Source organism: Agromyces mariniharenae, from assembly GCF_008122505.1.
GTDB classification, from domain to species: Bacteria; Actinomycetota; Actinomycetes; order Actinomycetales; family Microbacteriaceae; genus Agromyces; species Agromyces mariniharenae.
This window is the reverse complement of the sequence record NZ_VSSB01000001.1, coordinates 408,225-520,924: the sequence shown is the minus strand read 5'-3', so window position 1 is coordinate 520,924 and position 112,700 is coordinate 408,225. Positions and strand designations below refer to the sequence as shown.

At 72.1% G+C, this 112,700-nt stretch carries 110 protein-coding genes, 1 tRNA gene and 1 riboswitch (2 of these 112 cut by a window edge); of the genes, 56 read left to right on the top strand and 55 right to left on the bottom strand.

Annotated elements, in window-relative coordinates; genetic code table 11:
- Positions 1-1,204, bottom strand: the 5' portion of a protein-coding gene (locus FYC51_RS02430) for a transglycosylase domain-containing protein (protein WP_238476175.1). It extends 1,352 nt beyond the left edge of the window; 1,204 of the gene's 2,556 nt are visible here — the first part of the coding sequence; it begins with the start codon at positions 1,202-1,204; its stop codon lies beyond the left edge, outside the window.
- Positions 1,205-1,362: 158 nt separating this feature from the next.
- On the opposite strand from FYC51_RS02430, the gene FYC51_RS02425 reads away from it, so the two are divergent.
- Entirely contained in the window at positions 1,363-1,590 is a 228-nt protein-coding gene (locus FYC51_RS02425) for a Sp36 family protein (protein WP_092676002.1), read from the top strand.
- Positions 1,590-2,060 carry a RidA family protein gene (locus FYC51_RS02420; RefSeq protein WP_148732093.1) on the top strand — a complete coding sequence of 157 codons (471 nt, stop codon included), beginning with the start codon at positions 1,590-1,592 and terminating at the stop codon, positions 2,058-2,060. The genes FYC51_RS02425 and FYC51_RS02420 overlap by 1 nt, the downstream gene beginning before the upstream one ends.
- Before the next feature lie 82 nt (positions 2,061-2,142).
- Here the strand turns inward: FYC51_RS02420 and acs are convergent, their stop codons facing one another.
- Positions 2,143-4,098 (bottom strand): acetate--CoA ligase, encoded by a 1,956-nt coding sequence (acs, locus tag FYC51_RS02415; protein WP_148732092.1) that lies wholly within the window; start codon positions 4,096-4,098, stop codon positions 2,143-2,145.
- 470 nt (positions 4,099-4,568) lie between these two features.
- Between acs and FYC51_RS02410 the strand changes: the two genes are divergently transcribed.
- From FYC51_RS02410 to FYC51_RS02390, 5 genes are all read left to right on the top strand, one after another.
- On the top strand, positions 4,569-5,627 hold the full coding sequence (locus tag FYC51_RS02410; protein ID WP_148732091.1) for a TadA family conjugal transfer-associated ATPase: 1,059 nt from the start codon (positions 4,569-4,571) through the stop codon (positions 5,625-5,627).
- On the top strand, positions 5,624-6,628 hold the full coding sequence (locus tag FYC51_RS02405; RefSeq protein WP_148732090.1) for a type II secretion system F family protein: 1,005 nt from the start codon (positions 5,624-5,626) through the stop codon (positions 6,626-6,628). The genes FYC51_RS02410 and FYC51_RS02405 overlap by 4 nt, the downstream gene beginning before the upstream one ends.
- 61 nt (positions 6,629-6,689) lie before the next feature.
- Positions 6,690-6,965 (top strand): DUF4244 domain-containing protein, encoded by a 276-nt coding sequence (locus FYC51_RS02400; protein WP_148732089.1) that lies wholly within the window; start codon positions 6,690-6,692, stop codon positions 6,963-6,965.
- A gap of 16 nt (positions 6,966-6,981) precedes the next feature.
- Positions 6,982-7,290 carry a TadE family type IV pilus minor pilin gene (locus FYC51_RS02395; protein WP_238476174.1) on the top strand — a complete coding sequence of 103 codons (309 nt, stop codon included), beginning with the start codon at positions 6,982-6,984 and terminating at the stop codon, positions 7,288-7,290.
- Positions 7,182-7,661, top strand: coding sequence for an Rv3654c family TadE-like protein (locus FYC51_RS02390; protein ID WP_338014664.1), 480 nt, complete (start codon positions 7,182-7,184; stop codon positions 7,659-7,661). The genes FYC51_RS02395 and FYC51_RS02390 overlap by 109 nt, the downstream gene beginning before the upstream one ends.
- A 2-nt stretch (positions 7,662-7,663) precedes the next feature.
- On the opposite strand, the gene FYC51_RS02385 is transcribed toward FYC51_RS02390, so the two are convergent.
- Positions 7,664-7,900 (bottom strand): hypothetical protein, encoded by a 237-nt coding sequence (locus tag FYC51_RS02385; protein ID WP_148732086.1) that lies wholly within the window; start codon positions 7,898-7,900, stop codon positions 7,664-7,666.
- A gap of 205 nt (positions 7,901-8,105) precedes the next feature.
- Between FYC51_RS02385 and topA the strand changes: the two genes are divergently transcribed.
- The 5 genes from topA to FYC51_RS02360 all read left to right on the top strand — a co-directional run bounded on the left by topA (position 8,106) and on the right by FYC51_RS02360 (position 14,431).
- Entirely contained in the window at positions 8,106-10,892 is a 2,787-nt protein-coding gene (gene topA / locus FYC51_RS02380; protein ID WP_148732085.1) for a type I DNA topoisomerase, read from the top strand.
- Positions 10,889-11,509, top strand: a complete 621-nt coding sequence (gene tmk, locus FYC51_RS02375; protein WP_148732084.1) for a dTMP kinase — start codon at positions 10,889-10,891, stop codon at positions 11,507-11,509. Before topA ends, tmk begins: the two co-directional genes overlap by 4 nt.
- A gap of 44 nt (positions 11,510-11,553) precedes the next feature.
- Positions 11,554-12,723, top strand: coding sequence for a DNA polymerase III subunit delta' (locus FYC51_RS02370; protein ID WP_148732083.1), 1,170 nt, complete (start codon positions 11,554-11,556; stop codon positions 12,721-12,723).
- On the top strand, positions 12,720-14,279 hold the full coding sequence (locus FYC51_RS02365) for an alpha/beta hydrolase (RefSeq protein WP_148732082.1): 1,560 nt from the start codon (positions 12,720-12,722) through the stop codon (positions 14,277-14,279). The genes FYC51_RS02370 and FYC51_RS02365 overlap by 4 nt, the downstream gene beginning before the upstream one ends.
- 79 nt (positions 14,280-14,358) lie before the next feature.
- Positions 14,359-14,431, top strand: a tRNA-Thr gene (locus FYC51_RS02360).
- Positions 14,432-14,496: 65 nt separating this feature from the next.
- Here FYC51_RS02360 and FYC51_RS02355 read toward each other — a convergent pair.
- Together FYC51_RS02355 and FYC51_RS02350 are read right to left on the bottom strand one after the other, a co-directional pair.
- Complete coding sequence (locus FYC51_RS02355) at positions 14,497-15,390, bottom strand: SGNH/GDSL hydrolase family protein (protein ID WP_187432454.1); 894 nt, start codon at positions 15,388-15,390, stop codon at positions 14,497-14,499.
- Positions 15,387-16,184: an SGNH/GDSL hydrolase family protein gene (locus FYC51_RS02350; protein ID WP_148732080.1), complete on the bottom strand. Its 798-nt coding sequence runs from the start codon at positions 16,182-16,184 to the stop codon at positions 15,387-15,389. The genes FYC51_RS02355 and FYC51_RS02350 overlap by 4 nt, the downstream gene beginning before the upstream one ends.
- A gap of 240 nt (positions 16,185-16,424) precedes the next feature.
- Between FYC51_RS02350 and FYC51_RS02345 the strand changes: the two genes are divergently transcribed.
- Together FYC51_RS02345 and FYC51_RS02340 are read left to right on the top strand one after the other, a co-directional pair.
- Complete coding sequence (locus tag FYC51_RS02345) at positions 16,425-16,751, top strand: DUF7882 family protein (protein WP_148732079.1); 327 nt, start codon at positions 16,425-16,427, stop codon at positions 16,749-16,751.
- The gene (locus FYC51_RS02340) at positions 16,748-17,092 is read left to right on the top strand and encodes a hypothetical protein (protein ID WP_148732078.1); all 345 of its coding nucleotides are present in this window, start codon (positions 16,748-16,750) and stop codon (positions 17,090-17,092) included. Before FYC51_RS02345 ends, FYC51_RS02340 begins: the two co-directional genes overlap by 4 nt.
- 28 nt (positions 17,093-17,120) lie before the next feature.
- Here the strand turns inward: FYC51_RS02340 and FYC51_RS02335 are convergent, their stop codons facing one another.
- On the bottom strand, positions 17,121-17,471 hold the full coding sequence (locus FYC51_RS02335) for a hypothetical protein (protein WP_148732077.1): 351 nt from the start codon (positions 17,469-17,471) through the stop codon (positions 17,121-17,123).
- 132 nt (positions 17,472-17,603) lie between these two features.
- Between FYC51_RS02335 and FYC51_RS02330 the strand changes: the two genes are divergently transcribed.
- The 5 genes from FYC51_RS02330 (at position 17,604) to FYC51_RS02310 (ending at position 22,947) form a co-directional block, all read left to right on the top strand.
- Positions 17,604-18,587 (top strand): Gfo/Idh/MocA family protein, encoded by a 984-nt coding sequence (locus tag FYC51_RS02330; protein ID WP_148732076.1) that lies wholly within the window; start codon positions 17,604-17,606, stop codon positions 18,585-18,587.
- A gap of 63 nt (positions 18,588-18,650) precedes the next feature.
- A complete protein-coding gene (locus FYC51_RS02325; protein WP_222863191.1) occupies positions 18,651-20,258 on the top strand; it encodes a D-alanyl-D-alanine carboxypeptidase/D-alanyl-D-alanine-endopeptidase in 1,608 nt (535 codons plus the stop codon).
- Positions 20,255-21,535, top strand: coding sequence for a M20/M25/M40 family metallo-hydrolase (locus FYC51_RS02320; protein WP_148732075.1), 1,281 nt, complete (start codon positions 20,255-20,257; stop codon positions 21,533-21,535). The genes FYC51_RS02325 and FYC51_RS02320 overlap by 4 nt, the downstream gene beginning before the upstream one ends.
- Positions 21,536-21,565: 30 nt before the next feature.
- Positions 21,566-22,168 (top strand): isochorismatase family protein, encoded by a 603-nt coding sequence (locus tag FYC51_RS02315; RefSeq protein ID WP_148732074.1) that lies wholly within the window; start codon positions 21,566-21,568, stop codon positions 22,166-22,168.
- A complete protein-coding gene (locus FYC51_RS02310) occupies positions 22,165-22,947 on the top strand; it encodes an alpha/beta fold hydrolase (RefSeq protein ID WP_238476172.1) in 783 nt (260 codons plus the stop codon). The genes FYC51_RS02315 and FYC51_RS02310 overlap by 4 nt, the downstream gene beginning before the upstream one ends.
- A gap of 13 nt (positions 22,948-22,960) precedes the next feature.
- On the opposite strand, the gene FYC51_RS02305 is transcribed toward FYC51_RS02310, so the two are convergent.
- From FYC51_RS02305 to FYC51_RS19085, 11 genes are all read right to left on the bottom strand, one after another.
- Positions 22,961-23,833, bottom strand: a complete 873-nt coding sequence (locus FYC51_RS02305) for a glycosyltransferase (protein WP_148732073.1) — start codon at positions 23,831-23,833, stop codon at positions 22,961-22,963.
- Positions 23,833-25,035 carry an NAD(P)/FAD-dependent oxidoreductase gene (locus tag FYC51_RS02300; RefSeq protein ID WP_148732072.1) on the bottom strand — a complete coding sequence of 401 codons (1,203 nt, stop codon included), beginning with the start codon at positions 25,033-25,035 and terminating at the stop codon, positions 23,833-23,835. Before FYC51_RS02300 ends, FYC51_RS02305 begins: the two co-directional genes overlap by 1 nt.
- Positions 25,032-25,448: a sugar 3,4-ketoisomerase gene (locus FYC51_RS02295; protein WP_187432453.1), complete on the bottom strand. Its 417-nt coding sequence runs from the start codon at positions 25,446-25,448 to the stop codon at positions 25,032-25,034. Before FYC51_RS02295 ends, FYC51_RS02300 begins: the two co-directional genes overlap by 4 nt.
- Before the next feature lie 93 nt (positions 25,449-25,541).
- Entirely contained in the window at positions 25,542-26,684 is a 1,143-nt protein-coding gene (gene hpaD, locus FYC51_RS02290) for a 3,4-dihydroxyphenylacetate 2,3-dioxygenase (protein ID WP_148732070.1), read from the bottom strand.
- Positions 26,685-26,715: 31 nt separating this feature from the next.
- Positions 26,716-28,227, bottom strand: coding sequence for a 5-carboxymethyl-2-hydroxymuconate semialdehyde dehydrogenase (gene hpaE, locus FYC51_RS02285; protein WP_148732069.1), 1,512 nt, complete (start codon positions 28,225-28,227; stop codon positions 26,716-26,718).
- Positions 28,228-28,238: 11 nt separating this feature from the next.
- Positions 28,239-28,922, bottom strand: a complete 684-nt coding sequence (locus FYC51_RS02280) for a GntR family transcriptional regulator (protein ID WP_148732068.1) — start codon at positions 28,920-28,922, stop codon at positions 28,239-28,241.
- Positions 28,919-30,418, bottom strand: coding sequence for a fumarylacetoacetate hydrolase family protein (locus FYC51_RS02275; protein ID WP_148732067.1), 1,500 nt, complete (start codon positions 30,416-30,418; stop codon positions 28,919-28,921). The genes FYC51_RS02280 and FYC51_RS02275 overlap by 4 nt, the downstream gene beginning before the upstream one ends.
- Positions 30,419-30,493: 75 nt before the next feature.
- Positions 30,494-31,303 carry an HpcH/HpaI aldolase family protein gene (locus tag FYC51_RS02270; protein WP_148732066.1) on the bottom strand — a complete coding sequence of 270 codons (810 nt, stop codon included), beginning with the start codon at positions 31,301-31,303 and terminating at the stop codon, positions 30,494-30,496.
- Positions 31,288-32,073 carry a 2-oxo-hept-4-ene-1,7-dioate hydratase gene (gene hpaH / locus FYC51_RS02265; protein ID WP_148732065.1) on the bottom strand — a complete coding sequence of 262 codons (786 nt, stop codon included), beginning with the start codon at positions 32,071-32,073 and terminating at the stop codon, positions 31,288-31,290. Before hpaH ends, FYC51_RS02270 begins: the two co-directional genes overlap by 16 nt.
- Positions 32,074-32,231: 158 nt before the next feature.
- Entirely contained in the window at positions 32,232-33,887 is a 1,656-nt protein-coding gene (locus tag FYC51_RS02260) for a thiamine pyrophosphate-binding protein (protein WP_148732064.1), read from the bottom strand.
- Positions 33,888-34,040: 153 nt separating this feature from the next.
- Positions 34,041-34,202 carry a hypothetical protein gene (locus FYC51_RS19085; protein WP_187432452.1) on the bottom strand — a complete coding sequence of 54 codons (162 nt, stop codon included), beginning with the start codon at positions 34,200-34,202 and terminating at the stop codon, positions 34,041-34,043.
- Positions 34,203-34,368: 166 nt separating this feature from the next.
- Between FYC51_RS19085 and FYC51_RS19080 the strand changes: the two genes are divergently transcribed.
- The 4 genes from FYC51_RS19080 (at position 34,369) to FYC51_RS02240 (ending at position 38,447) form a co-directional block, all read left to right on the top strand.
- Positions 34,369-34,680 carry a hypothetical protein gene (locus FYC51_RS19080; RefSeq protein WP_187432451.1) on the top strand — a complete coding sequence of 104 codons (312 nt, stop codon included), beginning with the start codon at positions 34,369-34,371 and terminating at the stop codon, positions 34,678-34,680.
- Positions 34,681-34,876: 196 nt separating this feature from the next.
- A complete protein-coding gene (locus FYC51_RS02250) occupies positions 34,877-36,370 on the top strand; it encodes a glyceraldehyde-3-phosphate dehydrogenase (RefSeq protein WP_148732062.1) in 1,494 nt (497 codons plus the stop codon).
- A gap of 38 nt (positions 36,371-36,408) precedes the next feature.
- On the top strand, positions 36,409-37,584 hold the full coding sequence (locus FYC51_RS02245) for a thiolase family protein (protein WP_148732061.1): 1,176 nt from the start codon (positions 36,409-36,411) through the stop codon (positions 37,582-37,584).
- Positions 37,585-37,658: 74 nt separating this feature from the next.
- Positions 37,659-38,447: an SDR family NAD(P)-dependent oxidoreductase gene (locus FYC51_RS02240; protein WP_148732060.1), complete on the top strand. Its 789-nt coding sequence runs from the start codon at positions 37,659-37,661 to the stop codon at positions 38,445-38,447.
- A 33-nt stretch (positions 38,448-38,480) separates the two neighbouring features.
- On the opposite strand, the gene FYC51_RS02235 is transcribed toward FYC51_RS02240, so the two are convergent.
- From FYC51_RS02235 to FYC51_RS02225, 3 genes are all read right to left on the bottom strand, one after another.
- Entirely contained in the window at positions 38,481-39,452 is a 972-nt protein-coding gene (locus tag FYC51_RS02235; protein WP_148732059.1) for a permease prefix domain 1-containing protein, read from the bottom strand.
- Positions 39,449-39,790 carry a PadR family transcriptional regulator gene (locus tag FYC51_RS02230; protein ID WP_148732058.1) on the bottom strand — a complete coding sequence of 114 codons (342 nt, stop codon included), beginning with the start codon at positions 39,788-39,790 and terminating at the stop codon, positions 39,449-39,451. The genes FYC51_RS02235 and FYC51_RS02230 overlap by 4 nt, the downstream gene beginning before the upstream one ends.
- A gap of 84 nt (positions 39,791-39,874) precedes the next feature.
- On the bottom strand, positions 39,875-41,317 hold the full coding sequence (locus FYC51_RS02225) for a helix-turn-helix domain-containing protein (protein ID WP_148732057.1): 1,443 nt from the start codon (positions 41,315-41,317) through the stop codon (positions 39,875-39,877).
- A gap of 128 nt (positions 41,318-41,445) precedes the next feature.
- Here FYC51_RS02225 and FYC51_RS02220 point away from each other — a divergent pair, with 128 nt between their 5' ends.
- The 3 genes from FYC51_RS02220 (at position 41,446) to FYC51_RS02210 (ending at position 44,086) form a co-directional block, all read left to right on the top strand.
- Positions 41,446-43,311, top strand: a complete 1,866-nt coding sequence (locus tag FYC51_RS02220) for a phosphoenolpyruvate carboxykinase (GTP) (RefSeq protein WP_148732056.1) — start codon at positions 41,446-41,448, stop codon at positions 43,309-43,311.
- Between the two features lie 139 nt (positions 43,312-43,450).
- Entirely contained in the window at positions 43,451-43,831 is a 381-nt protein-coding gene (locus tag FYC51_RS02215; protein ID WP_148732055.1) for a DUF1622 domain-containing protein, read from the top strand.
- A gap of 57 nt (positions 43,832-43,888) precedes the next feature.
- Complete coding sequence (locus FYC51_RS02210; protein ID WP_148732054.1) at positions 43,889-44,086, top strand: hypothetical protein; 198 nt, start codon at positions 43,889-43,891, stop codon at positions 44,084-44,086.
- 27 nt (positions 44,087-44,113) lie between these two features.
- On the opposite strand, the gene FYC51_RS02205 is transcribed toward FYC51_RS02210, so the two are convergent.
- The 9 genes from FYC51_RS02205 to FYC51_RS02165 all read right to left on the bottom strand — a co-directional run bounded on the left by FYC51_RS02205 (position 44,114) and on the right by FYC51_RS02165 (position 55,043).
- The gene (locus tag FYC51_RS02205; protein WP_148732053.1) at positions 44,114-44,590 is read right to left on the bottom strand and encodes a 2'-5' RNA ligase family protein; all 477 of its coding nucleotides are present in this window, start codon (positions 44,588-44,590) and stop codon (positions 44,114-44,116) included.
- 44 nt (positions 44,591-44,634) lie between these two features.
- Positions 44,635-45,456 (bottom strand): hypothetical protein, encoded by an 822-nt coding sequence (locus FYC51_RS02200; RefSeq protein WP_148732052.1) that lies wholly within the window; start codon positions 45,454-45,456, stop codon positions 44,635-44,637.
- Positions 45,457-45,615: 159 nt separating this feature from the next.
- The gene (locus FYC51_RS02195) at positions 45,616-47,505 is read right to left on the bottom strand and encodes an ABC transporter ATP-binding protein (protein WP_148732051.1); all 1,890 of its coding nucleotides are present in this window, start codon (positions 47,503-47,505) and stop codon (positions 45,616-45,618) included.
- Positions 47,506-47,631: 126 nt separating this feature from the next.
- Complete coding sequence (locus tag FYC51_RS02190; protein ID WP_148732050.1) at positions 47,632-47,859, bottom strand: hypothetical protein; 228 nt, start codon at positions 47,857-47,859, stop codon at positions 47,632-47,634.
- 159 nt (positions 47,860-48,018) lie between these two features.
- A complete protein-coding gene (locus FYC51_RS02185) occupies positions 48,019-48,906 on the bottom strand; it encodes a carbohydrate kinase family protein (RefSeq protein ID WP_238476170.1) in 888 nt (295 codons plus the stop codon).
- Positions 48,890-49,807: a pseudouridine-5'-phosphate glycosidase gene (locus tag FYC51_RS02180; protein WP_148732049.1), complete on the bottom strand. Its 918-nt coding sequence runs from the start codon at positions 49,805-49,807 to the stop codon at positions 48,890-48,892. Before FYC51_RS02180 ends, FYC51_RS02185 begins: the two co-directional genes overlap by 17 nt.
- Positions 49,808-49,811: 4 nt before the next feature.
- Entirely contained in the window at positions 49,812-51,041 is a 1,230-nt protein-coding gene (gene opgC, locus FYC51_RS02175; RefSeq protein WP_274379489.1) for an OpgC domain-containing protein, read from the bottom strand.
- Between the two features lie 49 nt (positions 51,042-51,090).
- A complete protein-coding gene (locus tag FYC51_RS02170) occupies positions 51,091-53,040 on the bottom strand; it encodes an HAD-IA family hydrolase (protein ID WP_148732047.1) in 1,950 nt (649 codons plus the stop codon).
- The gene (locus FYC51_RS02165) at positions 53,037-55,043 is read right to left on the bottom strand and encodes a glycosyltransferase family protein (RefSeq protein ID WP_148732046.1); all 2,007 of its coding nucleotides are present in this window, start codon (positions 55,041-55,043) and stop codon (positions 53,037-53,039) included. The genes FYC51_RS02170 and FYC51_RS02165 overlap by 4 nt, the downstream gene beginning before the upstream one ends.
- A 270-nt stretch (positions 55,044-55,313) precedes the next feature.
- On the opposite strand from FYC51_RS02165, the gene FYC51_RS02160 reads away from it, so the two are divergent.
- Genes FYC51_RS02160 through FYC51_RS02150 form a run of 3 tightly spaced genes read left to right on the top strand, consistent with a single transcriptional unit; the run spans position 55,314 to position 57,903 of the window.
- On the top strand, positions 55,314-56,240 hold the full coding sequence (locus tag FYC51_RS02160; RefSeq protein ID WP_148732045.1) for an ABC transporter ATP-binding protein: 927 nt from the start codon (positions 55,314-55,316) through the stop codon (positions 56,238-56,240).
- A complete protein-coding gene (locus FYC51_RS02155; protein ID WP_148732044.1) occupies positions 56,237-57,073 on the top strand; it encodes an ABC transporter permease in 837 nt (278 codons plus the stop codon). Before FYC51_RS02160 ends, FYC51_RS02155 begins: the two co-directional genes overlap by 4 nt.
- Entirely contained in the window at positions 57,070-57,903 is an 834-nt protein-coding gene (locus FYC51_RS02150; protein WP_148732043.1) for an ABC transporter permease, read from the top strand. Before FYC51_RS02155 ends, FYC51_RS02150 begins: the two co-directional genes overlap by 4 nt.
- Positions 57,904-57,914: 11 nt before the next feature.
- Here the strand turns inward: FYC51_RS02150 and FYC51_RS02145 are convergent, their stop codons facing one another.
- Positions 57,915-58,229 carry an antibiotic biosynthesis monooxygenase gene (locus FYC51_RS02145; protein ID WP_148732042.1) on the bottom strand — a complete coding sequence of 105 codons (315 nt, stop codon included), beginning with the start codon at positions 58,227-58,229 and terminating at the stop codon, positions 57,915-57,917.
- Between the two features lie 118 nt (positions 58,230-58,347).
- Here FYC51_RS02145 and FYC51_RS02140 point away from each other — a divergent pair, with 118 nt between their 5' ends.
- Complete coding sequence (locus FYC51_RS02140) at positions 58,348-58,701, top strand: hypothetical protein (protein ID WP_148732041.1); 354 nt, start codon at positions 58,348-58,350, stop codon at positions 58,699-58,701.
- A gap of 84 nt (positions 58,702-58,785) precedes the next feature.
- Here the strand turns inward: FYC51_RS02140 and FYC51_RS02135 are convergent, their stop codons facing one another.
- The 9 genes from FYC51_RS02135 to FYC51_RS02095 form a co-directional block, all read right to left on the bottom strand.
- The gene (locus tag FYC51_RS02135) at positions 58,786-59,133 is read right to left on the bottom strand and encodes a four-helix bundle copper-binding protein (RefSeq protein WP_187432450.1); all 348 of its coding nucleotides are present in this window, start codon (positions 59,131-59,133) and stop codon (positions 58,786-58,788) included.
- Between the two features lie 272 nt (positions 59,134-59,405).
- A complete protein-coding gene (locus FYC51_RS02130) occupies positions 59,406-60,827 on the bottom strand; it encodes an MFS transporter (protein WP_148732040.1) in 1,422 nt (473 codons plus the stop codon).
- Positions 60,828-61,008: 181 nt separating this feature from the next.
- Positions 61,009-61,365 carry a hypothetical protein gene (locus FYC51_RS02125; RefSeq protein ID WP_148732039.1) on the bottom strand — a complete coding sequence of 119 codons (357 nt, stop codon included), beginning with the start codon at positions 61,363-61,365 and terminating at the stop codon, positions 61,009-61,011.
- A gap of 85 nt (positions 61,366-61,450) precedes the next feature.
- Complete coding sequence (gene ribH, locus FYC51_RS02120; RefSeq protein ID WP_148732038.1) at positions 61,451-61,921, bottom strand: 6,7-dimethyl-8-ribityllumazine synthase; 471 nt, start codon at positions 61,919-61,921, stop codon at positions 61,451-61,453.
- A complete protein-coding gene (gene ribA / locus FYC51_RS02115; RefSeq protein WP_148732037.1) occupies positions 61,918-63,216 on the bottom strand; it encodes a GTP cyclohydrolase II in 1,299 nt (432 codons plus the stop codon). Before ribA ends, ribH begins: the two co-directional genes overlap by 4 nt.
- Positions 63,213-63,878: a riboflavin synthase gene (locus FYC51_RS02110; protein WP_148732036.1), complete on the bottom strand. Its 666-nt coding sequence runs from the start codon at positions 63,876-63,878 to the stop codon at positions 63,213-63,215. Before FYC51_RS02110 ends, ribA begins: the two co-directional genes overlap by 4 nt.
- A 1-nt stretch (position 63,879) precedes the next feature.
- The gene (gene ribD, locus FYC51_RS02105) at positions 63,880-64,920 is read right to left on the bottom strand and encodes a bifunctional diaminohydroxyphosphoribosylaminopyrimidine deaminase/5-amino-6-(5-phosphoribosylamino)uracil reductase RibD (protein WP_238476168.1); all 1,041 of its coding nucleotides are present in this window, start codon (positions 64,918-64,920) and stop codon (positions 63,880-63,882) included.
- A gap of 73 nt (positions 64,921-64,993) precedes the next feature.
- Positions 64,994-65,139, bottom strand: a riboswitch (FMN riboswitch).
- Between the two features lie 79 nt (positions 65,140-65,218).
- Positions 65,219-66,463 (bottom strand): hypothetical protein, encoded by a 1,245-nt coding sequence (locus FYC51_RS02100; protein ID WP_148732035.1) that lies wholly within the window; start codon positions 66,461-66,463, stop codon positions 65,219-65,221.
- Between the two features lie 69 nt (positions 66,464-66,532).
- Positions 66,533-67,549: a sugar-binding transcriptional regulator gene (locus tag FYC51_RS02095; protein WP_148732034.1), complete on the bottom strand. Its 1,017-nt coding sequence runs from the start codon at positions 67,547-67,549 to the stop codon at positions 66,533-66,535.
- Between the two features lie 147 nt (positions 67,550-67,696).
- Here FYC51_RS02095 and FYC51_RS02090 point away from each other — a divergent pair, with 147 nt between their 5' ends.
- From FYC51_RS02090 to glpK, 3 genes are all read left to right on the top strand, one after another.
- Complete coding sequence (locus tag FYC51_RS02090; RefSeq protein ID WP_148732033.1) at positions 67,697-69,448, top strand: glycerol-3-phosphate dehydrogenase/oxidase; 1,752 nt, start codon at positions 67,697-67,699, stop codon at positions 69,446-69,448.
- Between the two features lie 192 nt (positions 69,449-69,640).
- A complete protein-coding gene (locus tag FYC51_RS02085; protein ID WP_148732032.1) occupies positions 69,641-70,414 on the top strand; it encodes an MIP/aquaporin family protein in 774 nt (257 codons plus the stop codon).
- A 66-nt stretch (positions 70,415-70,480) separates the two neighbouring features.
- Positions 70,481-71,995, top strand: a complete 1,515-nt coding sequence (glpK, locus tag FYC51_RS02080; protein WP_148732031.1) for a glycerol kinase GlpK — start codon at positions 70,481-70,483, stop codon at positions 71,993-71,995.
- Positions 71,996-72,076: 81 nt separating this feature from the next.
- On the opposite strand, the gene FYC51_RS02075 is transcribed toward glpK, so the two are convergent.
- The 9 genes from FYC51_RS02075 to sdhC form a co-directional block, all read right to left on the bottom strand.
- Entirely contained in the window at positions 72,077-72,823 is a 747-nt protein-coding gene (locus FYC51_RS02075) for an HAD family hydrolase (protein WP_238476167.1), read from the bottom strand.
- Positions 72,820-73,401 (bottom strand): GNAT family N-acetyltransferase, encoded by a 582-nt coding sequence (locus tag FYC51_RS02070; RefSeq protein ID WP_148732030.1) that lies wholly within the window; start codon positions 73,399-73,401, stop codon positions 72,820-72,822. The genes FYC51_RS02075 and FYC51_RS02070 overlap by 4 nt, the downstream gene beginning before the upstream one ends.
- A 1-nt stretch (position 73,402) precedes the next feature.
- The gene (gene trpS, locus FYC51_RS02065) at positions 73,403-74,413 is read right to left on the bottom strand and encodes a tryptophan--tRNA ligase (protein ID WP_148732029.1); all 1,011 of its coding nucleotides are present in this window, start codon (positions 74,411-74,413) and stop codon (positions 73,403-73,405) included.
- Between the two features lie 28 nt (positions 74,414-74,441).
- Complete coding sequence (locus tag FYC51_RS02060; RefSeq protein WP_148732028.1) at positions 74,442-75,281, bottom strand: exodeoxyribonuclease III; 840 nt, start codon at positions 75,279-75,281, stop codon at positions 74,442-74,444.
- Between the two features lie 10 nt (positions 75,282-75,291).
- Entirely contained in the window at positions 75,292-76,680 is a 1,389-nt protein-coding gene (locus FYC51_RS02055; protein ID WP_148732027.1) for a YihY/virulence factor BrkB family protein, read from the bottom strand.
- 99 nt (positions 76,681-76,779) lie between these two features.
- Complete coding sequence (locus FYC51_RS02050) at positions 76,780-77,541, bottom strand: succinate dehydrogenase iron-sulfur subunit (RefSeq protein WP_148732026.1); 762 nt, start codon at positions 77,539-77,541, stop codon at positions 76,780-76,782.
- 1 nt (position 77,542) lies between these two features.
- Complete coding sequence (gene sdhA / locus FYC51_RS02045; RefSeq protein ID WP_148732025.1) at positions 77,543-79,351, bottom strand: succinate dehydrogenase flavoprotein subunit; 1,809 nt, start codon at positions 79,349-79,351, stop codon at positions 77,543-77,545.
- 7 nt (positions 79,352-79,358) lie between these two features.
- Positions 79,359-79,805: a succinate dehydrogenase hydrophobic membrane anchor subunit gene (locus FYC51_RS02040; RefSeq protein ID WP_148732024.1), complete on the bottom strand. Its 447-nt coding sequence runs from the start codon at positions 79,803-79,805 to the stop codon at positions 79,359-79,361.
- Between the two features lie 11 nt (positions 79,806-79,816).
- Positions 79,817-80,239: a succinate dehydrogenase, cytochrome b556 subunit gene (gene sdhC, locus FYC51_RS02035; protein ID WP_148732023.1), complete on the bottom strand. Its 423-nt coding sequence runs from the start codon at positions 80,237-80,239 to the stop codon at positions 79,817-79,819.
- Between the two features lie 179 nt (positions 80,240-80,418).
- On the opposite strand from sdhC, the gene FYC51_RS02030 reads away from it, so the two are divergent.
- The 11 genes from FYC51_RS02030 (at position 80,419) to FYC51_RS01980 (ending at position 92,104) form a co-directional block, all read left to right on the top strand.
- Positions 80,419-81,543 (top strand): mannose-1-phosphate guanylyltransferase, encoded by a 1,125-nt coding sequence (locus FYC51_RS02030; protein ID WP_148732022.1) that lies wholly within the window; start codon positions 80,419-80,421, stop codon positions 81,541-81,543.
- A gap of 26 nt (positions 81,544-81,569) precedes the next feature.
- Entirely contained in the window at positions 81,570-82,631 is a 1,062-nt protein-coding gene (locus tag FYC51_RS02025) for a BMP family lipoprotein (protein WP_148732021.1), read from the top strand.
- Positions 82,632-82,805: 174 nt separating this feature from the next.
- Positions 82,806-83,915: a BMP family lipoprotein gene (locus tag FYC51_RS02020; protein WP_238476166.1), complete on the top strand. Its 1,110-nt coding sequence runs from the start codon at positions 82,806-82,808 to the stop codon at positions 83,913-83,915.
- Positions 83,916-84,080: 165 nt separating this feature from the next.
- Complete coding sequence (locus FYC51_RS02015; protein ID WP_148732020.1) at positions 84,081-85,595, top strand: ABC transporter ATP-binding protein; 1,515 nt, start codon at positions 84,081-84,083, stop codon at positions 85,593-85,595.
- Positions 85,592-86,968 (top strand): ABC transporter permease, encoded by a 1,377-nt coding sequence (locus FYC51_RS02010; protein ID WP_148732019.1) that lies wholly within the window; start codon positions 85,592-85,594, stop codon positions 86,966-86,968. The genes FYC51_RS02015 and FYC51_RS02010 overlap by 4 nt, the downstream gene beginning before the upstream one ends.
- Complete coding sequence (locus FYC51_RS02005) at positions 86,965-88,278, top strand: ABC transporter permease (protein ID WP_187432449.1); 1,314 nt, start codon at positions 86,965-86,967, stop codon at positions 88,276-88,278. Before FYC51_RS02010 ends, FYC51_RS02005 begins: the two co-directional genes overlap by 4 nt.
- A 66-nt stretch (positions 88,279-88,344) precedes the next feature.
- Positions 88,345-88,764: a cytidine deaminase gene (locus FYC51_RS02000; protein WP_148732018.1), complete on the top strand. Its 420-nt coding sequence runs from the start codon at positions 88,345-88,347 to the stop codon at positions 88,762-88,764.
- A complete protein-coding gene (locus FYC51_RS01995) occupies positions 88,761-90,062 on the top strand; it encodes a thymidine phosphorylase (RefSeq protein ID WP_148732017.1) in 1,302 nt (433 codons plus the stop codon). Before FYC51_RS02000 ends, FYC51_RS01995 begins: the two co-directional genes overlap by 4 nt.
- 111 nt (positions 90,063-90,173) lie before the next feature.
- Positions 90,174-91,295 carry an adenosine deaminase gene (locus tag FYC51_RS01990; protein ID WP_238476165.1) on the top strand — a complete coding sequence of 374 codons (1,122 nt, stop codon included), beginning with the start codon at positions 90,174-90,176 and terminating at the stop codon, positions 91,293-91,295.
- Between the two features lie 51 nt (positions 91,296-91,346).
- Positions 91,347-91,823, top strand: coding sequence for a PTS sugar transporter subunit IIA (locus tag FYC51_RS01985; protein WP_148732016.1), 477 nt, complete (start codon positions 91,347-91,349; stop codon positions 91,821-91,823).
- Entirely contained in the window at positions 91,820-92,104 is a 285-nt protein-coding gene (locus tag FYC51_RS01980; RefSeq protein ID WP_148732015.1) for a PTS sugar transporter subunit IIB, read from the top strand. The genes FYC51_RS01985 and FYC51_RS01980 overlap by 4 nt, the downstream gene beginning before the upstream one ends.
- 119 nt (positions 92,105-92,223) lie before the next feature.
- Here FYC51_RS01980 and FYC51_RS01975 read toward each other — a convergent pair whose 3' ends face one another.
- Positions 92,224-93,930, bottom strand: coding sequence for a phospho-sugar mutase (locus FYC51_RS01975; protein ID WP_148732014.1), 1,707 nt, complete (start codon positions 93,928-93,930; stop codon positions 92,224-92,226).
- Between the two features lie 10 nt (positions 93,931-93,940).
- Positions 93,941-94,768 carry a purine-nucleoside phosphorylase gene (locus FYC51_RS01970; protein WP_148732013.1) on the bottom strand — a complete coding sequence of 276 codons (828 nt, stop codon included), beginning with the start codon at positions 94,766-94,768 and terminating at the stop codon, positions 93,941-93,943.
- Between the two features lie 84 nt (positions 94,769-94,852).
- Between FYC51_RS01970 and FYC51_RS01965 the strand changes: the two genes are divergently transcribed.
- Positions 94,853-96,283 carry an NAD(P)H-quinone dehydrogenase gene (locus FYC51_RS01965; RefSeq protein ID WP_148732012.1) on the top strand — a complete coding sequence of 477 codons (1,431 nt, stop codon included), beginning with the start codon at positions 94,853-94,855 and terminating at the stop codon, positions 96,281-96,283.
- A 46-nt stretch (positions 96,284-96,329) separates the two neighbouring features.
- Positions 96,330-97,841, top strand: a complete 1,512-nt coding sequence (locus FYC51_RS01960) for an APC family permease (RefSeq protein ID WP_148732011.1) — start codon at positions 96,330-96,332, stop codon at positions 97,839-97,841.
- Between the two features lie 54 nt (positions 97,842-97,895).
- On the opposite strand, the gene FYC51_RS01955 is transcribed toward FYC51_RS01960, so the two are convergent.
- Together FYC51_RS01955 and FYC51_RS01950 are read right to left on the bottom strand one after the other, a co-directional pair.
- Positions 97,896-99,671 (bottom strand): acetyl/propionyl/methylcrotonyl-CoA carboxylase subunit alpha, encoded by a 1,776-nt coding sequence (locus FYC51_RS01955; RefSeq protein WP_148732010.1) that lies wholly within the window; start codon positions 99,669-99,671, stop codon positions 97,896-97,898.
- Between the two features lie 90 nt (positions 99,672-99,761).
- The gene (locus FYC51_RS01950; protein ID WP_148732009.1) at positions 99,762-100,400 is read right to left on the bottom strand and encodes a Maf family protein; all 639 of its coding nucleotides are present in this window, start codon (positions 100,398-100,400) and stop codon (positions 99,762-99,764) included.
- A gap of 46 nt (positions 100,401-100,446) precedes the next feature.
- Between FYC51_RS01950 and FYC51_RS01945 the strand changes: the two genes are divergently transcribed.
- Genes FYC51_RS01945 through FYC51_RS01930 form a run of 4 tightly spaced genes read left to right on the top strand, consistent with a single transcriptional unit; the run spans position 100,447 to position 104,745 of the window.
- The gene (locus FYC51_RS01945) at positions 100,447-101,808 is read left to right on the top strand and encodes a class I SAM-dependent RNA methyltransferase (RefSeq protein ID WP_148732008.1); all 1,362 of its coding nucleotides are present in this window, start codon (positions 100,447-100,449) and stop codon (positions 101,806-101,808) included.
- A 45-nt stretch (positions 101,809-101,853) separates the two neighbouring features.
- A complete protein-coding gene (locus FYC51_RS01940) occupies positions 101,854-102,516 on the top strand; it encodes a response regulator transcription factor (protein ID WP_148734068.1) in 663 nt (220 codons plus the stop codon).
- Entirely contained in the window at positions 102,503-103,741 is a 1,239-nt protein-coding gene (locus FYC51_RS01935) for a sensor histidine kinase (protein ID WP_148732007.1), read from the top strand. Before FYC51_RS01940 ends, FYC51_RS01935 begins: the two co-directional genes overlap by 14 nt.
- Entirely contained in the window at positions 103,738-104,745 is a 1,008-nt protein-coding gene (locus FYC51_RS01930; RefSeq protein WP_148732006.1) for a hypothetical protein, read from the top strand. Before FYC51_RS01935 ends, FYC51_RS01930 begins: the two co-directional genes overlap by 4 nt.
- Positions 104,746-105,099: 354 nt before the next feature.
- Here FYC51_RS01930 and FYC51_RS01925 read toward each other — a convergent pair whose 3' ends face one another.
- Together FYC51_RS01925 and FYC51_RS01920 are read right to left on the bottom strand one after the other, a co-directional pair.
- Complete coding sequence (locus tag FYC51_RS01925; protein WP_148732005.1) at positions 105,100-105,357, bottom strand: acyl-CoA carboxylase epsilon subunit; 258 nt, start codon at positions 105,355-105,357, stop codon at positions 105,100-105,102.
- A gap of 8 nt (positions 105,358-105,365) precedes the next feature.
- The gene (locus FYC51_RS01920; protein ID WP_148732004.1) at positions 105,366-106,964 is read right to left on the bottom strand and encodes an acyl-CoA carboxylase subunit beta; all 1,599 of its coding nucleotides are present in this window, start codon (positions 106,962-106,964) and stop codon (positions 105,366-105,368) included.
- A 112-nt stretch (positions 106,965-107,076) separates the two neighbouring features.
- Here FYC51_RS01920 and FYC51_RS01915 point away from each other — a divergent pair, with 112 nt between their 5' ends.
- From FYC51_RS01915 to FYC51_RS01905, 3 genes are all read left to right on the top strand, one after another.
- Positions 107,077-107,922: a biotin--[acetyl-CoA-carboxylase] ligase gene (locus FYC51_RS01915; protein ID WP_148732003.1), complete on the top strand. Its 846-nt coding sequence runs from the start codon at positions 107,077-107,079 to the stop codon at positions 107,920-107,922.
- A 7-nt stretch (positions 107,923-107,929) separates the two neighbouring features.
- Positions 107,930-108,493: a PH domain-containing protein gene (locus FYC51_RS01910; RefSeq protein ID WP_148732002.1), complete on the top strand. Its 564-nt coding sequence runs from the start codon at positions 107,930-107,932 to the stop codon at positions 108,491-108,493.
- A 147-nt stretch (positions 108,494-108,640) separates the two neighbouring features.
- Positions 108,641-109,480 (top strand): DarT ssDNA thymidine ADP-ribosyltransferase family protein, encoded by an 840-nt coding sequence (locus FYC51_RS01905; RefSeq protein WP_187432448.1) that lies wholly within the window; start codon positions 108,641-108,643, stop codon positions 109,478-109,480.
- Here FYC51_RS01905 and FYC51_RS01900 read toward each other — a convergent pair.
- On the bottom strand, positions 109,416-110,063 hold the full coding sequence (locus tag FYC51_RS01900; protein ID WP_238476164.1) for a GtrA family protein: 648 nt from the start codon (positions 110,061-110,063) through the stop codon (positions 109,416-109,418). The genes FYC51_RS01905 and FYC51_RS01900 overlap by 65 nt on opposite strands.
- A gap of 75 nt (positions 110,064-110,138) precedes the next feature.
- Here FYC51_RS01900 and FYC51_RS01895 point away from each other — a divergent pair, with 75 nt between their 5' ends.
- From FYC51_RS01895 to FYC51_RS01885, 3 genes are all read left to right on the top strand, one after another.
- A complete protein-coding gene (locus tag FYC51_RS01895; RefSeq protein WP_148732000.1) occupies positions 110,139-111,284 on the top strand; it encodes a 5-(carboxyamino)imidazole ribonucleotide synthase in 1,146 nt (381 codons plus the stop codon).
- Between the two features lie 124 nt (positions 111,285-111,408).
- Complete coding sequence (gene purE / locus FYC51_RS01890) at positions 111,409-111,876, top strand: 5-(carboxyamino)imidazole ribonucleotide mutase (protein WP_187432629.1); 468 nt, start codon at positions 111,409-111,411, stop codon at positions 111,874-111,876.
- Positions 111,873-112,700: the 5' portion of an LCP family protein gene (locus tag FYC51_RS01885; RefSeq protein ID WP_148731998.1), read on the top strand. The gene runs 537 nt beyond the window's last position; the window shows 828 of its 1,365 coding nt (coding positions 1-828); its start codon is at positions 111,873-111,875; its stop codon lies off the right edge, out of view. The genes purE and FYC51_RS01885 overlap by 4 nt, the downstream gene beginning before the upstream one ends.

The following is a 112,700-nucleotide window of genomic DNA, read 5'->3' as shown; positions in this document are numbered from 1 at the left end:
CCATGAAGAGCACGCGGCCGGTGCCCGGCTGCACGCCCACCGCGACGGAGCCCACGTCGAAGCGCGGATCGGCGTACGGCACGTTCTCGGCGACCGCGGTCTCGGCCTTGTTCTGCAGCTCGAGGTCGAGCGTCGTGTAGACCTGCAGGCCCTCGGTCTGCAGGAGCTGGCGACCCTCGTCGACCTCGGGGGTGTTCGGGTCGTCGTAGTTGTTCAGGATGATGTTCTTGACGTAGTCGCAGAAGTAGGCGCTGCCCTGTGCGGTGACGCAGCCCGTGCTGGGCTCGTGGATGGCGGGCGTGACCGGCTCGGCGATCGCGGCGTCGTGCTCCTCCTGCGTGATCTTCCCGCCCTTGAGCATCTCGTCGAGGATGTAGTCGCGGCGCTGCTTGTTCGCGGCGTACGGCACGGGCTCGCCCTTGTCGTTCACCGTGGCGGCGCCGTTCTCCTCGCTCTCGGGCTGGTCGAGGCGGAACTTCTCGGGGTGGTTGACGATCGCGATGAGGCTCGCCGCTTGGGCGAGCGTGACGTTCGCGGACGTGGTGCCGTAGTAGTACTGCGCCGCCGACTCGATGCCGTAGACCCGGCCGCCGAACGCGGCGATGTTCAGGTAGCCCTTGAGGATGTCGTCCTTCGAGAACTTCTTCTCGAGGGCGATCGCGTAGCGCATCTCCTTGAGCTTGCGCTCGGGAGAGGTCTCGGTGGCGGCGTCGTAGGCCGCCTGCTTGTCCTCCTCGGTCGTCGCCTCGCGCACGCCGTTGTTGATGAGCACGTTCTTCACGTACTGCTGCGTGATCGAGGAGCCGCCCTGCACGTCTTTGTTGAGGATGTAGGTGCTGACGGCACCGCGGATGGTGCCCTGGATGTCCACCCCGCCGTGCTCGTAGAACCGGGGGTCCTCGCCGGAGACGGCGGCGTCCTTCACGTACTGGCTGATCGCGTCCCAGGCGACCTCCTCGCGGTTCTCGTCGAAGAACGACGCGAGGAGGGCCGGCGAGCCGTCGGGCTGGGTGGCGTAGATGTCCGTCTTCTGCGAGAGCTCGTCGATCTCGAGGTACCCGGGGAGGTTCTCGAACATGGAGATGCCGTTGTTCGCGGCCATGCCGGTCACGGCGAGTGCCGGGGTCACCGCAGCGGTGACGAGAACGCCGGCGAGAGCGCTGAGGCCGACGAAGCCGAGGATCCCGGTGCCGACGTCGCTCATCGTACGTTTTTGGGCAGACATATAGTGGAGCTTAACAAAGAAGGCTGGCAAAACCCGCTATGCGGGCCGCTGGTCGCGTTCGCCTGCCGACACGCCCGTCCCCGCCCGATCCGATCGGCATCGAATCCATCCACCCCGTATCAGAGACGAGGAATCGCATGCCGGCCTGGGAGTACATCACCACCCCGCTGCTCATCCACAACACCGCGGCCATCCTGAACAACTGGGGATCCGAGGGCTGGGAGCTCGTGCAGGTCGTGCAGGGGCCCGAGGGCGGCCTCGTCGCCTACCTCAAGCGCCCGGTCGGCGGGGAGTCGTCGGCCGCGGCATCCGCCGGCGCCGCGGCTGCCGCGCAGGCCGCCAAGCAGTTCGAGGGAGAGGCCTGATGGCCGCCGTGGAGGCGCGGCTCGCCGAGCTCGGCATCGAGCTCCCCGAGGTCGCTCCGCCAGTGGCCGCCTACGTGCCCGCGGTCGTGAGCGGCTCCTACGTGTACACGTCGGGCCAGTTGCCGTTCACCGCCGGTGCGCTGCCCGCGACGGGCAAGGTCGGCGACGGGCACGGGCTCGTCCCCGCCGACGACGCCAAGGAGTACGCGCGCACGTGCGCGCTCAACGCGCTCGCGGCGATCCGCGCCGAGCTCGGCTCGCTCGACCGCATCACGCGCGTCGTGAAGCTCGTGGGCTTCGTGGCATCCGACGCGTCCTTCACCGGCCAGCCGGGCGTGGTCAACGGCGCGTCCGAGTTCCTCGGCGAGGTCTTCGGCGACGCCGGACGCCATGCGCGCTCCGCGGTCGGCGTCGCGGTCCTGCCGCTCGACGCGCCGGTCGAGGTCGAGCTCATCGTCGAGTTCGCGTAGTCGCGCGGGCGTACGCGCCCGAGACGACGGATGCCGCGGCGGGAATGCTCCCGGCCGCGGCATCCGCGACTTCAGGTTCTGGTCACTGCACCTGACGCGTGATGGCGGTCATGACCGACGTGTCGGCGAGCGTGGTCGTGTCGCCCACCTGCCGGCCCTCGGCGAGGTCGCGCAGCAGGCGCCGCATGATCTTGCCCGAGCGCGTCTTCGGCAGCTCGTTGACGATGAAGACCTGCCGGGGACGCGCGATCGCGCCGATCTGCATCGCGACGTGCTTGCGGAGCTCCTCGGACGCGATCGCCGGGTCGTCGATGTGCGAGACCTGGCTGGCCTTCAGGATGACGAACGCCACGACGGCCTGGCCCGTGGTCTCGTCGGACGCGCCGACCACAGCGGCCTCGGCCGTGTAGGGGTGCGCGACGAGCGACGACTCGATCTCGGCCGTCGACAGGCGGTGGCCCGAGACGTTCATGACGTCGTCGACGCGGCCGAGCAGCCAGATGTCGCCGTCCTCGTCTCGGCGTGCGCCGTCGCCGGCGAAGTACTTGTCGCCGAACTTCTCCCAGTAGGTCTCCTTGAACCGCTCGGGGTCGCCCCAGATGCCGCGCAGCATCGACGGCCACGGCTCGGTGATGACGAGCAGGCCGCCGCCCTCGCCGTCGACCCGCTCGCCGTCGTCGGAGAGGATGTCGACCGAGACGCCCGGGATCGCGACCTGCGCGCTGCCCGGCTTGAGGTCGGTGACGCCCGGCAGGGCCGAGATCATGATGGCGCCCGTCTCGGTCTGCCACCACGTGTCGACCACGGGGATGGAGCCGCCGCCGATGACGTGGCGGTACCAGATCCAGGCCTCGGGGTTGATCGGCTCGCCGACCGAGCCCAGCAGGCGCAGCGAGCGCAGGTTGAACTCGTGCGGGATCTGCCGGCCCAGCTTCATGAACGAGCGGATGGCGGTGGGCGCGGTGTAGAGGATCGTGACGCCGTACTTCTCGACGATCTCCCACCAGCGGCCGGGATGCGGCGTGTCGGGCGTGCCCTCGTAGAGCACCTGGGTCGCGCCGTTCGCGAGCGGACCGTAGACCACGTAGGAGTGGCCGGTGATCCAGCCGACGTCGGCGGTGCACCAGTACACGTCGCGCTCGGGGTGGAGGTCGAACACGTTCCGGTGCGTGAACGCCGCCTGCGTGAGGTAGCCGCCAGACGTGTGCAGGATGCCCTTCGGCTTGCCGGTGGTGCCCGACGTGTAGAGGATGAACAGCGGATGCTCGGCGCCGAACGCCTTCGGCTCGTGCTCGTTCGACGCCTGCCCCACGGTGTCGTGCCACCAGTGGTCGCGGCCGTCGACCAGTTCGACGTCGTTCTCGCCGCGGCGGACCACGAGGACGTTCCGCACGGTGTCGCCCTCGGACTTCTGGAGCGCCTCGTCGACGACGGGCTTCAGCGGGAACACCTTGCCCTTGCGGTAGCCGCCGTCTGCGGTGATGACGAGGGATGCCTCGGCGTCGTCGATGCGCGACGCGAGGCTGTCGGCGCTGAATCCGCCGAAGACCACCGAGTGCACCGCGCCGATGCGCGCGCACGCGAGCATCGCGACGACGGCCTCGGGGATCATCGGGAGGTAGATGGCGACGCGGTCGTGCTCGCCGATGCCGAGCTCGGTGAGCACGTTCGCGGCGCGCTTCACCTCGTCGGTGAGCTCGGCGTACGTGACGTCGCGGCTGTCGCCGGGCTCGCCCTCCCAGTGGAGCGCGACGCGGTCGCCGAGGCCGGCGGCCACGTGACGGTCGAGGCAGTTCACGGCGACGTTGAGCTCGCCGTCGTCGAACCACTTCGCGAACGGCGGGTTCGACCAGTCGAGCGTGCTGGTGAAGGGCTTCTCCCACTGGAGCAGCTCGCGGGCCTGATCGGCCCAGAAGCCGAGGCGGTCGGCCGCGGCTGCTTCGTAGAGGTGCTTGTCGGCGACGGCCTGGGCGGCGAACTCGGGGCTCGGGCGGAAGCGCCTGATCTCCTCGAGTGCGTGATCGATCTGAACGGTCATGGTTCTCCGGTCGCTCCTTCGCGAGTGGTGCATCGGTTGGGTCGCCTGCCCCACCTGCACATTACCTCCCGTCGCCGAACACCTCGTAACGGGTGGGTCACGCCGGGTCGCATGCTCTTCCGAGCGCCCGTGGGAGCGGTTACTGTGCCTTTGCGCAGAGAAATCTGTACGTCCGCACAAATGAGGACAAATAATGCTTGCGCATCCTTCCTGAAGCCATACACTGGGTACCGCCCGAACACTCGTTTCGAGGCCTGCAGCGCTCGCGATTCCCCCCAATCCTTGCGCTGCCGAGGCGGCACCTGTTCCCCCCAATGGGTGCCGCCCCCTTTCGTTTAAGGGCAGCGCATCCCCGTCGGGAGCGAAGCATCCGAGACGAGTCCTCCTCCACAACGACGTGGGGGAGGCTCCTCTCCCCAGCCGGTTCCGGCGCACGATCGCCGTCGCGCCACCGACCGTACGGTCGTCGCATGACCACCCCGTTCGTCGCGACGCCGTCCTGGCTCCGATCCGCGGCGCCCGATGCCCAGGCTGTCACCGGTACGGTCCCGGTCGATCAGCCTGAGGCTCCGGCGTCGCGCGACGCCCCGGCGACGGCGCGCACCCGACCCGACCTCTCGCTCCTCGGGCCGCTCGCGTCGTTCGCCGCCGCCGGCCCGGTGACCGACCTCTTCGTGAACGGCGATCGCGGGCTCTGGATCGACCGCGGCTCCGGTGCCGAGCGCGAGCCCGCGTGGTCGGCCGCCGAAGACGAGGTGCGCGCGCTCGCGATCCGGCTCATCGCCCGCGGCGGCCGCCACATCGACGAGGCGACCCCCGCCGTCGACGTCCGGCTGGGCGGTGGCGTCCGGGTGCACGCCGTGCTGCCGCCCGTCTCCACCCGTGGCACCGTCATCTCCATCCGGGTGCCGCGCGTCGCGGGCTTCCCGCTGCGCGCGCTCGCCGCGGCCGGCATGCTCGACCCCGGCCAGGAGACGATGCTGCGCGACGTGGTCGCGACGCGGCGCAACCTGCTCGTCACCGGCGCGGCCGGCGCGGGCAAGACCACCCTGCTCGCGGCCCTGCTGTCCGAGGCCGATCCGCGCGACCGCATCGTGCTCATCGAGGACGTCGCCGAGCTCGCGGTCGACCACCCGCACGTGGTGTCCCTCGAGGCACGGCAGGCGAACCTCGAGGGCGCCGGCCGGCTCGGACTCGACGCGCTGCTGCGAGAGGCCCTGCGCATGCGCCCCGACCGCCTCGTCGTGGGGGAGTGCCGCGGCGCCGAACTGCGCGAACTGCTCTCCGCGCTCAACACCGGCCACGACGGCGGCGCCGGCACGCTCCACGCGAACTCCCTCGACGACGTGCCCGCGCGACTCGAGGCCCTCGGATCGGCGGCCGGGCTCGACGCGCACGCGGTCGCGCGGCAGGCGGTCAGCGCCTTCGAGCTCGTGCTGCACGTCGAGCGGGTCGACGGGCGCCGGCGGCTCGCCGGCATCGGACGCTTCGCCATGCGCGACGGGCGACTCGCGGTGGTGCCGCAATGACCGCGGCCACGAGCCTGCGCAGCCGGGTCGCGACCCGGCTGCGACGCCGGAAGCCGGATCCGGCGGCCGAGCTCGACGCCGTCGCGGCCATCGCCGAGCGGCTCGCGGTGCTGCTGTCGGCGGGCGTGCCCGCCACGGTCGCGTGGTCGCACGTCGACGTCGGTCCCGCCGGCGAGGGCGGGGCCCGTGTCGACGACGGTGATGTCGCGGTGCTGCGGGCGGCCGCAGCGGCGGCCGCCGACGGCGAGTCCATTGCCGCCGCGATCGCGTCCGCCCGTGCCGCCGCGCCGCGCACGTCCGCGCGGTGGGCGATCCTCGGCGCTGCCTGGGAGGTCGCGGTCGAATCCGGGGCCCCGCTCGCGTCCGGCCTGCGCGAGCTCGCCGGCGCGCTCCGAGACGAGGCGCAGCTGCGTCGAGAGGTCGGCACCGCGCTGGCGGGCCCCGTCTCGAGCGCTCGGCTGGTGCTGGCGCTCCCGCTCATCGCGGTGGTGTTCGGGGCGGCCTTCGGGTTCGACACCGTCGCCGTGCTCTTCGGGAACCCGCTCGGCGTCGCCTGCGTCGTCGGCGGCGTCCTCCTCCTCTGGGCGGGGCGACGATGGAGCCGCGCACTCGTGGCCAGGGCGACCTCGCACGAGGCGGAGCGCGGGCTCGAGCTCGAACTCGTCGCCATGGCCATGTCGGGCGGCGCCGCCGTCGAGCGCGCCCGCGCCATCGTCCGGGGGGCACTCGCATCCCTCGGCGGCACCGCATCCGTGGCCGACGACGTCGACGTCGTGATCGCCGTCGCCGCGCGAGCGGGCGCTCCCGTGGCCGACCTCCTCCGCGCCGAGGCGGCGCGCCGGCGACGCGCGGCCCGGGCCGACGGTGCAGCCCGCGCCGCGGCGCTCGGCGTGCGTCTCATGCTGCCGCTCGGCGTCTGCGTGCTGCCGGCCTTCGTGCTGCTCGGCGTCGTGCCGCTCATCGTCTCGGTCGTGACGGGCACCCTCGGCGGTGCCGCATGACGATCCCGACTCGTGCCGCCCGCCCGCCGGTCACCCGGCGCAAGAAGGAAGGAACACCACCATGCACCATCACCCCGGCGACGCGCCGCCCACCGTCGCCCTCGTCGCCGGCCGCGCGCCGGCATCAGCCGCTGCCGCACCGAGCGCCCGTCCCTCCGGGCGCCTGCATCGGGTGCTGCGCCGCCTCTCGGGCGAGCGCGGTGCTGCGACCGCCGAGTACGCCGTCGCCACCATGGCGGCGGTCGGCTTCGCGGGCCTGCTCGTCGTCATCCTCCGCGGCGACGAGGTGCGCGGCATCCTCACCGACCTCGTGCGGAATGCGCTCACGGTCGGATGACGGGGATCGGGGCAGCGTGACGGCCGAGTTCGCCGTCGCGCTGCCCGCGATCGCCCTCGTGCTCGCGGCGTGCCTCGCGGCCGTGCTCCTCGTCGCGCAGCAGGTGCGGCTCGAGGACGCGGCGGCCGACGCCGCACGGGCGCTCGGCCGGGGCGAGTCGGAGGGCGTGGCCGGGTCGATCGCCGATCGGGTCTCGGGCGGTGCGCGGCTGTCCTCGTGGCACGAGGATCCGTTCGTGTGCGTCGCCCTCAGCGCCGACGGGTCGGGGTTGCTCGCGGCGATCGAGCTTCGCGCGGAGTCCTGCGCGGTGGCGGGTGGGCTGTGACGTCCGCGGCGTGGACGGCACCGCGCGCTCCGTCAGGCGAGCGCGGAGCGGCCTCCGTGCTCGCCGTCGGGATCGTCGGCGCGACGGTCGCGCTCGCCGCCATGGTCCTGCCCGTGACCGCGGCCTTCGCGGCGTCCCAGCGTGCCGCCGGCGCCGCCGACGCGGCCGCCCTCGCCGCGGCGGACGCGCTGTCGGGTGCCGTGCCCGGCCTGCCGTGCGACCTCGCCGGGCGCATCGCAGCGCGCAACGGCGCCGCGCTCGCGTCGTGCGAGACGGGTGGGCCCGTGGCATCCGTGACCGTCACCGTCCCGTCGTTCGCCGTCGAACTCCGAGCCGGCGCGAGGGCGGGCCCTCCTGGGTGGCACCCGTGAGCTCAGTCGAAGACGGTCTCGATGAAGCGGTACTCCACGGCGGTCGGACGATCGTCGTCCTCGGCGCCGAACTCGAGGCCCGCGGCCCGGGCGTAGATGTAGTGCTTGCCTTTGTCGGTGTTCAGCTCGAGGCGCGGGCGAGGATCGCCCGTCTCGAGGAAGGCGGTCGCGACCGTCTTCCCCTCGAGCGGACCGTCGATGAGTTTCGCCGTGTACGAGCTCGCGGAAGAGGTGTCCATGCCGCCATTCTCCTCCGCGCACCGCGAACTGCAAGGGGTCCGTCGGGGCGTCGCGACCCGCGTCGACGCGGCGCAGAATGGGTGCACTCACGGTCGATATGTGTATGGTGTGGCTGTCGGCGGACCGCTCCGCACGACGACGGCACACCGCTCGGGGGCGCGGCAACGATGTGCGTTCTCCCATCCACGGAACAAGAGGAGTCTGGTGTCAGGCGCGAAGAAACTGGTCATCGTCGAGTCGCCGACCAAGATGAAGTCGATCGCCCAGTACCTCGGCGACGGCTACGAGGTGCTGTCCTCGGTCGGCCACATCCGTGACCTCATCGAGCCGAAGAACCTCCCGGCCGAGCTCAAGAAGGGCTCGCTCGGCAAGTTCTCCGTCGACGTCGAGCACGACTTCGAGCCGTACTACGTCGTGTCCGACGCGAAGAAGAAGACGGTCGCCGAGCTCAAGCGCGCCCTGAAGAACGCCGACGAGCTCCTGCTCGCGACGGATGAGGACCGCGAGGGCGAGGCCATCGCGTGGCACCTCCTGCAGGAGCTGAAGCCCAAGGTGCCCGTGCGTCGCATGGTCTTCCACGAGATCACCCGCGACGCCATCCAGAAGGCGAAGGACAACACGCGCGAGCTCGACACCGCGCTCGTCGACGCCCAGGAGACCCGCCGCATCCTCGACCGCCTCTACGGATACGAGGTGTCGCCGGTGCTGTGGCGCAAGGTCGGCCCCGGGCTGTCGGCCGGACGCGTCCAGTCGGCCGCCACGCGCCTCGTCGTCGACCGGGAGCGCGAGCGCCTCGCGTTCGTCGCAGCCGGGTACTGGGACCTCATCGGCCGGTTCGCGTCGTCGGCCGGCGAGGGCCAGCCGTCGTTCGAGGCGCGGCTGGTGCGCCTCGGCGGAGAGCGCGTCGCGACGGGCCGCGACTTCGACGACTCCGGCCGGCTGAAGGGCAGGGCGGTCGTCCTCGACGAGCCCACCGCCCATGCCCTGGCCGCCGCCCTGCGCGACGACGCCGTCGCCCGCCGGGTGAGCAAGGTCGAGTCGAAGCCGTACTCGCGTCGCCCCGCCGCCCCGTTCACGACCTCGACGCTGCAGCAGGAGGCCGCACGCAAGCTCCGGCTCTCGGCCCGCGACACGATGCGCGTCGCGCAGTCGCTGTACGAGAACGGGTACATCACCTATATGCGCACCGACTCCACGTCGCTGTCGCAGCAGGCGATCACGGCCGCCCGGACGCAGGCCACGTCCCTCTACGGCGCCGACTCGATCCCCGACCAGCCCCGCACCTACGCGAGCCGGTCGAAGAACGCGCAGGAGGCGCACGAGGCCATCCGCCCCTCGGGCGACGTGTTCCGCACGCCCGCCGAGCTCGAGAAGGTGCTCCGCGGCAGCGAGTTCAAGCTCTACGACCTCATCTGGAAGCGCACCGTCGCCTCGCAGATGGCCGACGCCAAGGGGCAGACCGCGACCGTCACGATCGAGGTCGGTCCCACGTCGGCGGATGCCGCGACGCCCGCCGAGGCATCCGCCGCCGTGGCCGGCACCATCGCCGAGTTCACGGCCAGCGGCACGGTCATCACGTTCCGCGGCTTCCTCGCCGCCTACGAGGAGGGCCGCGACGAGGAGCGCAACGCCGACGAGGCCCCAGGCGACGCCAAGCTGCCGCCGCTGAAGGAGGGCCAGGCGCTCGACCTCGCCGAGCTCGAGGCCAAGGGCCACGAGACGAGCCCGCCGCCGCGCTACACCGAGGCGAGTCTCGTGAAGCGACTCGAGGAGCTCGGCATCGGCCGTCCGTCGACGTTCGCGTCCATCATCTCCACGATCCTCGATCGCGGCTACGTCACGCAGCGCGGGCAGGCCCTCGTGCCGAGCTGGGTCGCGTTCAGCGTCGTCCGCCTCCTCGAGGAGCACTTCGGCGACCTCGTCGAGTACGACTTCACCGCGGAGATGGAGGACGACCTCGACCGGATCGCCTCCGGCGAGGCCGACCGCGTCGACTGGCTCAACGGGTTCTACTTCGGCTCCGACACGCACCGGGGACTCCGCCAGGTCGTCGACAACCTCGGCGACATCGACGCCCGCGAGATCAACTCGGTGCGCATCGCGCCCGACGTGACGCTCCGGATCGGCAAGTACGGTCCGTACCTCGAGACCGTGGATCCCGATGCGGCGCCCGACGCCGCGCCGCGCCGGGTCAACCTCCCGCCCGACCTCGCGCCCGACGAGCTCACCGAGGCCAAGGCCCGCGAGCTCATCGAGGCGCCCGTGCAGGGCGACCGGGTGCTCGGCGAGAACCCGGCCAACGGCAAGCAGGTCGTCGTCAAGGACGGCCGCTTCGGACCGTACGTCACCGAGCTCGAGCCCGAGCCCGAGGAGGCCGCGCCCGCGGTCGATCCCGCGACCGGCGAGGTCGTCGAGGCCAAGCCCAAGCGCGGTGCCAAGAAGGCCGTCGCACCGAAGCCGCGCACGGCGTCGCTGTTCAAGAGCATGCAGGTCGAGGAGATCGACCTCGACACCGCGCTGAAGCTGCTCGACCTCCCGCGCGTGGTGGGCCTCGACCCCGAGTCGGGCGACGAGATCACCGCGCAGAACGGCCGGTACGGGCCCTACCTGAAGAAAGGCGCCGACACCCGCACCCTGCCGAGCGAGGACGCGATCTTCGAGATCGGCCTCGACGGCGCGGTCGAGCTGTTCGCCCAGCCGAAGTACGGCGCCCGCCGGGCGTCGAGCGCCCTCAAGGAGTTCGACAACGACCCGGTGAGCGGCAAGCCCATCAAGGTGAAGGACGGCCGGTTCGGGCCCTACGTGACCGACGGCACCACGAACGCCACCATCCCGCGTGCGGAGTCGGTCGAGGACATCACCTTCGAGCGCGCAGTGGAGCTGCTGCAGATCAAGCGCGACAAGGGGCCCGCGGCGCCGCGCGCGAAGCGCACCACGACGGCGAAGAAGGCGCCGGCGAAGAAGGCGCCCGCCAAGAAGAGCAACGCGTGAGCCGCGGCGTCTTCATCACCCTCGAAGGCGGCGACGGCTCCGGCAAGACCACGCAGGCCGAGCTCCTGCGCGAATGGCTCTCGGGCGAGGGGCGCACCGTGGTGCGCACCCGCGAGCCCGGCGGCACCGAGGTCGGCGTCGAGATCCGCGAGATCGTGCTGCACCACCGCGGCGACATCTCGCCACGGGCCGAGGCGCTGCTCTACGCGGCCGACCGGGCGCACCACGTCGCCACGGTCGTGCGCCCCGCCCTCGAGCGGGGCGAGATCGTGATCCAGGATCGCTACATCGACTCGTCCGTCGCCTACCAGGGGGTCGGCCGCGTGCTCGACCCCGAGGCCGTGCGCGGCCTGTCCGAGTGGGCGACCGAGGGGCTCGCGCCCGACCTCACGATCCTCCTCGACCTCGACGCGGATGCCGCGCGGGGACGCCTCGACGAGGCGCGCACCCGCTACGACCGGCTCGAGGCCGAGGCATCCGAGTTCCACGACCGCGTGCGTGCCGCGTACCTCGGGCTCGCCGAGGCGGAGCCCGGCAGGTTCCTCGTGGTCGACGCCTCGCGGCCGGTCGACGAGATCGCCGGCGACATCCGCGGGCGCGTCGCGTCCCTGCTCTGAGCGACGCACAGCCCACGGTCGGAAGCGGAAGGTAGCGTGGTCGCGTGAGCGTGTGGGACGAGCTGACCGGGCAGGAGCCCGCGATCGGCGTGTTCCGCGCCGCTGCGGCGGCTGCGGGCGACGGCGCCTCGCAGCAGATGACCCACTCGTGGCTCATCACCGGCCCGCCCGGCTCCGGTCGCTCGAACCTCGCCTATGCGTTCGCGACCGCGCTCATCGCCGGCGATCCCGACGGCGACGAGCCGACCCGGATCCAGGTCGAGGTGCGCAGCCATCCCGACCTGCATGTGCTCGCCACCGAGGGCGTCATCATCAAGCGCGACGACGTGCGCGAGATCGTGAAGCGCTCCCACTACGCGCCGTCGGTCGGGCGGCACCGCGTCATCATCGTCGAGGACGCCGACCGCATGACCGAGCAGACGTCGAACTTCCTCCTGAAGGAGCTCGAGGAGCCGCCCGAGCGCACCGTGTGGATCCTCTGCGCGCCGAGCGAGGCCGACCTCATCCCGACGATCCGTTCCCGGGTCCGCACCGTGCGCCTGCAGATGCCCACCGTCGCCGAGGTCGCCGCGCTCCTCGTGCGTCGCGACGGCGTCGACGAGGCGCTCGCCGAGCGATCGGCGCGCGAGGCCCAGTGCCACATCGGCATGGCCCACCGCCTCGCCACGAGCGAGGAGGCCCGTGACCGACGCGCCGAGACGCTCCGGCTCGCGCTCGGCGTGCGCTCGGCCGCCACGGCGGTCGCGACCGCTGCCCGCTTCCTCGAGATCGCGGGCGACGACGCCAAGGCCATCACCGAGCTCCGCGACGCCGAGGAACGGGCGCACGCGCTGCACTCGCTCGGGCTCGCGCCCGGGCAGGCCGTGCCGGCCGCGCTCCGACCGCAGCTGAAGGCGCTCGAGGACGACCAGAAGCGCCGCGCCACCCGGAGCCTGCGCGACGGCATCGATCGCATCCTGGTCGACCTCGCCTCGCTCTACCGCGACGTCCTGCTCATCCAGCTCGACGCCGAGGTCGACCTCGTCAATCGCGAGATCGCCGAGCCGATGCGCCGGGCTGCGGCATCCGCCACGCCGGCGCAGACGCTCGCGACGCTCGACGCCATCCAGGAGGCGCGCGAGCGCATCGAGGGGAACGTGCAGCCCGCACTCGCCCTCGAGGCGATGCTCGTCAGCGCCATCCGCCCGACCGTGAACGAACGGGGAGCCGCATGACCGACCGACGCCCGAGCACGAGCGGCCCGATGCCGCGTGCCCGCCGCCTGGGCATCGGCGCCGTCGCCCTCGCGGTGCTCGCCGCCCTCACGGGATGCATGCCGACCTTCCTCGACCAGTCGAAGCCGGTCTCGACGCCGACCGGGGAGGACGTCGCCGCCGACCTGCAGCCGTTCTACTCGCAGGTGCTGGAGTGGGAGCGCTGCGGCGACGGGCTGGGCTGCGCCACCGCCAAGGCCCCGCTCGACTGGGACGACCCGGGAAAGGGCGACGTCGAGCTGGCCCTGGTGCGGCACGTCGCGACGGGCGATCGCATCGGCTCCCTGCTCGTGAATCCCGGCGGTCCGGGCGGCTCGGGCTACGACTTCATCGCCGAGTCGCTCGAGTACGCCGTCGGACAGCCGCTGCAGGAGCGGTTCGACGTCGTCGGCTTCGACCCGCGGGGCGTCGGCCGTTCGACCGCGGTCGAGTGCTACGACGCGGCGCAGATGGACGACTACCTCTACGGCATCGTGCCGGCCGAGCGCGGCAGCGACGAGTGGATCGAGTTCGTGGGCGATGCCGCCGGCGACTTCGGCACGGCCTGCGCCGAGCAGACCGGCGACCTGCTCGGCGAGGTCGACACCGTGAGCGCGGCCCGCGACCTCGACCTGCTGCGCGCGATCCTCGGCGACGAGCAGCTCAACTACCTCGGGTACTCGTACGGCACGTTCCTCGGCGCCACCTACGCCGACCTCTACCCCGAGAAGGTCGGGCGGCTGGTGCTCGACGGCGCGATCGATCCGTCGGCGAGCGACACCGAGGTCACGCAGGCGCAGGCCGTGGGCTTCGAGCACGCCCTGCGCGCCTACCTCGAGGACTGCCTCACCGGCACCGACTGCCCGTTCACCGGCTCGGTCGACGCCTCGATGCAGGAGGTCGCCGAGCTCCTCGCCTCGGTCGACCGGAGCCCCCTGCGCGGCTCGGATGGCCGCATGGTCGGCGCCGACACGCTGCTGACGGCGATCATCTACCCGCTCTACAGCCCCGAGTCGTGGCCGTACCTCAGCCAGATGCTCGAGTCGGTCATGCTCGGCGATGCCGACCTCGCCCTCTCGTTCGCCGACGGGTACAACGGGCGCAACGAGGACGGCACGTATCGCGACAACTCGACCGAGGCGTTCCGCGCCGTGAACTGCCTCGACTACACCTACCAGGCCGACGTGGAGGTCATGCGCGAGAAGGCGGCCGCCATCGCACAGGCGGCCCCGACGATCGGTCCGTACTTCGGCTTCGGCGACCTGAGCTGCAACCAGTGGCCGTACCAGGGCGACCGGGAGCGCGGCGAGATCCACGCGACCGGCGCGGCACCCATCTTCGTGGTCGGCACCACGGGCGACCCCGCCACGCCCTACGACTGGGCGGTCTCGCTCGCCGACCAGCTCGACAGCGGCGTGCTCGTCACCTACCAGGGCGAGGGGCACACCGCCTACAACAAGTCCAACGCCTGCGTCAGCGACGCCGTCGAGTCCTACCTCATCGACGGAACCGTCCCGGCGAGCGACCCGCGCTGCTGACGTGGTCAACGACGCTCGCGAAACCCGCTAACATAGACTCTCGTGCCAGCCGGATCGCCTGAGGCGAGACGGATGCCACGCCGCCTTAGCTCAGTCGGCAGAGCGATTCACTCGTAATGAATAGGTCGAGGGTTCGATTCCCTCAGGCGGCTCGCGAGACACGAAGGGCCCGGAGTGATCCGGGCCCTTCGTCGTCGGTGCGGTGCAGGCTCGACGATCAGCCGATGACCTTCCGGATCTCCGTCGCGTATGCCGCGTAGCCGGTGGCGTTCGGATGGAAGCCGATCGTCGTGTCGAGCCACGACCAGTCGTTGATCCACGCGTTCCGGCTGCCGATCCCGTGCCCGGCGAACGCGGCCTCGACGTCGACGAACACCGCGCCGTTCGCCGCCGCGGCGGCCGCCACGGCGTCGTTCAGTGCGGCGGTGTCGACGTTCACACGCGCCGCCCAGGTGTAGCCGCTGGGCTCGTTGAAGAGGAGCGGATACCCCGCCACCACGACCTTCGCCTCGGGCGCCCGCGCGCGGATCGCCTGCACCACCGCGGCCACGTTCGCCGCCACCGTGCCGTTCGCGATGAGGGTCTCGGCGGTGGCGAGGCTCGACTGGCACGAGCTTGTGATGACGATCACGAAGCAGTTCTGCATGACCGTCGAGAACCCGACGTCGTTGCCGACCGCGGTGAGCGTCACGCGCTTCGCGGTCGTCGGGATCGCCGGAACCTGCGAGGAGATCACGGTCGTGGTGGAGGCACCGGTGCAGGCCGGGAACGCCGTGAGCCGGAGGTTCGCGTCGGCGTCGAGCAGCTTCGGGTAGCCGAGCGAGCTGCGGTTGCAGGCGGTGTCGAGGTACGGCCGTGCGCCGGTTCCGGCGGCGAACGAGTCGCCGACCGCGGCGTACTCGAGTTCCGTGGTCCCGCCGCCGCCCGAGCCGCCGCCTCCGCCGCCCGGGGGCTTGCCGGGCTTGTCGGGCTTGCCGGCCGAGACCGCTGCCGTCGCGGCATCCGCTGGACCTGCGACCGCTGCGCCGAGGGCGAGCGTCGCGGCGGCGAGGAGCGCGGCGCCGATCAGGGCGAGCCGACGGGTCGCCGGCTCGCGTTCCGCGCGGATCACAGTGCGGCCCGGATCGTGTTCGCGTATGCCAGGTACCCGGCCGGGGTCGGGTGGAACGCCTCGAGCGAGGGCGGCGGGATGATCCACGGATCGGCCGATCCGATGCCGTGGCCGGCGAAGGCGTCGACCACGTCGACGTACTGGAATCCCGGGCCCGAGGCCAGGGTCGCCGCCGCGATCACCCGGTTGAGGGCGATCACGCCGTTGTTCACGAACGCCGACTGCGGGATGGCGGGATCGAGCAGGAGCGGATAGCCCGTGACCACGACGGTCGCCTTCGGCGCGGACGCCCGGACGGTCGCGAAGGTCGTGACGAGGTCCTGCGCGAGCGGGGCGAGGTTCGCCAGGGCGGCCTGCACGGCGGCCTGGCACTGCTCCGGCGTTCCGGTCAGGCAGGCGATCGTGACCGCCTCGAGGCCGAGGTCGTTGGCGCCGGCCGTGAACGTGATGAGCCGGGTGCGCAGGTCGAGTCCGCCGAGCTGGTCCGCCGCGACGTCGTCGACGGAGGCACCGACGCAGCCGCGCAGCGACGAGTGCTGGGCCCGGCCGGGATCATCGGCGAGATCGGCCGCGTAGCCGTTCGGGCTCGTGAGGCACAGGTCGAGGTAGTCGCCGCCGCCGACGCCGGCGGCGTACGAGTCGCCGAGGGCGGCATAGGACGACTTGTCGGGGGAGGGGCCCGGGCCACCGGGTGCCGCGTGGGCGGGCAGAGCGCCGAAGACCGTCGCCGAGGCGACGAGGATCGAAGCGCTGGCGAGCGTCGCGACACGCCGGGAACTCGACAGCGTTGTCATGCACGGAGGGTAGTGCCTGAGCGCGTGATCCCGCGCGACCCAGTTCGGGGGCGGACGTACGTCGCCCGGGCTCGTCGACCCGACACCTGCGTGCGGACGCCCCCGTTGCGAGCGCGATGCGGACGCATGAACGCCGGGCCCCGTCAAGGGGGCGCGGCGCGGACGGAGGCTCGTTATCCTTGCGGCACGTCCGACGTGTCGATGACCCGATCGACCGCGAGTTCGAGCATCGGAGGCCCGATGGGCAAACTCACCTACGACTCCACCCTCACCGTCGACTTCGACGACCGCGTCCTCGCCCACCTGCAGCTGGTGATCGGGGCGAAGCTCCGTCGGGCCGAGTCGTTCTACTTCAGCTGGCGGGACGACCCCGCCATCGGCGACGGCCGCAGCACGCTGTGGCTGCATCCGACCATCCCGCTCCACTTCAAGTACGCCGGCGGGCGCCAGCCGTCGATCAACCGCGCGTGGATCGACCTGCTGATGAGCGCGGCGAACTCGCCGAGCGGGTTGCACCTGATGCCCGAGCCCGAGGACACGGGGGCCGGCGGAGAGCGGGAGTCATGAAGCGCATCGGCATCATCTACGCCGGACGGGACTTCTCGGTCGGCCAGGAGGACTTCGACCAGATGAAGGAGGAGATCGAGGCGGCGCATCGCACCGGAGTCGCCACCTGGATCTCGGTCAACCACGGCGAGGGCCGGCCCCAGCCGGCCGAGCTGCTCGTCGGCCCGGGCATCCCCATCGCCATCCTGCCGATCCCGCCCGACCCCGTCGAGCCGGCGCGGCCCGGGGAGGTGGACGCCGCTGCCGCGGCGGCGGAGGGCGACGCCCGGGGCGCGGGCACGGTGACGACGGCCACGCAGGGCGAGATCGGCCCCGACGGCGAGCCGGTCCCGGTCGAGTAGCGGCCCGGGCGCCGGCCGGCGGGGCGGCTCAGACCTCGTCGGTCCAGTCGTACCCCGACGTGCCCTCGGGCTCGACCGCCGAGGGCCGTGCCACCGGGTGCATCGGCGCGAGATCGGCGGTGAGCGCGCGCAGGCGGGCGACGAGCGGCTCGTCGACGATCTCCTCGCCCGCGTCGCCGTCGAGCGACTCCGTGACGAGCTGGCTCGCGGGTCCGACGAGGAAGTTGACCACGCCGAGCGTTCCGTCGGTGTGTCGCACGGGGATCTCGATCGCCGCAGCCGACCCCTGCCGCGCGAGCGCCGCGGCGTACTCGACGAGGGCTCGTGCCACCTCCGTGCCCGTCAGGAAGCGGTCGCCGGCGTAGTAGATCCGTTCCATGGGGTCCACGAAAACAGTCGCGCCGATCTCGGGCAATCCCTTGACTCTGGCGCAGCGACCCGGGAAGCGTCGTGACCGGCGGTGCCGCGTCGCAGCCTGATCGCGCTCTCGCGGCGGCACTAGGCTGGCGCCATGACCGATCGACTGCGCTGGGGCATCCTCGCGACGGGCGGCATCGCCCACGCCTTCACGAACGACCTGCGGCTCAACGGCTTCACCGTCCAGGCGGTGGGCTCCCGCACCCAGGCGTCCGCGGACGCGTTCGCCGCCGAGTTCGAGATCCCGAACGCGCACGGCAGCTACGAGTCACTCGCCGGCGACCCCGAGGTCGACGTGGTGTACGTATCGACGCCGCACCCGCTGCACGCGGGCGCCGCGCGCCTCCTGCTCGAGGCGGGCAAGCACGTGCTCGTCGAGAAGCCGTTCACGGTGAACGCCCGTGAGGCGCAGGAGATCGCCGACCTCGCCGCTTCGCGCGGGCTCCTCGCCCTCGAGGCGATGTGGACCCGCTACCTTCCGCACATGGCCCGCGTGCGCGAGATCATCGCCGAGGGCACGCTGGGCGAGGTGCGCACCCTCATCGTCGACCACACCCAGAAGCTCTCCGCCGACCCCGCGCACCGCATCAACGCGCTCGAGCTCGGCGGCGGCGCGCTGCTCGACCTCGGCGTCTACCCCGTCTCGTTCTCGTGGGACCTGTTCGGCGCGCCGCTCACGATCCAGTCGACCGCCACCTTCAAGGACACGGGTGCCGATGCGCAGATCGCGAACATCTTCGGCTACGACGGGGGTCGCGTCGCCTCGATGCTGTCGGCGACCGACACGCTCGGACCGAACACCGCCGTCGTGATCGGCACGGAGGCGCGCATCGAGATCGACCCCGTCTGGTACACCCCCACGAGCTTCCGCGTGATCGACGCCGACGGCGCCGTGCTCGAGGAGTTCCGCTCCGAGGTCACCGGCCGCGGCATGCACTTCCAGGCGGAGGCCGTCGAGCGGCTCGTCGCCGAGGGCGACCTGCGGGGCGACCTGCTCACGATCGACGAGTCGGTCGCGATCATGGGCACGCTCGACGCGATCCGCGAGCAGATCGGGCTGCGCTACCCGGGCGAGTGACGGTCAGCCGGCGTTCGGGCGACGGTCAGGTTCCGCTGCGGGCCGCCGCGTACAATTCCCCGAATGGTCGACGAAACGGATGCCGCGGGCGACGCCCGTCCGTCGGGCGACCCCGCGGGCGACGCCCGTCCGTCGGGTGACCCCGTCGGCCCGCTCGAGCCTGCTGGGCAGGTCGACCCCGCAGGACCGGCCGGACCCGTCGACGCCGCGGCCGGGCCCGTCGACGCCGCGGCCGGGCCCACGGCCCACCGGCAGGGGTTCGGGGCATCCGTCGCCGCGTTCGCACGCAGGCACCGCCTCGCGCTCTCGATCACCGCCGGCGCGGTCGCGCTCGCGCTGCTCGGAACGGGGGCCGTGTTCGCCGGCGCCGTCGTCGCGGGCGGCGACCGCGTCGAGGCCACCGCCGCCACGTCGACCCCCACGCCCACCGCCGACCCGGCCCGCCCGGCGCCCGCGTCCGCCGCGGCCGCGAGCCGGATCCGCACCTGCTCGGTCGGCGACCGCGCCGCCGACGGCCGCCTCGCGAACCTGCAGGCGCAGGTCGTGAACGCCACGACGGGCGAGGTGCTCTACGACCGAGGCGGCAGCACGGCGTCGCGCACCGCGAGCGTCATGAAGGTGCTCACGTCGGCCGCGGCCCTCTCGGTGCTCGGCCCCGACTACCGCGCCACGACGACCGTCGTGAAGGGCTCGGAGCCCGGCTCGGTCGTGCTCGTCGGCGGCGGCGACGTGACGCTCTCGCGCACCTCGAGCGGCGACGAGACCGTCTACCCGGGTGCTGCGCACCTCGACGACCTCGCCGCGCAGGTGCGCGCGGCATGGGACGCCGACCCGTCGAACCCGCCGCTCACCAAGCTGATCCTCGATGCGAGCTACTTCGGCGGCGACGAATGGGAGCCCAGTTGGGACCCGGCGGAGCGCGAGTACGGCTACATGTCGAACATCACGGCGCTGCAGGTCGACGGCGACCGCGACGACCCGAACGCCGAGACCTCCTGGCGCAGCGGCGACCCCATCGGTCGCGCCGGCGACGCGTTCGCCGGCGAGCTCGGCGGCATCTCGGTGATCGAGCGCGGCACCGCCCCCGCGGGTGCGGCACAGCTCGGAGCCGTCTCGTCGCCCACCGTGGCGCAGCTCATCGACAAGGCCCTCGTCGTCTCCGACAACTCCGTGGCCGAGATGCTCGGGCGCCTCGTCGCCATCAAGACGGGTGCGGGCAACACGTTCGGCGCGATCAACGCGGGCGTGCTGCAGGGTCTCGCCGCGTACGGCGTCGACACCACGGGCGTCACCGTGGTCGACGGCTCGGGTCTCAGCGACAACAATGCGGTCCCGCCGTCGTACCTCACCCGGCTGTTCGTGAAGATCAACGCCCGCGAGGCGAACCTCGGCGTCATCATGGACGGCCTGCCGGTCTCTGGTCAGCGCGGCTCCCTCTCGTACAGCGACCGGTTCGCGGGCGACAACGCCGTGGCCGACGGCGCCGTCTCGGCGAAGACCGGCTGGATCGAGACCGGCTATACGCTCACGGGCGTCATCCGCGCGCAGGACGGCGCGACGCTCACCTTCGCGATCTACGCGCTCGGCGACGTCTCCGACGACACCAAGCAGGCCATCGACACGCTCACGACCGGCTTCTTCCTCTGCGGCGACAACCTGTCGAACACATGACCGGCTCGGGCGCGACGGCGAGGGCGGGCGAGCAGCGGATGCCGCGAGCCGACGTCGCGGCGCTCACGCGCCGCCTCGTGGCGGTCGACGCGACCAACCCGTCGCTCGTGCCCGGCGGCGCCGGCGAGCGGGAGCTCGCGGAGCTCGTCGCCGCGTGGCTGGCCGAGCGCGGCTTCGACGTGCGGCTGGTCGGCGCGGATCCGTCGCGGCCGAGCGTGCTGGCGCGCCGTCGCGGCCTGGGCGGCGGCCGCACACTGCTGCTCGCCGGCCACCTGGACACCGTGGGCGGGACCGGCGCCGGCGCGGACGCCGGCACGGCCGGGTCGGATGCCCCGGGCGACGAGCCCGGCGCGCACGGACCCGATCCCGACCGCATCGCCGGCCGCGGCGCCTACGACATGGCGGGCGGGCTCGCCGCGGCGATGGTCGCGGCGGCGGCCGCTCCCGAGGACCTCCCCGGCGACGTCGTGCTCGCGTTCGCGTCCGACGAGGAGTTCGGCTCGGTCGGCATGGAGGAGCTGCTGGCGGCGCTCGACGCGGAGGATGCGGGGGACGGCGACGATGCGGGCGCGGCCGGCGGCGCGGCATCCGCTCGGCTCGCCCTGCCGCGCCCCGACGGGGCGATCGTGCTCGAGCCGACCGACCTCGAGGTGACCCTCGCGCACCGCGGCTTCGCGTGGTACCGCGTCGAGTACGAGGGCGTAGCCGCGCACGGGTCGCAACCCGAGCTCGGCATCGACGCGATCGACAACGCGATCGACGGACTCGTCGCCCTGCGCGCGCTCGCCGCCGACCTCGGCGCGCGGCCGCGGCATCCGCTGCTCGGGGCCGGCAGCGTGCGCGTGGCGACGATCGAGGGCGGCACGGATGCCGCGACCGTCGCCGCCCGCTGCGTGCTCGTCGTCGAACGGCGCACCCTGCCCGGCGAGCCCGATCCGGGCGCCGAGCTCGAGCGCGTGCTCGCGCCCTCGCGGCCGGCCCGCGTCGTGGAGCTCGTCGCGCGGCCGGGGATGGAGGCCGAGCCGGCGTCCCCGATCGCGCGGGCGGTGCTGGCATCGGTCGAGCGCGCGAGCGGTGCGCCCGCCGTGCGTCGCGGCGACCCGTGGTGGACGGATGCCGGCCTCATCGCGGCCGCGGGGATCCCCGCGGTGCTCGTGGGCCCCGTCGGCGGTGGCGCGCACGCCGACGAGGAGTGGGTGTCGGCGGACTCGCTGGAGCGGCTCGTCGACGTCGTCGCTGGCGCCATCGGCGCATTCTGTGGGGAGAATGGACCGTAGGGCGATGGCCGGAGAGCGGAAGGAGCACCCGTGACGAGGGCACTGTTCATCATCGACGTGCAGAACGACTTCACCGAGGGCGGCGCGCTGGGCGTGCAGGGAGGTGCGGCCGTCGCCGCAGGCGTGACCGAGCTGCTCGAGAAGCACCGCGACGTCTACAAGGTCGTCGTCGCGTCGCGCGACTGGCACGACGCCGACAACGACAACGGCGGGCACTTCGCCACCGACGACGAGCCCGACTTCGTCGACACGTGGCCCGAGCACTGCGTCGCCGGCAGCGACGGCGCCGAGTACCACCCGGCGTTCGACGCGTCGGTCGTCGACATCCACGTGCGCAAGGGGCAGGGCGTGCCGGCGTACTCGATCTTCGAGGGCATCGACGACGACGGCCGCCCGGTCGCGCACCACCTCGACGAGCTCGGCATCACCGATGTCGACCTCGTCGGCCTCGCGACCGACTACTGCGTGCGGGCGAGCGGCCTCGACGCCATCGAGCACGGCCGCCACGTGCGCGTGTTCACCGACCTCGTCGCGGGCGTCACCCCCGCGAGCTCGGACGCCGCGCTCGCCGAGCTCGGCCACGCGGGCGCCGAGATCACGGAGTCCTCGGTGCTCGACGAGGCGACGGCGTGAGGCAGGTGCGCGCCGCCGACGTCCCCACGCTGCACGCCGAGAGCCCCGACGGGGTGCTCATCGCGTATCGCGTGCACGGCGACCTTACGGCACCCGCGGATGCCCCGCGCCCGCCGGTGCTCCTGGTGCACGGCTTCGCCTCGAACGCCGCGGTCACGTGGGAGGGCACCGGCTGGGTGCGGTCGCTCCGCGACGCCGGACGCGCCGCGATCGACGTCGACCTCCGCGGCCACGGCGACAGCGACAAGCCGGTCGACGCCGACGACTACGCGCCCGAGCGCCTCGGCGGCGACCTCGTCGCGGTGCTCGATTCGGCGGGCGTCGACGTGGTCGACGTCGTCGGCTACTCGATGGGCAACCGCGTGGTGTCGGCGCTCACCGAGCTCGCGCCCGAGCGCGTCCGGCGCGTCGTGATCGGCGGCGCGGGCCCGAACGAGCTCTTCGCCAGCTGGGACCTCGACGACGCACGCGGCGTGCTCGAGCGCGACGAGCCCGCCCGCAACCCCGTCATCGAGCAGGTCCTGCGCCCGGCGATCGCGGCCGGCGCCGACCGCGAGTCGCTCCTCGCCTGCATCGAGGGCGTCTCGGGCGCGCCGCTCGTGATCCCGGGCGACATCCCGACGCTGTTCGTCGCCGGCGAGGACGACCCCGTGCCCCAGGGTGCACGCGAACTCGCGCTCGAGTGGGACGCCGACTACGTGTCGATCCCCGGCCGCGACCACGTCTCGACGCTCACCTCCCGCGCGTTCAAGGACGCGGCGCTGGCGTTCCTCGCCTGAGCGCGGCCCGCCCTCACCAGCCGAGGCCGCGGAACACGCCCTTGACCCCGTCGGGCAGGCGGCTGCCGTAGACGCGCCGCCAGAGGAACCCCGTGAGCGCCGCCTTGCGCGCCGGGCTCAAGCGGCTCCGGCGGATCTCGGCGATGCCCGACCGCCGCAGCGCCTGCGCCTGCGCGGCGTCGTGCGGCCAGCGCTTCGAGAGGCTCCCCGCCATGTAGTACTTCGTGCACAGCGCCTCGGGCACGCGGACGAACTCCCCGACGAGTGCGAGCCCGAGCAGCCAGGTCCAGTCGGCCGAGAACTCGCCCTGCTGGTTGGGATGGATCCCGCCCACCTCGACGAAACCCGACGTGCGGAAGAGGCCGCGGTTCGGCACCCACCAGTTCTCGGGACGGCGGACCATGACACGTCCGCGGTCGACGGCGCTCGAGAGCCCCTCGAGCTCGTCGAACGCGTGCAGGTGCTCGGTGCCGTCGAGCTCGTGCACGTGCATGTCGCTGAAGGCGAGCACGGCGCGGTCGTTCCCCCGGAGCGCCTCGACCAGGCGCTCCACGTAGGTCGGGGCCACGACGTCGTCGTGGAACGCGAAGAACATGAGCTCGCCGTCGGCCCGCGCCATGAGGTCGTTCGAGTTGCGCAGCCAGCCCAGGTTGCCGTCGCGCTCGACGATCCGCACGTTCGGACGGTCCGCGGCGAAGCGCCGCACGACCTCGAGCGTGTCGTCGGTCGAGCAGTCGTCGCCGATGAGGACCTCGAGGTGCGGCCACGTCTGCGCCGACAGGCTCTCGAGCGTGCGCAGGATGAACGCCGCTCCGTTGTAGGTCGGAACGAGCGCGGTGACGAGCGGCTGCCACGTCTCCCGGCCGTTCGGCGTCACGGTCGCCATCAGCCGGCGATCCCGGCGGCGAGCTCGCGTGCGAGCCACGGCGCGGTCGAGTACTTGCCGGTGTCCACCGAGAAGTACGTCCCGGTCCGCTCGACGCCGTAGCGGTCGCGACGATGAAGGCCCGAACGCGGGTCGTCGAGGGCGCCGGCGCCCCGCGCGTAGACGAAGCCGCCGTGCACGACGGTCGACTCCGCCTCGTCGAACACCCGGCCGATCCCGGGCATGAGCGGCTCGAGGGCGGCTCGGACACGACCGACGAACGCCTCGGCCTCGGGCCCCGACGGGAGTTCGGGGGCGGCCAGCTCGAGTTCGGAGGACTCGGCGACGAGGCCGGCCGGGTACCACGACAGGTAGAAGTCCCGGCCGTTGTAGTTCTTGACGTCGCCGAAGGGCCCGACGGCGACCAGCGCGCTCGGCGCGACGCACGCCGTGCGGGTCCGGATGAACACGCACTGGCGGAAGCGATGGGTCCACGGCGGCTGGGGGACGAGCCCGGCGCCGGCGTCGATCGCCAGCCGCCCGCCCCACAGTGCGTTCACCACCACGTTGACGCGCTCGTCGTCGCCGTCCGTGCGCACGCGCCAGGCGTCACGTTCCCCGTCCGCGGGCTCCACGCCGAGCACCGTCGTGTCGAGTCGGAGCGTCACGCCGGGCTCCGACGCGATGACGACGGCCAGGCGGTCCGCGACCCAGCGGGTCTCGACCGACCGCTCGGGGACGCGGAAGCCCGCGACGATGTCGTCTCCGGCGAGGGTGCCGAGCTCGTCGGGGTCGATCTCGGCGGTGCGGGCGTCGGAGACGTCGACGAGGTAGCGGTCGGCGTCGGGATGCTCCCGGACGAGATCGCTGACCGCCTCGAACTTCGCACGCAAGGTCTCGGGTCCGACCACGGATCGGCGGTGCACGAGGTAGATGTCGTCGTCGGCCGTGACGTGCCCGTCGAGGTCCTCGCCGAGGAGCTCTCGCAGGCGGTCCTCGAACTGCAGGCCGCCCGTGAGGAGATGCCGCGCGGTGGCCAGCGTGGGGTCGGCTCCGTAGATGTAGCCGAGGTGGATCTTGCCCTCGTTCCAGCGGCTCGCGGCCGCCATGGGGGCCGGCTCGCGGTCGTAGACCGTCACGTCGAACCCGCGGCGGGCGAGGTGGATGGCGACGGCGCAGCCCATGATCCCGGCGCCGAGCACCGCGACCCGTCGACGGCTCATGAGGCGTCCTCGGTCGTGGCGTCGTCATCGGTCGTGTACTCGGCGGGATCGAAGGGCCCGTCGGCGAACACGATGAGCGTCGAGCCGTCGTCGAGGTAGGTCTGCTGCGCCCACACGCCCGCCTCGATCAGCACAGCGGGCCGCTGCTCGTCGAGGACTACGCTGGCGTGCTCGCCGTGGCGGCTGAGATCGACCCGGATCGTGCCGCTCGCACGGAACAGCACCTGCCGCACGCGCCGATGCGCATGGCCGCCGCGCACAGCGCCCCGCGGCGCGCGGACGACGAACGATCGCGCCACGGTCAGGCCGACCTCGTCGAGGGTGATGTGCGTGAGCGTTCCGCGATCGTCGCGGAACGACTCGAGCTCCAGGATGCGCACCTGCCCGTCGAGCACGGTCGGGATCGTCGACACTCGCACCTCCACACGTGTCTCGGCCGTCATCGGTCGCGCGGATGCGGCGGTGAGCCGCACGGCCCGCAGGGAACGAGTCTGGCAGATGCGGGGTCAGAGCGTGTGCCCGAGCTTGAAGCCCTTCGCCTCGTCGCCCTTGCGCGTGTACGAGAAGCCGTCGGCGCCGATGGTCACCTCCATCTCGGAGTCGTCGGTGCGGCTGACCACGGGCTGCGGGTTCCCGTCGAGGTCGAGCACGAGCGAGGCCTCCGTGTACCACGACGGCACGACGGGGTTGCCCCACCAGTCGCGGCGCTGGTTGTCGTGCACGTCCCACGTGACGACGGGGTTGTCGGGGTCGCCCGTCCAGTAGTCCTGCGTGTAGATCTCGACGCGGTGCCCGTCGGGGTCCCGAAGGTAGAGGTAGAAGGCGTTCGAGACGCCGTGGCGGCCCGGGCCCCGCTCGATGACGTCCGACATCCGCAGCGCGCCGAGCTTGTCGCAGATCGCGATGATGTTGTGCTTCTCGTGGGTCGAGAACGCGATGTGGTGCAGGCGGGGTCCGTCGCCGCCGGTCATCGCGGTGTCGTGCACGGTGGGCTTGCGGCGCATCCAGGCCGCGTACGTCGTGCCGGCCTGGTCCTGGATGTCCTCCGTCACGCGGAAGCCGAGGTCCTCCATGTACTTCACTGCCCGCGGCACGTCGGGCGTGACCTGGTTGAAGTGGTCGAGGCGCACGAGGCATCCGGGGGTCTGCAGGTCGTAGCGCCAGGCGAGGCGCTCGACGTGCTCGACCTCGTGGAAGAACTCGTAGGGGAAGCCGAGCGGGTCCTCGACGCGCACCGAGTCGCCGATGCCCTTCGCGAAGCCCTCGGGGCGGCGCTCGACGCGGCATCCGAGCTCGGAGTAGAACGCGACGGCGCGGTCGAGGTCCTCGGGGGTGCGCACGCGGTACGAGAACGCGGCGGCGGCCGCGACCGGGCCCTTGCGCAGCACGAGGTTGTGGTGGATGAACTCCTCGAAGCTGCGCAGGTAGATCGCCTCGTCGTCCTCCTCGGTCACGACGAGCCCCAGCACGTCGACGTAGAACGCGCGGGACGCGGCGAGGTCGGTGACGACGAGGTCGAGGTAGGCGCAGCGCACCACGTCGGGCGGCGTCGCGGCGGGCGTGGGGATCGGGTTCGAGGCGGCGATCGGGTCGGTGTCCGTCACGACGGGCTCTGGGCCGTCTCCGGTGACGACGTGGTCGGTGCTCATGTCAGCGTCCTTGCTTCGAGGGTTCGGTCGGTCAGTGGCTCGTGGTCGCCGAGTGCGTGCCGAACCGCGGCGAGTGCGCCTCGTTCAGCGTGATGTGCACGGCCTGCTGGTCGGTGTAGAAGTCGATCGAGCGGTAGCCGCCCTCGTGCCCGAGGCCCGACGCCTTGACGCCGCCGAAGGGCGTGCGGAGGTCGCGCACGTTGTTCGAGTTCAGCCACACCATGCCGGCCTCGACGGCCTGCGAGAAGTTGTGCGCACGCTGCAGGTCGTTGGTCCAGATGTAGGCGGCGAGGCCGTACCTCACGCCGTTGGCGAGCGCGAGGGCCTCCTCGTCGGTGTCGAACGGGGTGATCGCGACGACCGGGCCGAAGATCTCCTCCTGGAAGATCCGCGCGTCGGGCGCGACGTCCGCGAACACAGTGGGGGCGACGTAGTTGCCGGTGCCGAGGCCCTCGGGGCGGCCGCCGCCGGCGACGAGGCGGCCCTCGCCCTTGCCGATCTCGACGTACGACATGACCTTGTCGTAGTGCTCGGGGTGCACGAGCGAGCCCACCTCGGTGGCGGGGTCGTGCGGGTCGCCGACGACGATGTTGCGCGCGCGCTCGGCGTAGCGCTCGACGAACTCGTCGTAGATCGGGCGCTCCACGAGGATGCGGCTGCCCGCCGTGCAGCGCTCGCCGTTCAGCGAGAACACGCCGAAGACGGTCGCGTCGAGCGCCTGCTCGAGGTCGGCGTCGGCGAACACGACCGCCGGGCTCTTGCCGCCGAGCTCCATCGACAGGCCCTTCAGGAACGGCGCGGCGTTGCCGAAGATGAGCTGCCCGGTGCGGCTCTCGCCCGTGAACGAGATGAGCGGCACATCCGGATGCTTCACCAGCGCGTCGCCCGCCTCCTCGCCGAGCCCGTTGACCAGGTTGAACACGCCCGCCGGCACGCCCGCCTCGCGGAGGATGTCGGCCCACAGCGACGCGGACAGCGGCGTGAACTCCGCGGGCTTCAGCACCACGGTGTTGCCCGTCGCGAGCGCGGGGGCGAGCTTCCACGACTCGAGCATGAACGGCGTGTTCCACGGCGTGATGAGGCCCGCGACGCCGATGGGCTTGCGGTTCACGTAGTTCACCTGGCGGCCGGGCACCTTGTAGGTGTCGTCGCGCTGGGCGACGATCAGGTCGGCGAAGAACCGGAAGTTCTCGGCGGCGCGCTGCGCCTGGCCGAGCGCCTGCGTGATCGGCAGGCCCGTGTCGAAGGTCTCGAGCTCGGCGAGCCGGGCGTCCTGCGTCTCCACGAGGTCGGCGATGCGGTGCAGCACCCGAGCGCGGGCGCGGGGGAGCATGCGCGGCCACGGTCCGTCGGTGAACGCGCGGCGGGCGGCGGCCACCGCTCGGTCGACGTCGGCCCGCTGTCCGGCGGCAGCTTGCACGTAGGGCTCGTTCGTGACCGGGTCGAGCACGTCGAACACCTCGCCGCCGAGCGAGTCGACGAACTCGCCGTCGATGTAGTGGCGGATGCGGTCGGGCAGTCCCTCGGGGATGTGGTGCGTCATGGTGATCTCTCTCATCGTGCGGCGGCGGCCGCCGGGGTCGGGTGCTTGTGGGAGGCCTGGTAGGCGAGCATCGCGTCGAGCGTGGCGGTGCGATGGCGGCGCGCGGCGAGCTCGATCTCGAGCGGGTCGGCGCCCTGCTCGATCAGGTCGACGATGCGATCGTGCTCGTCGACGGACTCGCGCGCGCGGCCGGGCACGAAGCTGAACGAGGAGTCGCGCAGCATGCGCATCCGGTTCCAGCCGCGGTGCACCAGGTCGAGGATGTGCGGGTTCGGGCACTCCTCGAAGAGCACCGCGTGGAACTCGAGGTTGAGCTCGGTGAACCGGTGCGGGTCGAAGTCGTCGAGCGTGCGACGCATCCGCTCGTTCGCCGCCCGGGCGCGACGCAGGTGCTCGGGCGTGAGGTACGGCGCCGACAGCGCGGTGGCGGCGCCCTCGACGAGCGAGAGCGTCTGCATGGTGTGCAGGTACTCGGTCTCCTTGATCAGCGCGACCTGCGCGCCGACGTTGCGCTCGAACGTCACGAGTCCCTCGGCCTCGAGGCGGCGGATCGCCTCGCGCACCGGGACGACCGAGACGTCGAGTTCCTTCGCGATCCCGCCGAGCACGAGGCGGTACCCGGGCACGTAGCGTCCGTCGTCGATGCGCTCGCGGATGAATCGGTACGCGAGTTGCGACTTGCTCTCGGCGGTCATCTCGCCGCCGGTCCCTGACCCGGTCGAAGGGTGGCCTCGTACCGCGCCCGCCACTCGGCGTTCATGGGGAAGAGTCCGTCGACGGATGCCCCGGCCGCCACCTGCGTCGCGACCCACTCGTCCTCGGCCTCCTGAACGGCCGCCTCTCGGGCGACCTCCCACGCGAGGGCCGGCGGGATCACGATGACGCCGTCGCCGTCGCCCACGATCACGTCGCCCGGCTCGACGGCCGCACCGCCGCACGAGATCGCGACGTCGACCTCCCACGGCACGTGCCGGCGGCCGAGCACCGACGGGTGCGGGCCCTGCGAGAACGTCGGGATGTCCATGGCCGCGACGACGTCGAAGTCGCGCGTGCCGCCGTCGGTGACGATGCCGGCTGCGCCGCGCACCTGGGCGCGGAGCGCGAGCACGTCGCCGACGGTGCCGGTGCCCCGCTCACCGCGGGCGTCGATGACGAGCACGTCGCCCGGGCCCACGGTGTCGAACGCGACCTTCTGCGCGTTGTAGCCGCCGCCCCTGCGGGCGAACAGGTCGGGCCGGAACGGGATGAACCGAAGCGTGCGGGCGCGTCCGACTACGCGGGCGCCCGGCCGGTTGGCGTGCACGCCCTCGAGGAACACGTCGGTGTACCCGCGCTTGCGGAGCTGCACGCTGAGCGTTGCGGTGCCTACTGAGGAGAGCAGCGCGCGCAGCTCGTCGGTGAGCTCGAAGGCGGTCTCTGCGGCATCCGTCGACGTCGTGGCCAGGCCGGCGGCCTCGGCGTCGCCCCAGGCCTCGATGCGCTGGCGGTCGTCGACCTCGGGTCGCGACCCGAAGTCGCCGAAGGGCGCGGTGCCGTCGGTGATCGTCGTCACGAGGCGTCCGGAGCTCGGTGCGCCCGCGGCATCGGGCGCGTCGACCTCGACCTCGACAACGGCGCCCGGCGCGACCACGGACGACCCCGCGGGCGTGCCGGTGAGGATCACGTCGCCGCGCTCGAGCGTCATGAGCTGCGAGAGGTCGGCCACCAGCCGGCCGAACGGGAAGAGCAGCGCATCGCTCGTGTCGTGCTGCACGAGCTCGCCGTCGACCCAGGTGCGCACGCGCAGGCGTGCCGGGTCGACGGATGCCGCGTCGATGAGCCGCGGGCCGAGCGGCGTGAACCCGTCGCCGCCCTTCGAGCGCACGTTCGACCCCTTGTCGGCGGCGCGCAGGTCGTAGAGGCCGAAGTCGTTCGCGGCCGTGACGGCGGCGACGTGCCGCCAGCCCTCGTCGGGGGAGACCCGGCGCGCGGGCTCGCCGATGACGAGCGCGATCTCGCCCTCGAAGGCGAGGAGCTCGGTGCCCGCCGGCCGCTCGAGCGTGGAGCCCGAGGCGGCGAGCGACGACGACGGCTTCAGGAAATAGCTCGGCTGGGTCGGCGTGCGACCGCGCTGCGCGGCGCGGGACGGGTAGTTCAGGTGCACGGCGATGACCTTGCCGGGCGTGGCGATACCGGGGATGGCGGTGCTCATGGACGTCCTCGTCTGTCGATATCCGAAATCATATACGATCTGGCGACGCGCCGGAATCGCGTCGGGCGCGGGCGCTCAGTACTCGGAGCGGGCCGCAGCGCCGCCGTCGCCGATGAAGCGGTCGGCGAGAGCCTCGGACGCGCGGGCGAGCAGCTGCACGTCGGCGCCCACCAGCACGAACGCGGCGCCCGCGTCGAGGTAGCGGTCCGCGGCATCCGGGGCGAACGCGTTGACGCCCACGGGCGTGCCGAGCTCGACGCCGACGCGGATCGCGTGCAGCACCGCGTCGACGACCTCGGGGTGGTCCTGCTGCCCGAGGAAGCCCATCGACGCGGCCAGGTCGGCTGGCCCCACGAGGATCCCGTCGACGCCGTCGACGGCCGCGATCTCGGAGACGCGCTCCATCGCCGTGCGCGACTCGACCTGCACGAACAGCGACACCGTCGACGCCGCGGACGCGAGGTAGCCCGGCACGCGGTTCCAGCGGGCCGAACGCGCCAGCGAACTGCCCACGCCGCGCACGCCCTCGGGTGGGTAGCGCACGGCGCGCACGAGGTCGGCGGCCTGCTCGGGGGAGTCGACCATCGGGATGAGCAGGTTCTGCACGCCGAGGTCGAGGTACTGCTTGATGACGACCGCGTCGCCGAACGGCGGGCGCACGAGCGGCGCCACCGGGTACGCGGCCACGGCCTGGAGCTGCGCGAGGATCGACTCGGGTCCGTTGGGGGAGTGCTCGGCGTCGATGAGCACGACGTCGAGGCCGCTGCCGGCCGCGATCTCGGCGTTCAGCGCGCTGCCCGAGCACACCCACATGCCGGCGAGCGGGCGATCGGATGCCGCGATCCGCTGCGCGAGCGTCGGGGGGAGGGTCATTCGAACCGGCATGTCACCGTTCCCAACTCGCGGTAGTCCGCGTGCACCGTGTCGCCGCGGTGCACCCACATCGGCCGCGTGAACGAGCCGGCGAGGATGATCTCGCCCGCGTCGAGGGCCTGCCCGTGCTGGGCGAGCTTGTTCGCGAGCCAGGCGACGCCCATGGCGGGGTGCCCGAGCACGGCCGCGGCGACGCCCGACTCCTCGATCACCTGGTTGCGCGACAGCAGCGCCGAGACCCAGCGCAGGTCGACCGCGTCGGGCTTCACGGGCCGGCCGCCCACGACCATCGCGCCCATCGCGGCGTTGTCCGAGATCGTGTCGACGATCGTGCGACCCTCGAGCTCGACGTGCGAGTTCAGGATCTCGAGCGCCGGCACGACGTAGGCGGTCGCGTCGAGCACGTCGAAGATCGTCGTGCCCGGCCCCTCCAGCCGGTCGTGCAGCACGAACGCGAGCTCCACCTCGATGCGCACGTTCGAGAAGCGGTCGAACTCGACGGATGCCCCGGACTCGATCACCATGTCGTCGAAGATCACGCCGTAGTCGGGCTCCGTGATGCCGGTGGCGGCCTGCATGACCTTCGAGGTCAGGCCGATCTTGCGACCGACGACGCGGCGGCCGGCGGCGACGCCGCGCTCGGCCCACTCGCGCTGCACGGCGTAGGCGTCCTCGACGGTCATGCCGGTGTTCCGGGCGGTGAGCAACGGCACCGTTGTGCGGGTCCGGTCGGCGTCGGCGAGCTCGTCGGCGATCGCCGCGATCTGCGTTGGGTCGAGCACGTGCGCTCCACTTCGTCGTCGGATGCTGCTGGTATCTGATGCGGCGGTGCCGCCGCCGGGCCGTGGCCGCTGCGGGCGTCGTCGGATGCCGCTGACGACGCTGCTGCGATCGTATACGATCCGTGCGCGTCGTGTCGCGGCATCCGCTCGGATGCGGCTCAGCGGGTGTTCACGGCGATGATCTCGTGCTGGTACGGCGCGATGACCGAGCCCGAGATGCGGCAGTCGAGCACCAGGAACCGACGCTCGTCGACGGGCTCCGCCGCCCAGGCGCCGAGGCGGTCGAGGTCGGCGAGCTCGCGCACGACCACGCCCTCGGCGCCGACGGCCGCCCCGAGCGCCGCGAAGTCCACCTCGGGGATGCGCATGGGCGGTTCGGCGTAGCCCTGCAGGCCGTAGAGGTGCACCTCGGCCCCATAGGCCGCGTCGTTCCACACGACGGCGACGCCGCGTCCGCCCGCCGCGCGCACGGCGGTCTCGAGGTCGGCGAGCGCCATCAGGCCGCCGCCGTCACCCGTCGTGAGCACGACCGTCGCGTCGGGCTTCGCCGCCGCTGCGCCCGCCACGCTCGGGAAGCCGAGGCCGATCGACTGGAACGCGGTCCCGACCATGAGCATGCGGTCGGGCGACGCGACCGGCCAGTGCATGTTGGCCCAGCCGATGAAGTGCCCGCCGTCGGACACGACGACGCGGTCGTCGGGCAGCAGCTCGCCGATGCGCGCCGCGACCGTGCGCGGGTCGAGCCGTCCGTCGGCCGCGACGACGCCCGTGCCGGGATCGCGCGCCCGGAGCGGGGCGAGGTCGATCGAATAGCGCCATCCCGACGGCGTCGCGTCGAGGGCGGCCAGCTCGTGCACGAGCGCCCGGGCCACCACGGCCGCGTCGCCCCGCACGTAGCCGCCGACGTGCGGATGCGTCGCCGCGGGCGCCACGTCCACCTGCACCACGCGGGTGCCGGGCGCGAACAGGTCGCCGAAGCGCATCGTGAACTGGTTGAGCGACGCTCCGAAGACCACCGCGACGTCGGCCTCGCGCACGAGCGTCATCGCGCCCTCGGCGCCGAAGCCGCCCGTCACGCCGAGGTCGAAGCGCGCATCGGGGAAGACCCCGCGGCCGAGCGCCGTCGACCCGGTGATCGCGCCGGTGGCCTCGGCGAGGTCTCCGAGCGCCCGGCCGGCGCCGGCCAGCCAGGCGCCGCGGCCGGCGAGGAGGAAGGGGCGCTCCGCCTCGGCGAGCACGCGTGCGAGGCCGGCGACCGCCTGGGTGCCGAACGGGCCGGCCGGGGTGACGGCCGGCGGCAGGACGGGTGACGGGACCTCGGGGAGGTCGCCCGCGTCACGCGTACCGACGTCGTAGGGGATCGCGAGCACGGTCGGCACGCGGTAGGCGAGGGCGTGCTCGATCGCGATGACCGTCGTGGCCGCGGCATCCGTTCGGCCCACCGTGTACGTGCGCGCGCCGACGGCCGAGGCGAGCGCGACCTGGTCGACGCCCCACGGGCGCGGGCCCGACGTCGGCTCGTCGCCGACGACGAGGACAAGTGGCACCCTCGCCTGCACGGCCTCGGCGAGCGCGGTCAGCGTGTTCGTGAAGCCGGCGCCGTAGGTGGCGGTCGCGACGGCGAGCCGGCCCGACGCGCGGAAGTACGCGTCCGCGGCGACGACGGCGCCCTGCTCGTGCCGGACGGCGGTGTAGGCGACCGGGACGTCGTGGAGGGCGTCGAGGAACGCGGCGTTGCCGTTGCCCATGAGGCCGAAGACGTGGTCGACGTGGGCGGAGACGGCGTGGGCGACGTGCGCGGAGACGGAGGCCATGGCGAGTCCTTGGAGACGATGACGGATGCGGGGTTCCGTATGTGTCTCGCGCGGCCGCTCGCGGGGCCGGCTTCGTGCCCTTTTTCCGAGCACTGGCGCGCAGGCGCCTGGACGGGACGAGTATACGGCCCGCCCAGGCGTGGCGCGTCGAGGTCAGGCTCGGCGGTTGCTGAGCATCCGCACCAGCCACACGATCACTGCGATCACGAGCAGGACGATGCCCACCCACAGCAGGAAGTTCAGCGACTGCACGAAGCCGCCGGTGAACAGCAGGATGATGGCGACGATGGCGACGATGATCAGGAGGATGTTCATGGAGCTTCCTTCCCTTCGGGATCAGGCGAACATGCCATCGCACCTGGCCGGGCGACGGTGAGCGCCTCTTGGCGTCACTCGACCACAGTTCGATCGTCCTGTCGAGGGGTTTCCCAGAGTGTCGCGCATGCGATACGGGTCCGCCGCGCGGTGCAGAATGGGTCGGGTGAAGACGACTCAGCTGCGCAGGTACACGCTCGTCGACGGGGAGTACGACGCGTTCGTCGAGTGGTGGCGCGGCGCGATGCCCGCCGTCCGCCCGCCCGCGGGGTTCACGATCGAGTTCGCCTACGGCCTGCGGGCGTCGAACGAGTTCGTCTGGGCCGTGAGCACGCCGGGCGACCAGCAGGCGTTCCTGCGCCTCGAGGAGGCGTACCTGGCGTCCGACGCCCGCGCCGCCGTCTTCGAGGGCGTCCCCCAGCGCGTCGCCGCGTACGACGTCCGGTTCGTCGACGACGAGGAGACGCCGGTCGGCTGACCGCGGCCGTCCCGCTGGCCCCCGCGGCCATGCGGGCCGTCGGCATGCGCCGCCGCGTACACCGCACGTCCAGTCGGGGCCGCCTATGATCGAGGCATCCCCCCGGAACACCGACGGTCGGCGCTGCCCACCCGCGCGTACGGCCCGAGCATGACCACGGCGACGACGCCACGCGCGCGAGCCGGAGAGGAACGACGTGAGCCACGAGTTCGACGCCCGACGCACCGAATGGATCGCCAGGGAGGAGCTCGCCGAGCGGATGATCCCGCTCGTCGGTGGCCTCTACCGGGACCACGGGGTGGTGACCTCGATCCACGGCCGGCGCCTCATCAACCGCTCGGCGATCGAGCTGCTGAAGGCCCATCGCTTCGCACGCCAGGCCGGTGACGAGGAGCTGCCGCTCGCCGACACCATGCGCGTGCTCGAGGCCCTGCGCGAGCTGCGCCCCGGCCCGGCGTCGATCGACGTCGCGCGACTCGTCGCGCGCTATCGCGAGTCGGGCGAGCGGATGCCGCTCGTCGACTTCCTGCGCGTCGAGCTCGCCCCTGTGCTCGTCTCCGCCGGCGACGACGAACCGGCCGGCACCGACGTCGTGCTGTACGGCTTCGGCCGGATCGGGCGCCTCCTCGCCCGCATCCTCATCGCGCACACGGGCGGCGGCCGGGGCCTGCGCCTGCGCGCGATCGTCGTGCGCAAGGGCTCGGCGAACGACCTCGTGAAGCGCGCCAGCCTGCTGCGCCGCGACTCGGTGCACGGCCCGTTCGCGGGCACGATCGAGGTCGACGAGCAGCGCAACACGATCCTCGCGAACGGCACGCTCATCCAGGTCATCTACTCGAACGACCCGGCGACGATCGACTACACCGCCTACGGCATCCGCGACGCCATCGTCGTCGACAACACGGGCCGCTGGCGCGACGCCGAGGGCCTCGCGCAGCACCTGCAGTCGCGGGGCGTCGCGCGCGTGCTGCTGACGGCACCAGGCAAGGGCGCGATCAAGAACATCGTGCACGGCATCAACCACGGCGACATCGCGACGTCCGACCGCATCCTCTCCGCGGCGTCCTGCACCACCAACGCGATCACCCCAGTGCTCAAGGCGGTGAACGACGCGTACGGCGTCGTGCGCGGCCACGTCGAGACGGTGCACTCGTTCACGAACGACCAGAACCTCATCGACAACTTCCACGCGGGCGATCGCCGCGGACGCTCGGCCGCCCTCAACATGGTCATCACCGAGACCGGGGCGGCGAAGGCCGTCGCGAAGGCGCTGCCCGAGTTCGCGGGCAGGTTGACGGGCAGCGCGATCCGCGTGCCCACGCCCGACGTGTCGCTCGCGATCCTCAACCTGCAGCTCGAGCGCCCGACCGACAAGACCGAGCTCAACCGCTACCTGCGCCAGGTCTCGCTCACGTCGCCGCTGCGCCAGCAGGTCGACTACATCGAGTCGCCCGAGGTGGTGTCGACCGACTTCGTCGGGTCGAACCGGGCCGGCATCGTCGACGGGCTCGCCACGATCGCCGACGGCACCGACGCGGTGCTCTACGTCTGGTACGACAACGAGTACGGCTACAGCTGCCAGGTCGTTCGCGTGATCGAGGCCATGGCGGGCACGCACCCGCTCGTGCTCCCCGAGCGCGAGCCCGTGCTGGTCGAGCGCGAGCTGGTGTCGGCCTCGGTGGTCGAGTGACCGGCCGCTCGACCGTCGGCCGCACGTAGGCTGAAGGCATGAGCACCGAAGCCGTCATCGTCGACGTCATCCGCACCCCGGTCGGTCGCGGCAAGCCCGGCGGCATCCTCTCGGGCGTGCACCCCGTCGACCTGCTCGCCGGCGTGCTCGACGCGCTCGTCTCGCGGAACGACCTCGACCCCGGCATCGTCGACGACGTGATCGGCGGATGCGTCAGCCAGGTCGCCGAGCAGAGCTACAACATCACGCGCAACGCCGTGCTCGCGGCGGGGTTCCCCGAGACCGTGCCCGGCACGACCCTCGACCGGCAGTGCGGATCGAGCCAGCAGGCCGCGGCGTTCGCCGCGCAGGCGGTCCTCGCCGGCCAGGCCGACATCGTCATCGCGTGCGGCGTCGAGTCGATGAGCCGCGTCCCGCTCGGATCGAGCGCGGCCGGCGCCGACCCCTACGGCCCGCGCCTGCGCGCGCGGTACCCCGATGGACTCGTGAACCAGGGCGTGTCGGCCGAGCTCATCGCCGCGAAGTGGGGCTTCACGCGTGAGGAGCTCGACGCGTTCGCCGCGCGGTCGCACCGCCTCGCGGCCGAGGCCGGGGCATCAGGAGCCTTCGCCACCGAGGTGGTGCCCGTGCCGGGCGTCGACGCGCTCGTCGACGAGACCGTGCGCCCGTCGACGTCGGTCGAATCGCTCGCCGGGCTGAACCCGGCGTTCCGCACCGACGCGCTCGCCGAGCGGTTCCCCGAGCTCGACTGGCGCATCACGCCCGGCAACTCGTCGCCGCTCACCGACGGCGCCTCGGCCGCGCTCATCATGAGTGCCGAGGCCGCCGAGCAGCTGGGGCTCGAGCCGCGCGCGCGGTTCCGCTCGTTCACGGTGGTCGGCAGCGACCCGCTCTACATGCTCACGGGCGTCATCCCGGCGACGGCCAAGGTGCTCGAGCGGGCCGGGCTCACGCACGACGACATCGACGCCTACGAGGTGAACGAGGCGTTCGCGTCGGTGCCGCTCGCGTGGCTCGCCGACACGGGGGCGGATGCCGCGAAGCTCAACCCCCGCGGCGGCGCCATCGCCCTCGGCCACGCGCTCGGCTCGAGCGGCACGCGCCTGCTCACGACGCTCGTGAACCAGCTCGAGGCCACCGGCGGACGCTACGGGCTGCAGACCATGTGCGAGGGCGGCGGCATGGCGAACGCCACGATCATCGAGCGCATCTGACCCACCGCTCGCCGAGCCCGTCGAAGCGGCACGCACCGGCGCTCGCTCGGGGAGCGGACTACGAAAGGACGCACATGGAACTCAGCGGGGCATCCGCGATCGTCACCGGCGGGGCATCGGGCCTCGGGCGCGCCACCGCGCGAGCACTCGTCGACGGCGGGGCATCCGTCGTGCTCGTCGACCTGCCCGGCCCGCGCGGCGAGGAGGCCGCGGCCGAGCTGGGCGAGCGCGCTCGGTTCGTCGCGGCCGACGTCGCGAACGCGACCGAGGTGCAGGCGGCGGTCGACGCGGCATCCGCCCTCGCGCCACTGCGCGTGGCCGTGAACTGCGCCGGGATCGTGACCGCGAACCGCACCGTCGGGCGCGACGGGCCCGCGCCGCTCGACGCGTTCGAGCGCACGATCCGCGTGAACCTCATCGGCACGTTCAACGTGACCCGGCTCGCGGCGGCGGCGATGGCCGCGACCGAGCCCGTGGAGGCGTCCGTGCCCGGGGGTCCGGCGACGGCCGAGCGGGGCGTCATCGTGAGCACGGCGTCGGTCGCTGCGTTCGACGGCCAGGTCGGGCAGGCCGCCTACTCGGCGTCCAAGGCCGCGGTCGCCGGCATGACCCTGCCGATCGCGCGGGACCTGTCGAAGCTCCTCATCCGCGTCGTGACCATCGCGCCGGGCATCTTCGAGACGCCCATGATGGCCGGCATGACCGACGAGGTGCGCGCCTCGCTCGAGGCGCAGGTGCCGCATCCGTCGCGCCTGGGGCATCCGACCGAGTACGCGGCGCTCGTGCGGTCGATCATCGCGAACCCGATGCTGAACGGGGAGGTCATCCGCCTCGACGGCGCGATCCGGATGCAGCCGAAGTAGCCGCATCCGGATCGTTCGCGCCGTCGCGGCGCGTCAGTACCCGCCGAGCGCCGACCCGCCGCGGTTGCGCGCGGCCTTGATGAACCCGTCGACGACGTCCCACACCGACACGCCGATGACGACGATGAGCAGGACGGCCGCCGTGACGTCGCTCCCCTCGCCCCACGGCCAGCCGATCGCCTCCACGAACTCGGGGGCGAACAGCTGCCCGCTCACGAACAGCCAGACGGCGGGGATCGCGAAGGCGGCGTTCAGGAGCACGTTGAGTCCGGCCATCGTCCAGGTCCAGCCGCGCAGGTAGATGACGATCGCGAAGACCGCCTCGAGCACCAGCAGGACGAGGAACCAGGGGATCCAGAACGACCACAGGGCGGGGTCGAGCACCGGGATCGGCTGGCGCTCGCCGCCGATCCAGACGACGCCGAACTGCTGCCACACGATCAGCACCGCGAACAGGGCGAGGAACACGAGCGAGGCGATGAGGTCGCCGAGCCGCCCGGCGCGGGCGTCGTCGCGAGGCTGTGGCAGCTGGTCGGGCGTCCACGTGGATGCGGGCATCGAGGCGCCAGGGCTGCGCTCGAGCACCGCGAACACGAGCGTCACCCAGAAGCAGAGGTTCACGAAGACCTGGATCGCCGTCGAAACCGTCGCGGCGACCATGTCGCCGACCTCGGCACCCGCCACCACCTGGCCGAGCAGCACGCCCGCGGCCGCGATCGGCACGACGATGGCCAGCAGCAGCTTCAGCAGCCGCCACCACATGAGGTAGTACTTGGGGCCGATGAGCTGCAGCGGGCGGTCGACGTAGCTCGCGGCGAGGGCGAGCGGGTCGCCGAGCTCGACGAGGGCGGCATGCTCGGCGTCGGCGGGCGCCGCGCCCCGCTCGACGTTCGCATCGGTCACGTCGCCGATGCGCTCGCGGAGCTCACGCGCGAACTCGGCGCGCTGGGCCTCGGGCAGGCTGCGGGCCGCAGCCCACACGTAGCGGTCGGTCAGGGTGGTCATCGTTCATCTCCCAGGTCGAGACGTGCGAGCGCATCGTCGATGCGGTGCCAGTCGTTCATGAGCGCGCCGGCGAGTCGCTCGCCGGCGTCGCTCGTGCGGTAGAACTTGCGAGGCCGGGCCTCGTCGGTGTTCCACTCGCTCGTGAGGAGCCCCTGCTTCTCGAGTCGGCGCAGGAGCGGGTAGAGGGTGTTCGCGTCGACCATGATGCCGAGGTCGTCGAGCGACTCGAGCAGCGCGTACCCGTAGTCGGGCGTGCGCAGCCGGATCAGGCACGCGAGCACCACCGTGCCGCGGCGCAGTTCCTGCAGGTGGCCGGCGGTCGTGTCATCGGTGCTCATGTCTCACACGATACTGTGTGTCGCACACTATTGCAAGAGACACGATGAAGTGACGGATGCCGCGCGCCCGCGGCATCCGTTCGGTCACTGGTCGGCGTGGGCCTCGAGGAACTCGTACACCTCGGCGTCGTCGACGCCCGGGAACGTGCCCGAGGGCAGCGGCGACAGCACGTGCGCGTGCAGGCGCGCGCTCGGCCACGCGTGGCCGGCCCAGCGCTCGGCGAGCCCGTCGGGAGCTCGGCGGCAGCACGCGTCGTCGGGGCAGGTCGAGTTCACCCGCACGGTGGTCTCGCGCCCGCGGAACCACTTCGCCTGCGCGAACGGCACGCCGACCGTGATCGAGAACTGCGTGGCATCCGTGCGCCCCGTCTGCGTGGCGCACCAGTAGGTGCCGGCGGGCGTGTCGGTGTACTGGTAGTTCTCGGTGGTGCGGTTGGTCTGCTCGAAGGCGGTGCGGGCGCTCCACTTCTTGCACACCCATTGGCCCTCGATCGAGCCCGTGACGTCGGTGGGCAGCGGAAGCCCGTCGTTCTCGTAGCCCTTCAGCAGGGCGCCGTCGCCGTTCACGCGCAGGAAGTGCAGCGTCATGTCGAGGTGGCTCGTGGCGAGGTTCGTGAACCGCAGCGCCGCGGCCTCGTGCGTCACGCCGAACGCGTCGCGGAAGTCCTCGATCGCGAGCCGCTTCTCCTTCTTCGCCTGCTGCAGGAACGCGACGGATGCCTCCTGCGGCATCAGGCAGGCGGCCGCGAAGTAGTTGATCTCGAGCCGCTGCCAGAGGAACTCGTCGTAGCTCGCCGGCGGCGTGTGCCCGAGGAGGCGGTGCGCCATCGCCTGCAGCGCCATCGAGCGCAGCCCGTGCCCGCCGGGGATCGACGCGGGCGGCAGGTAGATGCGGCCGTTCGCGAGGTCGGTGATCGACCGCGTCGAGTCGGGGAGGTCGCTCACGTAGATGAGCTGGAACCCGAGGCGCTCGGCCATCACGCTGACCTCGCGGTGCGTGAGCGCGCCCGTGCGGTGGCCCGAGGCGCGCACCTGGTCTTCAGCGAGCTGCTCGATGTCGGGCAGGTGGTTGTCCTGCGCGCGCATGCGCTCGCGGAGGTCGGTGTTCGCGCGCCGCGCCTCCTCGGGCGTCGCGATCGCCTCGCTCGCGCGTCGCTGCAGCTCGCGGTGCAGCCCGACGATCGACTCGAGCGTCTCGTCGCTGATGCCGCGGCCCGGGCGGATCGCCGGCAGGCCGAGGGTCGCGTACAGCGGACTCGACTGCGCGCGCCCGAGCTCGAGCTCGAGGGCGGCGCGCCGGCTCGGCGCCTCACGGGCCAGGAGGTCGGCGAGCTCGACGTCGAGGGCGCCCGCCAGGGCGTCGAGCGTCGAGAGCTTCGGCTCGCGCTTGCCGTTCTCGATGAGTGAGAGCTGGCTGCCCGCGAGGCCGACCGCCTCGCCCAGCTGGTCGAGGGTCAGGCCGCGCACGCCGCGGAAGTGGCGGATGCGCTGGCCGAGGGTGGCGAGGTCAGGGGAGCCGGCTCTCATGCCTTAAGAATAGCGAAAGATCGATGATTCTTAACACGCGCAATGGCCGAACAGACGGCAGAATCCGGCGCATCCTTGAAGTACGAACTGATCCGGCCGGCCGGTCGGGACCCTGGAAAGGAACGAAGATGACGATCTCCGAGTTCTCCATCGGCACCGAGACCACCGCCGACGACGACCGCGCGCGACGGGGCACGACGGATGCCGCGCTGAACGCCTGGGTCGCGGAGATCGCCGCCCTCACCAAGCCCGACGAGATCGTGTGGTGCGACGGCTCGAAGCACGAGGCCGACCTCCTGACGAAGCAGCTCGTGGCCGAGGGCAAGCTCACGAAGCTGAACCCGGAGTGGCGCCCCAACAGCTACCTCGCGCGCACCGACCCGTCGGACGTCGCCCGGGTGGAGGACCGCACGTTCATCTGCTCGACCTACGAGGAGGACGCGGGTCCCACGAACAACTGGCGCGACCCGCGCGAGATGCGCGCGGAGCTCACCGAGGTCTTCGACGGCTCGATGAAGGGCCGCACGCTGTACGTCGTGCCGTTCTCGATGGGCCCGCTCGGCGGCCCCATCTCGCAGCTCGGCGTCGAGATCACCGACTCGCCCTACGTCGTGCTCTCGATGGGCATCATGACCCGCATGGGCGAGCAGGTGTACCGCCTCATCGAGGCCGGCGAGCCCTGGGTGCGCACCGTGCACTCGGTGGGGTACCCGCTCGTCGACGGCGTCGGCCACCGGCGCGCCGAGGTCGACTGGCCGTGCAGCGACACGAAGTACATCGTGCAGTTCCCCGACTCGCGCGAGATCTGGTCGTACGGCTCGGGCTACGGCGGCAACGCCCTGCTCGCGAAGAAGTGCTTCGCGCTGCGCATCGCGAGCGTCATGGCCCGCGACGAGGGCTGGCTCGCCGAGCACATGCTGCTCATCAAGATCACGTCGCCGCAGGGCAAGGTCTACCACGTGGCCGCCGCGTTCCCGTCGGCCTGCGGCAAGACGAACCTCGCCATGCTGCAGCCCACGATCCCCGGCTGGTCGGTCGAGACCATCGGCGACGACATCGCCTGGATGCGCCCCGGCGACGACGGCCGCCTCTACGCGATCAACCCCGAGGCGGGCTTCTTCGGCGTCGCGCCCGGCACGGGCGAGTCCACGAACCCGACCGCGGTGCAGACCCTGTGGGGCAACACGATCTTCACGAACGTGGCGCTCCGCCCCGACGGCGATGTGTGGTGGGAGGGCCTCACCGACACCCCGCCTTCGCACCTCACCGACTGGGAGGGCAACCCGTGGACGCCCGAGTCCGGGCGCCCCGCCGCGCACCCGAACTCCCGCTTCACCGTCGCGGCCGCGCAGTGCCCGCAGATCTCCGACGACTGGGACGCGCACGACGGCGTGCCGATCGACGCGATCCTGTTCGGCGGACGCCGCGCCACCAACGTGCCGCTCGTCGCCGAGGCCCGCAGCTGGAAGCACGGCGTCTTCATGGGCGCGACCATCTCGTCGGAGCAGACCGCGGCCGCCGAGGGCACCGTCGGCGAGCTGCGCCGCGACCCGTTCGCGATGCTCCCGTTCTGCGGCTACAACATGGCGGACTACTGGGGTCACTGGGTCAAGATGGGTCGCATCCTCGGCACGAACGCGCCGAAGATCTTCCAGGTGAACTGGTTCCGCAAGGGCCACGACGGGAAGTTCCTCTGGCCCGGATTCGGCGAGAACTCGCGCGTGCTCGAGTGGATCGTCGGCCGCATCGAGGAGGACGCCGACGCCGTCGAGACGCCGATCGGCCTGCTCCCGGCGCCCGGCTCGCTCGACCTCGACGGCCTCGAGATCACGGATGCCGCGCTCGAGCACCTCTTCGACGTCGACCGCGACTCGTGGCTCGCCGAGTGCGACCTCACCGAGGAGTACTTCGCCCAGTTCGGCGACCGCGTGCCCGCGGCGCTGAAGGCGGAGCTCGCCAGCCTGCGCTACCACCTGTCGCACGAGGCGGCGTAGCACTCGACTCGAGGGCCGGAGCGCGCACGGGAAGGCGCGCCCGGCCCTCGTGCATGCCCGGCGCCGTTCGCGGCGCGCGGCGGAATCGCACGTCCCCACCGGCTCCACGCGGCTAGCGTGTGCCGCAGAGGGGAGCGCGATGGAGTTCGGCGAGGTCATCTCCAGGGCCGGCGAGGTCGTCGACGTCATCGGCGTGATCGCGATCGTCGTCGGCGTGGCGTACGCCCTCATCGACGCGGCGCTGCGCGGCCTGCGTCGCGTCGGTCCCGTCTACACCCGGTTCCGTCGCGTGCTCGGGCGGGCGATCCTGCTCGGCCTCGAGCTGCTGGTGGCCGCCGACATCATCAAGACCGTGGCCGTCACGCCGACCCTCGAGTCGGTCGCGGTGCTCGCCATCATCGTCCTCATCCGGACGTTCCTCAGCTGGTCGCTCGAACTCGAGATCTCGGGCCGCTGGCCGTGGCAGAAGCGCCGCCAGGACCTCGACGAATCGGCGAGGGCGGAGGCCGAGGGCATCTGACCGCCGCCCGTCCCGGCTCGCGTTGCCGAGCCGTGTCGCGGGGAGTAGCTTTCGGCCATGGAATGGTGGTGGACCGTCCTGATCCTGGCGGGTGGGCTCATCGTCTTCGGCGTGGTGCTCGCACGCCGGATCCGGCGCGACCGGTCCGCCGGCACCGAGGGCCCCGATGCGTTCGACGACCCCGGCACGCGTGCGGCCGAGCGTGGGCGTGACGATCCCGAGATCAGGAAGTGGGGCGCCGGAGGCGGCGGCTAGCACCGAGCCGACCGGATGTCGCGGTCTTCACACGCCGAGCGGCCACGCCGCGACGACGCGGCGATGGTGGCCGCCCTGCGGCGGCCGCATGTCGATGAGCGCCACCGTGGCGAGCTCGACCCGGTCGCCCGGCCGGATGCGCCCGTGCTGCTTGCGGGTCACGTGCGGCCGGAAGTCCAGGCGCGGCTGCACGTCGACGCCCGCACGCTGCAGCGCCGCGAGCGTGCGGGTCCGCAGCGCGGCGAGCTCGCCGCCGTCGACGACGAGCGTGACCGGCACGTCGCGACGACGCCCGAACATTGCGTCGTCGCCGGCGCCCGCGTGGATCGTCCGAGCGACGTGTCCGATGCCGGCGACCTCCCCGAGCACGGCGGCGACCTCCTCGGCGCCGAGCGACGTCGGGAACGGCTCCACCAGCGTCACGTGCAGCGGCCACTGCGCCACCGTGAACTCGTCGCCCGCGGCGAGCGGGACGAGCGGCAGCACGACGACGAAGCGCGCCATCCGGCGAGTCTAGCCGGGGCGCGCTGCGTCGAACGGTGCAGGCGTCACGCCACGCGGTGCGGCTCGTCGAGTCGTCCGAGCAGGCGCAGCATCGCGGCGGGCGCGTAGCGGAACTCGATGGTCCCGGTCGCACCGGGACCGGCGGGACCGATCCAGGTGCTCGAACCCTCGTGCACGCGCACCCAGCCGTCCTGGAACAGCAGGTCGGTGCCGATCACGAACGCCATCGCGGGGGTGTCGCCCTGTCGCACCGCGATCGATCCCTCGAACACCTGCGAGGCCGACGCGTCCTGGTCCTCGCGGGCCTGGACCCCGACGAGCGGGCGGGCGATCGGCGTGCCGAAGCCCGGGGCCTGGAACGGGCTCGCCTTCGCGGCATCCGCGACGATGCCGAAGTTGACGCTCGTCGACGCGAGGCTGAGGGCGGCCTGGCCGTCGAGCACGAGCCGGCTCGACACGCTGAAGCGGTAGTAGAGGCGGCCGGACTCGCGGGCCGGCGGCAGCACGGCGACGCTCGCCCAGTTGCGCGACCAGCCGAGGGGCGCGCCCTCGCGGCTGGGCGGGTCGTAGACGCTCGCCGTGATGCGCACGGCGCCGTCGGCCTGCGTCGCGGCGGCGTGCAGCGAGCTGCGTCCGCGGTCGGACTCGGGCATCTCGTCGCGCACGGGCGTGAACGCCGGCAGTCGCTGCGGCTCCCAGTGGCGCAGCCAGCCCTGGATGCCGGCCTGGACGCGGTCGAACGAGTCGCCGAAGCCGGTGCGCGACGACGAGGCGTCGGTGGCGTTGGGCAGGTCGTCGATGAGCTCGACGGGCAGCTCCTCGAAGCGGGAGAGGTCGCGGGCGCCGGTGACGGTCGCGATGGTCATGATGGTCCTCCGTGGGGCATGGGCTCGGGGCATCCGGAACCGGATGCGGATTCCCACGCTACGGAGGGCGTCGCGCCGGGCCATCCCGGCTAGCCCCCAAACCGCCCCGGGGTGAACCCTGAGGCTGGTGCGCCGGGCAGGGACGCCGCACGAACGAACTCAGACCAGCAGCTGATGCGCCGCGAGGTCGCGGTACAGCGGCACGGATGCCACGAGCTCCGCGTGCGTCCCCTCGCCGATCACGCGGCCCTCCTCGAGCACGACGATGCGGTCGGAGTCGATCACGGTCGAGAGGCGGTGCGCGATGACGACGAGCGTTCGTCCGGCCGCGACCTCGTCGATGGCCTCGCGCATGAGCCGCTCGTTGAGGCCGTCGAGCGACGAGGTCGACTCGTCGAGCAGCAGGATGGGCGGCGCGGAGAGCAGCGCGCGGGCGATGGCGAGGCGCTGGCGCTCGCCTCCCGAGAGCATGATGCCGTCCTCGCCCACGGCCGCGTCGAGACCGGCGGGGTCGCGGTCGAGGACGCCGCCGAGGTTCACGGCACGCAGCACGTGCTCGCACTCCTCGTCGGTCGCGTCGGGGCTCCCGAGCTTGAGGTTGTCGCGCAGGGTGCCGGCGAGCACTGGCGCGTCCTGCTCGACGTAGCCGATCTGGCTGCGGAGCTCGGCGCGATCGAGGGCGCGGAGGTCGAGCCCGCCCATGCGCACCTCGCCGATGCTCGGGTCGTAGAACCGCTCGATGAGCGCGAGGATCGTCGACTTGCCCGCGCCCGACGGGCCCACGAGGGCGATGCGCTGCCCGCGCGGCACCCGGAAGCTCACGCCGCGCAGCACGTGCTGCCGATCCGTCACGTCGGGCTCGGGGAGGTGCTCGTCGGGGGAGTCGTTGCCGGGGTCGGCGGGGTCCTGCCTCGTCGCGGCGTAGGCGAAGTGCACGTCGTCGAACTCGATCGCCGCGGCATCCGGTCGCAGGCCGTCGTTCGCGGCGCCGACCATGACCGAGCGGGGCGCGAGCTCGCGGTCGTAGGCGTCCTCGTCGGGCAGGTCGAGGATCTCCTGGATGCGACCGAGCGCGCCGAGCGCCTGGTTCACCGACGTGATGGCGCCGAAGGCCTGGCCGAGCGGCAGGATCATCATGAACAGGAAGAGGATGAACGACACGAGGTTCGCGACGGTGATGGCGCCGCTCGCGACGCGGTAGCCGCCGACGCCGAGCACGACGAGGAACGAGACCTGCATCGCGATGCCCGCGATCGGCACGATGAGCGCCGAGATCTTCGCCACCTGCACGCCCATGCGCCATGCGCCCTCGGCCTCCTCGTCGACGGCGCCGATCTCGCGGTCGGTGGCCCCCGCCGCGCGGATGGTGCGCACCGAGCTGATGGCCCGCTCGACCGCCGCCGCGACGTCGCCGACCTTCTCCTGCGCCCGGTGCGACGCCTCGCGCACACGCCGGGAGAGCAGCGTCACCGTGGTGATCGCGATCGCGATGACGAGCACCGTGAGGCCGAGCAGCACGGGGTCGAGGATGAGCATGGCGATGAGCGCGCCCACGAACGTGACGGCGCCGCCGACCGCTTCGACGAGGCCCTGCGTGAGCACGGCGCGCAGCATCGTGGTGTCGCTGCCGACGCGCGAGACGAGGTCGCCCGTGCGACGCGTGTCGAACTCGGAGACGGGCAGGCGCAGGAGCTTCGCGACGAGTCGCTTGCGGCTCGACAGCACCACGCCCTCGCCCGTGCGCTGCAGCAGGTAGTGCTGGTAGCCCGAGATGATCGCGCTCACGACGACGAGCGCGACGAGGCCCCACACGAGCCAGCCGAGCGGCTCGCCCGCCTCGACGACGTTGATGACGCGGCCCACGAGCAGCGGCTGCGCGAGGCTCGTGAGGGCGCCGACGATCGAGAGCACGGCGACCCAGATGAGCACGGGCCGGTGCTCGAAGATGAACGGCAGCAGCTGCGTGAAGGTGGCGCGCGGCCCCTCCTGCGGCGATCGCCGCGCGAACGGGCTGCGCCGGGTCTCGGTGCGGGTGTCGGTGTCGCTCATGTCCTCTTCCTGATCCGCGTCGTGGTCCGCGCGGTGGGCGGATGCCGCACCCGCCCGGTGGTCGCGTCGTCGCCGCATGCAGCATACGTGTCCCGGCTGGGTGCGGAGCCCGGCCGTGCGCCGGGCTCAGCCGCGCCCGTACTTCTTGTGGACCGCCTGCTTCGACACGTCGAGCGCCAGCGCGATGAGTTGCCAACTCGACCCGGCTGCGCGGGCGCGGCGAACGGCCACGGCCTCGGCGCGATCGAGCTCGCGGTTCAGCTCGATGCGCGCGTGGTGCAGCTCGCGCAGCGCCCGGTAGGGGTCGTCGCCGTCGGCCGCGGCGATGGCGGTGCGGAGGGTGCGGTCGTCCATGGCGTCAACCGTAGTTGACGCAGTGCCGGCGTGTCAATCCAGGTTGACGCTTGGCGGTTCGTTTCGCGCACCTGACGCATGACCCCTCGGAGGCTCCTGAAAACAAGGACGCCGTGCTCGGCGAGCCGGTCACACGTCCTTGGATTCAGGAGTCTGCGGTCATGAGGTGTGCGCGCCGGGGTTCGCGAGCACGGATGCCGCGCTCGCATGCCCGGCGAGGCAGGCCGTCGCGGCATCCGCCCCGCACAGCACCGCGGCGAGGTAGCCCGCCGCGAACGCGTCGCCCGCGCCCGTGAGGTCGCGGATGTCGGCGACGGGCGCCACGTTCACGCGCTCGGCGGGCTCGCCGCCCACGATGACGTCGGTGGGCAGTGGCCCGTGCTTCACGACGACGGTGTCGGCGACGGATGCCGCGATCGCGCCGCCGCCCGCGAGGCCGAGCAGCGCCGCCTCGTCCGCGTTCGCGAACACCAGGTCGGGCGCGATCGCGCGGAACAGGTCGAGCGCGACGTCGGTGCCGAGCCCGGCGATGAGCCCGGTCGAGCTGGCGTCCGCCGACACGCGGATGCCGCGCTCCCGCGCGACGGCGGCGAGGCGCACGAGCTCGTGCCGCATCGGCTCGCGCTCGAGCCCGTAGGCGGGCAGGTGCAGCCACGCGACGCCGTCGAGCCAGGTCTCGTCGACGTCGACGAGCAGGGCCGAGGCGCCGCGGTCGGGGAACATCGTGCGCTCGCCGTCCGCGTCGATGAGGAGCACGACCGTGCCCGTGCGGCCCTCGCGCTGGACGCGCACGTCGACCCCGGCGGCGGCGAGGTCGTTCGCGAGCGCGTCGCCCGCGGCATCCGCCCCGACCCGGCCGATGAAGCGGGTCGGCACGAGCGGTGCGGCCAGGGCGGTGACGTTCGCGGCGCTGCCGCCGCGGGCGCGGAACACGCGCGCCGCCGTGTCGGTCGCGATGCGCAGCGGCTCGTCGGCCCAGACCACGACGTCCTCGACGAGGTCGCCGACGACGGCGAGGATGCCGACCGGCTCAGCCGGCGACGGCACGCGCGATCTCCGCCCCGAGCTCGACGTTGCCGCGATACACCTCGAGGTTGACCTCGAGGCTGCGGCCGCCGGTCGCGCGCTGCACGTGGTCGAGCAGGAACGGCGTCGTGTCGTGGCCCGAGATGCCGGCGTCGGATGCCGCGTCGAGCGCCTCGGCCAGCACGCGGTCGTGGAACTCGGGGTCGAGCTGCTTCGCCGGGTCGACCGGATTGGCCACGAGCACGGCCGACGCGAGGCCGAGCTCGTCGCGCGCACGCGCCAGCGCCGCGGCATCCGCCGGGCTCTCGATGCGGTAGTCGAGCGCGAAGCCCGAGTCGGCGACGTAGAAGCCGGGATAGCGGTCGGTGCGGTAGCCGACGACGGGCACGTTGAGCGTCTCGAGGCGCTCGAGTGTCGCGCCGATGTCGAGGATCGACTTCACGCCGGCGCTCACGAGCGTGATGGGCGTGGACGCGAGCGTGCCGAGGTCGGCCGACTCGTCGAACGTCTCGCTCGCGCCGCGATGCACGCCGCCGAGCCCGCCCGTCGACATGACGCGGATGCCGGCGCGGTGCGCGAGCCACGCCGTCGCGGCGACCGTGGTGCCGCCGTCGAGCCCCTTCGCGCGGGCGATGGGCAGGTCGCGCACGCTCACCTTCACGACGCCGTCGGCCGTGCAGAGCCGTTCGATCCCTGCCGCGGAGAGGCCGACGACGGGCACGCCGTCGACGACGCCGATGGTGGCCGGCACGACGCCCGCGTCGCGCACGAGCCGCTCGGACGCGAGGCCGACCTCGAGGTTGCGCGGACGCGGCAGCCCGTGGGTGAGGATGGTGGACTCGAGGGCGAGCACGGGGCGGCCCTCGTCGACCGCCGTGCGCACCTCATCGGACACCCGGATCGCGGGCGGGGGAGTCTGCATGAGGTCATGCTACGACGGGCGTGGGGCGCAGCTCCTCGTCGCCTCCGGCGGCCGTCGTGTCGGTCGCGGTCGTGCCCGGCGACGCCGTGCTGATCGACTCCCTGCCCGTCGACGCCCTGCGACGGCGCACTGCGCCGCGGACGGCGATCCATGCGCGCACGCACACGAGCACCACGACCTCGGTGGCGACGACCGCGGCCGTGCTGAGGAGGAGGTTGTCGCGTTGTGCGATCCACACCCAGACGGTCGGCGCGATCACGAGCTCGATCACGAGCCGGTGCGTGACGTAGGTCGCCAGCGAGTTGCGGCCGAACGTGCTGAGCAGGCCGCCGAGCGCGCGGTCGAGGGTCGGCCCCACCGCCCGGAAGATCAGGAACAGCGCCGCGAACCACAGCGTCCCGATCACGAGCCGGGCAGGGCCGAGCGAGGCCTTCTCCTGCAGTGGCCCGAACCACGCCCACTCGGCGAGGAACCGCCCCTCGATGGTGCGAAGTGCCTCGATCACCGCGCTCGGCGGCGCGTCGGTCGCCGCCACGAGCAGGTGGTGGTTCCAGAAGATGAGGAACTCCGCTGCGAGCGCCGTGACCAGGAAGACGACGACGAGCGCGATGCCGACGACACGGCGGGTTCGGCGGGGAACGCGGTGGGTGAGGGCGCTGAGCTCGGGCCAGCGGCATCCGATGGCGATGCCGACGACGAAGACGAACGACCAGCTCAGCCGCATGAGCCAGGCGTCGTCGAGTTCGGGCAGGAACTGGGCGGCGATCCACGTGCCCGCCGTGATCGTGATGGGGATCCACTCGCGCCGATACCGGGCGGCCCAGAGCACGAGTGGGGAGAGGAAGACCAGGACGGCGTACATCGCGAGGAAGTCCGGCGCGACGCTGCCGGCCTGGCACAGGAGGAGGGCGTCGACGAAGGTGCCGATCCCGACGGGCTCGCCGTTCCGGGCCGCGAACATCAGCCGGATCAGCACGAGCGCCACGGCGCCGAGGTAGACGAGGCCCGCGCGGCGCAGCAGCTTGACCGCCACGGGACGCACGCCCATCCGATGCACCCGCGGCAGGAACACGTAGCCCGTGATGATGCCGGAGATCGCGCAGAACCCCTCGGCCGCCGACGCGGGGAGTGCGCCGCGGCCCGTCACCACCTCGACGAGGTTCGGCATCAGGTACAGGTGCGTGACCACGATGAGCGCGAGGAAGTAGCCGCGGAGGTGATCGAACGCGGGGATGCGCGGGCGCGACGTGCCCGCCGTCGACGCCGCGACGCGCGCTGCGGCGTCAGCGGCGGGAGGAATGGCCGGCCTCCACGTTCTTCAGGAAGCCCGCCTTCCACCACGCCCGGGCGAGCTCGCGCTCCAGCGCCATCCCGTGCCAGCGGTAGTACCGGCGCCCACGGCGCGGCATGGCCAGCGGCGAGGAGGTCACACCCAGCGAGTTGTCGTGCATCAGGCCGCCGAGCAGGCGCGCCTGCTGGGCGGTCGGGTGCAGCACGAGCTCGCCGAGGAAGGCGAGGGCGACGTCGAGGGAGAGCTGCGTCACGCCCGGCGGCATGGTCGCCGCGGCCTCCGAGAAGTCGCGCACGAAGCGGAGGGCGGCGGACTGCGCCACCCGGATCACCTCGGCGTCCTCCTCGCGCATCCGCTCGTCGGTGAAGACGGGTGCGAACCCGTCGCCGTCGCGGACGACCGTCGCGACGGACGCGTCGTCGTGGTTGCCGAAGAGCAGCTCGATGACCTCGATGCCCGGGAGGATGCACTCGCGGTGCCACTCGGCCGCGGCAGGGATGCGGCCGTCGACGAAGCCGTGCTGCCACGGCGCGCCCAGCGTCTTCTCGGTCGGGTGGATGCCGAAGTAGAAGCCCTCGAGGTCGGGATTGACCAGGCGCCGCAGCGACGACTGGATGCTGCCCTGCCAGCCGACGTCGACGACGGCGGTGGTGGGCAGGTGCAGGTCGACCGACCGCAGGTAGGCGATGACCGGCTCCCGCTCGCGCGCGGCCACCTCGAGGATGTCGGGCTGCAGGTTCCGGAACACCTGCCGGATGCGCGCGCCCTCTTCGGGCCCGACGACCGACGACGAGCGCAGCCCGACCGACCGCGCGGCGGCCTCGATGTGCTCGGGGCTCAGGTCGCGCAGGAAGCGGGTCACGTACTCCGAGACGCGCAGCGGCGCGCCGGTCGCGACGAGGAAGTCGAGCTCGCTCGGGGTCATCGGCGAGTGGATCCCCGCGAGGTTGATCATGCGGCGCGACGCGTACACGTAGTCGCTCGGGATCGCCTCGTCGCCGAACAGCTCCTGGTACGCGCGCTGCAGCAGGCGTCCCTCGCGTGCGAGGAAGGCCAGGCGCTCGACGCCGCGGTCGCGTGCGCTCGCGTGGAGCCACTGCGAGAAGCCGACGAGCAGCGGGCCGAGCACCGCGTAGCCGATGTCCGACGCGGGATCGTGCGCCGTGCGGTCGACGGCGCGCGCCGTGAGCCCGCCGATGAGGCTCCAGCCGAACTCGAGGTGCGTGTGCCGGTCGTTGGCGCCGATCCGCGCCAGCGCGTCGCAGGGGAGTGCCGAGTCGGGCGCGACCGAGGCCGCTCCGGCTGGGAGGTGCACCGCCTCGAGGCCGGCACGGCGCGGCATCTCGACGTCGCTGAGGGCGTTGTCGCCGATGTGCACGATGCGGGCGTCGGGGAACTCGGCTCGCAGCATCCGGAACGCGGTGCCGTCGTGCTTGGCGACCTTGTCGTGGCCGCTCACGATGAGGCGCTCCCACCCCGAGTAGCCCGCCCGTTCGAGGGCGGCGGCGATCGCCGACGGCGGCAGGTACATGTCGCTGACGATGAAGATCCGGGCTCCGGACTCGACGGCGAGGTCGTACAGCCGGCGTCCGCGACGCGTCGCCGAGAGCACCGTGAGCTCGGTGGCGACCTCGGCGGCCTGCACGGCGGTCCGCATCGCGTCGGTCATGCGCAGCGTGCGCGCGAGCCGGTCGTAGATGTCGTCGAGCGTGATGTCGGGACCGATGCCGGGCGCCGTGTAGCACGCGGCCTCGGCTGCGATCCTGGCGTCGGTCCACCCCGCGTCGAGCCAGTAGCGGCCGTCGGCGTTCACGCGATGGCGGGTGAGCGTGAAGACGTCGGTCGGACGCAGGAACGTGCGGTCGAGGAGCGTGTCGAAGACGTCGAAGCAGACGATCTCGGCATCCGCGATCGCCTCGCGACGCAGCTCGGCGTGCATCATCGCCGGACCCCCGCTCGCATCGGAAGGCGTCGAGCCAGTCGCGCCGGGAGTCGCCGGAGGTAGCGCCGGACCCGCAGCTCGATGCCCTCGGTCGGCTCAGCGGCCCGCGCCCGGAGCGTGCTGGCGAGGTCGTCGATCCGCTCGCTGATGGCCGAGCGGTCGACGTTGGCGGCGGCGGCCTGCGAGGTGAGCACGGCCGAGTACATCAGGCGGCGGCCGCCGTCGAGGCGCATGGCCTTGGCGGCGAGCTCGTTGCGCGCTCGTGCGTCGGAGCCCGCGACCGCCTCGTCGTCGTCGAGGTGGAACGTGACGAGCGCGGTGCTGCCGTCGAGGATGCCGATCGGTCCGACGTGCAGCAGGCGGAGCCCGAAGTCCCAGTCCATCGCGAAGCGCAGGTCGCCGTCGAGGAGGCCGGCGGCCACGGCGGCGGACCGGCGGAAGACCATGGCCCCGAACGGCGTGCGGTTGGCGACGAGCTGGTCGGAGACGTCGATGACGTCGTGGCGGCCGGGCGTGGAGCGAGGCAGGGGGTGGTGCTCGATCTCGACCCGGTGCCCGTTCACCACCCGTTCGACCGTGCGGGCCGCCGGGGCGACGACGGCCGCCTCCTCGGGGTGCGCGTCGAGGTGGTCGACGGCGGCGGCCAGGAAGTCGGGATGCCACGAGGCCGTGCCGTCCTGGATGGCGACGAACTCCGTCGCCACCTCGACCACGAGCTCGTTGAACCGCGCGACCGAGCTCCGCACGTCCACCTCGGTCACCGCACTGGACTGCAGGCCGGTGTGCTCCGGCGTGGTGACGCGGTCGGGCGCGAGGCGCTGCTGCGCCACGCTCGCCGAAGCGCGAGCGGTGGCGAGGGGATCGTCGGCCGTGGCCACGAACACGTGCACGAGGCCGGCCGGCGCGGGCGTCTGCTCGGCGGCCGTCTCGATCGCCGGATCGATCGCAGCGGGCTCCGCGGACGTCCGGGCGAGCTCGTCAGTGAGGTGCTCGAGGGTGCGGTACATGCCCCGCAGCTGCTCGGACAGCGCCAGCCAGCGCAACGACTGCGCCTCGGTCAGCCGCTTCGGAGCCGGATCCACGATGGCCGGGTGCGACAGGAGGCCGTCGATGCTCCGCCGCAGCGAGAACCGCTCGGCGTGCTGCGCGCGCCGCTCGCGGGCGAACTCGCCGGCCGCAGCGAAGCCGTCGACGATCTCGGCCGCGATCGCGTCGCCGTCGATCCGGCGCCCCGTCGCGCGTCCGCTGTAGTTCGTCGCGGCCTGCGCGGCGTCGTTGTCGGGAGCGAGCCAGCCCTCGCCGCCGAAGTGGTCGTACACGTAGACCGGGACGCCGAGGGACAGCGCGTACTGGACGGTCTTGCCGATCGTGACCACGCCGTCGTAGGCGGCGAGCAGCTCGGGCGTGATCTCGCGGACCTCGGTGGCCTCGCCGATGACGTCGACCTCCACGTCGAGACCGCGCAGCACGGCGGCGGCGTCCAGCACCTCCTGCGGCGGATGGTTCGACACGACGGCGATACGGGCGGGGCGGGCGAGGTCGGGGGCGGGCGGGGCATCCGCTCGGGCCGACGGCTCGGTGAACCGACGAGGCACCGGATTGGCGATGATGAGGCTCGGCTCGGTCAGCCCGTACGGACGCTGGAGCTCCCGCGTGCTCTCGGACACGTACGTCTCGAGGTCGCTCAGGTCGTTCTCGATGTCGGCCACGAGCGGCAACTCGATCTCGGCGAGCGCCGACATGTGGTGCCACACGATCGGCGTGCGCGTCTCGCGCTCGGCGAGCCGGCGGATGATCGACGGCGGCAGCAGCGAGTGCTGCACCCAGATGAGGTCGTAGTCGAGGCCGAAGTCGTCGTACGGGTCGTCGGCGACGCGCAACGTCCCGCCGCCCAGTCCGCCGAGCGCGGCGAAGCGCTCGGCCATGGGCGAGAGGAACAGGTTGGTGTAGACGTCGACGTGCCAGCCGCGGAGCAGGAACTCCTCGGCCAGCTCGAGGGTCACGAGTTCGGAGCCTCTGATTCGGCGCAGGTGATTGGCGGTGATGAGGATGCGGGGCACGCGCAGGCTCCGGGCGGGGGTTCGGGTCTGCGGCTCGCCGCAGGTGGTGCGTAGGGGGGTCCTTCCAGACTAAGCGCCGAAGTGGAAAGCATCTTCCGATTCGGATGACGGTCGGGTTACATTCACACGCATGGATACCCCAGTTCGGGGGGCATCGAGCAGTGGCGCCGGGTGCGCGCCCGCTTTCGGTGCCCGGGGCTACAGTGGTGCACTGTGCCAGCACCTGTCATCGTCGCCCGGAACCTCGTGAAGCGCTACGGGGACTTCGCCGCCGTCGACGGCATCTCGTTCGAGGTCGCGCCCGGCGAGTCGTTCGGCCTGCTCGGCCCGAACGGCGCCGGCAAGTCCACGACGATGCGCATGGTCGGCGCGGTCTCGACGCGCACCTCGGGCGAGCTCGAGGTCGTCGGCCTCGACCCCGACGTGCACGGTCCCGAGATCCGGTCGCAGCTCGGCGTCGTGCCGCAGTCCGACAACCTCGACACCGAGCTGCGCGTGCGGGAGAACCTGCTCGTCTACGGCCGCTACTTCGGCCTGCCGTCGCGGCTCGTCGCCACGCGTGCCGACGAGTTGCTCGCGTTCGCCCAGCTCGCCGACAAGGGCAAGGCGAAGGTCGACTCGCTCTCGGGCGGCATGAAGCGGCGGCTGACCATCGCGCGCGCCCTCATCAACGACCCGCGCGTGCTGCTGCTCGACGAGCCCACGACGGGCCTCGACCCGCAGGCGAGGCACATCCTGTGGGACCGCCTCTTCCGCCTCAAGGAGCAGGGCACCACGCTCCTGCTCACCACCCACTACATGGACGAGGCCGAGCAGCTCTGCGACCGGCTCGTGGTCGTCGACAAGGGCGCGATCATGGCCGAGGGCACGCCCGCCGAGCTCATCCGCCGCTACTCCTCGCGCGAGGTGCTCGAGGTGCGGTTCGGCAGCGACCGCAACAGCGAGGTGGCCCCGCGGCTCGAGGGCATCGGCGATCGCATGGAGGTGCTGCCCGACCGCATCCTCGTGTACAGCGACGACGGCGAGTCCGAGCTCGTGCGCATCACCGAGGCGGGCCTGCACCCCCTCACGAGCCTCGTGCGCCGCTCCAGCCTCGAGGACGTCTTCCTGCGCCTCACCGGACGGAGCCTCATCGAATGAGCGGCGACGTCTCCACCGACGTCCGCGGCGACACCGCGCGGGCGATCGCCGCGGGCCGCCGGCCGCGCCGCTGGGGCGCCTGGTACGTCGCGCTGCACCGCTTCCGCGTGATGCGGAGCTACACGGGCACGGTCGTGGTCGCGGGCATCGGCAACCCGCTCATCTACCTCTACGCGCTCGGCGTCGGCCTCGCGACGATCGTCGACACCGACCTCGACGGCGTGAGCTACCTCGTGTTCGTCGCGCCCGCGCTGCTCGCGAGCGCCGCCATCACGGTCGCCAGCGAGGAGTTCACGTATCCGATCATGCTCGGGTACAAGTGGAATCCGACGTTCACGGGCATGAGCGCGTCGCCGCTGCGGCCGACCCAGATCGTCGACGGCGTCGTCATCTCGGTCGCCGTGCGCATGACGGTGAACCTCGTGCTGTTCTTCGCGCTGATCCTCGTGTTCGGCGCCGCGCCGTCGCCCATCGCGTTCCTCTCGATCGTCGCAGGCCTGCTCGGCGGACTCGCGTTCGGCGCCGTGCTCATGGGCTACACCTCCACGCTCGAGGAGGACACCGGGCAGCTCGCCATGGTCATGCGCTTCATCGTGCTGCCGATGACGCTGTTCTCGGGCACGTTCTTCCCGCTGTCGACGTTCCCGATCTGGCTGCAGTGGATCGGCTGGATCTCGCCGCTCTGGCACAGCACCGAGCTCGCGCGGGTCTTCTCCTACGGGTACTCCGAGCCCATCTGGCTCACCGTCGTGCACGTCGCCTACCTCGCCGCGCTCATCGTGATCGGCTGGGCGTGGTCGCGTCGCATCGCCCTGCGGAGGCTGAACCGATGACCGACCTCACGCAGCGCGACCCGGTGCGGCCCGGCGCACGCTCCCGCCCGGTGCGCTCGCTCTACGCCGGCAACGCGCGAGCGGTGATGCTGCGCGGCTGGCGGGCGACCCGAAGCACGAACTGGCTCGTCATCGTGAGCGGATTCTTCGAGCCGATCTTCTACCTGCTCGCCATGGGCATCGGGCTCGGCACGCTCGTCGGCACCGTCACGACCGAGAGCGGGCAGCAGGTGCCGTACGCCGCGTTCATCGCGCCCGCGCTGCTCGCCACCGCCGCCATGAACGGCGCGATCTACGACTCGACGTGGAACGTGTTCTTCAAGATGCAGTTCGCGAAGCTCTACGAGGGGATGCTCTCCACGTCGCTCGGCCCGCTCGACGTGGCGCTCGGCGAGATCCTCCTCGCCCTGCTGCGCGGCGCCCTGTACGCCGTGGGCTTCCAGCTCGTGATGCAGGTGCTCGGGCTCAACCTCTCGTGGTGGGCGCTGCTCGCGGTGCCGGCCGTGCTGCTCATCGCGTTCGGCTTCGCCAGCCTCGGCATGGCCATCACGAGCTACATGAAGACGTTCCAGCAGATGGACTGGATCAACTTCGTCATGCTGCCGATGTTCCTCTTCTCGGCGACGTTCTACCCGATCACCGTCTACCCCGAGTGGCTGCAGACGGTCATCCAGGCGCTGCCGCTCTGGCACGGGGTCGAGCTGGTGCGCGGCCTCACCACGGGCGACGTCGGGTGGGGCATGCTCTGGCACGTGCTCTACTACCTCGTCATGATCGCGATCGGGCTCGTGTTCACGACCCGCCGGCTGCGCGCCCTCTTCCTCGACTGAGGCGGGGAGCCTCAGTCCACGAGGTCGTCGGGCGGCAACGCCCAGGCGTCGTCGAGCAGGATCCGCTCGGGCGGCGTCGCGTGCCAGACGCCGTCGGGGTCGTCGGCGGCGGCCACGGCGAACAGCGACGGCAGTGCGGCCTCCCAGTGCGCACGCGACTCCCACATGGCGAGCCCGACGATCCGGCCGCCGCCGTCCTCGCGCCACGGGCCGATCTGGATGAGCCCCGGCGTACCCAGCGCGGCGAGGCGCACGCGGTTCATCGAGTCGAGCACCTCCTGCTCGAAGCCCGGGTTCGGGTGGTGGATCGACAGGTGGATGAACATGGGCCAACGCTAGCCCGCGCGGCGCCGCGAGCGGCAGTGTTTCCGCGTGTGACGGCCGGCCGCGACAGCCGCCGAAGCCGCGCGTATCGTGGCCGGAACGAACAACCGAGGAGCACTCATGTCGCACCGCGAGCCGCACGCCGCCACCGAGCCCCGCACGGGCGAGGTCATGGGCATGCGCGGCTGCGAGTCGGCGGCGGAGTGCCGGAGCCACCGGCCCGGGCACGGCCTGCACGTCATGCAGGACCGACTCGCGACGACCACGGCGAGCAAGTGGATCGACGCGATCGTGGTCGACGTCGACGACGAGGGCTTCGCGACGCTCGCCGACTTCGGCGGCGAGGAGGTGCGCCGCGTGTGGCACCACGACGCGTTCGGCGGCACGCTGGTCCTCGGCGAGCCCGTCGCGCTGCACGGCGTCTACGGCGTGCTCGCGCGGGGCGACGAGCGCCACAGCGTCGCGTTCGCCTGAGCCCGCCGCTCGCATGATGCGCCGGTCGCCGGCATGACGCAGGGCGCGTCGCGAACCTGACGCGCCCCGGAACTGCGTCGGGCCTCACGCCATCGGCATCGCCTCGCTCATGGCGCCCATCATCTTCTCCATCGCCATGACGGCCTGGTCGCAGGCCATCGCGCACATGCGGCAGTGCTCGCTCATCTCGGCGTGCATCATGCACTCCGCGGAGCAGGCGCGGCACATCACGATCGTCGTCTGCATCATCGACATCATGACCTTCATGTCCATGCCGTTCATGCGGAGCATCATGCGCATCATGGTGTCGCAGACGTCCGCGCAGTTCGCGCAGAGTCCGGCGCACCGGCCCATGCCCTCGCCCGCATCCGCGTCGGCGCACATGATGCACGCCTGGGTACACGCGGAGAGTGCTTCGAGCGCCTCCTGCATCATCATCGGGTCCATGTCCTTCATGGGCATGTCCGACGACGACATGGCGCCCTTCATCATGTCCATCGTCGTGTTCATCATCCGGGGCTCGCAGTTCCGGGTCGCCGAGCGCCGGCGGTGCCGGCTGGACGTCCACGGCGGCCCTGTTCGGTCACATGCTACGCCGGGCTCCGGGCGCCGAGAAGGGGCCGGTCGCAGGGTTCACGAGCACGAAACAGGGCGGATGCCGCAGCCTCGAGCGCTGCGGCATCCGCCCGTCGTCCACCGTGTCGCTACAGGGACGCGGCCTCCGCCTGCGCCTCGGCGAGGCGGCTCTCGGCGTCGCCCGCCGCCTCGAAGTCGACGTCCTTCGTCTCCTTCGAGACGAGCAGTGCGATGAGCGTGAGCACGGCCATGACCGAGAGGTAGACGCCCACCCAGAACGGGCTGCCGCCGCCCGCCTGCCAGAGCGCGACCGCGATGAACGGCGCCACCGCGGCCCCGAGGATCGACGACACGTTGTACGAGATGCCCGAGCCCGTGTAGCGCACGTTCGTCGGGAACAGCTCGGGCAGCAGCGCGCCCATGGGGCCGAACGTGAGGCCCATGAGCGAGAAGCCCACGACGAGCCAGAGCATGACGCCCCAGAAGCCGGCGCCGAGCAGCGGCACCCAGACGAGGCCGAACACGATGATGCCGAGCGTGACCCAGATGAGCGTGCGACGACGGCCCCAGCGGTCGGCCCACGGGCCCGAGACCAGCGTGAAGATGCCGAAGAACACCACGCCGCCGATGAGCATGAGCACGAACGTGTTGTACGAGTAGCCGAGGCCCGGCAGCGCGCCCTCGGCCGGCTCGACCGGCGCACGGCCGTACGCCAGCGAGAACGTCGTCATCAGGTAGAAGAGCACGTACGTCGCCAGCATGAAGAACGTGCCGAGGATGAGCTGCTTCCAGTAGCTGCGGAACACGCTCGCGAGCGGGAGCCGCTTGAGGCGGCCGGTCTTCGACGCCTTCGCGAACGCCGTGGACTCCACGAGGCGGAGCCGCACCCACAGGCCGACGGCCACCATGACGATGGAGAACAGGAACGGGATGCGCCAGCCCCAGTCGAGGAAGGCCTGCGACGGCATCGACGGGTCCTCGGACGGCAGCATCGCGGCGATGACGAGGAACAGCCCGTTCGCGATGATGAAGCCGATCGGCGCACCGAGCTGCGGGAACGTGCCGTACCACGCCCGCTTGCCCTCGGGTGCGTTCTCGGTCGCGACGAGTGCGGCGCCCGACCACTCGCCGCCGAGCGCGAAGCCCTGCGCGATGCGCAGGATCACGAGCAGGAGCGGAGCGAACCAGCCGACGACCGCGTAGGTCGGCAGCACGCCGATCAGGAACGTCGCGATGCCCATCGTGAGCAGCGCGCCGACGAGCGTCGCCTTGCGGCCGTGCTTGTCGCCGAGGTGGCCGAAGACGATCGCGCCGAGCGGCCGGGCGACCATGGCCGCGCCGAAGATCGCGAACGACGAGAGCAGGGCGGTCGTGGGATCGCCGGCCGGGAAGAAGAGGTGGGGGAAGACGAGCACTGCCGCCGTCGCGTAGACGTAGAAGTCGTAGAACTCGATCGTCGTGCCGATGAGGCTGGCGAGGATGACGCGACTGCGGGGGTTGGCTGGGGTGGTGGCTGCGGCCGTGGCGGCCGACGGGCTGGGTGAGGACATCGCCTGCGAGACTCCGTGGAACGTGGTGGATCGACTCCGCGACGGGCACGTCGGTCAGGCGTATGCGGGCCGCGAGGGGCTGGGAATCGTCGCTTGTGGCAACCGTTCGACACTACGCCCGGCGCATCCGGAGATCGAACCGGATGCGACGAGCGGCGTGGTCGGTGCGGTGAACGGCGGGTCAGCGCCAGGCGACGGCGATGACGATGTTGGCGAACGTCAGCACGCCGACCGTCCACAGCGACCAGCTCGGCGCCGGGTCCTTCTTGCGGTAGACGAAGACGAGCACCGTGATGACGATCGCGATCACGAGCTTCACCGCGATCTTCACGTTGTCCACCTCGAACAGGTCGCCGAGCTGGATGGTGGCGACGAGCAGCAGGCCGGTCACGATCTGCGTGAGCGCGCCGCGCCACATGATCGGGAGCACGGTGCCCTTGCCCTGCGCGATCGCCTTCTGTTGCACCAGGAATCCGCCGAACAGCATGGCGAGGCCGACGAAGTGGAGGATGAGCAGGATGATGCGCAGGACGTCCATGCTCAGAGCCTAGGACTCGCGCATCGGTCGGCACGACTCGAAACGGCCCGCTCGGGCCGGAATCCATCGAAGGTCGGAGCCGGGGTCAGGCCCAGACGGCGCGCAGCACGCGCGCGGTCGCGATGGCCGCCTCGGCCGCCTCGCGGCCCTTGTCCTCCTTCGAGCCGGGGAGCCCGGCGCGGTCGAGGCCCTGCTGCTCGTCGTCGAGCGTCAGCACGCCGAACCCGACCGGCTTGCCCGTGTCGATCGCGACGCGCGTCAGCCCGTCGGTCGCGGCAGACGAGACGTACTCGAAGTGCGGCGTGCCGCCGCGGATGATGACGCCGAGCGCCACGACCGCGTCGGCGCCCGCCTCGAGCGCGGCCTTGGCCACCACGGGCAGCTCGAAGCTGCCGGGCACGCGCACCAGCTCGTACGCTGCGCCGGATGCCTCGAGGGTGCGGGTCGCGCCGGCGATCAGGCCGTCGGTGATCTCGTCGTGCCAGCTGCCGGCGACGACCACGACCCGGAGGCCGGTGCCGTCGACGTCGAGGGTGGGCGAGCCGTGACCGCTCATGATGCGTGTCCTTCCAGGAGGGCTTCAGCCGCGGCATCCGTCAGCTGCTGGTCGTCGATCGCGTGGCCCATGCGGCGACGCTTGGTGTCGAGGTAACCGGTGTTGCCGGCGCCGACGCCGACGACGAGGGGGAGGCGCTCGGCCACGCGGATGCCGTGGGCCTCGAGCTGGCGCACCTTCTCGGGGTTGTTCGTGAGCAGGCGCACGGTGTCGACGCCGAGGTCGGCGAGGATCGCCGTGGCGGCGCCGTAGTCGCGCGCGTCGATGGGGAGTCCGAGCGCGAGGTTCGCGTCGAGCGTGTCGAGGCCGTCCTCCTGCAGGCGGTAGGCGCGCAGCTTGTTGATGAGCCCGATGCCGCGGCCCTCGTGCCCGCGCAGGTAGATCACGACGCCGCCGCGCTCCTGGACCTCGCTGAGCGCGGTGTCGAGCTGCGGCCCGCACTCGCACTTCAGCGACCCGAAGGCCTCGCCCGTCAGGCACTCGGAGTGCACGCGCACGACGGCGCCGGCGGGGTCGTTCGCGGGGTCGCCCGCGATGATCGCCACGTGGTCGGCCCCGGTCGAGCGGTCGCGGTAGGCGCGCACGGTGAACACCCCGTGGTCGGTCGGCAGCGAGGTCTCCACCTCGAACTCGACGCGCGACGTCTCGGGCACCTCGGCGGGCGCGCCGGTGAGGGCCTGGCCCGTGTGCCACTCGTCCATCCACTCGACGAGCGCCTCGACGGTCGTGACGGGCAGGCCGTCGCGGGCGCCGAGCTCGATGAGCCCGGGGAGCCGCATCATCTCGCCGTCGTCGGCGACGACCTCGCCGATGACGCCGACGGGGGAGAGGCCCGCGAGCAGCATGAGGTCGACGGCCGCCTCGGTGTGCCCCGCACGCTCGCGCACGCCGCCGTCGACGGCGCGCAGCGGCAGGATGTGGCCGGGACGGATGAGGCGGTCGGGCGTCGACGCCGGGTCGGCGAGCACGCGCAGCGTGTGGGCGCGGTCGGCGGCGCTGATGCCCGTCGACGTGCGGTCGGCCGCGTCGACCGAGATCGTGTAGGCCGTGCCGCGCACGTCCTGGTTGCGCTCGGTCATGAGCGGGAGGTCGAGCCTGTCGGCGATCGCGTTCGTCATGGGCGCGCAGAGGAAGCCGCTCGTGTGGCGCACCATCCACGCGATCCATTCCTGGGTCGCGAACTCGGCCGCCATGATCGCGTCGCCCTCGTTCTCACGGGCCTCGTCGTCGGCGACGATGACGGGCTTGCCGGCGCGCAGCGCCTCGAGCACCTCGGGGATCGTGGCCAGGCTCATGCGAGACCTCCCGCCCCCGCTGCGGCGGGTTGGGCGAGCGAGGACGGCAGCGAGCGGTGCACGTCGAAGCGCAGCATCCGCTCGACGTGGCGCGCGAGGATGTCGGTCTCGATGTTGACGAGGTCGCCCACCTGCCGCGCGCCGAGCGTGGTGGCGGCGAGCGTCTCGGGGATGAGCGACACCTCGAACCACGAGCCCGACGGCTCGTCGCCGAGCGCGCTCACGGTGAGCGAGACGCCGTCGACGGCGATCGAGCCCTTGTCGACCACGAGCGGCGCGTGCGCCTCGTCGAGCGAGAACCGGATGACGCGCCACGCCTCGCCCGGGCGCACCTCGAGCACGCGGGCGGTGCCGTCGATGTGGCCCTGCACGATGTGGCCGCCGAGCCGGTCGCCCACCTGCGCCGCCCGCTCCAGGTTCACCTCGAGGCCCTCGCGCACGCCGTCGAGCGTCGACATGGCCAGGGTCTGCGCCATGACGTCGGCCGTGAACGACGCGTCGTCGAAGTCGACGACGGTGAGGCACACGCCCGAGACGGCGATCGAGTCGCCCTGCTTCACGCCCTGCACGGCGAGGGGTCCGCGCACGGTGAGGCGTGCCGCGTCGGCGCTGCGCTCGACGCGCGTGACGGTGCCGAGCTCCTCGATGATTCCGGTGAACATGTCAGTTCCCTTCGGTCGGTCTGGGGTGGGCGATGACCAGGAGGTCGTCGCCGAGCCGCTCGACGGCGGCGAGTTCGAGGCGCACCGCGTCGGCGATGGTCGCCACGCCGAGGTCGCCGAGCGCGAGTCGGGGTCCGCCGAGCAGGGCGGGTGCGAGGTAGACGAGCACCTCGTCGACGAGGCCGGCCGCGAGGAACGCGCTCGCGAGGGTCGGTCCGCCCTCGACGAAGAGCGATCGGATGCCCCGTCGCTGCAGTTCGTGCAGGTCGGCGGCCAGGTCGGCGCCCTCGAGGAACACGGGGGCGTGCGGATGCCGCGACACGGCCGCCTCGGCGGGAACCGGCCGGCGCCCGAACACCACGGGCACGGGCTGGGCGTCGAAGAACTCCCCGGCGGGCGTGCGCGCGGTGAGCGCCGGATCGTCGGCGAAGACGGTGCCCGTGCCGACGGCGATGGCGTCCGCCGCGGCGCGGCGGCGGTGCACGTCGGCGCGGGCCGCGGGCCCGGTGATCCACTGGCTCGTGCCGTCGGCGGCCGCCGCGCGGCCGTCGAGCGTCGACGCCCACTTCACGGTCACGTGCGGGCGGCGGTGCCGGGCGGCGAACAGCCAGTCGTCGAGCACGGCCTCGGCCTCGTCGGCCAGCACGCCGGCGGTCACCTCGACGCCGGCGGCGCGCAGCCGGTCGGCGCCGCCCGCCGAGTGGTCGCCCGGATCGGCGACGGCGTACACGACGCGGGCCACGCCGGCCTGGATGAGCGCCTCGGCGCAGGGGCCCGTGCGTCCGGTGTGATTGCACGGCTCGAGCGTGACGACGGCGGTGGCGCCCTCGGCCGCGCCGGGGGCCAGCCTCGAGAGCGCGTCGACCTCGGCGTGCGCGGTGCCCGCGCCGCGGTGCCATCCCTCGGCGAGCACGTCGCCGTGCGGGGAGAGGATGACGCAGCCGACGCGCGGGTTCACGCCGGTCGCCGGGCCGCGCATGGCGAGCTCGAGGGCGCGGCGCATCGCGGAGGCATCCGCCATGGTGTGCTCGCCCGTGGTCATCTCGGTCCCGTCTGGTGGGGCTCCGGGGATGCTCGGCGATGGGATCTGCCGTCGACCACGCATGGCGTGGCCGACACGTGCCGCCTCCCATCCGGACTTTCACCGTCGGTACCGGAATTCCACCGGTTCAACCACTCGCTCGAGGCCTCTCGACCCCGCGCTCGCGGCTCGCGGACTGTCACCGCCGGTTCGGACTTGCACCGACCCCGGAGCACGTTTCTCGTGTCGATTCTAGGTCAACGCAGCGACACGCCGACTATTCCCCGCCTGCCCTCGTGCGCGGCACGCGCTCGATGCGTCAGCGGCACGCCTTCGAGGCCTCGATCTGCGCGTCCGACGGTCGGCCGTACATCTCGATGCCCGCGCCCGGCAGGTCGTAGCCCATGCCGATCGCCCAGGCCGTCGCCCATACCTCGTGGTCGCCGTCGAACGGCGCGGCGGCGAAGATGTCGTAGCACGCCTGGCGGAGCACCTGCGTGTGGCCGACCTCGTGCACGACCACGGCCTTCGCGTTCACGTCGTTCGCCCATTCCGACTCGATGCTCTCGGTCAGGGAGATGAGGCCCCAGCCCTGGCCGTCGGGCTTGAACTCGGCGGTGCCGGAGTACCAGGCGTCGCTCGACCGGCCCGCGACGGTGTACGCCCACGCGAACTCGAGCTCGACGTCCGACGCGATCGACCGGGCGAACGCCTCGATCTCGGCGCGCACGGGATGCTCGAGACGATGCGCCTCCTCCGTGGCGTGCGACGCGCGGACGCCCGCGACCGCGGCGGAGAGCGCGGTGAACCGGTCGGCGTCGCCGGAGGACACGCCCGGCGAGTGCCGCAGTCCGGCGAGGGCGTCCTCGACCGCGAACCGATACTGGTACGTCGCGGACGGGCTCGCGTCGAGGGCGGCGCGGGCGAGCTCCTCCGTTCCGGTCAGCAGCGTCTCGGATGCCTCGGCGATCGCCTTCGTGCCGGCGGCGACCTGCTCGGCCGCGGCGTCGAAGCGCACCGCGGCCTCGTTGCGCGACGGGACGAGCTCGATGAGCTCGACGAGGTCGCCGTACCGCTCCCACGCCGGCGCCATCGAGTCGGGCTCCCCGAGCTCGACCACGCCCGTGGGCGCCGCGGGCCGATCCTCCAGGACCTGGCGGGCTCCGTCGATGCCCTCCTCGAGCGCGGCCCGGTCCTCGGGCCGCACCAGGTCGCCGGTGGCCATGCCGAGGAGGAACTCCGCGCGTTGCACGGCGGAGTCGCTGCGCTCGAACGTGCCCTCGTACGCCGCGCTCGCCTCGTCGAAACGCGTGTCGGCGGCCGACCAGGCCGGCCAGATCCACGCGTGCACCGCGTTCGCCACGAGCTGATGCCCGACGAGGGAGACGGCGATGAGGCCGGCGACGGCGCCCGCGACGATGAGGCCCGTGCGGCGCGGGGATGCGGACCCCGGCGCAGCGGGCTGCTCGGGCTCGTGGTGCTCGGGCTCGTGGTGCTCGGGCTCGTGGTGCTCGGAGGAAGGGGGCTCCTGAACCTCGGGCTCGGCTGCGTCTGCGGGGCGCATGGGGTCCTTTCACGCGGCCGTTCGGGCGACCGCGAGGATCACGCTACCTCCCGGAGCGACGCCGTTCGGTCACGATTTCGTCGCGGAGCGCGTGCCACCCGGCTCGGGCTCGACGAGCGCGCGGGCGGTGCCCTCGTCGACGATGAGGTCGGTGATGAGGCCGGCCGCGAGCGCGCCGCGCAGGCTGGGCAGCTTGGCCCTGCCCGAGACCACGCAGATGCGCCGCGGCGCGCGCCGCAGGACCGCGAAGTCGGGTCCGGTCGCACGTTCGTTCAGCGCGATGCCCTCGCTCGTGCCGTCGGTGCGGTAGAACACCGTGGCGACGTCGCCGACCACGCCCTCGCGGCTCAGGGACTCGTAGTCGGCGCGCTCGAGGTAGCCGCCCTGGTAGACGTGGCTCGGCACCTCGGCGAACGGGGAGCCGACGCCGAAGATCGCGACGTCGAGCCGTGCCTGCAGGTCGAGCAGTCGGCGCGTGCTCCGCTCCTTCCAGAACGCGCGCTTGGTGGCCGGGTCGTCGAAGAACGCCGGCACGGGGAACTGCTGCACGCGCGCGCCGAACGCGTCGCCGAACCGGCGCAGCAGCTCGCTGGCGTAGAGGATGCCGGTGGTGCGCAGGTTTCCGGCGCCGTTCAGCTGCACGATCTCCGTGTTGTGCGTCGCCTTCGGCACGAGGTGCCGGCTCATCGCCGTCATCGTGGACCCCCACGCGACGCCGATCATCTGGTTCGAGTCCACGTACTGGCCGAGAATCCGTGCAGCCGACAACGCCACTCGGTCGAGTCGGTCGACGTCGCTCGCATGGTCGGGCACGGGCACCACGTGCGCGCGGACCTCGTGCCGCTCGAGGATCTCCTGCTCGATCCGGCTCGGGAGGTCGAGCGGCGAGTGGATGGAGATCTCGACCAGCCCGCTGGCGCGCGCGTGGCTCAACAGGCGGGAGATCGAGGATCGCGAGGTGTGGAGCTCCTGTGCGATGGCGTCCATCGTGAGGTCCTGCATGTAGTACAGGTGGGCGGCCCGGAGGGCGTCGCGCGTCTTCCCGGGGACGGTCTCGGGTGCCCGCTGGTCGTTCTCGAACTCCATGTCGCTCCTTGCACGTATGTGCACGCGGCTTGCAACTGCGTGCGAGCGTGCCCACGATGTATTCATCCACACCGGCCCGCCCAGCGCAAGCCCGGCGATGCCGCGGATCCCGCATCGAGAATCGACCGCATCGAGAAGAGGACAGCGATGTCTGCGAACCCCACGACCACGCCCCGCCAGGATCGCGCCGGCCGACGCCTGCGCCCCGAGGTCGCCGCGCTGCGCGCACGGCCGACCGCTGACGTCGTCATCATCGGCGGCGGCATCAACGGCCTCGCCACCTTCCGGGACCTCGCCCTGCAGGGCGTTGACGTCGTGCTCGTCGAGCGGGACGACTTCGTCTCGGGCGCGTCGTCGGCGTCGTCGCACATGATCCACGGCGGCATCCGCTACCTCGAGAACGGCGAGTTCCGGCTCGTGCAGGAGTCGGTGCAGGAGCGGAACGCGCTGATCCGCATCGCACCGCACTACGTGAAGCCGCTCGAGACGACCGTGCCGATCTTCTCGACCTTCTCGGGCATCCTCTCCGCTCCGCTGCGGTTCCTCACCCATCGGCAGGGCAAGCCCACCGAACGCGGCGCCGTGCTCATCAAGAGCGGCCTCACGATCTACGACGCCTTCTCGCGCGACGGCGGCTCGGTGCCGCGGCACCGGTTCCACGGTCGTCGGCGCTCGCTCGCCGACCTGCCCGCGCTGAATCCCGACCTCAAGTACACGGCGACCTACTACGACGCGAGCATGCACGATCCCGAGCGCCTCGCGCTCGACGTGCTCTTCGACGGCCTCGCCGCCGGGCCGCACGCCCGCGCCGTGAACCACGTCGAGGCCGTGGGGCTCGGCGCCGACGGCGTGCGCGTGCGCGACGGCCTCACCGGCGAGGAGTTCGCGATCGCCGCCGACGTCGTCGTCAACGCGTCGGGGCCGTGGACCGACCTCACGAACGCGGGGCTCGGCCGGCCGACGACCTACATGGGCGGCACGAAGGGCTCGCACATCGTGCTCGACCACCCCGCACTCCTCGAGGCGACCGGCGGGCGCGAGATCTTCTTCGAGCACGAGGACGGCCGCATCGTCCTCATCTACCCGCTCAAGGGCCGCGTCATGGTCGGCACGACCGACCTGGAGCACGACATGCGGGAGCCCGCGGTCTGCACCGAGGAGGAGGTCGACTACTTCTTCGAGCTCATCGCGCACGTTTTCCCAGGCGTCGACGTCGACCGGTCGCAGATCGTCTACCGCTTCTCGGGCGTCCGCCCGCTCCCGCGGCACGACGACACCCAGCCGGGCTTCGTGAGCCGCGACTACCGCATCGAGCGGGCCGAGGTCGCCGAGCGCCCGGGCACGACGCTGCTCAGCCTCGTCGGCGGCAAGTGGACCACGTTCCGCGCCCTCGCCGGGCACCTCTCCGACGAGGTCCTCGGCCTCCTCGGCCGCCAGCGGCTCCGGTCCACGGCCGACCTCCCGATCGGCGGCGGCGCGGGCTTCCCGACCACCGAGGACGCACGGCGCGTCTGGATCGTCGGGCACGCCGACGAGGTCGGCCGCGAGCGGGCCGAGGTGCTGCTCGACCGGTACGGCACCCGCGCGGCGGCGCTCCTCGACGACATCGATGGCGTGGAGGACCTCGCGCTTGAGCACCACGCCGGCTACACGCGCGGCGAGATCGCCTGGCTCGTGCGCAACGAGCGGGTGGCGCACCTGCTGGACCTCGTGCAGCGGCGCACCAGCATGGCGTTCACCGGCACCGTCTCGGCGCCCCTGCTCGAGGAGCTGGCCGACGTCGTCGCGGACGAGCTCGGATGGGACGCGGAGCGGCGCATCGCCGAGGTCGCGCAGGCGCGCCGCGTGCTCGCCGAGCGCCATGGCGTGGCGATCCCGGAGGTCGCCGCGGCCGGCTGACGCCGCCGAAACTGCACGGATGTGCACCGCGGAACCCCCGTCATCGGGCGTTTCGGCGGATACCGTTCATCGGGGCGGCCGGCTGATCGCAGCCGGCGGCGCCCGGTGTTCATCCCGGGGCACGAGCACGCTCACGCCCGGGCGCCTCGGGCGCGCCATTCGGCGCGTCCGCACCTCTGAAGGAAGGTCAACGTGGACAATCTCGGAATCGTGTTCCTCTCGGAACTCGTCGGCACGGCCATGCTCGTGCTGCTCGGCTGCGGCGTCGTCGCCAACGTCGCGCTCGCGAAGAACAAGGGCTTCAACGGCGGGTTCCTCATGGTGAACTTCGGCTGGGGCCTCGCGGTGTTCGCCGGCGTCATCGTCGCGTACGCGTCGGGTGCGCACCTCAACCCGGCCGTCACGCTCGGGCTCGTCGCCAACGGCGCGACCGAGTTCGGCAACCCGGCGTTCGGCACCGGCGTGCCGGTGGACGTCGTCTCGGTGCTCACCTACATCGGCGCGCAGCTGCTCGGCGCGTTCCTCGGCGCCGTCGTCGCCTGGCTCGCCTACAAGCAGCACTTCGACGCCGAGCCCGAGCCCGCCAACAAGCTCGGCGTGTTCTCGACCGGCCCCGCCATCCGCTCCTACGGCTGGAACCTCGTCACCGAGATCATCGGCACGTTCGTGCTCGTGTTCGTCGTCATCGGCTTCGGCCGCCAGGGCGACGCATCCGGCCTCGCCTCGCTCGGCGCGCTGCCCGTCGCCCTCCTCGTGATCGGCATCGGCGCCTCCCTCGGCGGCCCGACCGGCTACGCCATCAACCCGGCCCGCGACCTCGGCCCGCGCATCGCGCACGCCATCCTGCCGATCCGCGGCAAGGGCGGCAGCGACTGGTCCTACTCGTGGGTGCCCGTCGTCGGCCCGATCATCGGCGGGCTGCTCGCCGGGTGGGTCGCGATCCCGCTCCTGCCCCTGCTCGGCTGAGCCGCGGCATCCGCTCACCCCACCCCACCCGCATCACCCATTCACTGACAGCAACGGAGTTCTCAGATGGCTGACTACGTCCTCGCGATCGACCAGGGCACCACCTCGTCGCGCGCGATCATCTTCGACAAGGCCGGATCGATCGTCTCGACCGGGCAGCTCGAGCACGAGCAGATCTTCCCGAAGGCCGGCTGGGTCGAGCACGACCCCGCCGAGATCTGGCGCAACACGGGGGAGGTCATCGGGCAGGCGCTCGGCAAGGCGAACCTGACCCGGCACGACATCGCCGCGGTGGGCATCACGAACCAGCGCGAGACCGCGGTGGTCTGGGACCGCACGACCGGCGAGCCGGTCTACAACGCGATCGTCTGGCAGGACACCCGCACGCAGGCCATCGTCGACCGGCTCGCGGCCGACGGCGGCGTCGAGCGATTCAAGGAGCAGGTCGGGCTGCCGCTCGCGACCTACTTCTCGGGCACCAAGATCGTGTGGATCCTCGAGAACGTGCCCGGCGCCCGCGAGAAGGCCGAGGCCGGCGACCTGCTGTTCGGCACGACCGACACCTGGGTGCTCTGGAACCTCACGGGCGGTGTCGAGGGCGGCGTGCACGCGACGGATGTCACGAACGCGAGCCGCACGATGTTCATGGACCTCGAGACCCTGCAGTGGGACGACGAGATCCTCGCCGCGTTCGGCGTGCCGCGCTCGATGCTGCCCGAGATCAAGTCGTCGTCGGAGGTCTACGGCGTCGCGAACGAGCACTCGCTGCTGCGCGAGACGCCGATCGCCGGCATCCTCGGCGACCAGCAGGCCGCGACGTTCGGCCAGGCGGCGTTCGACGCCGGCGAGGCGAAGAACACCTACGGCACGGGCAACTTCCTCATCTTCAACACGGGTGAGGAGATCGTGCACTCGCGCAACGGGCTGCTCACCACGGTGGGCTACAAGCTCGGCGACGAGCCGGTGCACTACGCGCTCGAGGGCTCGATCGCGGTCACGGGATCGCTGATCCAGTGGCTGCGCGACAATCTCGGCCTCATCTCGTCGGCGGCGGAGGTCGAGGACCTCGCGAAGGGCGTCGAGGACAACGGCGGCGCGTACTTCGTGCCGGCGTTCTCCGGCCTGTTCGCGCCGTACTGGCGGCCCGACGCCCGCGGCGCCCTCGTGGGCCTCACCCGGTACGTGAACAAGCGGCACATCGCCCGCGCCGCCCTCGAGGCGATCGCGTTCCAGACCCGGGACGTCGTGGAGGCGGTGAACGCCGACGCGGGCATCGACCTCTCGGAGCTGCGCGTCGACGGCGGCGCGACCGCGAACGACACCCTGCTGCAGTTCCAGGCCGACATCCTCGGCGTGCCCGTCGTCCGTCCGGTCGTCGCCGAGACGACGGCGCTCGGCGCGGCCTACGCGGCCGGCCTCGCGGTCGGGTTCTGGTCGGGCCTCGACGAACTCCGCGCCAACTGGCAGGAGGACCGCCGCTGGGAGCCCGCGATGGAGGCCGGCGAGCGCGAGCGACTCGACCGCAACTGGAAGAAGGCCGTCTCGAAGACCCTCGACTGGGTGGACGAGGACGTGATCTAGGCCTCACCGCAGGTACGGTGGGATGACGGGTCGGACGCATGGGGGTGCGTCCGGCCCGTTCCTCATGTCGACGTGCTGCGGTCAGCCGGCCAGCCGCGGCACGAGCAGGGGAGCGAGCTCGTCGAGCCCCTGCACCTCGAGCACGCCCGTCTCGCGCGCCTCGGCCGCGGCGTCGGCGTCGGGCGTGGCGCCCGTGCGGTTCACCCACACGCCGATGAGCCCGGCGCGGGCGGCGCCGATGGCGTCGGTGCGCAGCCGGTCGCCGACGTATGCGGCGCCCGAGACCGCGCCGGTCGAGCGGAAGCGATCGACGGCCGCGTTGAAGATGGCCCGGTCGGGCTTGGTGACGCCGAGCTCGCCCGACGCGATCACGTGGTCGACGCGGCCGTGCAGGGCGAGTCGCACGACCTTCGCGGTCTGGAACTCGAGCTCGCCGTTCGTGATGATGCCGAACCGAACGCCCGGCAGGCCGGCGGCGAGGGCCTCGAACGCCGGGATCACGTCGTCGTGCAGCGCCCACGAGTCGCGATAGCGCTCGAAGTACTCGGCGAACCACGCACTCGCATCGACGTCGTCGAGGTCCTCGCCGAACTCGCGGGCGAACGCCGCGGCCCGCGCCCGCCGCTGGCCCTCGAAGCTGAGCGCCCCGCCGAGGTACGCCAGGTAGTGCTCCTCCTCGAGCTCGTGCCACCGCCGTGCCGCGACCTGTTCGTCGCCCTCGTAGGCGCGCTCGCGCATGTAGCGCACGATCCCGGCGGCGACCGCCTCGCGGTGCGCCATGAGCGTGTCGTCGAGGTCGAACAGCACGACGGGCGACCCGCCGGTCACGCGGCCTCCCCGAGGATGTCGGCCCAGCTCGCGAATGCCGCGGGATCGGCGGGCGCCGTGCGCACCGCATGCCACGCGGGAAGCGTGCCCCGGCCGTCGCGGGTCGGCACCGTGGCATCCTCGGCATGCACGCGGAGGAAGCCCGCCGCGCGGGCGACCTTCGCCGACGCCACGTTTCCCGCGACCGCACGCCAGCGCAGCGAGGTCGCGTGACGGATGCCGCCGCCCAGCGCCCACTCGGCCACGGCGATCGCCGCCTCGCTCATGAAGCCGGCGCCGCGGTGCTCCGCGCCGATCCAGTAGCCGATCTCGTGCTCGCCGGACCGCACGCTGATGACGCCGAGGAGCCGGCTGCCGTGGGCGAGGCGCAGCGCCCACGTGAGCTCGGCGCCCGTCGCCCACGACTCGGGCACGTGCACACCGAGGAACGCGTCGGCGTCGGCGCGGCGGTAGGGCCACGGTGTCGTCAGGTACTGCTCGAACAGGGGATCCTGGCAGTACCGCGTCACCGCCTCGGCGTCGTACGGCATGGGCTCGTCGAGCACGAGCCGTCGCGTGCGGAGGGCGACGGGGCGCACGTCAGCCCCGGCGGACGAAGCCGACCCGGTCGTAGACCGTGCGCAGCATCCGCTCGGCGCGCTCGCTCGCCCGCTCGGCGCCGATCGCGAGCAGGCGGTCGAGCTCGGCCGGGTCCTCGAGGAGCTCGAGCGTGCGCGTGCGGATTGGCGCCAGCCGCTCGACCACGGCGTCGGCCACGTCCTTCTTGAAGTCGCCGTAGCCGCGGCCGTCGTACTCGGCCTCGAGCTCGGGGATCGACCGCCCGGTGGTCGCCGCGAGGATGTCGAGGAGGTTCGAGATGCCCGGCTTCTCGCGAAGGTCGTAGCGCACCTCGCGACCCGTGTCGGTGACCGCGCTGCGGAACTTCTTCGCGGTGACGGCGGGGTCGTCCATGACCTTCACGAGGCCGGCCTCGGACTGCGCCGACTTCGACATCTTGGCCGTGGGCTCCTGGAGGTCGTAGATGCGCGCCGACTCCTTGGGGATGAGCGCCTCGGGCACGACGAAGGTCTCGCCGAAGCGCGAGTTGAAGCGGCCGGCGAGGTCGCGCGTGAGCTCGAGGTGCTGGCGCTGGTCGTCGCCGACCGGCACGAGCTGCGTGTCGTAGAGCAGGATGTCGGACGCCATGAGCACCGGGTACGTGAACAGGCCGACCGTCGTGGCATCCGTGCCCTGCTTCGCCGACTTGTCCTTGAACTGCGTCATGCGGCTCGCCTCGCCGAAGCCCGTGAGCGTGCCGAGCACCCAGGCGAGCTCGGCGTGCGCCGGCACCTGGGACTGCACGAAGAGCGTGGACCGGTCGAGGTCGACGCCCGCGGCGAGGTACTGGGCGGCCGTGCGCCGGGTCGCCTCGCGCAGGGCGCCCGGCTCCTGCGGCACGGTGATGGCGTGCAGGTCGACCACGCAGTAGATGGGGTCGTGGTCGTCTTGGAGGGCGACCCAGTTGACGAGCGCACCGAGGTAGTTGCCGAGGTGGAGCGAGTCGCTCGACGGCTGCATGCCGGAGAAGACGACGGGACGGGAGGCGTTCATGCGGTGGGAGTCCTTGTCAGCGGTGGTGTCAGATGGCGTAGTCGACGACGACGGGAGCGTGGTCGGACCATCGGGCGTCGTAGGCGTCGGCGCGATCGATCGCGTAGGCGACCGCGGCGTCGGCGAGCGCGGGCGTGGCGAGCTGGTAGTCGATGCGCCAGCCCGTGTCGTTGTCGAACGCCTTGCCGCGCCACGACCACCAGGAGTAGGGACCGTCGACCTCGCCGGCGAAGCGGCGGCCGACGTCGATCCAGCCGAGCCCGGCGCCGCGGTTGTAGTCGTCGGCGTCTTCTGCGCCGACGAACCGGTCGAAGTACGCGCGCTCGTCGGGCAGGAAGCCGGCCCGCTTGACGTTGCCCTTCCAGTTGCGGATGTCGAGCGTGCGGTGCCCGACGTTGAGGTCGCCGACGACGACGGCGAGCTCGGAGTGGGCGGCGAGCTGGGGCAGGCGTGCCTCCATGGCGTCGAGGAAGCGGTACTTCTCGACCTGCTTGGGAGTGTCGGCCTCGCCGGAGTGCACGTAGGCGCTCACGACCGTGACGACGCGCGCGCCCACCTCGTAGTCGGCCTCGAGCCAGCGGCCCGCGCTGTCGAAGTCGGGCGCGCCGAGCTCGACGCGGTGGATGCTCGCGCGATTTCGGCTCGCGATGGCGACGCCGGCGCGGCCCTTCGCGGTGGCGGGATCGTGCAGGATGTCCCACTCGTCGCCGAGCAGGGCCTGCACGTCTTCGGTGGTGGCTCGCACCTCCTGCATCGCGAGGATGTCGACGTCGCGTGCGGCGAGCCACTCGCCCATGCCACGGCGGTATGCGGCCCGGATCCCGTTGACGTTGGCGCTGACGACACGGAGCGGTTTCGCGGGGGGCATGCCTTCGATCCTAGGGGAGGCCCCCGACGTTCTTCTTCGCCGGCCGGGGGCCGATCGCGGCCTCCGCGGCGGCGAGCTCGGCCTGCGCCTTCGAGAGGCGGCGCCGGGCCGGAACGCGCTCGTACCAGCTCGCGGCGGCGACCGCGCGCTCCGCCTCGCGCACCCGCACCCGGGCCGCGGTGACGAGCGCGTCCTCCTCGCGGGCCCGCTCCTCCGCGGCGAGCTCCTCGGGACTGACGATCCGCAGGGTCTCGTGGGCGTCGAAGGCCTCGACGGCGATCCACGCGGCCGCGACGAGGATGATGATGCTGATCACGCGGAACCAGAGCAGCAGGCCGATGAAGACCGCGAACGTCGCGAGCAGCGGGTTCTTGGTCGCCCCGGCGACGATGAGGCCGCTGAGCAGCTGCAGCAGGGTGAGCGCGGCGGAGCCGAGCAGGGAGCCGACCCACATCCGCCGCCACGGCATGGCCGCCGCCGAGAGGAACCGGAAGAGCACCGCCAGCGCGAGGGTGTCGATGGCGAAGACCACGACCATCGACCCGCCCTGCACGAGCGCCTCCGACCAGCCGGAGTCCTCGGGCAGGCCCATGAGTCCGGTCAGCCACCCGAAGAACGACGTCGCGGCGACCGACAGCGCCGTCGCGAGGATCAGGATGGTGCCGAACGCCAGGCCGACGAGGAAGTCTCTCGACTTCAGCAGCACGTACGCGCTCGTGTCCTTCGGCAGGCCGAAGATGCTCCGTACGGCGAGGCGGGAATAGGTGATCCAGTCGATGGCCGTCCAGATGAGGCCGACGAGCGCGACCGCACCCGTCAGGCCGAACAGGCTCGTGCTCGACGTCGCGATCGTGGTGAGGTCCTCGGTCGAGATGATGCCGTCGTCGCCGACGAGGCCCGGCGCATAGGAGTTCAGGAGCGTGATGAACGCGTCGAGGGTGTCGGGGTTCCCGGTGAGCCAGATGCCGGCCACCGCGAACACGATGTAGACCGCCGCGAAGATCGCGAAGAGGGCCTGGTAGCTCATCCCGGCCGAGAGCAGGAACCCGTTCCGCGCGAGGAAGAGCCGCCAGACCCGCACGGGGAACAGCGCCATGGTCTTCTCGGTGAGGTTCGTCATCGTGGCGATCTGGGGCTCGAACCGCTGCCGGGTCTGCTCGCTCAGCTCCTCGAAACGACCCTTCGTGCTCGACGACGGCCCGCCGGCCACCTCCGGAGTCGACGGCGCCGCGGCGGGCACGCCGGTCGCCGCCGCGCCGGTCGCCGCCGCGGTGGTCGCGGCGTTGGAGCTCACGACCGCGGTCGCGGGCGCGGCGGCGTCCGTCGCGCCGCGTGCCTTCGCGGCATCCGACCCGCGGCGTCGGCTTCGACCACGGCCGGCGGGGGTGGGCTCGCTCACGCTCCTCAGCGTACCGATCAGGTGCGCCGGATGCCGGGAGCATGCGCGAGGGGCCGGTGCGATCGGCACCGGCCCCTCGTCGTCAGCGAGCGCGTCGCGTCAGGGCTTGCCGCGCATGATGGCCTGCTTCACCTCGGCGATGGCCTTCGTCACCTCGATGCCGCGGGGGCACGCGTCGGTGCAGTTGAAGGTCGTGCGGCAGCGCCACACGCCCTCCTTGTCGTTGAGGATGTCGAGGCGCACGGATGCCGCGTCGTCGCGCGAGTCGAAGATGAACCGGTGCGCGTTGACGATGGCCGCGGGGCCGAAGTACTGCCCGTCGGTCCAGAACACGGGGCACGACGAGGTGCACGCCGCGCAGAGGATGCACTTCGTGGTGTCGTCGAAGATCTCGCGCTTGGCGATCGACTGGATGCGCTCCTTGCCGGGCTCGGGCTTCGAGTTCGCGATGAGGAACGGCTGCACCTCGCGGTAGCTCGCGAAGAACGGCTCCATGTCGACGACCAGGTCCTTCTCGAGCGGCAGGCCCTTGATCGCCTCGACGTAGATCGGCTTCGAGATGTCGAGGTCCTTGATCAGCGTCTTGCAGGCGAGGCGGTTGCGGCCGTTGATGCGCATGGCATCCGACCCGCAGATGCCGTGCGCGCACGACCGGCGGAACGTCAGCGAGCCGTCCTGCTCCCACTTGATCTTGTGCAGGGCGTCGAGCACGCGGTCGGTCGCGTACATCTCGACGTCGAAGTCCTGCCAGCGCGGCTCCGTGTCGACGTCGGGGTCGAAGCGGCGGATCAGGAACGTGACCGTGAACGACTGCACGGGCGCGCTCGCGGCCGGCGGGTTCTCGAGCGTTGCGGTGCTCACGTCAGTACTTCCTCTCCATCGGCTGGTAGCGCGTGACCGTCACCGGTTTCCAGTCGAGCCGGATGTGGTCCTCGGCGTGCGACGAGTGGGCGTCGCCGGTCAGGTACGCCATGGTGTGCTGCATGTACTTCTCGTCGTCGCGGTTCGGGAAGTCGTCGCGCATGTGGCCGCCGCGGCTCTCCTCGCGATTGCGGGCCGAGTGCACGACGACCTCGGCGAGGTCGAGCAGGAACCCGAGCTCGACGGCCTCGAGCAGGTCGGTGTTGAACCGGCGCCCCTTGTCCTGCACCGCGATGTGCTTGTAGCGCTCGCGCAGCGACGCGATGACGGATGCCACGTGCGCCAGGGACTCGTCGGTGCGGAACACCTGCGCGCCCTTGTCCATCTCGTCCTGCAGCTCCTTGCGGATCGCGGCGATGCGCTCGGTGCCGTCGGAGTCGCGGAGCTGCTGGAGCAGGTCGCGCACGCCGGCCGCCGGGTCGTCGGGCAGCGGCGTGAAGTCGACCGTCTTCACGTACTCGACCGCGTTGCGGCCGGCGCGCTTGCCGAAGACGTTGATGTCGAGCAGCGAGTTGGTGCCGAGGCGGTTCGAGCCGTGCACCGAGACGCAGGCGCACTCGCCGGCCGCGTAGAGGCCGGGCACGACCGTCGTGTTGTCGCGCAGCACCTCGGCCGCGACGTTGGTCGGGATGCCGCCCATCGCGTAGTGCGCGGTGGGCATGACGGGCACGGGCTCGTAGACCGGGTCGACGCCCAGGTAGGTGCGCGCGAACTCGGTGATGTCGGGCAGCTTCGTCTCGAGCACCTCGGCGCCGAGGTGCGTGCAGTCGAGGAGCACGTAGTCGCGGTGGGGGCCGGCGCCGCGGCCCTCGGCCACCTCCTGCACCATGCAGCGGGCGACGATGTCGCGCGGTGCGAGGTCCTTGATGGTCGGCGCATAGCGCTCCATGAAGCGCTCGCCCGAGGCGTTGCGCAGGATCGCGCCCTCGCCGCGGGCGCCCTCGGTGAGGAGGATGCCGAGGCCTGCGAGGCCGGTCGGGTGGAACTGGAAGAACTCCATGTCCTCGAGCGGCAGGCCCTTGCGCCAGATGATGCCGACGCCGTCGCCCGTGAGCGTGTGCGCGTTCGAGGTGGTCTTGTAGATCTTGCCGAAGCCGCCGGTCGCGAAGATGACGGCCTTGGCCTGGAAGACGTGGAGCTCGCCCGTGGCGAGCTCGTAGGCCACGACGCCCGACGGCTGGGGGACGCCGTCGACCTCGGTCATCACGAGGTCGAGCGCGTAGTACTCGTTGTAGAACTCGATGCCGAGCTTGACGCAGTTCTGGAACAGCGTCTGCAGGATCATGTGGCCCGTGCGGTCGGCCGCGTAGCAGGCTCGGCGCACCGGCGCCTTGCCGTGGTCGCGCGTGTGCCCGCCGAACCGGCGCTGGTCGATCTTGCCCTCGGGCGTGCGGTTGAACGGGAGGCCCATGTTCTCGAGGTCGATGACCGCGTCGATGGCCTCCTTCGCGAGGATCTCGGCGGCGTCCTGGTCGACGAGGTAGTCGCCGCCCTTGACGGTGTCGAAGGTGTGCCACTCCCAGCTGTCCTCCTCGACGTTCGCGAGCGCGGCGGCCATGCCGCCCTGCGCCGCGCCCGTGTGCGAGCGGGTCGGGTACAGCTTCGAGATGACCGCGGTGCGCGCACCCGGCCCGGCCTCGATCGCGGCCCGCATCCCCGCGCCGCCGGCGCCGACGATGACGATGTCGTACTGGTGGTGGTGGACGCCGTCGACGACCGTCGTCTCGACGTGGGCGCTCTCGGGATTCACAGGTCTCCTAGGCGGCGGGGCAGAACGAGGGGAGCAGGTCGGCGGGGGCGCCGGCGGGGCACGGGTCGAAGGTGAACACCACGAGCGTGCCGAGCACGATGAGCACGGCCGCGGCCGCGAACAGTGCGAGCTTCAGCAGGCGCTGGATGGTGCCGGGGCTCGTGTAGTCGTTCACGATCGTGCGCATGCCGTTGGCGCCGTGGATGAGCGCGAGCCAGAGCATCAGCACGTCCCACCACTGCCAGAACGGGTCCGCCCACTTGCCGGCGACGAAGCCGAAGTCGATGGCCTTCACGCCCTCGCCCACGAGCAGGTTGGTGAACAGGTGGCCGAAGATGAGCACGATCAGGACGACGCCCGACGCGCGCATGTAGATCCAGCCCCACTTCTCCCAGTTGACGCCGCGCTTGCGGGCCGGGCGCGCGGGGCTGCGGGGTGCTTCGATGGCAGTCATGTCGCGGCCTCTCAGTGGCTGAAGACGTTCATCAGGTGACGGGGCACGAACGCGAGCATGGTGACCACCCAGAGGGCGATGACCACGTAGAAGAGCACGCGCTGGTGGCGGGTCGCCCACGTCCAGAAGTCGACGAGGATGATGCGCAGGCCGTTGAAGGCGTGGAACACGATGGCGCCGACGAGCGCGACCTCGCCCAGGCCCATGATCGGCGTCTGGTAGGTGCCGATCACCGCGTTGTAGGCCTCGGGGCTGACGCGCACGAGCGCGGTGTCGAGGATGTGCACCAGGAGGAAGAAGAAGATGGCGACGCCGGTGATGCGGTGCAGCACCCATGACCACATGCCCTCGCGGCCGCGGTAGAGCGTGCCGCCCGGCCGCTGCTTGGCCGGCTTCTCGGGTGCGGTCAGGGTTCCTGCCGAGGTCTCTGGCATGAACAACCCTCCCTGGCTGTGTGATTCGCCCTTGACGAGAGGGCACGACGGGCGCACGGCCCGCATGCGAGTCTAGTCCCGCGTCGGAGGAGGCGCGGCTTAGGGCTGCCTAACCCCGGGCGCTCCCGGGCGCGACGGCGAGCGGATGCCGCGGAGGGCCGACGGGTATCCTCGATCGCATGTCGGTACCTTCCCTGCCCCTCGAGGGCTTCTACAGCGTGATCCCCGCGGGGGGCGTCGGCTCACGGCTGTGGCCGCTCTCCCGGGCGGACGCGCCGAAGTTCCTGCACGACCTCACGGGGTCGGGCCAGACCCTCCTGAAGGACACGTGGGACCGGCTCGCACCCCTCTCGGGCGAGCAGCGGGTCATGGTCGTGACGGGACGCGCGCACCGCGCGGCCGTCGAGGCGCAGCTGCCCGCCCTCGCCGACGAGAACATCGTGCTCGAGAGCGAGCCGCGCGACTCGACCGCGGCCATCGGCCTCGCCGCCGCGATCCTCGAGCGCCGCGAGCCCGGCGTCGTGATCGGCTCGTTCGCCGCCGACCACGTGATCTCGGGCGACGCGCTGTTCCGCTCGGCGGTCGCCGACGCCGTCGCCGCCGCCCGCGCCGGGTACATCGCGACGATCGGCATCACGCCCACCGAGCCCGCCGTCGGGTTCGGCTACATCGAGTGCGGCGGCCCGATCCGGGTGCCGGGGGCCGACCGCGTCGAGGCCGTGTCGAACTTCGTCGAGAAGCCCGACCTCGAGACCGCGAAGCGCTACCTCGAGGGCGGCGACCACCTCTGGAACGCCGGCATGTTCATCACGAGGGCGTCGACCCTGCTCGAGGAGCTCTCCCGCACCAAGCCCGAGCTGCACGCCGGGCTCGTGGAGCTCGCCGAGGCGTGGGACGACCCCGAGACGCGCGGCCCGGCCGTCGACCGGATCTGGCCGACGCTCGAGAAGATCGCCATCGACTACTCGGTGGCCGAGCCCGCCGCCGCGGCCGGGCGGCTCGCGGTCATCCGCGGCCACTTCCAGTGGGACGACGTCGGCGACTTCGCGTCGCTCGCCAAGCTCAACACGGCCGGCCGCTCCGGCGAGCTCGCGATCCTCGGCGAGAACGCCCGCGTGCTCGCCGACGCGTCGAGCGGCATCGTCGTGAGCCGCGCGAAGCGGGTCATCAGCCTGATCGGCGTGCACGATATCGTCGTCGTGGACACGCCCGACGCGCTCCTCGTCACGACGAGCGAGCACGCCCAGCGGGTCAAGGCGGTCGTCGACGCCCTCCGGCTCGGCGGGTCGAGCGACGTGCTCTAGGGGCACTCGAGAGAACGGGGCAGCGGATGTCTGTGCGTCGGTGGTTCGGCTTCGGAGCGGCGCTCGTCGCGGCATCCGTCACCCTGGTGGCCTGCGCGCCCGCGCCCGAGTCGGGCGGCACCGACGCCGCGGACGCGGACTGCGTGCGCATGGTCACCAACTCCGGCGGCCTCGAGGACCGCTCCTTCAACCAGTCGAGCTGGGAGGGCCTGCAGCAGGCCGAGGAGGAGCTCGGCGTCGAGGCCGAGGCGATCGTCTCCACGGGCGAGACCGACCTCGCGCCCAACGTGCAGCAGGCCGTCGACTCGGGCTGCGGCCTCATCGTCACGGTCGGGTTCGAGCTCGCCGAGGCGACGCTCGAGCAGGCCGAGGCGAACCCCGACCTCGCGTTCGCGATCGTCGACGAGACGGTCGAGGCCGACAACGTGAAGCCCGTCGTGTTCGACACCGCGCAGGCCTCGTTCCTCGCCGGATACCTCGCCGCGGGCGTCTCGAAGACGGGCGTCGTCGCCACGTTCGGCGGCGGCAACCAACCCCCGGTGACCCTGTTCATGGACGGCTTCGTCGACGGCGTCGCGAAGTACAACGAGATCCACGGCACGCAGGTGCGCGCGCTCGGCTGGGACAAGGCGAAGCAGGACGGCGCGTTCACCGGCGACTTCGAGGACATCAACAAGGGCAAGGCGCTCACCGAGGGCTTCATCGACCAGGGCGCCGACGTCATCCTCCCCGTCGCCGGGCAGGTCGGCGAGGGCGCGACGTCCGCGGCCCTCGAGCGCGGCGGCGTCTCGGTGATCTGGGTCGACAGCGACGGCTACGAGACGCTCGCCCCCGAGTTCCGCCCGGTCATCCTCACCAGCGTGCTGAAGAACACGCAGGACGCCATGGTCGAGATCGTCGGCGAGGTGCAGGACGGCTCGTTCACGAACGAGCCCTACGTCGGGACGCTCGAGAACGGCGGCGTGGAGATCGCGCCGTACCACGACCTCGCCCCGCTCGTGACGCCCGAGCTCGACGGCGAGATCGAGGGCCTGCGCCAGGCGATCATCGCCGGCGAGCTGCTCGTGGAGTCGCCGAGCGCGCCCTGATCCGCATCCCGTCCCCCGAGCGGGGGCCCGTCGGCCTGCTCATATGAGCAGAATGTCGCGGCTTCATAACCATTGCATGTCACCTGCGGCCGCGACCTGAGCGGTGAGCGCAACATTCGGTAACGTGACTCCACGAGTCCCGCGACGGTCGGGGCGCAGTCTTTGGAGGACACAGTGAAGGTCACGACCAGGAAGGCCGCGCTGGGCGGCCTCGCCATGTTCGGCGCAGCCGTGCTGCTCGCCGGTTGCGGTTCCGCGCCCGAGGATTCGGGCAGCACCGACGGGGGAGAGGCGGCCAGCGACTTCCTCCCCTGCATGGTCTCCGACGCAGGCGGCTTCGACGACAAGTCCTTCAACCAGCTCGGCTTCGAGGGCCTGACCGCCGCCGCCGACGAGCTCGGCGTCGAGCCCGTCACGGTGCAGTCCGACGCGGAGACCGACTATGCGCCCAACCTGACGAACCTCGTCGACCAGGGCTGCAACCTCATCGTCACCGTCGGCTTCGCGCTGGCGTCGGCGGCGGCCGAGTCGGCCGAGGCCAACCCCGACATCGAGTACGTCTCGATCGACGACACCGTCGACCTCGACTTCGACGGCCAGACCGACTTCGAGAACATCAAGCCGATCGTCTTCGACACGGCCCAGGCGGCGTTCCTCGCCGGCTACGCGGCCGCGGCGTACTCGCAGACCGGCGTCGTCGGCACCTTCGGCGGCATGAACTTCCCGACCGTCTCCATCTTCATGGACGGCTTCGCCCAGGGCGTCGAGTACCACAACCAGGAGATGGGCACGAACGTGCAGGTCCTCGGTTGGGACCGCGCCGCGCAGGACGGCCTCTTCACGGGTGGCTTCGAGGCGAACGACACCGCGCGCAACACCGCGCAGGGCCTCATCGACCAGAACGTCGACGTGCTGCTGCCCGTCGGCGGCCCGATCTACCAGTCGGCCGCCGCGGCCATCCGCGACTCCGGCCGCGAGATCGCGATGATCGGCGTCGACGCCGACTTCACCGAGACCGACCCGTCGGTCGCCGACCTCATGCTCACCTCGATCCTCAAGGGCATCGACGTCGGCACCAAGGAGGCCGTGCTCGCAGCCGGAAACGGCGAGTTCGACAACACCCCGTTCATCGGCACGCTCGAGAACGAGGGCGTCGGCATCGCGCCGTTCCACGACTTCGAGAGCAAGGTCCCGGCCGAGCTCCAGGGCCAGCTCGACGACCTGAAGGCCGCGATCATCGCGGGCGACATCACGGTCGAGTCGTACCTCTCGGCCTCCGAGTAGGAACGTACGCACTGATCGGGGAGGTCGGCGCCAGCCGGCCTCCCCGATCGGCGTTCCGACGCATTCCGGAGCGGTTCGCGCAACATCTGCGCACGCGGCATCCGGCCATTTCGACATTCGCGCAGCATCACCAACGGATGCAGCCATCTCACTAGGATCGGGGACATGAAGCTCGAACTTCGCGGCATCACGAAGCGATTCGGCAGCTTGGTCGCCAACGATCACATCGACCTCACCGTGGAGGCCGGCGAGATCCACGCCCTCCTCGGCGAGAACGGCGCAGGCAAGTCGACGCTCATGAACGTGCTCTACGGCCTCTACCAGGCCGACGAGGGCGACGTGCTCCTCGACGACGAGGTGCAGCACTTCGCCGGACCCGGCGACGCGATGGCCGCCGGAATCGGCATGGTGCACCAGCACTTCATGCTCATCCCGGTGTTCACGGTCGCCGAGAACGTCATGCTCGGCCACGAGTCCACCCGCGCCGGCGGGCTGCTCGACCTGCCGACCGCCCGCGCGAAGGTGCGCGAGATCTCCGAGCGGTTCGGGTTCGACGTCGACCCCGACGCGCTCATCGACGACCTGCCGGTCGGCGTGCAGCAGCGCGTCGAGATCATCAAGGCGCTGTCCCGCGACGCGCGCGTGCTCGTGTTCGACGAGCCGACCGCCGTGCTGACGCCGCAGGAGACCGACGAGCTCATGGCCATCATGCGCCAGCTCAAGGAGACCGGCACCTCGATCGTCTTCATCACGCACAAGCTGCGCGAGGTGCGCGAGGTCGCCGATCGCATCACGGTCGTGCGCCTCGGCAAGGTCGTCGGCGAGGCGTCGCCCACGGCCACGAACGCCGAGCTCGCCTCCCTCATGGTCGGCCGCGCGGTCGAGCTCACCGTGCAGAAGGAGGAGCCGAAGCTCGGCGAGCCCGCGCTCCAGGTCGAGCGCCTCACGGTCATCGACCCCGCCGGCCAGCTCGTCGTCAACGACGTGAGCTTCGACGTGCGCGGCGGCGAGATCCTCGCCGTGGCGGGCGTGCAGGGCAACGGGCAGACCGAGCTCACCGAGGCGCTCCTCGGCCTGCAGCCGCGTGTCGAGGGCTCGATCCGGCTCGACGGCGTCGAGCTCGGCTCGGCGGGCGTCAAGCGCATCCTCGACGCGGGCGTCGGCTTCGTGCCCGAGGACCGCACCGAAGACGGCCTGGTCGGCGAGTTCACGATCGCCGAGAACCTCATGCTCGACCGCAGTGGCGGAGCGCCGTTCGTGCGCGCCGGCAACATCCAGCGCGCCGCGCTCGCGGACTTCGCCCGCGACAAGGTCAAGGAGTTCGACGTCCGCACGCAGGGCATCGACTCGAAGGTGCGCCAGCTCTCGGGCGGCAACCAGCAGAAGGTGGTGCTCGCGCGCGAGCTGAGCCGCGATCTGCGGCTCCTCGTCGCCGCGCAGCCCACGCGCGGCGTCGACGTCGGCTCGATCGAGTTCATCCACAAGCGCATCGTCGAGACGCGCGACTCGGGCGTCCCCGTGGTCGTCGTGTCCACCGAGCTCGACGAGGTCGTCGCGCTCGCCGACCGCATCATGGTCATGTACCGAGGCCGCATCGTCGGGATCGTCCCCGGCGACACGCCGCGCGACGTGCTCGGCCTCATGATGGCCGGCGAACAACCCGAAGGAGCGGCCGCATGAGCGACCCCCAGAACCCCGACGCCGCGCGCCCGACCGGCGCCGCCGGCGACCTCGACGCCGACGTCGCGATCGAGGAGCCCGGCGCCGTCTCGCCCGAGAAGCAGACCGCGGCCGAGGACGCCCGTGCGACCGCCGGCGGGCCCGGCGCCGGTGCCGACGTCCCGCCGCCGTCGCGCTGGCACACGATGCTCCACCAGATCGCGACGGGCAACGCGATCATCTCGGTGCTCGCGGTGCTGCTCGCGCTGCTCGTCGGCGCGATCATGATCGCGTTCACCGACGAGCGCGTGCAGGAGACGGCCGGCTACTTCTTCGCCCGTCCCACGGACATGCTCCAAGCGATCTGGGACTCCGTCGCCGGCGCGTACTCGGCGCTGTTCCAGGGCGCCGTCTACAACTTCCGCCGCGACACGTTCCTCGCCGGCATCCGGCCGCTCACCGAGACCCTGACGTTCGCGACCCCGCTCATCGCCGGTGGCCTCGGCGTCGCCCTCGCCTTCCGCGTCGGCATGTTCAACATCGGTGGCCGCGGCCAGATGCTCATCGCGGCATCCGTCGCCGGCTGGATCGGCTTCGGCTTCGACCTGCCGTGGGGCCTGCACATGCTGGTCGCCCTCATCGGCGGCCTCGTCGGCGGCGCGCTCTGGGCCGGCATCGCGGGCTTCCTCAAGGCACGCACGGGCGCACACGAGGTGATCGTCACGATCATGCTCAACTACGTCGCGTTCTACCTGGTGTCGTGGATGCTGCGCACGCCCGGCCTCCTGCAGGCGCCGGGTTCGTCGAACCCGAAGACCCCGGCGATGAAGGACACGGCGATCTTCCCCGACCTGCTCGGACCCCAGTTCAACCTGCACTTCGGATTCGTGCTGGTGATCATCGCCACGATCGTCGTGTGGTGGATCCTCAGCCGCTCGAGCCTCGGCTTCCGGTTCCGCGCCGTCGGCGAGAACCCGAACGCGGCACGCGTCGCCGGCATCAACGTGCGCAACATGTACGTCTACGCGATGCTCATCTCGGGCGCGCTGCTCGGCCTCGCCGGCGTCAGCCAGGTGCTCGGCACCGTGACCACCGGCTTCACCGCCGGGATCGACGCCGGCATCGGCTTCGACGCGATCACGGTGGCCCTCCTCGGCCGGTCCACCCCGTGGGGCACCTTCGTGGCCGGCCTGCTGTTCGGCGCGTTCAAGGCGGGCGGCTTCTCGATGCAGGCCGCCGAGGGCGTGCCGATCGAGATCGTGCTCGTCGTGCAGTCGCTCATCGTGCTCTTCATCGCGGCGCCGCCGCTCGTGCGCACGATCTTCCGCCTGCCCGACCCGGCCTCGCGCCGCAGAGCCCTTCCCAACGTCTCCCAGGAGGTGAAGATCAAGTGACCGCCGCGCTGCAGCACAACGCACCCGCCCCCGTGGCCGAGCCGCTCGACACGACCGTCGTCACGAGCTGGAAGGCGCCGATCGCATTCGCGATCTTCACGCTCGCCGCGCTCGCGCTCGCGGTCTTCGCGCCGCGCGACGGCGAGACGACCTTCCGCCTCTCGACGCAGGCCGACGTCATCCAGCTGCCCGAGATCACCGTCCCGTCGATGCCGGCGCTCTGGATCACGGTCGTCCTGCTGGCGCTCGCGACCGCGTACTCCGCGATGCTCGTCGCGTCGAAGCGCAAGGTGCCGCTCTGGCTCGTCGTGGTCTTCGCGGTCGTGTTCATGTTCGGCTTCCTCACGTGGGCGGCCTCGGGCGCCGCCATCCCGGTGATCGGCCTGCTGTTCGGGTCGCTGAGCCTGGCCGTGCCGCTCATCTACGGCTCGCTGACCGGCGTGATCGGCGAGCGGGTCGGCGTCATCAACATCGCGATCGAGGGCCAGCTGCTCGCCGGCGCCTTCACCGCGGCGGTCGTCGCATCGGTCGTCTCGTCGTCGACCGGCCAGCCCTGGCTGGGGCTCATCGCGGGCACCATCGGCGCGATGGTCGCCGGCCTGCTCGTCGGCATGGTGCTCGCGTCGTTCTCGATCAAGTACTTCGTCGACCAGGTCATCGTCGGCGTCGTGCTGAACGTGCTCGTCATCGGCCTCACGAGCTTCTTCTTCTCGCAGGTGCTGTCGCCGAACGCGGGCACGCTCAACACCCCGCCGCGGTTCGAGCGCCTGCCGATCCCGCTGCTGAGCGACATCCCGATCATCGGGCCGGTGTTCTTCCGGCAGACCATCGTCGTCTACCTCATGTACATCGCGGTCGCGCTCGTCTACGTCGGGCTGTTCCACACCAGGTGGGGCCTCCGGCTCCGCGCGGTGGGCGAGCACCCGCAGGCCGCCGACACCGTCGGCATCAAGGTGAACCGCACCCGGTTCTGGAACGTGGCGCTCGCGGGCGCGATCGCCGGCCTCGGCGGCACGTTCTTCACGATCGGCTCGGGCATCGCCTTCAACAAGGAGATGACCGCGGGCGCGGGCTTCATCGCGCTCGCCGCGGTCATCTTCGGCCAGTGGGACCCGATCAAGGCGACGCTCGCGGCGCTGCTGTTCGGCTTCGCGTCGAACCTGCAGAACACGCTGTCGGTGATCGGATCGCCCGTGCCGAGCGAGTTCATGCTCATGCTGCCGTACCTCGTCACGATCTTCGCCGTGGCCGGCCTCGTCGGCAAGGTGCGCGGGCCGGCAGCGGCCGGCAAGCCGTACATCAAGTCCTGAGCGGATGCCGCGGCGTCGCGTCGCGGCATCCGTCGACGAACCGAACCCATCCTTGAGGGGAGCACCATGACCGCAACGGATGCGATCGACTGGGAGTCGCTGCGCGAGCGCGCTCGCGAGGCGATGGCGAAGGCCTACGTGCCGTACTCGGAGTTCCCGGTCGGCGCGGCCGCGATCGTCGACGACGGCCGGGTCGTGAGCGGATGCAACGTCGAGAACGCGTCGTACGGCGTCACCCTGTGCGCCGAGTGCTCGCTCGTCTCCGCGCTCGTCATGTCGGGCGGCGGCAAGCTCGTCGCGTTCACGTGCGTCGACGGCCATGGCGCCACGCTCATGCCGTGCGGACGCTGCCGCCAGCTGCTGTACGAGCACTCGGCCGAGGGCATGCTGCTCGAGACCGTCTCGGGCGTGAAGACGATCGACGAGGTCCTGCCCGACGCGTTCGGCCCGCGCCAGCTCGCCGAGTTCAAGGGGGCGAGCGCATGAGCGCCGTGGAGGCGTTCGACGCCGTCGACCTCATCCGGGCCAAGCGCGACGGGCGCGAGCTCTCGACCGCCCAGATCGACTGGCTCATCGACGCGTACACGCGCGGCTACGTCGCCGACGAGCAGATGTCGGCGCTGACGATGGCGATCTTCCTGAACGGCATGGCCCGACGCGAGATCCGCGACATGACGATGGCCATGCTCGCCTCGGGCGAGCGCCTGGACTTCTCGGGCCTCGGCAAGCCGACGACCGACAAGCACTCGACCGGCGGCGTGGGCGACAAGATCACGCTGCCGCTCATGCCGCTCGTCGCGACGTTCGGCGTCGCGGTGCCGCAGCTGTCGGGCCGTGGGCTCGGCCACACCGGCGGCACGCTCGACAAGCTCGAGTCCATCCCCGGCTGGCGCGCGGACCTCACCAACGAGGAGATCTTCGACCAACTCCGCGACGTCGGCGGCGTCATCTGCGCCGCCGGCGCTGGCCTCGCCCCCGCCGACAAGAAGCTCTACGCGCTCCGCGACATCACCGGAACGGTCGAGGCGATCCCGCTCATCGCGTCGTCGATCATGTCGAAGAAGATCGCCGAGGGCACGGGCGCCCTCGTGCTCGACGTGAAGTTCGGCTCCGGCGCGTTCCTGCAGGACATCGAGCGCTCGCGCGAGCTCGCCCGCACCATGGTCGAGCTCGGCGAGGACGCGGGCGTCGCCACGTCGGCGCTCATCACGAACATGAACGTCCCGCTCGGACTCACCATCGGCAACGCGAACGAGGTGCGCGAGTCGGTCGAGGTGCTCGCCGGCGGCGGACCCGCCGACGTGCGCGAGCTCACGGTCGCCCTCGCCCGCGAGATGCTCTCGCTGGCCGGCGTGCACGACGCCGACGTGGAGGCCGCGCTCGACGACGGACGCGCCATGGACACGTGGAAGCGGGCGATCCGCGCCCAGGGCGGCGACCCCGACGCGGCGCTGCCCGTGGCGCGCGAGCAGCACGTCGTCACGGCCGATCGCGACGGCGTGCTCGTCGAGCAGGAGGCGTTGCCGTTCGGCATCGCAGCCTGGCGCCTCGGCGCCGGCCGCGCGCGCAAGGAGGACCCGGTGCACCACGCGGCCGGGATCGACCTGCACGCGAAGCCGGGCGACGCGGTGCGCGCCGGACAGCCGCTGTTCACGCTCTTCGCCGACGAGCCCGCGCGCTTCGCGCGTGCGCTCGAGGCGGTCGAGGGCGCCTACCGGATCGGCGACCCGGGGGAGGCCGTCGAGGACGGCGGCCCGCTCATCGCCGACCGCATCGGGCGGTAGGAACGTCGGCGTCGCAGGAGCGGACGCCCGCGTCCGGCGCGCCCGGAATCGGCGTCCCGACGCTTCGAGATTGCCGAGACTTCGCGTGAGCCTCCCCGCTATCGTTGTCACGTGAACACGATTCCGACGGAGTACCGCCTCGAGGGCGACGGCACGAGCATCCAGTCGCTGCCGAAGATCTCGCTGCACGACCACCTCGACGGGGGCCTGCGGCCGCAGACCCTGATCGAGCTCGCCGACGAGGTCGGACTCGAGGTTCCGGCGCCCGACGCCGACGGCCTCGCCACGTGGTTCACCGACCAGTCGAACTCCGGGTCGCTCGTCGAGTACCTGAAGACGTTCGACCTCACGACCGCGGTCATGCAGACGCGCTCCGGCCTGCAGCGCGTGGCCCGCGAGTTCGTGCAGGACCTCGCGACCGACGGCGTGATCTACGGCGAGATCCGGTGGGCGCCCGAGCAGCACCTCGAACGCGGCCTGAGCCTCGACGAGGCGGTCGAGGCGGTGCAGTCGGGCATCGAGGAGGGCATCGACGACGTGCGGCACCAGGGGCGGTTCATCCGCGCCGGCCAGCTCGTCACCGCGATGCGCCACAACGACCGCGGGCTCGAGATCGCGGAGCTCGCCGTGCGGCACCGCGAGCGCGGGGTCGTCGGGTTCGACATCGCCGGGGCCGAGGCCGGGTTCCTCCCGAGCCGGCACCGCACGGCCTTCGACTACCTCGCCTCGCAGTTCTTCCCGGTCACCGTGCACGCCGGCGAGGCCGACGGCCTCGATTCCATCCGCAGCGCGCTGTTCGACGGGCGCGCCCTCCGGCTCGGGCACGGCGTGCGCATCGCCGAGGACCTCACGATCGAGCGGCAGGACGATGAGAACACCTACGTGTCGCTCGGCCCGATCGCCCAGTGGGTGCGCGACCGCGAGATCGCGCTCGAGACGAGCCCCTCGTCGAACCTGCAGACCGGCGCGATCGCCGCGTGGGGCGACGAGCTCGTCGACCACCCGTTCGACCTGCTCTACCAGCTCGGGTTCCGGGTGACGGTCAACACCGACAACCGCCTGCAGAGCGGCACCTCGCTCTCGCGCGAGCTCTCCCTGCTCTCCGACGCGTTCGGCTACGACCTCGACGACTTCGAGACGTTCCAGCTGAACGCCGCGGCATCCGCGTTCCTGCCGCTCGACGACCGCGAGGAGCTCGCCGAGCGCATCCAGGACGGCTTCGACGAAGCCTGACCGGCACGCCACGCGGCCTCCGAGGGCCGTCGCGCCCCCGATCGGACACCCATGACCTCCATCCCTCCCCTTCCCGACACGGCCGTCGTGCTCGGCGCGCGTGCCGACGACTGGCGCGCCGCGGTGCGCGAGGTCGGCCGCGCCCTCACCCGCTCGGGCGCGACGCGGTCGGAGTACGCCGACCGCATGATCGGCGTGATCGAGGAGTTCGGCGCCTACGTGGTCATCGCGCCGGGCCTCGCGCTGGCGCACGCCCGCCCCGGCTCCGACGTGCGCCGAGAGGGTCTCGCGGTCGTGACGCTCGCCGACGCGGTGCCGTTCGGGCACCCGCACAACGACCCGGTGCGGGTCGTGATCGGGCTCGCGGTCTCGAACGCCGAGGACCACGTGGCATCCGTGGCGCAGCTCGCGAACGCGTTCAACGACACGGGCATCGTCGGTCGCCTCGCGCGCGCCACGACGCCCGACGAGGTGCGGGGACTCCTCGGCGTCGACGCGGCGCCCGCAGGAACGGCCGCGGGCGCATGAGGATCGTGGCGGTGTGCGGCGTCGGCGTGGGCACGTCGGCGATCCTGAAGACGAACGCCGAGCGCGCGCTCGACCGGCTGGGGCTCACCGCCGACGTCTCGGCGAGCGGCCTCGCCGACATCGCGGCCGCCGCGGCCGACGCGCAGGTCATCCTGACATCGACCGAGCTCGCCGACGAGGTGCGCCGCGCGATCGGCCGCAGCTATGCGGAGATCGTCGAGGTCGTGAACTACTTCGACGTCGAGGAGATCGGCGAGAAGCTCGAGGCATCGATCGGCTGAGGCCGGCTGCTGCGCGGCGACGCGAGGTGCCGGCGCGGAGGGCGACACGACGACGCGGGGCGCACCGGTCCCGCCGGGCCGAGGCGGGCCGGACTCGCGAGGAGCCCGACCCCGCCCGTTCAGGCCGTGAGTTCGCGCATGCCCGCCTCGAGCGCGGCGACGGCGGCGGATGCCGCGGCGCGCCGCTCGCCGACGGTGCCCTCGGTGCCGACGGCGTCGATGTAGACCTTGAGCTTCGGCTCGGTGCCGCTCGGCCGCACCATGACGCGTGCGCCGCCCTCGAGGATGATGCGCAGCACGTCGGACGGGGGAAGCGCGCCGAAGCCGTCGGCGAGGTCCTCGATGCGCTCGACCCGGATGCCGCCCACCGACGACGGCGGCTCGGCGCGCAGCCGCGCCATGATCTCGCCGATGCGCGACAGGTCGGTCACGCGGATCGAGACCTGCGACGAGTCGAAGCAGCCGAACCTCTCGACGAACTCGTCGAGGTGGTCGGCGATGGTGCGCCCCTCGGCCTTCAGCGACGCCGCGAGCGAGAGGAACGCCACGGCGGCGGAGATGCCGTCCTTGTCGTGCACGGTCTCGGGGTTCACGAGGTAGCCGAGCGCCTCCTCGAAGCCGAAGACGAGATTCGGGGCGCGGGAGATCCACTTGAAGCCCGTGAGCGTCGCCTCGAAGTCGAGGTCGTAGGCTCGCGCGACGGCCTCGAGGCCCGGGGACGAGACGATCGAGCACGCCAGCGTGCCGTCGGGTCCGGAGTCGCCCGGGACGTCGGCGGCACGCCGTGCGGCGCGCCAGCCGAGCAGCAGGCCGACCTCGTTGCCCGACAGGCGACGATAGCCGTCGGCCGACGACGCGTCGGGGATCGCGATGGCGAGCCGGTCGGCGTCGGGGTCGTTCGCGATCACGAGCTCGGCCCCTGCCGCGCGCGCCTCGGCGAAGCTCAGGTCCATCGCGCCCGGCTCCTCGGGATTGGGGAACGCGACGGTCGGGAACGCCGGATCGGGCGAGATCTGCGCCGAGACGACGGCCGGCGCGTCGAAGCCCGCGGCCGCGAGCACGCGGGCCGCGGTCTCCCAGCCGACGCCGTGCATCGCCGTGTAGACGACGCGCGGCTGCGAGGCGGGCCGGTCGGCGACGAGGGCGGTCTGCCGCACGTACTCGTCGGCGACCTCCTCGGACGCGGTCTCGAACTCGCCGCGGGGGAGGTCGGGCACCGTGGTCGTCGCCGCGACGTGGTGGATCGCCGCGGCGATCTCGGCGTCGGCGGGCGACACGATCTGCGAGCCGCCGTGCTCGCCGCCGAGGTACACCTTGTAGCCGTTGTCGTTCGGCGGGTTGTGCGAGGCCGTGACCATGACCCCGGCCGTGGTGTCGAGATGGCGGACGGCGAACGCGAGCACCGGCGTCGGCAGCAGCTGCGGCAGGAGCACCGCGCGCACGCCGGCGCCGGCCATGATCTCGGCCGAGTCGCGGGCGAACACGGCGGAGTTCTTGCGCCCGTCGTAGCCGATGACGACCGAGGGCGTCTCGCCGGGCCGGGCGCGCTCGAGGAGGTACGCGGCGAGCCCCGCCGCGGCCTGCGACACGAGCACGCGGTTCATGCGGTTGGGGCCGGCGGCGATCTCGCCGCGGAGCCCGGCGGTGCCGAACGCGAGGCGCGCGTCGAACCGGTCGGCGAGCTCGTCGATGGCCGCGGCATCCCCGGCTCTCGCGCCGTCGACGAGTGCGGCGAGCTCGGCACGGGTCTCGGGGTCGGGGTCCTGCGCGAGCCAGGCTTCGGCGAGCGCGAGGCGCTCGGCTCCGGCGGCGTTGTCCTGCGACATCCGATGCCCCCTAGAGCTCGGCGACGATGTCGGCGAGCAGCTTGGAGATCACGGGCTCGGCGGCGCGGCCGGCCTCGATGACCTCCTCGTGGCTCAGCGGCGTGAGCTGGATGCCTGCGGCGAGGTTCGTGATGAGCGACATGCCGAGGATCTCCATGCCGGCCTGCCGGGCGGCGATCGCCTCGAGCGCCGTGGACATGCCGACGATGTGGCCGCCGATGGTCTTCGCCATCTGCACCTCGGCCGGCGTCTCGTAGTGCGGGCCGCGGAACTGCACGTAGACGCCCTCGTCGATGCCGGGGGAGAGCGAGCGCGCCAGGTTGCGCAGGCGCCGCGAGTACAGGTCGGTGAGGTCGATGAACGTCGCGCCCTCGAGCGGCGAATCGCCCGTCATGTTGATGTGGTCGCTGATGAGCACGGGGGTGCCCGGCGTCCAGTGCTGCTTGATGCCGCCCGCGCCGTTCGTGAGGATCATGGTCGTGGCTCCGGTCGCCGCCGCCGTGCGCACCGAGTGCACGACGCGTCGCACGCCGTGGCCCTCGTAGTAGTGCGTGCGCGCGCCGATGACGAGCGCGTGCTTGCCGTTCGGCAGGGCGACCGAGCGCAGCGTGCCGACGTGCCCCTCGAGCGCGGGCTTCGAGAAGCCGGGCACCTCGGTGGCGGGGATGGTGTGGGTGGTCTCGCCGATGAGCTCCGCCGCGCGGCCCCAGCCGCTGCCGAGCGTGAGCGCGATGTCGTGGCGCTCCACACCGGTGAGCTCCGCGATCCGCGCCGCCGCCTCGGCGGCGATGGCGAAGGGGTCGGCGTTCGGGTCGTCGAGCGGGTTGGTCTCCTGCATCCCACCACTCTAATGAGGGGGCGGATGCCGCGTCAGGCCGTGCTCGTTTGGTGCCGTTTCGCGCGCTGCGACAGAATATCGAGCATGGCCTACGAGTTCGAGCGCACGCAACGGATCGCCGTCCTCGGAGGGGGGCCGGGCGGCTACGAGGCCGCGCTGGCCGGCGCGAGGCTCGGCGCGGAGGTCACGCTCATCGAGCGCGCCGGCGTCGGCGGCTCGGCCGTGCTCACCGACGTGGTGCCGTCGAAGTCGCTCATCGCGACCGCCGAGGCGTCGAACGCGGTGAAGGAGGCGGCCGACCTCGGCGTGCAGTTCTACGCGAAGGGCTCGGGCGACAAGGCGGTCAAGCCGAGTGTCGCGATCAACCTCCAGGCGGTGAACAAGCGGCTGCTCGGGCTCGCGGCGCAGCAGTCCGAGGACATGCGCGCGAACCTGCTCGACGCGGGCGTCAACCTCGTGCAGGGCGAGGGCCGGCTCGACGGGCCGAACGCCATCATCGTCTCGACCGCCAAGGGCGGCACCGACTTCGACCGCATCGAGGCCGACACGCTCGTCATCTCGGTCGGCGCGACGCCGCGCGTGCTGCCGACGGCCGTGCCCGACGGCGAGCGCATCCTCAACTGGAAGCAGCTCTACGACCTGCCCGAGATCCCCGAGCACCTCATCGTGGTCGGCTCGGGCGTGACCGGTGCGGAGTTCGCATCGGCCTACCGCGCGCTCGGCGCGAAGGTGACGCTCATCTCCAGCCGCGACCAGGTGCTCCCCGGCGAGGACGCAGACGCCGCCGCGGTGATCGAGAAGGTCTTCAAGCGCAACGGCATGAAGGTCCTGAACAAGTCGCGCGCCGAGTCGGTGGTGCGCGACGGCGACTCGGTCGTCGCGACCCTCACCGACGGGCGCGAGGTGCGCGGCAGCCACTGCCTCATGGCGGTGGGCGCGGTGCCGAACACGACCGACATCGGCCTCGAGGAGGCGGGCGTGCAGCTCAGCGAGAGCGGCCACATCCGGGTGAACCGGGTGGCGCGCACGTCGATGCCGAACATCTACGCGGCGGGCGACTGCACCACGTTTCCGCCGCTCGCCTCGGTCGCGTCGATGCAGGGGCGCACCGCGATCTTCCACGCCATGGGCGACATCGTCGACCCGCCCGAGGAGCGCAACATCACCTCGAACATCTTCACGCAGCCCGAGATCGCGACGGTCGGCTGGACGCAGAAGGCCATCGAGGAGGGCATCGTGCCGGGCGTCGTCTACAAGCTGCCGCTCGCGTCCAACCCGCGCGCGAAGATGATGGGCATCCGCGACGGCTTCGTGAAGCTCTTCGCATCGAGCGGTTCTGGCGCCCTGATCGGCGGCGTCATCGTCGCACCGAAGGCGTCGGAGCTCGTCCTGCCGCTCGCGCTCGCCGTCGAGCACCGCCTCACGGTCGACCAGTTCGCCGAGGCGTTCCCGGTCTACCCGTCGCTGACCGGGTCGCTGACGGATGCCGCGAGGGCCATGCACGTCGTACGCTGAGACGACGCGGCGTCGCGGGGGTCGACGCCCGACCGCAGGGGGAACGATGAACTGGCGCGTGAAATCCGTCGAGGCGTCGATCGCGGACTCGGGCGACGAGGAACGCAGCCTCCGCCGCTCGCTGGGCACGTGGGACCTCGCGCTCATGGGCATCGCGGTGGCCGTCGGCGCGGGCATCTTCTCGGTCGGTGCCCAGGCCGCGGCGAACTTCGCCGGGCCGAGCGTGACGATCTCGTTCATCCTCGCCGCGATCACCTGCGGCCTCGCCATCATGTGCTACGCCGAGTTCGCGTCGACGGTGCCCGTGGCGGGCAGCGCGTACACGTTCACGTACGCGACGATGGGCGAGCTGCTCGCCTGGATCATCGGCTGGGACCTCATCCTCGAGATGTTCACCGGCGCCGCGGTGATCGCGAAGTACTGGGGCGTCTACCTCGGCGAGGCGCTGCTCGCCTTCGGGATCCCGTTCCCGGCCACGATCGACCTCGGCGGGGTCCAGGTGAGCTGGCCCGCCTTCCTCATCGTCGCGGTGTTCACCGCACTGCTGGTGGCCGGCACCAAGCTCACCGCGCGGGTCGGCTCGGTCTTCACGATCATCAAGGTCGCGATCGTCGTGTTCGTGATCGTCGTGGGCTTCTTCTTCATCAACGCCGCGAACTACGTGCCGTTCATCCCCGAGGCGGTGCCCACCGAGGGCGGCGCGTCGGATGCCTGGACGCAGTCGCTGTTCTCGTGGGCGACCGGTGCGGCGCCCGCGCAGTACGGCGTCTTCGGGCTGCTGGCCGCGGCATCCCTCGTGTTCTTCGCCTTCATCGGCTTCGACGTGGTCGCCACGAGCGCGGAGGAGGTGCGGGACCCCCAGCGCCGCCTGCCGCGCGGCATCTTCCTCGGGCTCGCGATCGTCACGGCGCTCTACGTGCTCGTGTCGATCGTCATGACCGGCATGGTGTCGTACACCGAGCTCGCCGAGGAGGAGACCCCGTCGCTGGCCACTGCGTTCCGGCTCGTGGGACAGGACTGGGCGTCGGCGGTGATCTCGGTCGGGGCACTCGCGGGCCTCACGACCGTCATCATGGTGCTGCTGCTCGGCCTGTCGCGCATCGTCTTCGCCCTGAGCCGTGACGGGCTGCTGCCGCGCTGGCTCTCGCGCACGACCGAGCACACGAAGACCCCGGCCCGCATCCAGATCATCGGCGGCACCGTCGTGGCCCTCGTCGCGGCGTTCACCGACGTCGGCCTCCTCGAGGAGATGATCAACATCGGCACGCTCTCGGCGTTCGTGCTCGTGAGCATCGGCATCGTCGTGCTTCGTCGTACGCGCCCTGACCTGCCGCGGGGCTTCCGGGTGCCGTGGTCGCCCGTGCTGCCGATCCTCTCGGCGGCGCTGTGCTTCTGGCTCATGCTGAACCTCACGACGCTCACGTGGGTGCGGTTCCTCGTGTGGCTCGCGATCGGCGTCGTGATCTATCTGCTCTACGGCCGGCGCCGCTCGCGGCTCGCGGGCGCGGTCAGCGAAGTGGAGCTCCCGACGCCGCAGGGGGCGCCGCCCATCGGGTGACCAGCGCTCGCGTCGAAACGGCGGACGCGGCGGGCTCCGCGCGTTCCAAGCAGGTCAGCTGGGATCGTTGATCGCGAGCAGCAGGTGCCCGCTCGACACCGTGGCGCCCGCCTCGGCGTTGACGAGGCCGACGACGCCGTCCTTGTGGGCGACGATCGGCTGCTCCATCTTCATGGCCTCGAGCACGAGCACGAGGTCGCCCTTGACGACCCGGTCCCCCTCGGCCACCGCGACCTTCACGACGGTCGCCTGCATGGGCGCCTTCACGGCGTCGCCGGCCACGGTGTCCACGGCGTGCGCGAGGTTGCGGCGGCGCGGAGCGGGGCCGGCGGTCGCGGTGCCCGCCGCCGAGCCGCCCAGCAGCTTCTTCGGCAGCGTCACCTCGATGCGGCGGCCGCCGACCTCGACGACCACGTCGGTGCGCGCCGCCGGGCCGGAGCCCTCGGCGAGCTCGCCCGACCACGGCTCGAGCGTGTTGTCGTACTCGGTCTCGATCCAGCGGGTGTAGACCGAGAACGGCTCGTCGCCCTCGGGCGCGAACGCGGGGTTGTTCACGATGTCGCGGTGGAACGGCAGCACGGTGGGCAGGCCGGCGACCTCGAACTCGTCGAGGGCCCGGCGGGCGCGCTCGAGGGCGTCCTTGCGGGTGGCGCCCGTGACGATGAGCTTCGCGAGCAGCGAGTCGAACGCGCCCGAGATCTCGTCGCCGCTGGTGACGCCCGAGTCGATGCGGACGCCGGGGCCGCCGGGGAAGCGCAGCTGGTGCACGGGCCCGGGCGCGGGGAGGAAGTTGCGGCCCGGGTCCTCGCCGTTGATGCGGAACTCGATCGAGTGTCCGGTCGTCGCGGGGTCGGGGTAGTCGAGCACGCCGCCCTCGGCGAGGCGGAACTGCTCGCGCACGAGGTCGAGGCCGGTGACCTCCTCGGACACGGGGTGCTCGACCTGGAGGCGCGTGTTCACCTCGAGGAACGAGACGGTGCCGTCCTGGCCGATGAGGAACTCGCACGTGCCCGCGCCGACGTAGCCGACCTCCTTGAGGATGGCCTTGGACGCCTCGTACAGGAGGCGGTTCTGCTCCTCGGTGAGGAACGGCGCGGGCGCCTCCTCGACGAGCTTCTGGTGGCGGCGCTGCAGCGAGCAGTCGCGCGTCGACACGACGACGACGTTGCCGTGCTGGTCGGCGAGGCACTGGGTCTCGACGTGGCGGGGCTTGTCGAGGTACTTCTCGACGAAGCACTCGCCGCGGCCGAACGCGGCGACCGCCTCGCGGGTGGCCGAATCGAAGAGCTCGGGCACCTCCTCGCGCGTGCGGGCGACCTTGAGGCCGCGGCCGCCGCCGCCGAAGGCGGCCTTGATCGCCACGGGCAGGCCGTGCACGTCGACGAACTCGAGCACCTCAGCGGCATCCGCCACCGGGTTGAGCGTGCCCGGCGCGAGCGGCGCGCCGACCTTCTCGGCCACGTGCCGGGCCGACACCTTGTCGCCGAGGCGCTCGATGGCCTCGGGCGACGGGCCGATCCAGGTCAGGCCGGCATCGATCACGGCGCGGGCGAAGTCGGGGTTCTCGGCGAGGAACCCGTAGCCGGGGTGCACCGCGTCGGCGCCGGAGCGACGGGCGACCGAGAGGAGCTTGTCGATGACGAGGTACGTCTCGGCGCTCGTGGTGCCGTCGAGCGCGTAGGCCTCGTCGGCGAGCTTCGCGTGGCGGGCGTCGCGGTCCTGGTCTGCGTACACGGCCACCGAGCCGATGCCGGCGTCACGGGCGGCGCGGATGACGCGGACGGCGATCTCTCCACGGTTGGCGATGAGGACCTTGGTGATACGCGGCATAATCCTCAAGCCTATTGGGCCGCCTGCGCTCGCCTTTGGGTCGCTTCCACAAAAAAGGCCGGTGACCCTTGCGGGCGTCGACAATGGCCGTCAGCGGCGATTCCAGAGCGAGGGCCAGTCCGCGCCGAGCTCGCGCACGAGGTCGCGCACCGTCGAGAGCGAGAGCCCCACCACGGTCGACGGGTCGCCCTCCACGCGGCGGATGAACGGCCCGCCGAGGCTGTCGATGGTGAACGCCCCCGCGACGAGCAGCGGCTCGCCCGTGGCGATGTAGGCGTCGATCTCGGCCTCGTCGAGCGCCGCGAAGCGCACCGTCGCGACATCCGCCCGTCCGACGGCGCCGTTCGCGCGCCCTCCGCGGTGGTCGATGAGCCAGTGACCCGACCACAGGTCGCCGTGGCTGCCGTTCTGCGCCAGCCAGCGCTCGCGGGCCACCTCGGGGAGGTGCGGCTTGCCGTGGATCGCGCCGCCCGTGAGGAACGCCGAGTCGCCGCCGAGGATGAGCCCGTCGATGGGCTCGCCGTCGTGCTCGCGGCCCACGATCGCCTCGGCCTTCAGCCGCGCGAGCAGCTGCACCATGTCGGGCGCCTCGAGCGTGCCGGATGCCGCCTCCGCCGCCGCGACGGCCGCGGCCTCGTCGACGCCCGGCGCGATCGCGATCGGCTCGATGCCGGCCGCCCGCAGCGTCTGGAGCCGGGCGGGCGACGTCGAGGCGAGGTAGAGGCGCATGCCCCCATCCTGCCGCGCCCGGCGCGGGCTGTGGAATGCTCGAAGCATGGCCGAGCCCCGTCGCCCCCGCCGCCCGAGCCCGCGAGCCCGGGGGGCTCGGCGACCCGCGTCCGGGCCGACCGGGCCGGGCGGGCCCGCCGCTCCGGCCGCCGACGAACCCGTCGTCGAGCTCGACGTCGAGCGCGTCGCGCACGGCGGCGTCTTCGTCGCGCACCACGACGGCCGCGTCGTGTTCGTGCCCGACGCGATCCCCGGCGAGCGGGTGCGGGCGCGCATCACCGACCGCCGCCACGACCGCTTCTGGCGCGCCGAGACCCTCGAGGTGCTCGAGGCATCGCCCGACCGGCAGGAGCACGTCTGGGCCGAGGCCTCCGTCGACCGCGCGCCCGAGCGGCGCGCCGGGGGAGCGGAGTTCGGCCACATCCGCATCGACCGCCAGCGCGCGCTCAAGTCCGAGGTGCTCCGCGACGCCCTGCGCCGCTTCGGCGGGGTCGAGCACGACGTCGAGGTGCAGGAGATCGACCCCGCGTTCGCGCCCGGCGTGTCCGCCGACGGCACCGGCTGGCGCACCCGCGTGCGGCTGCAGGTCGCCGAGGACGGCACGGTCGGCCCCTACGCCGCACGCAGCCACACGGTCGTGCCCGTGGCATCCGTGCCCCTGGCCGTCGCGTCGCTCGACGAGCTCGCGCCGCTCTCGTCGCGCTTCCCCGGAGCGCGCGCCGTCGACCTCGTCGCCCCGAGCGTCGGCGAACCGGCACTCGTGGTCGTCGACGTCGAGCGGATGCCGCGGCGCGGCCCGCGCCCGACGATCACCGAACGCGTCGGCGACCGCACCTTCGTCCTCGACCGCGACGGGTTCTGGCAGGTGCACCGCGGCGCGGCGGCCACGCTCACGCGCGCGGTGCAGGACGCCGTGGATCCGGCGCTCTTCGACCCGCGGGCAGCGAACCTCGACCTCTACGGCGGCGTGGGCCTGCTCGCGGCGGCCGTGGGCGACCGTTTCGGCGACGCGGTGCGCATCACGACGGTCGAGGCCGACACGCGAGCCACCGAGCACGCGGGCGCGAACCTCGCCGAGTGGGTCGGATCGCGGGCGGTCACGGCGCGCGTCGACCGCTTCCTCGACGAGCTCGCGGATGCCGCGACCGCCGCCGAGCGGGCACGGCTGCGCGACGCGACCGTCGTGCTCGACCCGCCGCGCTCGGGCGCCGGGCGCGCCGTCGTCGACCGGCTCGCCGAGCTGCACCCGCGCCAGCTCGTGTACGTGGCCTGCGACCCGGTGGCCCTCGCCCGCGACGTCGGGCTGCTGCGGGAGCGCGGGTACGGACTCGACGAGGTGGTCGCGTTCGACCTCTTCCCGAACACCCATCACGTCGAGGCCGTCGCGAGGCTGACCGCTATCGTGTGAACTGTCGGGAAAGGGGACGGCGTGACGGATGCACCGCAGCAGGACATGGCCGCCACGGTCGCCATCGTCGACGACCACGAGGCCGTGCGGCTCGGACTCCGCGCGGCCTGCCGCGACGCCGGCTACGAGGTCGTCGCCGAGACCTCGAACGTGCCCGAGCTCCTCGCAGCGCTCGACGGCCGCTCATGCGACGTGGTCGTGCTCGACCTCTCGCTCGGTGACGGCTCCTCGGTGACCGAGAACGTGCGCGCCGTGCTCGAGACGGGCAGCGCGGTGCTCGTGCACAGCATCGCCGACCGTGTCGCAGCGGTGCGCGAGGCGCTCGCCGCGGGCGCCGCGGGGGTCATCCCGAAGGCGTCGCCCATGGCGACCGTCATCGCGGCGATCGCGACCGTCGCCCGCGGCGAGGTGCTGAACAACGTGGAGTGGGCGAGCGCGATCGAGGCCGACCGCGACTTCGCGAAGGCCCAGCTCGGCCGTCGCGAACGCGACGTGCTGCACCTCTACGCCTCGGGACTGCCGCTGAAGCTCGTGGCCATGCAGCTCGGCATCGCGCACTCGACCGCGCGCGAGTACCTCGACCGCATCCGTGCCAAGTACGTCGAGGTCGGCCGGCCGGCGCCCACGAAGGTCGACCTGCTGCGACGCGCGGTCGAGGACGGCATCCTGCCGGGCCTCGACGTCGAAGGCGGGGATGCCCGCCGCTGAGTGGCGGGTCGCGCGACTCGCGACGCGCCGTCGGACCGCGGTCACCCGGGCGCAGGTCGAGACGATCTCGGGCCGTGCGCTCGGACTCTTCGGCCTCGTGTTCGGCGCGCAGACCGTGCCGCTCGCGCTCGAGCAGTCGGCGGCGCTCATCGAGGGCGCGGGCGCCGCGCTCATGGCCGTGCTCTACGGCTCGCTCGTCGCGGTGGCCGTCGCCTCGATCGCGAAGCTCGCCGTGCGCGGCGCCGCGTTCGCGTTCGCCGCGCTGTACGTGCTCGCGCTGCTCGCCTGGCCCTTCCTCGTGGCCGATCCCGCCGCCCTCGTCGGCCAGACGCCGTGGCTCTACTACATCTGCACGGTCGCCACGACGGCCGCGGTGGTCGCGCTGCCGGCGCCGGTCGCGACGGGGTACACGCTCATCGTGCCCACGATCTACGGCGTCATCCGACTGCTGCCCGCCGGTGGCGCCGTGGACCCGCTCCTCGCGGTGCTCAACTCGATGTACGCGATCATCCTCGGCGTCGTGGTGCTCATCATCGTGGTCATGCTGCGCCAGGCCGCAGAGTCCGTCGACACGGCGCAGGAGGCGGCCCTGCAGCGCTACGACCTCGCCGCGCGCCAGCACGCGACCGAGAACGAGCGCGTGAAGGTCGACGCGCTCGTGCACGACAGCGTGCTCACGACGCTCCTGTCTGCGGCGGCCGCCGAGTCGCCCGAGGAGCAGGACCTCGCCGCGCGCATGGCCCGTGACGCGGTGAAGCGCCTCGACGAGGCGGGCGCCGCCGGGCCGCGCGCCCTCGACCGCGTGGGGCTGCCCGTGCTCGTGCGCCGGTTGCGCGCGGCGCTCACCACGTTCTCGGCGCCGTTCACCGTGCGGGTCGTCAACGCCGGCGGCGTCGAGCTGCCCGTCGAGGCGGTGGAGGCGCTCTACTCCGCGACGGTCCAGGCGATGGTGAACAGCATGCAGCACGCCGACGAGCCTGGCCGCAGCACCCGGCGCGAGCTGCGCATCCGCGGCGTGCGCACCGGCGGCGCCGTCATCGAGGTCGCCGACAACGGCGTCGGCTTCGCCCGCGACGAGGTGCCCGAGGAGCGCCTCGGCCTGCGCGTCTCCATCGAGGAGCGCATGGCGAACGCCGGGGGAGCGGCCGAGATCGCGTCCCGCCCCGGTCACGGGACGCTCGTGACCGTGTCCTGGCCGTCCGACGCCGAGGGGGTCGGCGCGTGATCACCGTCCCCCGCTGGCTGCTGCTCGTGCTCGGCGCGATGTTCTCGGCGTACCACGTGATCCTCGGCATCTACTCGCTCAACGTGCCGGCGTCGCCGTGGCCCGCGATCGTCGCCCTGGTGCTGTACACGGTCGCCACGATCGCGAGCCTCTGGCCCGTGCAGCGCATCCGGATGCCCGACTGGCTCGCCGCGTTCGACCTCGCCGTCTGCATCGTGCTGCCGCTGCTCGTGACGAGCCAGCTCGACGCGAACGCGCAGAACGGCTATGCCACGTGGTACGTGGCCGCGGTCGGCACGCTCATGACCATCGCCGCGGCGCGACGGCAGCTCGCAGCCGCCTGGCTCGGCGTCATCGCGCTGGCGGTGCAGAGCGTAGTGTGGGCGGGGCCGCTCTCGCTCGGCACGCTCGGCGTGATCGGCAGCATCGTCTGGGTCGGGATCGCGCACATGCTGACCGCAGCACTCACGACCGCCGCGCGCGAGACCCGCCGGTACGCGCAGGCGGAGCGCGAGGCCGCGGCCTGGCAGGCCGCCCAGGACGCGCATCTGTTCGAGGGCCGCATGCGCCTCGCGCAGACCAACCGCATCGCTGCGCCCATGCTCCGGCGCATCGGCGACCGAGGGGGACGCCTGACCGACGACCAGCGGCGCGAGTGCCGCATGCTCGAGGCGGCGATCCGCGACGAGATCCGCGGGCGGATGCTGCTGACCGACGCCGTCCGCACCGAGGTGCAGCGAGCGCGCGAGCGGGGCACCGTCGTGACCCTGCTCGACGAGGGCGGCATCGACGACCTCGACGAGCCGACCCGCGACCGCGTGCTCTCCCGCCTGGCGGAGGCCGTCGCGGGGTCGAGCGCCGACCGCATCATCGCCCGCACGGCGGCGGAGGGCTCTGTAGTGGCGGTCACCGTCGTCGGCCTGCGCGAGCCCGAGGGCGCGGAGCCCTCGGACAGCACCGACGACCTCGAGGTCGAGTTCTGGCTGGAGATCCCGCGCACCTGACGGGGCGGGCACGCGGGTGCGCCGAACGACGACGGCCCCGGACATGAAGGTGGGGGACCGATCTTCGATCGGCCCCCCATCAAGCCCGAGCCACGGCGACAACCCGAATATCGCCCTGACTCGCCCCCAACGGTCACCGGTTACCCGACCGGTGACGGTGGCGACTCCACAGAGGAGCCTGCGACACTCATCTTGGCGCATTCGGACCCGGTCGCATAGTCATCATTTGTGGGGACACGACGACGTTCGGGGGACAGGCGAGGCGCCCGATGCCGTCGCTCGCCCGGGATCCCGTTGAACGCGGGGAGTCCGCGCCCCCCGATGCATCCCGCGGAAACGGGGGACAGTCGGCATTCAGCAGGCTGAGCGCGCCCAGTTGCCGGGCCCGACGGCGAGCGGCGCGCGCATCGCGGCGCCGCTGCGGACCCATCGATCGCGCCCGGGCTCCGTCGCGGTCGGCTCGGCGACGCCCTCGTCGAGCGCCGCGAGCAGCACCGCCGTGACGGCTGCGGCCTCCTCGTCGGTCACGTCGCGCGTGATGAAGCGGATGGCCGCGGCGCGCTCGTCGCCCTCGGCTGCGCCGGCACCGCCGGTCGTGTACTCGTCGGCCATGGCTCCCCCTAGAGCGGGATGTTCCCGTGCTTCTTCGGCGGCAGGCTCGCGCGCTTGGTGCGCAGCGTGCGCAGCGCCTTCACGATCGCGACGCGCGTCGCAGCGGGCTCGATCACGCCGTCGAGCTCGCCGCGCTCGGCCGCGAGGAACGGCGACGCCACGTTGTAGGTGTACTCGTTGGCGAGCTGCGTGCGCACCGCCGCGACGTCCTCGCCGGCCTCCTCGGCGCGCTTGATCTCGGCGCGGTAGAGGATGTTCACCGCGCCCTGCCCGCCCATGACCGCGATCTCGGCGGTCGGCCAGGCGAGGTTGATGTCGGCGCCGAGCTGCTTGGAGCCCATGACGATGTACGCGCCGCCGTACGCCTTGCGGGTGATCACGGTGACGAGCGGCACGGTCGCCTCGGCGTACGCGTAGAGCAGCTTCGCGCCGCGGCGGATGACGCCGGTCCACTCCTGGTCGGTGCCGGGGAGGTAGCCCGGCACGTCGACGAGCGTGAGGATCGGGATCGAGAACGCGTCGCAGAACCGCACGAAGCGCGACGCCTTCTCGCCCGCGGCGATGTTCAGCGTGCCCGCCATCTGGCTCGGCTGGTTCGCGATGATGCCGACCGAACGGCCCTCGATGCGGGCGAACCCGATGATCACGTTGGGTGCGTAGAGCGGCTGCACCTCGAGGAAGTCGCCGTGGTCGACGATGCCCTCGATGATCGAGTGCATGTCGTACGGCTGGTTGGGCGAGTCGGGGATGATCGTGTTGAGCCGGCGGTCCTCGTCGGTGATCTCGAGCTCGACGTCGGCGTCGTAGACGGGGGCATCCGTCTGGTTGTTGTCGGGCAGGAACGAGACGAGCGTGCGCGCGTAATCGAGCGCGTCGGACTCGTCGCTCGCGAGGTAGTGCGCGACGCCCGAGACGGTGTTGTGGGTGAGCGCGCCGCCGAGCTCCTCCATGCCGACGTCCTCGCCGGTCACGGTCTTGATGACGTCGGGGCCGGTGACGAACATCTGGCTCGTCTTGTCGACCATGATGACGAAGTCGGTGAGCGCCGGCGAGTAGACCGCGCCGCCCGCGGCCGGGCCGCAGACGATCGAGATCTGCGGGATGACGCCCGAGGCGGCCGTGTTGCGGCGGAAGATCTCGCCGTACTTGCCCAGGGCAACGACGCCCTCCTGGATGCGTGCGCCGCCCGAGTCGAGGATGCCGATGATGGGCACGCCGAGCTTCAGCGCGAGCTCCATGACCTTGATGATCTTCTCGCCCGCGACCTCGCCGAGCGAGCCGCCGAAGATCGTGAAGTCCTGCGAGTACACCGCGACCTGCCGGCCGTGGATCGTGCCCGTGCCGGTCACGACCGCGTCGCCGTAGGGGCGCTTCGCATCCATGCCGAACGCGTGCGTGCGGTGCCGCACGAACTCGTCGAGCTCGACGAACGAGCCGGGGTCGAGGAGCTCGGCGATGCGCTCGCGCGCGGTCATCTTGCCCTTGGCGTGCTGCTTCTCGATGGCCGCCTCGCCCGACGCGGTCACGGCTTCGTGATAGCGCTGCTTGAGGTCGGCGAGCTTGCCGGCGGTCGTGAAGAGGTCGGGGCCGTCAGTCGCTTCGGTCACGCCGTTCACTCTACCGGCGCGCCTACGCGGCACTTCGTTGAGGGATTCCTACAAATCCATCCGCCCACGTCGTGCATTCCCGTGACGCGCCCACCTGCGGGAGGATGTGGGCATGGATCTTCCGCTGAGCCGCGCGGCCGTCCCGCGCCTCGAGTTCCTCGCGACGGCCGGGTCGACGAACGACGAGCTGCGCGAGGCCGCCACCGGGCCGGCCGCCGCGGCGTGGCCGCACGGCGCCGTCATCGTGACCGACGACCAGACGAGCGGCCGCGGCCGCCTCGGGCGCACCTGGCTGGCCCCGACGGGCAAGACGCTCGCGATCTCGGTGCTCCTGCGCCCCGAACTGCCCGGCGGCGCGCCGTTCCCGCCCGAGGGCTACGGCTGGATCCCGCTCATCGCGGGGGCCGCCATGACCGAGGCGGTGCGCCGGGCCGTCGAGGCCGCGGCATCCGCCGACGACGACGACGAGGAGGACGATGGCACCGGCGGCGTCGAGGTGGAGCTCAAGTGGCCCAACGACGTGCTGGTGTCGGGCTACAAGGTGTGCGGCATCCTCTCGGAGCTGATCCCAGAGACCGGCGCGGTGGTCGTCGGCGCCGGGCTCAACCTCACGCTCGACGAGCACGACCTGCCCACGCTGACCTCGACGTCGCTCCTGCTCGTCACGGGCGCGCACCCCGACGCCGACCGCGTGCTCGCCGACTACCTCGGCACGTTCCTGTCGCTGGTGCGCGCGTTCGCCGAGCACGGCGCGGATGCCGCGGCGAGCGGCGTCGCCGACCGGGTGAGCTCGCTCTGCGGCACGCTCGGCGCCGAGGTGCGCGTCGAGCTGCCGGGCGGACGCGAGCTCCTCGGCGTGGCGGAGCGCCTCGATCCCGACGGCCGCCTGCTGGTGCGCGACCGGAATGGGGAGGCGCAGGCTGTCGCCGCGGGCGACGTCACGCACCTGAGGTATTAATGGGCGTATGAGCCCAGCCGCGAGCGAGGCTGCCGCCCAGCCTGCAGTGAACGTCGAGCGCGTCGTCGCACGCGTCCGGCGGCACGCGCGGATCCTCATCCTCCCGGTGCTGCTGCTCCTGGCGACCGTCGGGGCCGCGACGTACTTCCTCGTCATCCTCCCCGAGGTGTGGCAGCTCGTCGCGGTCGGCGCGGTCGCGCTGCTCGTCGTGGTCGCGGGCTGCCTGCTGCCGTTCGTCTCATGGCTCGCGCGGCGCACGACGATCACCACCCGGCGCATCATCCTGCGCAGCGGCGTGTTCGCGCGCGTGCGGCAGGAGCTGCTGCACAGCCGCGGCTACGACGTGACCGTGCGGCGCACGTGGCTGCAGAGCGCGTTCGGCTCGGGCGACGTGCGCGTGAACACGGGCCACGAGCATCCGTTCGTCATCCGCGACGTGCCGAAGCCGTTCCAGGTGCAGGCGGCGCTCGACGAGCTCATGGAGGCCGCGCACAGCCTCGTCGCCGATCGGCGGCGGGCCGAGCAGTCGACGCTGTTCGACGGCGACACGATCGCCTGGGGCGGCCGCTGACGCGTCGCGGCGCGGGTGCGCGGCATCCGCTCGCCGATGACGGTGGCGTGCGTCCCGCGCGGTGCCGCGGCATCCGCTCGGAGGACGTAACGTAGACGGGTGGTTCCGCGCGCCCCCGAGCGCGGGACGCGCGATGAAGGGTTCCACGTGGCCGACGAATGCATCCACGGTTTCGACGACGGCCTCTGCGCCATCTGCTTCCCGCCGAAGCAGCCCGAGCCGAAGCCGGTCGCCAAGGCTGCGCCCCGCGCACGGGCAGGTGCGTCGCGCGCGGCGCGGCCGGCCGCCCGGGTGGCCGGGTCCTCGCGTGCGGCGACGTCGCTCGCCGAGGCCCCCGTCGACCCGAAGACGGTGCGCATCTACCACGTGACGCACGTGGAGAACCTCGCGCCGATCCTCGGCTCGGGTGCCGTGCTCGCCGATGACGCCGGGGCGACCCCGGTCGTCGACCTCGCGGCGCCCGACGCGCGCGCGTTCCGGCGGTCGGCACCGGTCGGGGGCGTCGACGCGGTCGTCGCCGACTACGTCCCCTTCCTGCTCTCCACCGACGCGCACGTCTGGAACGCCATCCGCACGGGCACGCCCGACCCGCGGCTCAGCGCGGAGGCCGTCCAGCGGCCGCCGGCCGACCACGTGATCCTGGTGAGCTCGGTCGCCTCCGCCGTCGGCGCACGCACCGAGACCGCCGGCACGGTGGTCGTCACCGACGCGGATGCCGCGACCGGCGGCGTCGGCTCGGCGTCGGCGTGGCCCGACGTGCTCCGCATGCTGCAGCGTCTCCACCGCGAGGACGACGGCGCCCGGCTGCGCTCGGCGGAGTTCCTCGTGCGCGAGCTGCTCCCGCTCGAGCGCGTGCTGCTCATCGCGGTGGGCAACGACCGCGTCCGCGACCGCGTGCGGGCGGCGCTCGACGCGGTGGGCGTCAGGACCCGGGTGGCGGTGTACCCGCCGTGGTTCCAGCCGACGGTCGAGGCGCCGGAGGCGTAGCCGCGGTATCCGTCGACGCATCGCCATCGGGCGCGACCGGCTCGCGCTCCGCGACCGGCGTCGGCTCCTCGAAGAGCGTGCGCTGCGCCTCCTCGACGCGCTCGAGGTTGGAGAGGCCGTCGGAGCGGTGGTGGCCGAACACCCAGTAGCGGTAGAGCAGGAAGCGGAAGGCCGTGCCGAGCGCGAGCCCGACCACGTTCGAGGAGATGTTGTCGGCGACGAGGCTCGTGTACCCGAGCCAGTGGTGGCTGATCCACAGGCAGGCCAGCGCGATGAGCATGCCGCCGATCGAGACGATCGCGTACTCCACGAACTCGCGCACGTAGTTCCGGCGGCGGTGGCGGCGGAAGGTCCAGTACCGGTTGCCGAGCCAGTTGAAGATGATCGCGACGCTCGTCGAGATGGTCTTCGCCCCGATGGCCGACTGCGCCCAATGGTCGTCGCCGAACACCCCGAGGCGCAGGAGGTTGAACAGCACCACGTCGATGACGAGGCCGATGAGCCCGACCACGCCGAACTTCACGAGGTACGCCAGCAGGCCGTGCCACAGGCGGGCGAACGCACTGCCGACGGTGGTGGTCACCGGCACATCCTATGCCGTCGGGGTCGGCCTAGACTGAACGGGGCGCCGCACCGGGCGCCGTCTCGGCCGACGCGAATGGAGTGTGCACGAGTGCGGGTCGGAGTGATCGGCGGCGGGCAGCTCGCCCGGATGATGATTCCCGCGGCGATCGAACTCGGCGTCGAGTTGCGCGTGCTGGCCGAGGCGGAGGGCATGTCGGCGGCACTCGCGGCCGACAGCGTCGGCGACTACACCGACGCCGAGACCGTGCTCGCGTTCGCGCGCGAGGTCGACGTCGTGACGTTCGACCACGAGCACGTGCCGCAGGACGTGCTGCACCTGCTCGTCGACGAGGGCATCCCCGTGCACCCCGGACCCGACGCCCTGCGGTTCGCGCAGGACAAGCTCCTCATGCGCGCGCGACTCTCCGAGCTCGGCCTCCCCGTGCCCGACTGGGCCCGCGTCACGACGACGGCCGAGCTCGACGACTTCATCGCCGACCACGGCGGCTCCGCGGTCGTGAAGACGCCGCGCGGCGGCTACGACGGCAAGGGCGTGCGCGTCGTGCGCTCGGCCGCCGAGGTCGCCGAGTGGTTCGCCACCGTCGCCGAGGACGGCCGCGGCGGCGCGCTCCTCGCCGAGGAGGTCGTCGACTTCCGTCGGGAGCTCGCCCAGCTCGTGGCGCGCCGCCCATCGGGCGAGGTCGCGGCCTGGCCGCTCGTCGAGACCGTGCAGGTCGGCGGGGTGTGCAGCGAGGTCATCGCGCCCGCACCGCGCTCGGCCGGGCGCCTCGCCGACGTCGCCGCCGACGTGGCCATCACGATCGCCGAGGGCCTGGGCGTCACGGGCGTGCTCGCCGTGGAGCTCTTCGAGACGACCGACGACCGCGTGCTCGTGAACGAGCTCGCCATGCGCCCGCACAACAGCGGGCACTGGTCGATGGACGGCTCCACGACCGGGCAGTTCGAGCAGCACCTCCGGGCCGTCCTCGACCTGCCGCTCGGCGGCACGGGCAGCCACGAGACGTGGAGCGTCATGGTGAACGTGCTCGGCGGTCCGGCCGAGGGCTCGCTCGCCGATCGCTACGCGGAGGCGCTGTCGGGGCATCCGACCGTGAAGCTGCACAACTACGGCAAGGCGCCGCGCCCCGGCCGGAAGGTCGGGCACGTCACGGCGATCGGGGCCGACCTCGACGACGTCGTGTACGAGGCGCGCGCGGCCGCCGCCGTCTTCCAGGACTGACGCGACCCGGCCCGGCCGCGACTCCGACGCCGCTGCAGCCCTGCGCGCCCTCCGGGCATCTCACAGCACGCCGCCTTAGGATTCTCGGGTGACTGCAGCAACCACCCCGCTCGTGGGCGTCGTGATGGGCTCCGACTCCGACTGGAACGTGATGCGCGAGGCATCCGAACTGCTCGACGAGTTCGGCGTCGCGCACGAGGTGGAGGTCGTCTCCGCGCACCGCACGCCCGAGAAGATGATCGCATACGGCAAGGAGGCCGCCGGGCGCGGCCTCAAGGTGATCATCGCGGGTGCCGGGGGAGCGGCGCACCTGCCGGGCATGCTCGCCTCGGTCACCACGCTGCCCGTCGTGGGCGTGCCCGTGCCGCTGTCGCGCCTCGACGGGCTCGACTCGCTGCTGTCGATCGTGCAGATGCCCGCCGGCGTGCCCGTCGCCACCGTCTCGATCGGCGGCGCCCGCAACGCCGGGCTCGTCGCCGTCAAGATCCTCGCGACGTCGGATGCCGCGCTCAGCACCGCGCTCGCCGACTACGCCACCGCCCTCGCCGCCCTGGTCGAGGAGAAGAACGAACGGCTGAAGTCCACCCGATGAGCCTCGCCGCCAGCCCGATCCGCTACCCCGACCTGGGGTCGCGCACGGTCATGACCCGCCGCGCGTGGTGGCTCGTCGTGCTCAACGTGCTGATCCCGGGCTCCGCCCAGGTGCTCGCGGGCGACCGGAAGCTGGGCCGGTTCGGCCTCGGCGCGACGCTCGCGCTGTGGTTCCTCGCGCTCGTGGCCCTCGTGGTCTGGATCTTCTGGCCCGCCGTGATCTACACGGTCTTCTCGACGACGATCTCGCTCTGGGTCGTGGCCGGCGTGCTCGCGTTCTACGCCGTGCTCTGGGCGATCCTGACCTTCGACACGCTGCGCCTCGTGAAGTTCGTGAAGACCGCCCCCTCGGCTCGCGCCGGGGTCGCGGCCCTCTCGGTCGTGCTCATGGTGCTCGTCTCGGGCACGGCGGCGTACGGCGCCTACCTCGCGACGACCGCGAGCGGCTTCCTCTCGTCGGTGTTCGTCGCAGGCCCGAGCGAGCCGCCCATCGACGGCCGGTACAACGTGCTGCTGCTCGGCGGGGACGCGGGGCCCGACCGCGACGGCCTGCGCCCCGACAGCATCCGCGTCGTCAGCATCGACGCCGAGACCGGCCAGGCCGTGACCATCGGCCTGCCCCGCAACATGGTCGACGTGCCGTTCGACGACGACTCGCCGCTCAAGGCGGTCTACCCCGAGGGCTACGGCTCGATCGACGGCTGCGAGGTCGACGTCTGCATGCTCAACTCGATCTACACCGAGGTCGAGCTGAAGAGCCCCGAGATGTACCCCAACGCCGTGGCCGAGGGCTCCGAGCCCGGCATCGAGGCGATGCGGGATGCC

Coding starts and splice junctions, on each gene's coding strand:
- FYC51_RS01950 (WP_148732009.1), bottom strand. CDS start 100,400: ATGCGCCTCTACCTCGCCTCGACGTCGCCCGCCCGGCTCCAGACGCTG.
- FYC51_RS02260 (WP_148732064.1), bottom strand. CDS start 33,887: ATGGCCTCCGTCTCCGCGCACGTCGCCCACGCCGTCTCCGCCCACGTC.
- FYC51_RS02110 (WP_148732036.1), bottom strand. CDS start 63,878: ATGTTCACCGGAATCATCGAGGAGCTCGGCACCGTCACGCGCGTCGAG.
- FYC51_RS19085 (WP_187432452.1), bottom strand. CDS start 34,202: ATGAACATCCTCCTGATCATCGTCGCCATCGTCGCCATCATCCTGCTG.
- FYC51_RS02060 (WP_148732028.1), bottom strand. CDS start 75,281: ATGCCCCCCGCGAAACCGCTCCGTGTCGTCAGCGCCAACGTCAACGGG.
- FYC51_RS02145 (WP_148732042.1), bottom strand. CDS start 58,229: ATGTTCATCCACCTGTCGATCCACCACCCGAACCCGGGCTTCGAGCAG.
- FYC51_RS01955 (WP_148732010.1), bottom strand. CDS start 99,671: ATGCCGCGTATCACCAAGGTCCTCATCGCCAACCGTGGAGAGATCGCC.
- FYC51_RS02090 (WP_148732033.1), top strand. CDS start 67,697: ATGTCTGCGAACCCCACGACCACGCCCCGCCAGGATCGCGCCGGCCGA.
- sdhC (WP_148732023.1), bottom strand. CDS start 80,239: ATGCCAGAGACCTCGGCAGGAACCCTGACCGCACCCGAGAAGCCGGCC.
- hpaD (WP_148732070.1), bottom strand. CDS start 26,684: ATGAGCACCGACCACGTCGTCACCGGAGACGGCCCAGAGCCCGTCGTG.
- FYC51_RS01945 (WP_148732008.1), top strand. CDS start 100,447: ATGGCCGAGCCCCGTCGCCCCCGCCGCCCGAGCCCGCGAGCCCGGGGG.
- FYC51_RS02180 (WP_148732049.1), bottom strand. CDS start 49,807: ATGCAGACTCCCCCGCCCGCGATCCGGGTGTCCGATGAGGTGCGCACG.
- hpaE (WP_148732069.1), bottom strand. CDS start 28,227: ATGACGCACCACATCCCCGAGGGACTGCCCGACCGCATCCGCCACTAC.
- FYC51_RS02275 (WP_148732067.1), bottom strand. CDS start 30,418: ATGAGCACCGCCATCCCCGGTATCGCCACGCCCGGCAAGGTCATCGCC.
- FYC51_RS02170 (WP_148732047.1), bottom strand. CDS start 53,040: ATGATGCACGCCGAGCTGCGTCGCGAGGCGATCGCGGATGCCGAGATC.
- acs (WP_148732092.1), bottom strand. CDS start 4,098: ATGACCGTTCAGATCGATCACGCACTCGAGGAGATCAGGCGCTTCCGC.
- FYC51_RS02095 (WP_148732034.1), bottom strand. CDS start 67,549: ATGGAGTTCGAGAACGACCAGCGGGCACCCGAGACCGTCCCCGGGAAG.
- FYC51_RS02425 (WP_092676002.1), top strand. CDS start 1,363: ATGCCGGCCTGGGAGTACATCACCACCCCGCTGCTCATCCACAACACC.
- FYC51_RS02190 (WP_148732050.1), bottom strand. CDS start 47,859: ATGGACGACCGCACCCTCCGCACCGCCATCGCCGCGGCCGACGGCGAC.
- FYC51_RS01970 (WP_148732013.1), bottom strand. CDS start 94,768: ATGCAGGAGACCAACCCGCTCGACGACCCGAACGCCGACCCCTTCGCC.
- trpS (WP_148732029.1), bottom strand. CDS start 74,413: ATGAACGCCTCCCGTCCCGTCGTCTTCTCCGGCATGCAGCCGTCGAGC.
- FYC51_RS02330 (WP_148732076.1), top strand. CDS start 17,604: ATGACCGATCGACTGCGCTGGGGCATCCTCGCGACGGGCGGCATCGCC.
- FYC51_RS02320 (WP_148732075.1), top strand. CDS start 20,255: ATGACCGGCTCGGGCGCGACGGCGAGGGCGGGCGAGCAGCGGATGCCG.
- ribD (WP_238476168.1), bottom strand. CDS start 64,920: ATGACCACGGGCGAGCACACCATGGCGGATGCCTCCGCGATGCGCCGC.
- FYC51_RS02400 (WP_148732089.1), top strand. CDS start 6,690: ATGCACCATCACCCCGGCGACGCGCCGCCCACCGTCGCCCTCGTCGCC.
- FYC51_RS02240 (WP_148732060.1), top strand. CDS start 37,659: ATGGAACTCAGCGGGGCATCCGCGATCGTCACCGGCGGGGCATCGGGC.
- FYC51_RS02140 (WP_148732041.1), top strand. CDS start 58,348: ATGTCGCACCGCGAGCCGCACGCCGCCACCGAGCCCCGCACGGGCGAG.
- FYC51_RS01980 (WP_148732015.1), top strand. CDS start 91,820: ATGAGGATCGTGGCGGTGTGCGGCGTCGGCGTGGGCACGTCGGCGATC.
- ribA (WP_148732037.1), bottom strand. CDS start 63,216: ATGAGCCTGGCCACGATCCCCGAGGTGCTCGAGGCGCTGCGCGCCGGC.
- glpK (WP_148732031.1), top strand. CDS start 70,481: ATGGCTGACTACGTCCTCGCGATCGACCAGGGCACCACCTCGTCGCGC.
- FYC51_RS01940 (WP_148734068.1), top strand. CDS start 101,854: ATGGCCGCCACGGTCGCCATCGTCGACGACCACGAGGCCGTGCGGCTC.
- FYC51_RS02305 (WP_148732073.1), bottom strand. CDS start 23,833: ATGGCGACCGTGACGCCGAACGGCCGGGAGACGTGGCAGCCGCTCGTC.
- FYC51_RS01960 (WP_148732011.1), top strand. CDS start 96,330: ATGAACTGGCGCGTGAAATCCGTCGAGGCGTCGATCGCGGACTCGGGC.
- FYC51_RS02220 (WP_148732056.1), top strand. CDS start 41,446: ATGACGATCTCCGAGTTCTCCATCGGCACCGAGACCACCGCCGACGAC.
- FYC51_RS02205 (WP_148732053.1), bottom strand. CDS start 44,590: ATGGCGCGCTTCGTCGTCGTGCTGCCGCTCGTCCCGCTCGCCGCGGGC.
- FYC51_RS02385 (WP_148732086.1), bottom strand. CDS start 7,900: ATGGACACCTCTTCCGCGAGCTCGTACACGGCGAAACTCATCGACGGT.
- purE (WP_187432629.1), top strand. CDS start 111,409: ATGGGCTCCGACTCCGACTGGAACGTGATGCGCGAGGCATCCGAACTG.
- FYC51_RS02235 (WP_148732059.1), bottom strand. CDS start 39,452: ATGACCACCCTGACCGACCGCTACGTGTGGGCTGCGGCCCGCAGCCTG.
- FYC51_RS02325 (WP_222863191.1), top strand. CDS start 18,651: ATGGTCGACGAAACGGATGCCGCGGGCGACGCCCGTCCGTCGGGCGAC.
- FYC51_RS02130 (WP_148732040.1), bottom strand. CDS start 60,827: ATGTCCTCACCCAGCCCGTCGGCCGCCACGGCCGCAGCCACCACCCCA.
- FYC51_RS02200 (WP_148732052.1), bottom strand. CDS start 45,456: ATGACCATCGCGACCGTCACCGGCGCCCGCGACCTCTCCCGCTTCGAG.
- FYC51_RS02125 (WP_148732039.1), bottom strand. CDS start 61,365: ATGGACGTCCTGCGCATCATCCTGCTCATCCTCCACTTCGTCGGCCTC.
- FYC51_RS02215 (WP_148732055.1), top strand. CDS start 43,451: ATGGAGTTCGGCGAGGTCATCTCCAGGGCCGGCGAGGTCGTCGACGTC.
- FYC51_RS02040 (WP_148732024.1), bottom strand. CDS start 79,805: ATGACTGCCATCGAAGCACCCCGCAGCCCCGCGCGCCCGGCCCGCAAG.
- FYC51_RS02155 (WP_148732044.1), top strand. CDS start 56,237: ATGAGCGGCGACGTCTCCACCGACGTCCGCGGCGACACCGCGCGGGCG.
- FYC51_RS02405 (WP_148732090.1), top strand. CDS start 5,624: ATGACCGCGGCCACGAGCCTGCGCAGCCGGGTCGCGACCCGGCTGCGA.
- FYC51_RS02410 (WP_148732091.1), top strand. CDS start 4,569: ATGACCACCCCGTTCGTCGCGACGCCGTCCTGGCTCCGATCCGCGGCG.
- FYC51_RS02210 (WP_148732054.1), top strand. CDS start 43,889: ATGGAATGGTGGTGGACCGTCCTGATCCTGGCGGGTGGGCTCATCGTC.
- FYC51_RS01965 (WP_148732012.1), top strand. CDS start 94,853: ATGGCCTACGAGTTCGAGCGCACGCAACGGATCGCCGTCCTCGGAGGG.
- FYC51_RS01910 (WP_148732002.1), top strand. CDS start 107,930: ATGAGCCCAGCCGCGAGCGAGGCTGCCGCCCAGCCTGCAGTGAACGTC.
- FYC51_RS02245 (WP_148732061.1), top strand. CDS start 36,409: ATGAGCACCGAAGCCGTCATCGTCGACGTCATCCGCACCCCGGTCGGT.
- FYC51_RS02150 (WP_148732043.1), top strand. CDS start 57,070: ATGACCGACCTCACGCAGCGCGACCCGGTGCGGCCCGGCGCACGCTCC.
- FYC51_RS01995 (WP_148732017.1), top strand. CDS start 88,761: ATGAGCGCCGTGGAGGCGTTCGACGCCGTCGACCTCATCCGGGCCAAG.
- FYC51_RS02300 (WP_148732072.1), bottom strand. CDS start 25,035: ATGAGCCGTCGACGGGTCGCGGTGCTCGGCGCCGGGATCATGGGCTGC.
- ribH (WP_148732038.1), bottom strand. CDS start 61,921: ATGAGCGGTCACGGCTCGCCCACCCTCGACGTCGACGGCACCGGCCTC.
- FYC51_RS01985 (WP_148732016.1), top strand. CDS start 91,347: ATGACCTCCATCCCTCCCCTTCCCGACACGGCCGTCGTGCTCGGCGCG.
- FYC51_RS02365 (WP_148732082.1), top strand. CDS start 12,720: ATGACCGACCGACGCCCGAGCACGAGCGGCCCGATGCCGCGTGCCCGC.
- FYC51_RS02230 (WP_148732058.1), bottom strand. CDS start 39,790: ATGAGCACCGATGACACGACCGCCGGCCACCTGCAGGAACTGCGCCGC.
- FYC51_RS01925 (WP_148732005.1), bottom strand. CDS start 105,357: ATGGCCGACGAGTACACGACCGGCGGTGCCGGCGCAGCCGAGGGCGAC.
- FYC51_RS02195 (WP_148732051.1), bottom strand. CDS start 47,505: ATGAGCGACACCGACACCCGCACCGAGACCCGGCGCAGCCCGTTCGCG.
- FYC51_RS02345 (WP_148732079.1), top strand. CDS start 16,425: ATGGGCAAACTCACCTACGACTCCACCCTCACCGTCGACTTCGACGAC.
- FYC51_RS02000 (WP_148732018.1), top strand. CDS start 88,345: ATGACCGCAACGGATGCGATCGACTGGGAGTCGCTGCGCGAGCGCGCT.
- FYC51_RS01915 (WP_148732003.1), top strand. CDS start 107,077: ATGGATCTTCCGCTGAGCCGCGCGGCCGTCCCGCGCCTCGAGTTCCTC.
- FYC51_RS02030 (WP_148732022.1), top strand. CDS start 80,419: ATGTCGGTACCTTCCCTGCCCCTCGAGGGCTTCTACAGCGTGATCCCC.
- FYC51_RS02270 (WP_148732066.1), bottom strand. CDS start 31,303: ATGCCGGTTCGAATGACCCTCCCCCCGACGCTCGCGCAGCGGATCGCG.
- FYC51_RS02350 (WP_148732080.1), bottom strand. CDS start 16,184: ATGACAACGCTGTCGAGTTCCCGGCGTGTCGCGACGCTCGCCAGCGCT.
- FYC51_RS02015 (WP_148732020.1), top strand. CDS start 84,081: ATGAAGCTCGAACTTCGCGGCATCACGAAGCGATTCGGCAGCTTGGTC.
- FYC51_RS02135 (WP_187432450.1), bottom strand. CDS start 59,133: ATGCAGGAGGCGCTCGAAGCACTCTCCGCGTGTACCCAGGCGTGCATC.
- FYC51_RS02010 (WP_148732019.1), top strand. CDS start 85,592: ATGAGCGACCCCCAGAACCCCGACGCCGCGCGCCCGACCGGCGCCGCC.
- FYC51_RS02025 (WP_148732021.1), top strand. CDS start 81,570: ATGTCTGTGCGTCGGTGGTTCGGCTTCGGAGCGGCGCTCGTCGCGGCA.
- FYC51_RS02280 (WP_148732068.1), bottom strand. CDS start 28,922: ATGACCGCCGAGAGCAAGTCGCAACTCGCGTACCGATTCATCCGCGAG.
- FYC51_RS01895 (WP_148732000.1), top strand. CDS start 110,139: ATGGAGTGTGCACGAGTGCGGGTCGGAGTGATCGGCGGCGGGCAGCTC.
- FYC51_RS02335 (WP_148732077.1), bottom strand. CDS start 17,471: ATGGAACGGATCTACTACGCCGGCGACCGCTTCCTGACGGGCACGGAG.
- FYC51_RS02100 (WP_148732035.1), bottom strand. CDS start 66,463: ATGCGCCCCGCAGACGCAGCCGAGCCCGAGGTTCAGGAGCCCCCTTCC.
- FYC51_RS02420 (WP_148732093.1), top strand. CDS start 1,590: ATGGCCGCCGTGGAGGCGCGGCTCGCCGAGCTCGGCATCGAGCTCCCC.
- FYC51_RS01935 (WP_148732007.1), top strand. CDS start 102,503: ATGCCCGCCGCTGAGTGGCGGGTCGCGCGACTCGCGACGCGCCGTCGG.
- FYC51_RS01975 (WP_148732014.1), bottom strand. CDS start 93,930: ATGTCGCAGGACAACGCCGCCGGAGCCGAGCGCCTCGCGCTCGCCGAA.
- FYC51_RS02340 (WP_148732078.1), top strand. CDS start 16,748: ATGAAGCGCATCGGCATCATCTACGCCGGACGGGACTTCTCGGTCGGC.
- FYC51_RS02225 (WP_148732057.1), bottom strand. CDS start 41,317: ATGAGAGCCGGCTCCCCTGACCTCGCCACCCTCGGCCAGCGCATCCGC.